Raw genomic sequence first — 115,343 nt, 5'->3', positions numbered from 1 at the left:
TATTATCAGTTATACCTTGAGACAGAAGCCCCCATTTCACCCCCATCTCTTTGGTGAAATCAGTCGTTGCACGCACAATACGAGCTTCCACCATGACCTGCTTCACCTGCACATCAAGCAGATCCACCATATTACGGATTTTGTCAATAAAGAGCTGGGTATCATTCACAATAATGGTATTGGTTCGTGCATCAACAGACACAGAACCACGGGAACTTAATAAACTTTCCCCACCCTCATTATTATTCGTGCTACTCGAGCCGCCTGAACTAGATGCGCCTTTATTCTGCGTAATCAGTTTCTCAATATCTGCCGCTTTGGCATAACTGAGCTGCATATATTCAGTTTGGATAGGGGCAAGTGCAACACTCTGCTTAATCGCCTTAGCTTCTTCTTCTTCAGCCTTTATCAGCTCTGTAACTGGTGCGATCCAGATCACATTGCCATTGCGGCGTTTATCCAGATTTTTGGTTTTCAGCACAATATCCAGCGCCTGATCCCAAGGCACTTCTTTTAAACGCAAGGTAATATTACCTTGTACACTATCTGCGGCCACCATATTGATATCAGTGAAATCGGCTAAGAGCTGTAAAACACGACGGACTTCGATATCCTGAAAATCCAAAGAGATTTTCTTGCCAGTATACGCCACAGTTTTAGGACGTAATGGACTCTTGGCTTCCGGACGTTTCAAACTGATGGTTAGCTTATTATCAGTCTGGTAAGCCATATATTCATAACTTTCCGCAGACTGAATCGTAATGACTCCTGAACCATTTTGATTCACGGCATCGACACTGGATACCGGAGTCGCGAAATCAGTCACATTAAGACGGCGGGTCAAATGAGCCGGAATCTTGGAACCTAAAGTGCGCACAATAACTTTGGTACCCTGCTGCTGTACATCAACAGGAGTATTATTTCCTAACAGATCAATAACGACCTGGCCTTCACCTTGAGCACCGCGCTGGAAACCAATGTTGCTAATCCCCTGAGCTGACTGTTGCTGTACAGGTTGAGCTATAGTTACAGGAGTTGCTGAGTTAATTTTAAGAATAAAGGTATTACCTTCTACACGAGTCGTAAAGGCTCCAGCCTCGGTCAGATTTACCGTCAGACGTGCCCGCTGAGCATCCGAAGTGACATCTACCGAACTGGCTTCACGTGTTGCCACCGAAATACTGCTTTGTTTTAAATTCTGTTGTGCCTTGTCAAAGTCCAGAATCAAACGTGACGGTGATTCTAATTGGTAGGCTTGTGGTTGTGGTGGCAAACCATTGAACATCACCCGAATCTCAGTTCCTTGCCCAGGAAGCTGCATAGGTACTATATTGGTCATTGAAACCTGCGCACTGGCCGCTTGCATCACCGCAATCGCAACAGCACCCATTGAAAACTGACGAAACACACGATTCATTGTATTAGCATCCCCAAAAACAAATTCTTTAATACTCTTATTCATTGTTATTCCTTTAAAACTTATGGCGCCGGCCCGATAAGAACCAGACTTCGCGGACGTTCCACATATCCCTCACGACCATCGGGAATAATCTCAATCAAATCGATCTGTGTTGGTGTAATTCCAACCACACGACCATGATTAAGTCCCATATAGCTACCACGTTGGATCCGCTCAACCTCACCATCAGGCGTCTGGATTAAAGCCAGAATCTGTCCTGCCTGATTGCGCATACTGCCTTTCATGGTTAACGTTTCCAGCGGATAACTTTCTAGCGGTTGTAGTTGACGTGATAGGTTTGGATAAACCCGTTTCCCCGCCATAATTTTCAGTTCAGCAGCCAAAGAGCTTGGTAAAAAAGGACTTTTGATTTGGTGCGCTGCATAATTAAAAGTTTCCACTGGCATAAAATCAGGAGCCGGTTCAATTGGCAAAGGTGGCTGATTACGGATGTTGGCCATTTCCTGATTGACGGCATCAATACGTGAATCACACCCCACTAACAAAAACCCAAGCGTTAAAGCCGAAGTAATTTTAATATTCTTCATTACTGCGCCCCCTGAGTAGTGCTATTAACTGCAGATTGTTCTGCCGCACCTTCCGCATTACCGACATAACGATAAGTTTTGGCTTTCACCACATAATCAATGACCGGAATTTCAGATTTTTTCTCTTTGTTTTCAGTACCGGTAATGGTGAAATCATGCAGCGTAACAATACGTGACAAGCCGGCAATACTGCTCACAAAGGAACCAAAAGCGTGATAATCCCCAGTCGCTTCAATCGCAATTGGCTGTTCAATAAAGAACTCTTGTTTAATTTCAGGCTCTAGACGGATATTTTTAAACTTCAGGCCTGAATTCACACCGCTCAGGTTAATATCTTCAACCAGACCCGGAATTTCAGTTTCTTTCGGCAACTGTTCTAACTGCTGGTTAAAACGGGCTTCCATTTCCTGAAGCTGGATTTGATATTGTTGTAAATTGCGTAATTTGGATTCTTTTTCGCGAAATTCATTCAGCAGGTTTTGTTCTTGAGCACTGGCTTGTGAAATTGACTCAATCGTGCTTCTGATCATGACAAAGTAAATCACCGCAAATGCCAGTGCCGCAATAAAAATCCAGCAGGTAATTTTGACCGACAAAGGCCAGCTACCATAGTTATTTGGATCTAATGTATTGAATTGCTGAAAAAACTTTTCAACAGTCATTTTATTTTTGGGTACAGCGACGACATCTTGGCCGAACTCATCGAATTCTTCATTACTCATGATGATGCCCCCGTAGTTGTAGCGACTGCTTGTTGTTCTTCGTTAAGTACTGGCTGAGCGATCTGATCCAGATCTACCGTCACAGTAAAACTGCCATAAGACTCTTCCACACGTGGAATAATCGAGCTTGGTGCCTTTTCTTTTGCTTCTTCAGCCACCAGGAAAGCGTTCATAAAGGCATTTCGATACCAAGATGAAGCTTCCAGATTACGGAGCAGTTCTGCGACCGTATTTGGACTCTCAGCTCGACCTTCAATAGTAAACTTGTCACCGATACGCTGGAATTTGGTGATATACATATTGCTTGGGGTCACCCGTACAATTTCATCAATCAAATGTACCGCAATCGGACGCTGAGTTTGTAGACCCTGAATCAGTTCCATCCGTTCAACAATCGCATTACGCTGCTCTTGCAAACCTTCAAGCGCCTTTAACTGCACATCCAGATTCTGGTTGGTACTTTGAATCAGCTGATTGGCCTGCTCCTGATCCTGAAGTTTGTGATCATAATAAAACCAGGTTGAACCTGCTGCCGCTAATCCCAAGAAAAGCGCCCCCACGCAGATTGCCACAAATTCATTATTTCTTTTAATTCTTAGCTCATCACGCCAAGGAAGTAAGTTAATTCTTGCCATTAATCAAAACTCCTTAATGCCAAACCGCATGCAACCATGAGTGATGACGCGTCATTTTCAATTTTTTTAATATCAATTTGAGGAGAAAAACCCATTTGCAAAAATGGATTCGCGATCGTGACACGGTAACCGAGTTTTTGTTGTAATAATTTTGCCAGACCTGGAATATTGGCATTCCCGCCGGCCAGTAAAATATGGTCAATCTCATTAAACTGAGAAGATGAAAAGAAGAATTGTAATGAACGGGCTGCCTGTTGTACCACGGCATCCAAGAAGGGTTCTAGGACTTCAATATCATAATCATCAGGCAAGGCACGGGTTTTTTTAGCACGTCCAGCTTCTTCAAAGGATAATCCATAACGATTCTGAATTTCCTGAGTTAATTGCTTACCGCCAAACACCTGCTCACGAGTATAAATAATCTTGTTGTTCTGCATCACCGACAAGGTCGTCATACTATGACCAATATCTAAGATACCAACCGTATTGACCCCCATCGGCAAAGTATCCGAAAATACTTTGAAGGCATTTTCCAGCGCAAAACTTTCTACATCTGCAATCTTAGGCGTTAGACCAGAAATTTCCAAAACTTCAGAACGTGCTTCGACATTTTCAATTCGGGTAGCGACCAGCAGCACATTGACCCGGTTCGGATTGGCAAGACGGTCTGGCAGAACTTCAAAATCCAGACTCGCTTCATCGAGTGGAAAAGGAATGTATTGTTCCGCATCTTCACGAATCTGGACTTCACGTTCATCATCCGACATGTCTGCATCCATCTCAATGATTTTGGTGATGACCATTGAAGTTGGAATCGCAAAAGCGGCCTGATTCGACTGGGTATTACCCAAATTAATTGCACGCCCAAGGGCATCAGCGACTGCTTCTGGGTTTAAGATGTTTTTTTCAACAACACTGTTTTCCGATAATGGGATCAAAGCATAGCTCTCTACCCAGTAACGGCCACTTTTTACAGAAAGTTCTAAAACCTTAACAGAAGTCGAACTAATATCGACTCCTATTAACCCCTTATTTGGTTTACGATATAACCTGCGCACAATACACTTCCTATTATTTTTTTGTCCCCAATTTAATCTAACTTACCAATTGGTCCAGTCTATAATTTTATATAGATACAATAACTCATCTAACAATATGGATATCGACAGGATATACTGACCGGTAATTAGTTCGCCATTAGCTCTTATTAAAACTTACTTGTTATGAAAAAGCTATCTTGTTCAGGCCTTGTTCATCCATTTTTTTTGATCATTATCATTATACTGATCTCAATTCCGATGGGTTTCTATGGCATGTATCTCTATATTGCCCCATCTTTGCCTGAAATGTCTACGCTTAAAAAGGCCCCTTTATTAAAGCCTTTACAAGTTTTTAGTTCAGATAATGAATTAATTGCCGAATATGGAGGCAAGCTTTCTGTTCCCGTGAAATATGAACAAATTCCAACCGAATTTATTCATGCTTTCCTCGCCGCTGAAGATTCCAGCTTTTTTGAGCATAGCGGAATCAGCTTTAAAAGCTTGGGCCGCGCACTCAGTGAAACGGTGACTGGCTCGGATGTACAGACCGGCGGTTCGACCATTACCATGCAAGTGGCAAAAAACTATTACCTTAGCCCTGAACGGACGCTAAAGCGTAAACTGACAGAAATTTTTCTGGCTCGTAAAATTGAGCAAAACTTAAGTAAAGAAGAAATTCTGACCCTGTATGTCAATAAAATTTTCTTGGGGAAAAATGCTTACGGCATCGCCGCAGCAGCTAAAATTTACTATAACAAGAGCTTAGAAGAACTTTCAATTGCACAAATGGCCATGATCTCTGGCCTGCCTAAAGCACCTTCTCGATACAATCCGGTTGCCAATCCCAAACGTGCCTTGGAACGTCGTAACTGGATTTTGGGTCGTATGCTGCAATTGGGCTATTTAAATCAGAGCCAGTATCAACAAGCCATTGCTGAACCAATTAATCTGGATATGCCTGACCGGAGTACCCGAAACAAATTCCCGTATGTCGGTGAGATGGTACGCTCTGAACTGGTACAAAACTTTGGTGAGCAGGCGGTAGATTCTGGTTATAAAGTCTATACCACCATCCATAGTGAACGTCAGGCTTATGCGGAGCAAGCGGTACAAGAAGGCTTAGAGGCTTATGACCGTCGACATGGCTGGCGTGGTGCTGAAGCACATGATCAACCCCTCGACAAGTTCCGTGCCTATGCCAACACCTATCCTGCGCAAGTAACTCAGGTGGGTAATTCTAGTTTTGAAGCACTCATGCAGGATGGAAGCAGCGTGACCGTGCCCTGGTCAGGTATGTCCTGGGCGCGTCGCTTTCGTAACGTCAACAGTGTAGGTGGCGCACCGAGCAAAGCGTCCGAGATTGTCAAAGTCAAAGACATTGTTCGTTTAAGACCCAATGAGAATAAAACCTCGTGGTCATTGGTGCAGATTCCCAATGTGCAAGGACAATTGATTGCCATCAACCCAAATAATGGTGCGATTGAAGCCATTGTCGGGGGATATAATTTTTATCAGTCGAAATTTAACCGTGCAACCCAAGGCTGGCGTCAACCCGGCTCTACAATTAAGCCTTTTGTTTATGCCCTGGCTTTAGAACGTGGCATGACGCCACATACCATGGTCAATGATGCACCCATTACCATTGGCAAATGGACGCCACGTAACTCGGATGGCCGTTATCTGGGCATGATCCCGCTACGTCGTGCACTTTATCTGTCACGTAATACAGTCTCAGTACGCTTATTACAAGCCGTTGGGATTGAACGTACACGTCAGTTATTTATGGATTTTGGTTTACAAGACAGTCAGATTCCACGTAACTATACCATTGCCTTAGGCACCCCGCAGGTCCTACCGATTCAGATGGCGACTGGTTATGCCACCTTTGCCAATGGCGGTTACCGAATCCAACCTCACTTTATTACCCGCATTGAAGATGCCTACGGCAATACCATCTTTGAAGCCAAGCCTGAATATGCCTGCATTTCATGTATTAATGAAAAAGAAGAAACAGTTCAAGCCACTGACCCTATTACCGCAGATGATGAAGCAATTGCAATCAACAATACAACTTTAGAGCAAAAACAGGCTGCACCTAAAGTCTCTGCCGAAGACAGTAATTATCGTCAGGCACAGCGTATTTTAAAATCCAGCTCTGCCTATGACATGGCTAACATTTTGCGTGATGTGATTCAGCATGGTACTGGCCGTGCTGCATTAAGAATTGGTCGTAGTGATATCGGCGGGAAGACCGGTACCACTAACGATGCCAAAGACGCCTGGTTTGCTGGCTTCAATGGCAAGTTAGTCACCGTGACCTGGGTAGGCTTCGACCAGCCAACCACGTTAGGTCGCCGTGAATATGGTGGTGTGGCAGCTCTACCGATCTGGACCGATTTTATGGGCAAGGCATTAAAAGGCCAGCCGGAAGCATGGGTCCGTTTAGACCGCAATGCCAAGGCACCGGTAAATCGTAATAAGGTGGTTCAGGCTGATGAGCAGCAGAATGATCCGTCTTCTCCACCTATGGCGACAGCACTTTACCGTCCTGCACCTGTGGTCGTCCCGAAACGCACAGAAACTGACTTTGAGGATTTATCAGATCAACCGATTCGTTTACCAGATGATGAAGGTTCTGCACCTCAAGAACAGCCTCTTCAGCCGAACCGGGTAGATTCTCTGGAAAATCTGATCGAAGAAGTCCAGTAATCTGAAGATATAAAAAAGCCCTCATTTGAGTAATGCCAGTCAGTTAAGCAAAAAAAGTTAAAATGCTGTAAAAAGAGCGTATGTAAATACGCTCTTTTTTTATGAATTTATCTCAGAATCTAGATTTAACATTAAAACGAACCCTACCTTCACTTTCACAATTCAGTGAATTGATTGATTTAAACTGGATTGAAGATTGCTTAGACCAAACAGGTAAAGCATCAATTCGAAAAAGAAAACTGCCTGCTGAACATGTTGTTTGGCTGGTAATCGGACTTGCTCTATTTCGAAATCAACCGATTTGGTATGTGGTTCAACAATTGCAACTTGTTTTCGGTACGGCAGAATACTATGTACCGAGTGCATCCGTACAAGCAAGACAACGCTTAGGCTTAGAACCCATGAGTGCTTTATTTTCGACATTAAGTCAGGCATGGTTTAAAGACTCACAACAACAATATAGCAACTTTCACGGTCTATGCGTTTGTGCTGTAGATGGTGTGGTTTGGTCTATGCCTCATACAGAAGAAAACTTTAAGCACTTTGGTTCATCCAAAGGCAAAACAGCAGCTGCACCTTACCCACAAGTTAGAGCGACTTGCCTGGTGAATACCAATACCCATGAAATGATTGATGCCCAAATGGGCAGTATGGATCAAGGTGAATTAACCTTAGCCAGTCAATTAAAAGCACCAGTTCGCAGTATTACCCTATTTGATCGTGCTTACTTCTCTGCTGATTTTTTAGTGAGCTGGCAATCTCAGGCAGAAGAGAGTCATTGGTTGATGCGAGCAAAGGACAACCTGCGTTATGAAGTGATTCATCATAATGCGGCCCATGACTTTCAGATCAAAATGCCTGTTTCAGCAAGAGCAAAAAAGATAAATCCGTCATTGGGTGACTATTGGGAAGCACGTTTAATTGAAGTTGAATATGCAGGAAAAATAAGACGTTACATTACATCATTAACAGATTCTAAAGTTTATCCATTCAAAGACCTTGCAATGCTTTGTATCCAGCGTTGGGAAATAGAAATGTGTTATCGGGAAATTAAAAGTGATTTACAGGATGCAAGGATTTTAAGAAGCAAACAACCTGATTTGGTCTATCAAGAATTGTGGGGGGTATTTATTGCATATAATATCTTAAGAAGACAGATGAGGTTTATCGCTGAACATGCAAAGGTGAGTCCTTTAAGGATCAGTTTCCATATTGCATCTATGAGTATTATCAATATCTTAAGGCACACACCTTTAGAATCAGCAGGAAACCTACCCAAACATTTAGCGCAATTATTTGAACAATCTAAAATATTTGTATTACCTGAAAAAAGGCAAAGGCAATGTCCGCGAGTAGTGAAAATTAAAGCACAAAAATATCCAAGAAAATGCCAGTCAATTTCTTAACTGACTGGCATTACCTCAGTTGAGGGCTTTTTTTATATGCATTTTTTATTTTTTCTGAAACAGGTAAATCTGATATTGAGCCAGCAATTCAAACTGATCCTGCTGTTCAAGTGCTAAACGACGTTCAGGTTTGGCCTTATAAGCATATGGCGTCATCGCAATCAGGTTTTTTAAATCAGCCTGTGGCAAAACCATTGGCGCATCAATCACCTGCTCACTAACCAGATTAAATTCATCTTGTAACTGCTCAACAAACTTCTGCGGCTCATGTGGTTTCACTTCTTCAAATAAAGCCTCACGCATGGCATATAAATGTTGTGGGGCCGGTGTCACCACCATCAAATAAGATTTTGGTTTTAGGACTCGCAGGATTTCCTGTTTGGGAATCGGACTAAATAAACTGGTACAGAGATCAATTGATTCATCCAGTACCGGTAAAGTCGCCCCAGTTCCCACCACCCAAGTCACCTCTTTATCCAGTTTGGCTGCGACCTGAATCGCATTCTTGGCAATATCAACCCCGACGCATTGCAGCACTTCGGCCTGCATGGCATTGGTGTAATAGCCTTCCCCACAACCAATATCCAAAAGGTTCTCAATCCGCAACTCGCGAATCTTTTCCACGACAGCCTGTTGCAAAGGCGCATAATAACCTGCGCTGAGAAATGCGCGACGTGCCTGCACAGACTCAGGCGTATCTCCCGGGTTTTTGCTGTGCTTGTGCTGAACCACATGCAGGTTCACATAGCCCTGTTTGGCGACATCGTAACTATGATGATTCTCACAGCGCCATGTTCTTTCATTTAAGCTCAACTGCTGGCGACAGACTGGGCACATGAGTAAATTCATCATTTTCTCCAAAATAAAAAAGCCGGCATGCGCCGACTTTTTCCAATGCATTTCTTAGCGCAATTTTAAGGTCATTAGACCCAAAACTACCAGCATAATCGTAATAATCCAGAAACGGATCACCACCTGGGTTTCACGCCAGCCTTTCTTTTCATAATGATGATGTAGCGGTGCCATCAGGAATACACGTTTATTGCGCATTCTTAATGAACCAATCTGCAAGAACACTGAAACCGCTTCCACCACAAAGACACCGGCCATAATCGCAAATACGATTTCCTGACGAACCATGACGGCAATCGTACCGAGCATTGCACCGAGAGATAAAGCACCGACATCCCCCATAAATACTTGGGCTGGATGGGCGTTATACCAAAGGAAAGCCAGACCCGCTCCGATCATGGCAGCACAGACCACCACCAGTTCAGACGAATATTTTACATAAGGAATATGCAGATAATTGGCAAAGCGCACGTCACCGGCCAAATAGGCAAATACGCCCAAACCTGTAGCAACCAGCACGATTGGCATGATTGCCAGACCATCCAGACCATCAGTCAAGTTCACGGCATTGGAGGCACCGTTAATCACGAAATAGGTAAAGATAATAAAACCAATGCCCAATGGGATCATCGATAATGGAATGCTTAGGTCTTTAAAGAATGGAATCAGCAGATCCAGCATATTCGCGGTATGCACCGGATTGGTCTGTTGCTGTGCAATGACATACAAAGCAATACCAGCACCCAAAGAACCAACTGAAGTCCAGAAGAATTTTTTCTTCGCAGGCAAACCCGCATTGTCTTTATAACGGATTTTAATCCAGTCATCGGCCCAGCCAACGGCACCGAAAATCACCATCACACCCAGCACAATCCAGACATAAGGATTGGAAAGATCTGCCCAGAGTAGAGTTGAGATACCAATCGAAAGCAGGATCAGCACCCCGCCCATGGTCGGCGTGCCCATTTTCTTAGCATGGTTTTCAGGGGCATACGAGCTGACTGCCTGACCATATTTCAGCGCCTGAAGCTTGCGAATCATTACAGGACCGAGCACCAGACCGATGGTCAATGCCGTCAAGACACTGAGCAAAGCACGTAAAGTTAAATAACGAACCACCTGAAACGTGCTGTCAAAGCCCGCCAAATGTTCAAAGAGCCATAACAGCATTTAGAGTTTCTCCATCAATGCAGCCATCAATGTTTCCATATGGGTAAAACGCGACCCTTTAAACAGGAATGACATCGGCTGAGGTTGATGTGTTTCAATCAAACGAATTAAAAACGGTAATGCCTGCTCCTGATTCAGGAAAGCCTGCATTTTTTTACCATATTGTGTACTACGGGCACCTTCTTGTGCGGCCGGCGCAAATTCACCTACAGCCACCACAAAATTAATGCCTTTCACCGAGACCAGATCCCGACCGAGCTTGTAATGCTCGATTGCGGCAGATGAACCGAGTTCACCAATATCGCCGGTGACCATGATCCGGATGCCTTGCTGTTGTGCCAACACTTCTGCTGCTGCACGCATCGAACCCGGATTGGCATTGTAGGTGTCATCAATAAATAAATAGTCTTTGTGCGGAATAAAGTTCAGACGACCTTTCGCACCCACTGCCTGTTCCAGGCCAGCCACGATATCATCCAGACCAATACCGATCGCCAGGGCAAATGCAGCGGCAGCTGTGGCATTCTCGACATTATGCTCGCCGGCAAATGGTAAACGAACTGTTTTCGAGCCCTGTGGTGTATTCAGTGTAAAGCTTGAAGATTGAGCTTCAAGCACCATATCGCTGGCATAGACTTCACCGCCAGCACCAAAACTTAAGCTTTTTTCAGTTCTTACTGCGGCACGAATGACTTCAGCAAAATCATCTGCAGCAGGAATAATTGAGGTTTTAGAGATATGCGCATAAATCTCGGATTTCGCGCGGCAAATCCCGTCACGACCGCCAAATTCACCTAAATGCGCAGTCCCGATATTAATGATCCCCGCCACATGCGGCTGCACCATTTTTGAAGTGTAATCAATTTCACCCTGATGACTTGCACCGAGTTCCATCACCGCATATTGATGTTCAGGACGCAGCTCCAGCAACATTACCGGCACGCCGAGGTCATTATTCAAATTACCACGCGTAACCAAGGTCGGTGCCAGACGCGACAGCATGCTTCCCAGCATTTCTTTAGTCGTGGTCTTGCCACTACTGCCGGTTAAGGCAATCACTTTGAGTTGAGGATTCTGCTGACGGCGATAAGCACCTAACTGTCCAAGTGCCAAACGGGTATCTTCCACTACCAACTGGCAAATATCAGCATCCACCGGACGGCTGACAATGGCAATTTCACAACCTTGAGCGGCCACCTGAGCAATAAAGTCGTGCGCGTCAAAACGCTCACCTTTCAGCGCAAGAAAAGCATCACCTGATTCTGCATCACGTGAATCAGTCAAAATCCGCTTGATCTGGCCTGCAGGCTTTTTATCATTCAACCAGTAGCCTTGAGTAGCCTGTTGTAATTGTTCTATGCTCCACGGCTCCAGCGCCGCAGTACTTGTTGTTGAGGTATGCATATCTGAATCCTAATGCGCTGAATAGGCTGAATCTGTACTGCAATGCTGGGCATCAATGGCAGCTTGTACTTCGATCACGTCATCAAACCAGTGACGTACACCATCAATTTCCTGATAATTTTCGTGCCCTTTTCCTGCGATCACTACAATATCACCCGCCCGCGCGTGTTTAACCGCAAACTTGATCGCTTCACGACGGTCATGAATTTCATGATAGGTTTTGCCGGAAAAATCGATGCCGTTTTTCATATCCGCAAAGATTTGTGCCGGATCTTCGGTCCGTGGATTATCAGAAGTGAGTACTGCGATATCTGAACCATCTAAAGCAGCTTGAGTCATCAGTGGACGTTTACCACGGTCACGATCACCGCCACAGCCGAAAACAGTCCAAAGATTTTGTGAAACATGACGTTTCAAGGTCACCAGAACCTGGGTCAGGGCATCCGGGGTATGGGCATAATCCACCACAAACAGACGTTCGCCATCACGCAGCACCTGCATGCGACCTGGCGCACCTTTGAGGTGTGGTACTGTCGCAATCAAACTGTTCAGGTCAAATCCGACCTGTTCCGCCATGATCAGACTGGCGACCAGATTTTCAATATTGAAATGGCCCAGTAATGGACTGTTAACCACATATTCAGCAGAGGCAGTTTTCAGCTTAAAGGTCGCACCTGAAATGCTGTACTGAATACCCTGAACCTGGTAATCCGCTTTTTGCTTGGTGGAATAAGTCAAAATTTTAGGCTGTGCCGGATTGTTTTTCGCAGCATCCAGCATGATCTGTGCATGTTCATCATCGATATTGATGACAGCCACTTTTAAAGATTCAAAACGGAATAAACCTGACTTTGCTTCTGCATAAGCTTGCAGCGTTCCGTGATAATCCAGATGGTCACGGCTCAAATTACTATAGCCTGCAATCTCGATATCACAACCATTCAAGCGGCCTTGTTCCAGACCATGGGAGCTGGCTTCAATCGAAGCAAATTCTGCACCGGCCTGCGCATAGCCATGCAAGGCATTTTGCAATTGCAAGGCATCCAGGGTGGTATGCGAAGATGCTTCCAGATTTGGCAGAATGCCGTTACCAGTGGTGCCCATTACCGCACAGGCTTTACCTTGCAGCATGATGAATTCAGCCACCAAGCGAGAAATCGTGGTTTTACCATTGGTGCCGGTAACTGCAAGAATACGCGCAGCTTGAACAGGTTGAGTAGCTTGCAAATACTGCTTTTGCCACTGCCCCATCAGATGACGTACATCTGCCACTACCAGATTTGGAGATACCTCCAGTTCAGTTTCTGAAATCACAGCCAATGCACCCTGATGCAAAGCTTTCTGGGCAAATTGAGCAGTTTTTTCCGGTTGTGACAGACTGGTCAGGGCAATAAAAATTTGTCCCGGTTTGACTTTACGACTATCCAGCTCGAAGCCCTGAAAGGATTGCTTCATCCAGTCAGCGACATCGTGAGGGGTGTAGAGATCTTGAAATGTAATAGACATTGATCACCTATTTACTGGACTTTGGGAGGTTCTAAAGGTTTGTCCAGAGGGACATTCAGCAGACGCAAGGATTCCTGCATCACGCGTGCAAAGACCGGTGCAGATACCGTACCGCCATAGTAAGTGCCTTGTGGGTTTTCTACCACCACCACCATGGCAATCCGTGGATCACTGACTGGTGCTACGCCGGCAAATAAAGCCCGGTATTCACTGGTCGAATAACCTTTACGGTCGGCACGCAACTTATGTGCAGTACCGGTTTTACCTGCTACGCGATAACCAGGAATGGTGGCGCGAGTTGCCGTACCACCTGGCAAGGTTGCGGTTTCCATCATCAGCAGGACCTGATCGGCAATATTGGCATCAATCATCTGCTCACCCTGCGGCTGTTCTTCCAGCTTGTACAGGCTCAGCGGCATTTTCACGCCTTTATTGGCCAGCATGGCATAGGCATCAGCCAGCTGAAGTACCGTCGCGTTCAGACCATAACCATAGGACATAGTCGCCACTTCTGATACATTCCATTTGCTTGGTGGAAGAATCAAACCGGCACTTTCACCCGGGAATTTCACCGCTGAACGCTGACCAAAACCCAGACGTTTATAGAAGGTTGGTAAGGTTTCATACGGCAACGATAAGGCCAGTTTTGCCACACCAACGTTAGAGGATTTCTGTAGAATGCCGCCGAGTGTCAACTGACCATAGTTATGCGTATCACGAATGGTATGATTACCAACCCGCATACTGCCCGGTGTGGTATTCACGACTGAATTCGCCGTATATTTGCCACTTTCCAAGGCCATCGCTACAGTGAGCGGCTTCATGGTCGAGCCCGGCTCGAAAGAATCGACTGCACCGCGGTTACGCATGGCATCCTTATTGAGCAGGCTGTTTTTATCATTCGGGTTATAGGATGGCCATGATGACAGCGCCAGAATTTCACCGGTTTTGACATCTACCGCAATCGCAGTCGCTGAACGGGCATTATTGGCAACTCCGGCCGCAGTCAGCTCACGGTACATGATATATTGCAGACGCGAGTCGATACTTAAGGTAATATTTTCGCCCGGTTCAACTTCTTTAATCACTTCCGGTTCTTTGACCCGGTTACCTTTTTTATCGCGAATGATCTGCTGTTCGCCATCCTTTCCGGAAAGACGGCTATTCAGCTGCATTTCCAGACCTTCAATGCCGCTGCCTTCGCTATTGGTCAGGCCAATAATCTGAGAGTTTGGCTGCGGCTGCGGATAATAACGTTTATAGTTTTTCTCGGTATATACGCCCTGAAAATTACGTTTCATGATCAGTTCGGCCTGTTGTGGCGGAACTTCTTTTTTCAGGATCAGATAACGTGAACGCGGACGTTCTTGCATTTTTTTGCGCAGTTCTGCCCGATCCATACCGACTGCATCCGCCAGCTCATCCAGATTCAGGTTTTTATCAGGTAGCTGACGTTTGAGCTTGCGGCTATTCGGTTCTTTTTCCAGCGCCAGCATGGTCTCATCATAGAGTTTTTTATTGTCAAAATAATCACGTGGATCAATCACAATTTTCATGATTGGGGTACTAATCGCCAATGGAATGCCATTACGATCATAAATTACGCCACGCATCGCCTTGATGGTATTGGTTCTTAAAATATTGGCATTGGCTTTATTTTGCAAAAAATCTTTATTAATAATCTGTACATAGAAAGCACGGCAAATCAGTGTCACAAAACACAGCAGCACCACCGCCCACATGATGTAAAAACGATTGATATAAACATTTGAGGCATTTTTGTCGGTGACCGATTGTTTTTTACGTACCGGTTGCTTCTTTCTCTTGTCTACCATGTCGGAACGCTAGCCTTATTTTTTCTCATCTGAAGTTTGTGGTAAGGAAATCACGACACTTTGTGAAACCGGAGGTGAATACATACGCAGCTGTGTCACTGCACGCGTACCGATCTGTGCCGTCGCGCCAAAAGTTTGCTGTTCAATCAGCAAACGCCCCCACTCTGCATTCAGGTCATCCCTTTCACGCAGATAGGTACTCAGCTTTCTGTTGTCCTGACGGTATTCAAATACCTGAAATACCACAAATACTGCACTGATGAAGACCATCAGTATCAGCATGAGATAGATTGTAACTTTTTTCAGCCACAATTTTTCTGTTTTTTTATCAACCACTTCCGTTTTCATGATCTGCCTATTAAGCTAAACGTTCTGCTACCCGGAGCCATGCGCTACGCGAACGAGGATTGGCTTTAACCTCCTCATCACTGGCTTTAACACGAGAAACTTTCTTTAAACGTCGCGTATCTTTCTGTTGTTGTGGCATTCCCCAGCCTGAATCTTCTTCAAGCGTTGACTCTTTTTGAATAAATTGTTTAATCAAACGGTCTTCCAGTGAGTGGAAGCTAATTACCGCCAAACGTGCTTCTGGCTTTAAGATTTCAACGGCCTGAGGCAAGAAGATTTCAATATCTTCTAATTCCTTATTAATAGCAATACGAATCGCCTGGAAAGTACGGGTCGCAGCATGCTTATTTTTTTCCCATTTCGGGTGCGCTACTTTTACGATCTCAGCCAGCTTTGCCGTAGTATCAATATATCCGGCAGCTTTAATCGCTTTGGCAATACGGCGGCTATAACGCTCTTCACCATATTTAAAAATAATATTGGCTAATGCTTCTTCTTCAATCTGGGTCAGCCATTCTGCTGCAGTTGGACCTTGCGAGTTGTCCATACGCATATCCAGCGGGCCGTCTTTCATAAAACTGAAACCACGTTCAGCCTGATCCAGCTGCGGTGAAGAAACACCAAGATCCGCCATCACCCCATCAACGTGTTCAATGCCCAGCTCAGCAAGCACCTCTTTCAGATCAGCAAAGCTGGCATGAATAATTTTAAAGCGTGAATCTTCTTGTTCGAGTTCAGCTGCTACAGCCAGTGCTTGTGGATCTTTATCAAAGGCATAGACGCGTGCATTTTCATCTAATTTGGACAGCAATAAACGCGTATGTCCACCACGGCCAAAGGTCCCATCCACATAAGTTCCCGTATTGCGACCCGCCAACAAGGCATCAATCGTTTCGTGAAGTAATACAGAAATATGTGACATAAAAACTCAATCAATAGGGGGAAAAATTTAACTGCACATTATCACCCTGTTTAGGCAAAGCTCCAAACGACTTTTTGTAGATAAATATTACTTTCCATAGAGAAAACCGTTTTAGCATTTTTCTTATACAAAAAAGCCTCCGGTTTCGGAGGCTTTTTTCAATCCAGATGACTTCGCAGATCAATTAACGTTTGCTGTTATAAATCTGGTCGAAAATTGAACCATTAACAAAATGGGTTTTCTGTGCATTGGCCCAACCACCAAAGACTTCATCAATGGTAAAGGTTTTGATTTTCGGGAACTGTGCCGAATATTTCGCTAATACTTTTTCATTACGCGGACGATAGAAATGTTTAGCTGCCATTTCCTGACCCAATGGTGAATACAGGTAATTGATATAACCTGTTGCTAACCATTTATTGCCATTTTTCTCTACCGTACGATCCACAATCGCCACTGATGGTTCAGTCAAAATCGTAATCGATGGATAAACGATATCAAACTTGTTTTTACCCAAGGTTTTTTGCGTTACTAAAGCTTCATTTTCCCAAGTCAGCAATACATCGCCAATCCCACGCTCGGCAAAGGTGGTCATTGAAGCACGGGCAGCAGAATCCATCACTTTCACGTTCTTATAAAGTTTGCCGACAAAGTCCTGTGCTTTGGCTTTATTACCGCCTGGCTGTTTCTCGGCATAACCCCATGCAGACAGATACACCCAACGCGGCAAACCACCCGTTTTTGGGTTCGGCGTAATAATTTGCACGCCTGGTTTGGTTAAGTCATTCCAGTCCTTGATGCCTTTCGGATTGCCTTTACGTACCATGAATACGATCGTCGAGGTATAAGGTGCCGAGTTGTGTGGGAATTCCTTTTGCCAGCCTGGCTGAATCTGACCAGATTTCACAATTTCTTCGATGTCATTGGCCAGCGCCAAAGTCACCACATCACCTTTCAAGCCATCGACCACAGAACGTGCCTGTTTGCCCGAACCGCCATGTGACTGCTTGAAATTCACATCCAGACCGGTGCGGTTTTTCCAGTAAGCGCCAAATGATTTGTTAAATTCATCATAGAACTCACGCGTAGCATCATAGGATACATTTAGAAACTGACGGTCTGCTGCTTGTGAAGCAGTCGCGGTCATGCCTAAACCAGTCGCCAATAAGGCAGCACTAAATAACGATTTTAATTGAATTTTCATGGCAGCACGGAGTTTATCTTCATTAGATATAACTATATGAAATAAAATCATTTATCGCAATTCACCCTACAACATCACAACACGATAAAATAAAAGGTTTTTCTGTATTAATATTTTGTTTTTAAAAGGAAAATACTATTTATTATTCTACTTATCTCTAATATATAGAATTTTATGCATTAGATATAAAGAAAATGGATAACACTTTAGCCATTTTCTTTATTGTATTTAGACTAACGCTCACTTATCTTTTTTCATTGTAAATCTGGTCATAAATCGCCCCATTCACAAAATGTGTTTTTTGCGCTTTGGCCCAACCACCAAAGACTTTATCAATGGTAAAGGTCTGGATTTTCGGAAACTGGGCTGAATATTTGGCAGCCACTTTGGCGTCCCGCGGACGGAAGAAATATTTCGCAGCAAGCTCCTGCCCTTTTGGTGAATATAAATAGTTTAAATAGCCTTTTGCCAGATGGGTAGTGCCATTTTTATTCACGTTCTTATCGACAATCGCTACCGATGGTTCGGCCAGAATTGAAATCGATGGATAGACAATATCGTACTTGTCTTTACCCAGACCTTGCGTCGCCAGCAAGGCTTCATTTTCCCAGGATAAAAGCACATCACCAATGCCGCGCTCGGCAAACGTCGTCAGTGAACCACGGGCACCGGAATCTAAAACTTTGACATTTTGATAAAGTTTTTTCACCAACTCTTTGGCTTTCGCATCATTACCGCCTGGCTGTTTCAGTGCATAACCCCAAGCAGAAAGATAGATCCAACGTGGCGCGCCACCAGTTTTCGGGTTTGGGGTAATAATGTCCACACCCGCTTTGGTCAGATCATTCCAGTCTTTGATTTGCTTTGGATTGCCTTTACGCACCAAGAATACAATCGTAGACGTATAGGGTGCCGAATTACTCGGAAACTCTTTTTGCCAACCTTTCTCGATTAAACCGGCATTGACGATTTCTTCGATATCATTGGCTAAGGCCAAGGTTACGACATCGGCCTGCAAACCATCGACCACTGAACGCGCCTGCTTGCCTGAACCACCATGTGACTGTTTAAAATTGACCTTCTGTCCGGTTTTCTGCTTCCAGAACTTGCCAAATTCTTCGTTATATTCCTGATAAAACTCACGAGTCGGGTCATAAGACACATTCAGGAAATCTTTGGCAATAGAATTCTGTATTGCTGTTCCCACCAAAATTGTCAAGATTGCGGATGCTATTATTTTTTTCATCTTATGTAGCTCATTGTTTATATGATCTGTACTATACAAATCAAAAATAAACATAACAATCATATATTTATAACAATATCTACAATCTATTTCTGATTTTGAGATATCTACTAACAATTAAATCCGGATACATATTCTGCTAGAAAAGTAATCTTCTGCTACAATATAAGACAGTTCTTCACGTTCTCTTCACAGTTGTCTGTTAAAAATAGGCCACCAAAACAGGAAATTACGATTTTTGGTAATTTTCCACAGAGTTATATTATTTCTTTTGTAAAAAATGTGACTTGGTTCTACTTCTTTATGATCAACTGTGATTAAATTGTAGACAGAGTATTAAAAAAACATTTTAACAAAATAAAACCAACCAGAAGTAAGGAGGAAGTTTGGATATGAAATTTACATTATTCACAGCCAGCATCCTAAGCCTGATTATGTTGTTCTCGATTCAACTCGGTCATGCCGTCGTTGTGAAGACAGACTTGCCGAAGCCTACAGTAAGCACTGTTGAAAGCAAGACTTCGCCGATTGAAAAAGCGATTCAGCAACAAAAAACTGAAAAAACACTTCAAACAGAAGATAATCTAAAAGTCTTGACTGCATTTAAAGTCGCACCTTCGCAAAATTTCTTTGCAGAACAGAATTACCGCTTCACCCGCTTTGTCCAAAGTATTTTTTCGAGTGCTCATTCTTAATCAGCCTCAACAGCGCTGAATATTCCCGGATTTAAAAGCCACATCATTCAATGTTGAATAAAGCATTAAGTGATGTGGCTTTTTCGCTATAATAGCTGCAATTTTATATCTAAGATTAGATCCGGCTATGACTGTTCGTACTCGTATTGCACCTTCTCCTACTGGTTTTCCGCATGTAGGTACTGCCTATATCGCCTTATTTAACTTATGTTTTGCTAAACAGCATGGTGGTGAATTCATTCTTCGTATTGAAGATACTGACCAACTGCGCTCAACGTCTGAATCTGAAAAAATGATCCTAGATTCATTGCGCTGGTTGGGTCTGAACTGGTCTGAAGGTCCTGATGTCGGTGGCCCGCATGCGCCGTATCGCCAGTCAGAACGTATGGATATCTATAAAAATTATGCCTTGGAACTGGTAGAGAAAGGCCATGCTTTCTACTGTTTTGCAACTGCAGAAGAACTAGATCAAATGCGTGCAGAACAGCAGGCACGTGGTGAGTCGCCACGTTATGATGGTCGCGGTCTGAATCTCACTCAAGAAGAAGTTGAGCGTCGTTTGGCCGCTGGTGAACCACACGTCATCCGTATGAAAGTACCAACCGAAGGCGTATGTAAATTCAATGACATGCTGCGTGGCGAAGTGGAAATTCCATGGGCGCAAGTAGACATGCAAATCCTGCTAAAAACCGATGGCCTCCCAACCTACCATTTAGCAAACGTAGTAGATGATCATTTGATGCAAATCACCCACGTAATTCGTGGTGAAGAATGGATTCCATCTGCGCCGAAACATCAGTTACTGTATCAATATTTTGGTTGGGAAATGCCGATACTATGCCACATGCCACTGCTGCGTAACCCGGATAAATCTAAGCTGTCTAAACGTAAAAACCCGACCTCAATTAACTACTATAGAAACATCGGTGTATTGCCTGAAGCTTTATTGAACTACTTGGGTCGCATGGGCTGGTCAATGCCAGATGAAAGTGAAAAATTCACTTTGGCTGAAATGATTGAACATTTTGATATCAAACGTGTATCACTCGGTGGTCCGATCTTTGATGTCGAGAAATTGAACTGGTTAAATGGTCAATGGATCAAGGCACTCAGCCCGGCTGAATTACTTGACACCTTATTGGCTTGGAAAGCAGACCGCGCCAAATTAGAAGAAATTGTAGCTGCGATTCAACCACGTATCAACCTGCTGTCTGAAGCGGTGAACTGGTCTGCGCATTACTTCAACCACTTCCCGACTCTGTCTAAAGAACAGTTTGAAAGCAAGAAACTGTCGGATGAACAGGTACGTCAAAGTCTTCAATTCGCAATTTGGCGTTTAGAAAGCCTGTTTACTTGGAATAACGACACGGTGAGCCAGACCTTAATGGACTTGGCCGCACAAATGGAAATCAAGTTGCGCGACTTCATGCCTGCATTCTTTATTGCGATCGCTGGTTCGACTGCGTCTACACCAGTAATGCAAACGATGGTGACCATTGGTCCGGATTTAACTTTTGCACGCTTACGTCATGCGCTGGAAATTGTCGGTGGTCCAAGTAAAAAAGAGCTGAAAGTCTGGGAAAAACTTAATGAAAGCTTAAAGTTGCCGAAAAATGAAGCAGTTGATCAAGCTTAATTAATTTTTGTGTTGACGTGTGAGCGCGATATCCCTAATATAGCGCTCACACAGACTGGGGTCATAGCTCAGTTGGTAGAGCGCTACAATGGCATTGTAGAGGTCAGGAGTTCGATCCTCCTTGACTCCACCAAATCAAGTCTTGCTTTAGCTGTGTTATTTGCCTCAATTGTCCCTATCGTCTAGAGGCCTAGGACATCGCCCTTTCACGGCGGTAACCGGGGTTCGAATCCCCGTAGGGACGCCATATTCAAGATCACCGTAATATATTATGGTGATCTTATAAAAAACCCAAGCATTGCGACTTGGGTTTTTTATTGCCTGTATATTTTATGTTGGGCAATATTTCGGTTTCTTCGCATCTTCCGATAAAATAATCAGTAATTTAGAATTTTGGAGTTGTAATGCAATATCGTTGCCCTAAGTGTCAAAGCCCGAAAATCATGCCAGTGGCCCAGCCAGGTCAAGCAGCTCCACGTCCAGTGGTTCCTAAAAGCTTAATGTTTCTGGTCCCTGCCCTGTTCCTGTTGTTATTGTTGGTCATTATTAGCATCGCGATGTGGATTTTTGGCGATGGTGCAGGTACCACTTTACAGACTGCGACTGTGATCGTCTTTATTCTTTCTTTGATCGCAGGTTTTATGTTCTATAAAGATCTACCTGATTTTAAAATTTCAATGCAGGCATTCATGCAAACACAAAAGAAATGGAAATGCCGTGAATGTAATCATGAGTGGGAAATCTAATTTACCCTCCACCATATAATAAACATAAAAAACCAGCCCTGAGGCTGGTTTTTTTATTTACAAAAGTCGGAGATGATTAAACACCGATTTTACGATATTTTTGACGCTTCGCGACAAGGTCATCACCATCTCGTTTACGACGGTATTCTTCGAATTCAGCATAGTTACCGGTGAAGAATTCAGGGGTTTCACCTTCAAATGACAAGATGTGCGTTGCAATACGGTCCAGGAACCAACGGTCATGCGAGATCACCATCACAGTACCCGGGAATACCAGAATGGCATCCTCAAGTGCACGCAAGGTTTCGATATCCAAGTCATTCGATGGTTCATCGAGTAGGATAACGTTTGCGCCCATTTGCAGAATTTTCGCAAGTTGTAAACGGTTACGCTCACCACCAGACAATTGACCTACGCGTTTTTGCTGATCTTGACCTTTAAAGTTAAAGCGACCGATATACGCACGTGATGCAATTTCGTATTCGCCAATCTTCAAGATATCCAGACCACCAGACACTTCTTCCCAAACGGTTTTATTGTTGTCGAGCGTGTCACGGATCTGACCGACATAAGCCACTTTAACCGATTCACCCAGTGTTACCGTACCGGTATCTGGTTGCTGTTCACCAGTCATCATACGGAATAGCGTGGTTTTACCTGCACCGTTTTCACCCACGATACCCACAATTGCAGCAGGTGGTACTGTGAAAGTTAAATCTTTGTACAGTAAACGATCACCAAACGATTTGCTGATACCTTCAACTTCTACAACCTTGTTGCCCAGACGTGGACCAGGTGGAATGTAGATTTCAGAGGTTTCGTTACGTTGCTGGAATTCGCGTGAGTTAAGCTCTTCAAAACGCTCCATACGCGCTTTGTTTTTCTTTTGCTGACCTTTGGCATTAGAACGAACCCATTCAAGTTCTTTTTTCAATGCTTTAGCAAAAGATTCTTCCTGCTTGTTCTCTTGCTCTAAACGGGCATTTTTCTGCTCAAGCCAAGAAGAGTAGTTACCTTGATACGGAATGCCCATACCACGGTCAAGCTCCAGAATCCATTCAGCAACGTTATCCAAGAAGTAACGGTCATGCGTAATCGCAACAATCGTACCCGGGAAGTCTTTCAAGAAACGTTCCAACCAAGATACAGATGAAGCATCTAAATGGTTCGTTGGTTCGTCTAGAAGTAACATATCTGGTTTAGACAGAAGTAATCGGCACAGCGCCACACGACGACGTTCACCACCTGAAAGCTTAGATACATCTGCATCCCAAGCAGGCAAGTTCAATGCTGCAGCTGCTTGATCCATCTGGTTCGCAAGGTTATGCGCATCCCAAGTCTGGATAATCGCTTCAAGCTTCTCTTGCTCTTTCGCAAGTGCATCGAAATCCGCATCTTCTGCTGCATATTCAGCAAAGACTTCATCCAGACGTGCCAAGGCATCAAGCGGTTCACGTAAACCATCTTCGACGTTACCACGAACGTCTTTAGTTTCATCTAAAGGTGGTTCTTGCTCAAGATAACCGATTTTTATACCCGGTTGCGCACGTGCTTCACCAGAGAAATCTTTATCTACGCCCGCCATAATACGAAGCAAGGTAGATTTACCTGCACCGTTTAAACCAAGCACACCAATTTTAGCGCCTGGGAAAAATGATAAGGAGATGTCTTTCAGAATTTCGCGCTTAGGCGGAACCATCTTCGACACTCGGTTCATCGTGTAAATATATTGGGCCACGTAGGACTCCTCAACTGAAAAACCAAATGGGGTTTAAACAACCACCCCAGCTCAAAAATGAGCGAAAAAATAATCGGCTATTATACGCAGAAAGCTGCGAAAACATAAGCCATTGCCATGAACTTCAATGCATTGTTACAAGTTTGTTGCTGATGTTTTTTTAAACAGCTGTTTTTAGTAAAATAAATGACTCAAATCCAAGTCGATATATGAATATTTCATATATTTATTTCAATAAAATTGCACTTTTACTCATATGTGAAAATGCTACACTCAAGCCATAAACTTAAACAAGAAGATCAAACAGAATGAGTTATAAAGCAGAAACCCTTGCGATTCATGCAGGTTATACCCCTGAAGCAACCACCAAAGCTGTGGCAGTACCGATTTACCAAACCACGTCTTATGCCTTTGACAATACTCAACATGGGGCCGATCTCTTTGATTTAAAGGTTCAGGGCAATATCTATACCCGAATTATGAACCCGACCACTGCGGTTCTGGAACAACGTGTTGCAGCACTGGAAGGTGGAATTGGTGCGCTGGCTTTGGCCTCTGGCATGGCCGCGATTACCTATGCCATTCAGACCATTGCGGAAGCGGGTGACAACATTGCTTCTGTGTCAACGCTATATGGCGGTACCTATAACCTCTTTGCCCATACCCTACCAAAACAGGGCATTGAAGTCCGTTTCTTTGATTATGAAAAGCCGGAAAGTCTGCGTGACTTGATTGATGAAAAAACCAAACTGGTCTTTGTCGAATCGATTGGTAATCCACTGGGTAATATTATTGATCTGGAAGCCATTGCTAAAATTGCACATGAATATGGCGTACCGGTGATTGTCGACAATACCGTTGCCACCCCAGTACTACAAAAATCTTTCGACTTTGGTGCGGATATTGTGGTGCATTCCCTGACCAAATATATCGGTGGTCATGGTAATTCAATTGGCGGCATCATTGTGGATAGCGGCAAATTCCCGTGGGGTAAATACCCTGAGCGTTTCCCTGCCCTGAATACCCCTGATCCAAGCTACCACGGCGTGAACTATGTCGAAGTTTTGGGTGAAGCTGCTTATATCGCGCGTGCCCGTGTGGTGCCACTCCGTAATACCGGCGCTGCGATCAGCCCGCAGAATGTGTTTCTGATTCTGCAAGGTCTGGAAACTTTAAGCTTGCGTATGGAACGTCATACCGAAAACGCACTGAAAGTCGCTGAATATCTGCAAAAACATCCTAAAGTGAAATGGGTTAATTACGCCGGCCTGAAAGATCACCCACAGCATGCCTTGGCACAGAAATATGTGAAAGGTAAACCGTCTGCCATTCTGACCTTTGGGGTAGAACATGGTCTCGAAGGCGGCACACGTTTTATTGATGCCCTGCAACTGTTTACACGTCTGGTTAATATCGGCGATGCCAAAAGTTTGGCCTGCCATCCGGCGACCACTACGCATCGTCAGCTCAATGCCGAGGAGTTAAAATCAGCAGGTGTCAGTGAGGATATGGTGCGTTTATCCATTGGGATTGAACATAGTGATGACCTGATTGCCGATCTGGAACAGGCGCTGGCGGCCGTTTAAAAAGGTGCCCGAGCCGCTTCGAAACCTCATCATTTTGGTGAGGTTTTTTTATTTATTTTCTAAAACAGCCACTTGCTTTGCTTTTTATTTTCATGTTAAAAGTTAAATAAAAGAGTGAACACAAATAGAGCAATTACTCTAATTTTTATTTTAATTTCAATACTTTAATTTATAGATTTTCCTGAAGAATTGGTTATCATATCTGGACTCACCTTCGCTCTCATCTTCTGTTAGAGCGCCATAGACCTTTAATAAAAATAATTTGAACGCTGACTTCAAATTAGGGATAACAAACGTGAAAACTAGACTACACAAACAACTGGAAAAACGTGTTGCAGGTAAAACCGTCCTGATTACCGGTGCATCCAGCGGTATTGGTTTAACGACAGCACATCAACTGGCTGATGCAGGTGCCCATGTTTTACTGGTGGCCCGTACTCAGGAAACCCTAGAACAAGTAAAATCAGAAATTGAAGCCAAAGGCGGCAAAGCCTCAATCTTTCCATGTGATTTAAACAATATGGAAGCGATTGATGAAGTTTCCAAACAGATTATTGCCTCAGTCGATCATATTGATATTCTGATCAATAATGCAGGACGTTCGATTCGCCGTGCGGTGCATGAGTCAGTAGATCGTTTTCATGATTTTGAACGGACTATGCAGCTGAACTATTTTGGCGCCGTGCGTCTGGTGATGAATATCCTGCCGCAAATGATGATTCGTCGCGCAGGTCACATTATTAACATCAGCTCAATTGGTGTACTGGCCAATGCCACCCGCTTTTCGGCCTATGTCGCTTCAAAAGCTGCACTGGATGCCTTTAGCCGCTGCCTGTCTGCAGAAGTGCATTCGCATAAAATCGCAATCACGTCGATCTATATGCCTTTGGTGCGTACTCCAATGATTGCGCCAACTAAAATTTATAAATATGTCCCAACGCTTTCTCCGGAACAGGCGGCTGACCTGATTGCCTATGCGATTGTGAAACGTCCGAAGAAAGTGGCGACCGGTTTGGGCCGCCTGGCTTCCATTACCTATTCAATTGCACCGGATATCAACAATGTCTTGATGTCAATTGGCTATAACCTGTTCCCAAGTTCAAGTGCATCTGTGGGCCAACCACAAAAATTAAACTTAGTGCAAAAAGCATATGCACGTCTGTTCCCGGGCGAACACTGGTAATTTTTCATACGGACAATTTAATTAAAATACGAGCCGCCGACCGGGCGGCTTTTCTATGTCTCAGTTTTGCAAGATCTGGACTAAAGTAGACTGATTTAAAAAACCACGACACAGTCTGTCCTTATCAACACAGATTTTTGCCGCAAATGCTGCGAGATCACGTACACTATCAGCGGATATTTCCTATCCGTATTTTTATATTTTGATTGAAATGATGGAAACCCTTATGAACAACGCGCAATGGCTCGATGAAGTAAAATTTAACGAACAAGGATTAGTCCCTGCCATTGCCCAGCATCATCAAACTGGACGTGTGTTGATGGTAGCCTGGATGAATCGTGAAGCCTTGGCTTTAACTGCTGAAAAAAATCAGGCGGTGTATTTCTCCCGTTCACGCAGCAAGTTATGGCATAAGGGCGAAGAATCAGGACATTTTCAGACCGTACATGAAATCCGTCTGGACTGTGATGCCGACGTGATTGTGCTGCAAATTGAACAACATGGCGGTATCGCCTGCCATACTGGCCGTGAATCATGTTTCTATCGCAAGCTCACGCCAAATGGCTGGGAAATTGTCGATGCACAGTTGAAAGATCCGTCTGCGATTTATGGTGAAAAATCTGCTAATCCACATACGCTTGCCATGGAGGCGTCAACAGCTCAATCTGAACAGGTCGAAGTCCTGTCTTATCTGGGTCAGATGATGGCAGAACGCAAAAAAGCAGATCCAGATTCGTCTTATGTGGCCAAGCTCTACCATAAAGGCTTGAACAAGATTCTGGAAAAAGTGGGTGAAGAAAGCTTTGAAACTGTGCTGGCTGCCAAAGATTTCAACGCTCAGGTCTCTGAAGACAATAAAAATGATCTGATCTATGAAGTTGCTGATCTGTGGTTCCATACCATTGTGATGCTGGGTTATTTCGATATCGAACCGCAACTGGTCTTGAATGAGCTGGCACGTCGTCAGGGCTTATCCGGTCTGGTTGAAAAAGCCAGCCGTCAGCATTAAATGATGAATATGCCTGTGTCTGATCTGCAAAAACCCAAGGCCACTTATGAGCAGGCCACTGCCATCGATAATGCCCGTCTGGGTAATTCCTTTAAAGTGATTGCCTATGCCGGCACAGGTAAAACCACCACACTACAAATGATCAGTGATGCCATGCCTGAACGGCGTGGCATGTATCTGGCTTTCAACAAAGCCATTGCCAGTGAAGCGCAAGCCAAATTTCATCGTGGCGTGGATTGCCGCACTTTTCACTCGCTGGCATTTCGCAGTGTTCCACGTGGAATCACCGACAAGCTGCGTCTGCCCCGTTTAAGCCCAAGCTTTATTGCCAAAGAATACCGTCTGGAACCGATGACCATGCGCCGTATGATGGGTGGGCGTTATGAAAAATATGTACTGATGCCTTCGCGACTGGCCAGTCTGGTCGCCAATGCGGTCGGCTATTTCTGTTCCACCAGTTCGCAATATCCTGCCCCGCGGCATATTCAGGCGCCAAGCTGGTTGCATCCGGATGATATCGAGACTTTGCAGAAGAAACTCTATCCGGCGGTAGAACGGCGCTGGTTAGAGTCAATTGATCCCAATCATCAGGCCGGGATCGGACATGATATTTACCTGAAACTCTGGGCGCTGTCCGAGCCGAATATTCCGGCCGATTATGTGCTGTTCGATGAAGCCCAAGATGCCGATCCGCTGATGCTGGGAATTTTACTGAAACAGCGCAGTACCCAGGTGATTTATGTCGGTGATGCGCATCAGCAGATTTATGCTTGGCGTGGTGCGGTCAATGCCATGCAGCAACTACCTTTGCCTGAATCACGCCTGACCACCTCATTCCGTTTTGGTCCTGAAATTGCCCTGAATGCCAATGCGATTCTGGGTGCACTGAATGAAACCGTGCCTTTACTTGGTAATCCGCTGCTAGATTCTAAAGTGGTCAATAAACCGCATACCAAAATGCGCGATGCGATTCTGTGCCGCACCAATGCCCGCGCCATGGAACTGTTACTTGCCGGTCTGGTGCGTGGCGACAAAGTCAGCCTGCAAGCCGATCATGTCAAACTGAATCGTTTTGTTGATGCGGCAGCCATGCTGAAACAGGGCAAACGTGTGGTCGATGTACCGGAACTGGCCTGGTTTAATTCCTGGCATGATGTGCATGAATACTGTGAGACCAATGAAGGCAGTGACATCAAGCCTCTCGTGAAGCTGGTCGATGAGCATGGCACCGATCCGCTGAAAAAAGCGCTGGCCAAAATCACTCCGATTGGCCAGGCGGACTATATTATTTCTACCGCACACAAGGCCAAAGGTCTAGAGTGGGAACGGGTGCATATTGAAGATGACTATCAGTTCAAGCTGAATGAGAAAGACCATAAAATTAGTGATGAGGAGCTACGTTTACTTTACGTGGCCTGTACACGTGCTAAAGTAAGCTTAAATATTCATCACATTTATGACCTGATTCAACAACTGAAGATCAAGATGCCGCAGTCGCTTCGTCAAGCCGTCGGTTAAGGCATGGATGTAAAATCATGGTACAGGTGACCTATGCACATCGAAGCGCTTCAACTCAAACATAGCCTGCATTTTTCCGACATTCAGCTTCAGTTTAATTATCCGCAATGCCCGGTTACCTTGATTCTGGGCAATCAGGGAACTGGCAAAACTACGCTTTTACGTTTTAGCTATCAGGCATTGACCTGGTTTGCAGCCCGTTATCGTGATAGCCGTGCTGCGGGTCTGGTGATGCAAGATCAGGACATCATGCAAAACCGGCTGCAATCCAAAATCGATATCCAGATTGGTTTTCCTGAAGAGATGGGCAGCTTGCCAGAATCCAGTCAGTCTGAGCCTGCGAACCTACAAAGCTGTTCATGGCAAATCTACAAGACTTTAAACAGTCAGGGGCTGGGTTTTAGCAAAGCAGAAACCTCACAGCTTGAAAGTGTGCTCAGCTTGTATCAGAAAGCCCGCTTGCACGATCCCCTGCTCGGCTTGCCCCTGATTGCCTATTATCCTGCTGAACGTTTTACCAATGAAGTCAATCTGCTCAACAAAAATAACCCGGCCATTCTCCAGTCCGCACATGCTTATGAAATAGCTGCGATTCCTTTCACCACTTTTGCCCGTTTTTTTGAATGGTTTCGTGAAATCAGTGATATTGAAAATGCGCAAAGTGCCAAGATTATGGATCAGATTTTGGCGCGTGCCTTGCAGCAGCCTGAGAACATTCGAGGAAATGAACTGGCCCGGCAGATCGAGAAAGCCCAGGCACATCTGCATGCACCAAATCTCACCGCTTTAAAACAGGCCCTATCGCTGATCATGCCAGAAGTCAGCCAGATATATTTAAAATACCAGCCCAAGCTGCAACTGATGGTGACCTATCAGCAACAAACCTTCACTTTCCAGCAACTGCCTAACAGTATCCGCAACTGGATTGCGCTGGTGGGCGATATTGTGCGGCGTCTTTGTCTGTTGAATCCCAACAGTTTATTCCCTTGTCAGGAAGGTACAGGTATTTTACTGATTGATGCAATTGATCATCAACTGGATCAGGAGATGGCAGCAGTGATCCTATCACGCCTGCATCAGGCTTTTCCTAACTTGCAAATCATTGCGACCGGCAACCGGCCTGAATTACTGGAACAGGCACACGCTTTTCAATGTCTGAAACTGGAAAATAAACAGCTGCACCCCATTCACCTTGAAAGTATGAAAACCCAGTTTGATCAGATCTACGCAGAGCTGGAATTGCAGCGAAATAAAGATATCTCGCCCGAAGATACTTTACTGGAAACGGTCACCGAACCCGTCACACCGCTTGCAGTATTGCAAATGATTCAGCAACAGTTAAATCCGGAACAACAGCAGGAACTGCTAGCCCTACTGACTCAGGAGTATCATCCGACGCTACCTCAGTCGCTCTAAACAGATTCAAAAAAATAAGCGCGATTGTTTGAGTAAACAAGGAAGCCTTTTTCAGCATTCTGTTTTGCTAGGATTGAACTGTTTTGAGTCAAATTTACAATCAATGCCTGCAATTTAATCTTAATTTTCGGTCACTTCTAGATGATCTGTTTAAGCATGCAGCGCCTGTTAAAACCGAGCCGGCGTATAATTTATAAGTTCTACATAAAAACGTTGATGTTGTTGTTATCCTGTAATATGATCGGTTTTATTTGCGAATTTCATTGTAAAATCGGAATTTGCTATCGTTTATAAGTTGCGCAATACAACTGTTTTATATTCTTTTGGCTTTCAAGATTGAGAAGTTTGGGTCGCTCCTTGTGGTCCTGTAGTCCTTGAAAGATAAAGATTCACCTTAGGTTGGTCAAAACCTAAATCATGACAATGGATACGAGTGTGCTGCCGATTATTATATTGTTACCGTTAGTATTAGGCACAACCCTTGTCTCGTGGCTGAAACAATTTTCGCGCGGGGTAACGGCTTTAGGGGCAATTGGTGTCAGCCTCAGCAGTTTCTTATTATTATTGAGTCAGGCGCCTGCCATATTTGACGGCGCAGTGATGACCCAGACCTGGTCCTGGCTGCCCCAGCTCGGCATCGATTTCAGTTTTCGCCTGGATTCTCTGGGACTGCTGTTTGCCTTGCTGATCAGCGGAATTGGTACCCTGATTTATATTTATGCCTATTATTACCTTAATCCAAAAAATTCACTGAGCAAACTGTATCTCCTGCTGATGCTGTTTATGGCGGCGATGCTCGGAATTTCATTGTCGAATAACCTGATTATCTTATTGGTTTTCTGGGAACTAACCAGTATTTCCTCCTTCTTACTGGTAGGTTACTGGAGCAATTACGAAGCGGCACAACGTGGCTCACGTATGGCCCTGACCATTACCGGAATGGGTGGTCTGGCGATGCTGGGCGGTTTTGTCCTGCTCGGTCAAATTACCGGCACCTATCAGCTTGATCAAATCCTGATGATGACTGAACAGATTCAGTCCCATCATTTATTTGTTCCAACCTTGTTGCTGATTTTACTCGGCGCCTTTACCAAAAGTGCGCAGTTCCCGTTTCACTTCTGGTTACCGAATGCCATGGCTGCACCGACACCGGTCTCTGCCTATTTGCACTCGGCCACCATGGTCAAAGCCGGTTTATTCCTGGTAGCACGTTTGCTCCCGATCTTTGCCGGTGCTGCACTGTTTCATAATATTGTGACCTTTGTCGGTCTGTTTACCCTGTGCATGGCCGCCTTCTTTGCCATTTTTAAGGAAGACCTGAAAGGCTTGCTCGCCTATTCAACTATCAGCCATTTAGGTCTGATCATGTGTCTGCTCGGGATTGGTTCACCATTGGCTGTTGCAGCAGCGATTTTCCATATTATTAACCATGCCACCTTTAAAGCAGCACTGTTTATGATTGCCGGAATCATCGATCATGAATCCGGGACTCGTGACTTACGTAAACTGTCTGGCCTATGGCAATTACTGCCATTTACCGCAACACTGACCATGATCACGGCAGCATCCATGGCGGGTGTACCGTTGACCAATGGTTTCCTGTCCAAAGAAATGTTCTTTACCGAACTGGTCGCCAGCTTGAGTGGTCCACTTATGGTCGGCTCCGCTATTTTCGCAACATTGGCCGGGATTTTTGCGGTGGCTTATTCCATTCGACTGGTGCATGGGGTCTTTTTCGATGGTCCGTTAGGCAAGCAGGTCCCGAATAAAGATGCACATGAACCTGCGTTTGGTATGCGCGCACCGGCCACTTTGTTAGCAATTTTATGTATTTTAGTCGGTCTATTGCCCGCTCTTCTGGTGGAAAAAATTGTCAATAGCACCACTCAAGCGACGACCCAAAATTTTGATTTTGAAGGTACTCATCTGGCGCTTTGGCATGGTTTCAACCTGCCCCTGCTGATGAGTGTGATTGCTCTGCTCGGCGGAATAATCTTTTACTTTTCTCTCGCCAAAGGTGGCGCCTTACGTGAAATCGACTTGGATCCAAAACTGGGCCGCTTACAGGGCCGGGTGCTGTTCGATCTATTTTTGAAAAATTTGCTGCTGAATTCACGCCGTTTCCGCCGTGCCACTGAAAATGGCAAATTACAAAGCTATTTATTGTGGATTGTGATTTTTACCGTTGGACTGGTGGGATTCCCATTACTCAGCAATGCGGTGGGTACGGGTACGCGCGAGCTGACCCATGCTCCTGCCTTGGCGATTATCCTGTGGTTACTGCTGTTCTCCGCCTGCTGGATGCTGCTGTGGTTCCATCATGAGCGGATTAAAGCGGTACTGATTAGCGGTGCAGTGGGTTTAGTCGTCACCATGGTCTTTATCGGCTTCTCGGCGCCCGATCTGGCATTGACCCAGATTACGGTCGATGTGGTCACCACTGTTCTACTACTGATGAGTTTATCTTTACTGCCCCAATTAACTCCGTATGAATCGAGCCCGACCCGTCGCTGGCGCGATGCTATTATTGCCTTGGGCGGCGGTCTCGGGATTGCTGCAATTGCCTGGCTGATCATGACCCGTGATCACAATTCCATTTCATGGTTCTTCCTGCAACAGTCCATTCCTCTGGGCGGCGGAACCAATGTGGTGAATGTAATTCTGGTCGATTTCCGTGGTTTCGATACCTTTGGCGAAATTACCGTACTCGGCATTGCCGCGATTGGTGTACTCAGCCTGATGGATGGCATGCGTGCGCATGGCACCACCATGACCCAGGGCCTGACCTATCGTTTTAATCCTTCCCCGCTGATGTTACGTATTACCGCTTCCTGGATTTTGCCGGTCGCGCTGGTAGTCAGCCTGTATATCTTCATGCGTGGCCATAACCTGCCGGGCGGTGGATTCATTGCCGGACTGGTGACTTCTCTGGCACTCATTATTCAATATATCGCAGTGGGACAGGACAAAACCGAACAGTTGCTGGGCGCCAAATCCGGTCGCCTGTATGAAATCTGGATCGGGATCGGCTTAACCATTGCCGGTTTGACCGGTGTCGCGGCCTGGTTCTGGTCACGTCCATTCCTGACCAGTGCACATATTTATGTCTCTCCGCCCATTATTGGAGAAATGCATCTGGCTTCGGCTGCACTGTTTGATGTCGGCGTCTATGTCACTGTCGTCGGTGCCACCATGCTGATGATTTCGGTCTTGGGCGATTCACGTCACTCCAGCATGACTGGCCCTGTACCAAGAGGATAATAGAATGATCAGTTTAGAATTTTTATTAGCCTCCGCGATTGGCCTGCTGACAGCCACAGGTATTTATCTGATCCTGCGGGCCCGTACCTTCCCGGTGGTATTGGGCTTGGCCATGATTGGTTATGCGGTCAACCTGTTTTTATTTGCCATGGGCCGGATTCAGATGAATTCGCCTGCAGTATTAACCGAAGCCGCGAATGTGACTGACCCTCTACCTCAGGCACTGGTGCTGACGGCTATCGTGATTGGCTTTGCCACCACTGCCTTTATTGTCCAACTGGCACTGCGTAGCCGCTACGAATCAGGAACAGACCACGTTGACTCAAAAGAAGATATTCCCCAGATTGATCCACGTGAGGATGAGCCTTAATGACTGATCTTCTCAATTTCTGGACTCAACATACTCCTATTTTCAGTATTCTTTTGCCGGCCTTTACCGCTTTTGCCTTGGTACTTTTAGGCAATCCGGGTGCAGGCTCTCTGATCACGGACTGGCGTCAACCCTGGCGTCGCGGTATCAGCCATCTCTCGGGAATCTTGGGCCTGATCATTGCCGTTAGCTATCTGATAAACAGCAGCGAGGGCCAAATCAGCGTATACACCCTCAGCGAATGGGCAGCACCATTTGGAATCGTGCTGGTGCTGGATCAGCTCTCGGCCATGATGCTGGTATTGACCTATGCGCTCGCCTTGCCTGTAGTCTGGTATGCCAGTAAAGAATGGGATTTACGCGGCCGTTATTTCCATGCCATGGTGCATTTCCTGCTGATGGGTCTGACTGGTGCATTCCTGACCGGCGATTTGTTTAACCTGTTCGTATTCTTTGAAATTTTGCTGATGGCGTCCTATGTACTGCTGTTGCATGGACAAGGTAAGGCACGTTTTCAGCTAGGGATTCATTACGTCACCATCAACCTGCTGGCGTCTGCACTGTTCCTGATTGGACTTGGGATGATTTATGGCAGTGTCGGCAGCCTGAATATGGCCGATGTGGCCCGATTGATGCCAACGCTTGCAGAAGATCAGCACAAACTGGCTGTTGCCGGTGGCTTGATGCTATTCGTGGTCTTTGGGATTAAAGCGGCAATGCTGCCGGTGGGTTTCTGGTTACCCAAAACCTATGCGGTAGCCACGACTCCTGTTGCAGCGCTCTTTACTATCATGACTAAAGTAGGGATTTATGCAATTTTGCGTATCAACGGCACGGTTTTTGACGATGAATATAGCCATCAGATTCTGATGAACTGCCTGCTGGTGATTGGTCTGGTCACATCTGTCTATGGTGTGATTTGTGCGATTGGTACCGAACGTCTGCGCCGTTTTGTCGGTTTTATGGTACTGTCTTCAGTCGGAACGATTCTGGTGGCCATTGGCCTGAATAATACTGCGGCTTGGGCGGGTGCGCTGTATTATCTGGTACACAGTACCCTGATTGCGGCCGCATTTTATATTCTGTCGGGCTGGATTACCTCACAGCGCGGTGAATTTAAAGATCATTTTAAAATCGCTCCACTGATGAAACAGAATAAGCTGGTTTCGATTGTCTATTTCATCATCGCCTTGATGATGGCCGGCCTACCACCGTTTAGTGGATTCTTCGGTAAAGTCTTTATTTTGCAGGCTTCTGCCCATTCAGACTATCAGATGATCATTATTCTGACCATTTTACTGGTAAGTTTCCTCAGTATTCTGGCCTTTACCCGGGTCGGTTTTATCCTGTTCTGGCGTTCGACCAGACCTGAAGATGATCTTGATTCTGAAGAGTTTCATAAATATGAAGCCCTGCCGAGTAAGGCGCCGGCACGTAATGACCGGGTGATTTATATATTGCTGGCAGGCTTAACCGCCTACGTGATGTTTGCCGGACCGATTTATCAATATAATTATCAGACTGCGGAACAGATCAAAAACAATTCGGTCTATGAAGCCGCGCTGTTAAAACCGGATGCAGAAGGTCAGTTTATTAGCGTCCAGCCATTTGATCCGAAGTATTTGCCAGAAACCAAATATGGTGGTGAGGTGATAGATCCCAATGCGCATCTGATTCCTTATGTGATTTCAGAAGCGACCTTGAAGGGTGAAAATATTTCTGAATTCAAGCAACGCCAGATTGACCAGCAGCACATTGAACAGACCGAATATGATGATAATCAACTTAAACCGGCGGAGGGACCTTAATGGCTGAATCATTATTTCAACGCTGGTTCCCGCATCCGCTGGTTTCTGTGATTGTGGGACTGAGCTGGGTTTTACTGGCACACAGCCTGGACGCTGGAACCCTGCTGATGGCCTTGCTACTCGCGATGATCATTCCACGTATGGTCGAACCCTTTATTGACTATACCCCCAATATCCAGTGGACTCCTGCCCTGCACCTGTTCTTTGTCGTAGTTTGGGATATTGTAGTAGCCAATATCAAAGTCGCAAAACTGGTGCTAGGATCGACGAAGAATCTACATCCAAAATGGTTCCGAGTGCCTTTAGACACCGAACATGAAGAAGTCAACACCTTGCTGGCGATGATTATTACCACCACACCGGGCACGGTATCTGCAGGGATTGACCAGGATCGTGGTGATATTCTGGTGCATGCCTTAAGCACAGATGATGAAGCGGCCGAAATCGAGCTAATTAAGCAGCGCTATGAACGCCCGCTCATTGAGATTTTTAATGCACGATCAGGAGAAAAAGCATGACGATTCTACCTTATGCATTATTGATTTGTCTGGGTGCGGTCACCATCTCCATGTTACTGTGTCTGATCCGTCTGATTACCGGTCCCTCTATTGTTGACCGCCTGTTGGCACTGGACACCCTGTTTCTGAATGCCACCTGCCTGGTGGTGATTTTAGGCATTTACTGGAGCAGCACCTTTCTGTTTGAAGGCGCTCTCTTGGTCGCGATGCTGGGCTTTGTCTCTACCGCAGCCTTGGCGCGTTATTTTACCACTGGCCATGTCATCGACTAGGAGTTTTTAAATGTCTTTAATTTTAGAAATACTGGTGTCGATTTTTCTATTGATTGGTGCTTTCTTTATGCTGGTCGGCGGAATTGGGATGGTGCGCTTGCCCGATCTGTTCATGCGTCTGCATGCACCGACCAAATCCAGTACTTTGGGCCTCGGCAGTTTTTTAATTGCGGCGATGATTTTCTCTGCCATGTATGGCCGTTTCGGTTTTGCTGAAGTGCTGATTACCCTGTTTGCCTTTATTACTGCGCCGGTATCCGCCAATCTGATGGCACAGGCTGCATTGCATTTGCGGTTACGCTCTTTGAGTGGCGAAGTGCCGGAAACGCTAGAACGCCCCCTGCCTTGGCAGCGTTCACGCCGTCGTACCTTTTATGAAAAGAAAATCAATCGCAATGATGATTTAGATTAATTGAGCAAGCGATTCCAGTTCTCCCAAATCTCAAAATAGAGAGATAAAAAAAGCCACCCGAAGGTGGCTTTTTTAGTCCTAAGACTTATTCATCATCTTTTTTTGCTTCAGCTTCAGGTAAGTCCTTCACTGCTTCAGCGATCAGACCAAACATATAGTTACCATATGCATTGGTCTTATCGTAATGGAAACGTAGACGAGGCGTAATACGGGTTTTGATACGACGACTCAGCTCGTGGCGCAGGAAACCAGATGCTTTGTTCAACACATCCAGAGTTTCTTTATTGGCCTCTTGGCTTTGCTCATCGCCAAGTTCACGTCCCATCACAGTGACATAAACTTCCGCATATCCCAGGTCTGGGCTCACCTTCACCGCAGAGATGGTCACCAGACCACCTAAGCGTGGATCTTTCAGCTCCTGACGGATCAGTTCGGACAACTCGCGTTGTACTGTATCCGCCATACGCTTCAGACGTTGACTACCCGCCATTAAAGACTCCGTTTAATCAATTGAACATCGTACACTTCGATCTTATCAAGTGCTTTGATGTCTTTATAGCCTTTCACCGCAAGACCACATTCCATACCGGCACGAACTTCTTCAACCACTTCTTTGTAGCGACGAAGAGATTCAAGCTCGCCCTGGAACACAACCACGTCATCACGTAATACGCGAATCGGTTTGTTACGATGCAATACGCCTTCAAGTACCATACAGCCCGCAGCCGCACCAAACTTACTTGAGTGGAATACTTCACGTACTTGTGCAACACCCAGAATCGTTTCACGATGTTCTGGTGCAAGCTTACCGCTCATTGCTGCTTTCACATCATCAATCAATTGATAGATGATTGAGTAGTAACGAATGTCGATACTGTCTGCATCTGCTTTTTGACGCGCAGCGTTGTCCGCACGTACGTTAAAGCCGAGTAGAACTGCTTCTGAAGATTCAGCCAGTGTCACGTCAGACTCAGTGATCGCACCTACACCAGAACCGATGATACGTACTTTAACTTCATCAGTCGCAAGCTCAGCAAGTGCAACGTGTAATGCTTCCAAGGTACCGCGTACGTCAGTTTTCAACACAACATTTACGATAGGCACATCTTTCTTGCCCATAGACGCCATGATGTTTTCAAGACGCATTGCAGATTGACGCTCAAGACGTTTTTGACGTTCACGATCCATACGCGCATCGGCAACTTCACGTGCTTTCTTCTCGTCACTCACCACAAGAACTTCGTCACCCGCCATTGGTGCTTCTGGAAGACCCAGAATTTCCACTGGAATCGAAGGACCTGCAGATTTGATACGCTGACCATTTTCATCCGTCATCGCACGAACGCGACCATAAGATGAACCGGCAAGAACGAGATCACCTACTTTCAATGTACCGTTTTGAACCAGAATAGACGTTACCGCACCACGGCTGTTGTCTACACGTGCTTCAATTACGACACCTTGTGCAGCGCCTTCTTCCGATGCTTTAAGCTCTAGAAGTTCAGCTTGAATCGAAATAATATCAAGAAGTTCATCAATACCTTGACCAGTATGTGCAGAAACCATTGCCACTGGAACGTCACCACCCCATTGTTCTGGCACGATTTCTTTCACAGTCAATTCATTCAATACGCGATCTGGATCAGCAGATTCTTTATCCATCTTGTTGATTGCAACAATGATTGGTGTACCTGCAGCACGTGCATGGTCAATTGCTTCTGCAGTTTGTGGCATTACACCATCATCTGCTGCAACAACCAGAACCACGATATCTGTTGCTTTCGCACCACGTGAACGCATTGCAGTAAATGCTGCGTGTCCCGGAGTATCAAGGAATGTAATCATACCTTTATCAGTAGTTACATGGTAAGCACCGATATGCTGTGTGATACCGCCCGCTTCCCCAGCAGCCACTTTGGCACGACGAATACGGTCAAGCAGCGATGTCTTACCATGGTCAACGTGACCCATAATGGTAACAACAGGCGCACGCGTAGATTGCGCACCACGTGCTTCTTCAGCTGCTTCAAGCAAGTTATCTTCAGCTTGTGTATCAGAAACCAGTACCGGGTTATGGCCCATTTCCTCAACAACAAGTGCAGCAATTTCTTGATCAATCGCCTGGTTCTGAGTAACCAATTCACCCATTTTCATGAGTGATTTAATCACTTCACGAACCTTAACTGCCATTTTCGCAGCTAAGTCAGCAACGACAATCGTTTCACCGATTTCAACATCGTAAACCTGTTTTTTCACAGGTTTTTCGAAGCCGTGCTTGTTGCCCTGGCTAGTTTTTAAACCGCGCTTAGGCTGTTTGCTGAAGCTTTGCTCTTCCTGACCACGACGACCACCTTTTTTAGGTGCACGCGCGCTCGGCGTATTCGTACCACGTTTGATTTCGCGGTCTTCTTTGGCAAAAGAGTCTTCATATGCCTGACCAACAAGGCCGGCAGCCAGAGGAGAATCATCAACAACACGAATCGTTGCAGTGGTATCTTCCGCGGTGTACTTGGACGCCATTTGACGCATTTGTTCAAGCGTACGTTGCTGCGCTTCTTCAGCCGCTTTACGACGTGCCGCTTCTTCAACAGCTTTTAATTTTGCTGCTTCTGCTTCACGTGCCTTTTTCTGTTCAGCGGTTTCAGTTGGTTTAACAACTTGCTTCACAATCGGCTTGTTGGTTGATTTGCGTTTTACCACAACTGCAGCTTTAGAAACTTCTTGCTTGTCGCTGGTTTGCTTTGCAGCAGCACGCATCGCCTCTAAAGCTTTATTCGCGTTATTTACGCCAGTTTTTGGAGCTTCAGCAGAAGCAGCTTGCGCTGTATTCTGTTCAGGCGCAGCTTTGGCCTGTTGCTCAGCCTTGGCTTTCGCCAATGCTTCTGCTTTGATCTGTTCTGGATCCGGCTTAACAAATGTATGCTTCTTGCGAACTTCTACATTAATCGTTTTCGCCTTACCTGAAGTACTGGCTACTTTAGCCGTACTAGTCGTTTTACGTTTCAACGTGATTTGCCCTGCTTGGCTTTCTGAACCCTGTGACTTTTTCACATGGCTCATCAAGCTGTCTTGTTGTTCGGTGGTAATAATATCGTCAGCTTTACGCTGTGGTAAACCTGCCTCACGAACCTGCTCTAGGAGCTTCTCAACTGGACGACCCACATTGAGGGCTAACTCTTTAATCGACTTGTCCGTCATATACTACCTCCTAGTTAAACCATGATTCGCGCGCTTTCATAATGAGTTGACCTGCTTTCTCAGCACCCAAACCTTCAATATCTTCGATATCGTCAGTCGCCTGATCTGCTAAATCATCCACTGTTACCACACCACGAGCTGCTAGCGCTTGTGCGATCTCTACTGTCATGCCTTCCATTGCAACAAGTTCTTCACTTGGCGCTTGTATGTTCTCTTGCTGTTGTAATGCATCAGCAAGTGCAATTTCTTTCGCACGGCTTTGCAGTAGTTCAACCAGTTCCGCATCCAGTTCGATTTCATCAAACGTTTCTGCAGGGACATAAGCAATTTCTTCAAGCGAGGTGAAGCCCATTTCTACCAATGCCATCGCCAAATCTTCCGCGATATCCAGACGGGTAACAAACATGTCTAAATATTGTTGCGCTTCGTTTTGTTGACGGGCGTAGTATTCCTCTTCCAGCATCATGTCCAGCTTGTAGCCAGTCAATTCAGATGCCAGACGAACGTTCTGACCTTGTGAACCAATCGCACGTGCCAACTGGTCGCTGGTTGCGAAAATGATGTCGGCAGTACGTGCATCTTCATCGATGACAATACTCGATACATCTGCTGGTTCCAATGCACTTGCGATATATTGCGCAGGATCATCCGACCAAACTACCACATCAATACGCTCGCCATTGAGCTCTTGCTGTACAGCCTGAATACGAGTACCACGCATACCAATACAAGCACCCACCGGGTCAATACGGTGGTCATTGGTTTTCACTGCAATTTTAGCACGAACACCTGGTTGGCGAGCCGCCGCTTTAATTTCAATGATTTCTTCAGAAATCTCAGGAATTTCTTTCTTCATCAATGCAATCAGCATATCCGGTTTAGCACGTGACAGTTGTAACTGCGCACCACGACCTTCACGGTTGACATTGAACAGAATCGCATTTACGCGTTGCTTCGGACGAAGGATTTCTTTCGGAATCATTTCTTCACGAGCAAGATATGCTTCAGCATTGTCACCTAGGTCAATGATAAAGCCGTCTTTGGTTTGTTTTTTCACTTCACCGTAGATCAGCTCGCCGACTTTAGATTCGTAAGCATCGGCTACAAGTGCACGTTCTGCTTCACGGATCTTCTGTACGATCACTTGCTTGGCAATTTGCGCTGCAATACGACCGAAGTCAATCGATTCAACTTCAAGCTCACGAATGTCCCCAATCGACCATTTTGCCGGATCGACATCAGAGATGGCATCCTGACAAGCTGGCATTTCATGGTCTTCGTCTGCTACCACTTCCCACTGACGGAAAGTACGATAGTCACCTGTTTTACGATCAATTTCCACACGTAAACGTGCTTCTTCCGAATGTGTTCCTTCGTAGAATTTTTTCTTTGTCGCAGCAACTAAAGCTTGCTCAAGCGCTTCAAAGATCGCTTCACGAGGTACACCTTTTTCGTTACTAACCGTTTCAACGACGGTCAGAATTTCACGTGCCATACGTCACCTATTCGTTAAATTTTTATTTATTAAATTAATCTTGGAAGACCAAATTTGCTTTATCGATATTGTGACTGTCGATCTCCAATACCTGTTGCTTTTCTACTTCAACCTGAATCATTTCATTTTCAAGATCGACAGCAACCAGTTTGGCCTGGAATTTACGACGGTTATCTACCGCACTGATCAAACGTAGTGCTACGGTATGACCGATATAGCCTGACATCTGCTCGAGCTGGAAGAATGGACGGTCCCAGCCTGGCGAAGATACTTCAAGTGAATATTCACCCGAGATCGGATCATGAACATCCAGCATTGCGCCCACTTGCTGCGTGACACGCACACAATCCTGAACGCCAATACCACGCCCCTGCTCTTCTTCACCATCTTCATTGATTGCTGGTGCAACGCTCTCATCGACTGGCTTGTCGATGTAGATACGTAATAACGAACATTTACCCTGTGGCAGGAATTCAATCCCCCAAAGGTTTACATTACAGGCTTCAACTGCTGGTGCAATCAAGTCCTGAAGTGCTTGAGTTTTATTTGATAGCTTCATTTACTCTCGTCATCTGGTGCGATTTTATGATCTATTTGACCACTACAAACCAATACAAACTATAGTAGTAGTGAAACATGGAGATTTGACCAAATAATGTCGACACTACACGATAGCCAATAAAAAAGGGCGTAAATCGCCCCAATTAATGCACAATTTAAGATTTTTTCAAATCCCACTGTGCAAAAAGGCCCACCTTGTTGTGAGCCTCTTTTTAGAAACTTGGTAGCGGGAGCTGGATTTGAACCAACGACCTTCGGGTTATGAGCCCGACGAGCTACCAGACTGCTCCATCCCGCATCAACGTGCAAAAATTATATACAAAAGATGAGAACTTTTCAATCAAAACCACATCATTCTGCATATTTGTCATCTGTCGCTGAAAAAATGGTAGCGGGAGCTGGATTTGAACCAACGACCTTCGGGTTATGAGCCCGACGAGCTACCAGACTGCTCCATCCCGCATCAGCGTACAAATAACGTTCAGTTTAAAACACTTAAACTGCTTTTAAAGTTTGCATCTTTAAAAGATTGGTAGCGGGAGCTGGATTTGAACCAACGACCTTCGGGTTATGAGCCCGACGAGCTACCAGACTGCTCCATCCCGCAACAACATGCAAATTATATTTCTCAGCTTAATACTGGTTTAAGCTGCCTCTTGAAAGTTTGCGTCTTTAAAAAGGATTGATTGGTAGCGGGAGCTGGATTTGAACCAACGACCTTCGGGTTATGAGCCCGACGAGCTACCAGACTGCTCCATCCCGCATCAATAGAAGTTTTTCAGCTGCATACACCAACTTAAATTTCTGGATTATAAGTTGGTGCGGAAGGGGGGACTTGAACCCCCACGCCCGAAAGCACTACCACCTCAAGGTAGCGTGTCTACCAATTCCACCACCACCGCAGCTGTGACGCATTCTAGTCGCATCACTGAAAAAAAGAAAGGATTAATTAAAACTATTCGGTCGTTTCTGGTGCAGTTGGTGAAGTTTCATTCGATTGCACAGGTACGGTCGGCGCAGACTGAACAGATCCCAAACTATAGGCATTCGAGGTTTGTTGCTTGGCCAAAATCGCCAAAGTCAGACTGGTCACGAAGAACAGTGCAGTAAAAATCGCAGTTAAACGGGTCATGAAATTACCCGAACCTGAAGCTCCAAATACTGTCGCTGCACCACCGCCGCCGAAAGAGGCACCAGCATCTGCACCTTTACCATGCTGAACCAAAATCAAGACAATCATCAAAACAGCTAAGATAATATGTACTACCAGCACAAAAGTTTGCATGCTGAACTCCTAATTATTGTGTATTTGCAAATGCATGAGCAATTTTATGGAACGACTCAGCATTGAGTGATGCACCACCGACCAATGCCCCATTGATATCTGGGCAGGCTGCTAACTCTACTGCATTTTCCGGCTTGACACTACCACCATATAAAATCGCCATCGTCGCGCCATAGCCAGTGATCTGGCTTAAACCTTGACGGATTTGTGCATGCATGGCCTGCGCATCTTCAGGAGAAGCAGTTTTACCGGTTCCAATTGCCCAGATCGGTTCATAGGCAATCACGACATTTTTCCATTGCTCCGCTTCAACCACAGCAGCAATATCACAGATTTGTTGCAGTACTACAGCTTCTGCCTGCCCGGATTCACGTTGTTCCAGACTTTCACCCACACAATAAATTACCGTCAAACCGGCATTTAAAGCATTCTTGATTTTAGCATTTAAAATATCAGACTTTTCTGCAAATATTTCACGGCGCTCAGAATGACCTACCAGTACATAGTGAATTTGGCTATCGGTCAACAATTCAGCACTGACTTCACCAGTGTAGGCGCCTGTTCCAGAAATACGTGAAACATCTTGTGCTACGGTATAAATCGGACGAACCGCAGATGACAGCTCTGCCTGAATCTGGCTTAAGGCAATCGCAATTGGTGCCACACCTAAATGACATTGATCTTCGGCAATCGGTGCAGTTTCCAGTAAACTCTTAATACCACGCACCAAGCTCAATGCCTCTGCCTGCACCGGATTCATTTTCCAGTTACCTATCACCCAAGGGGTAATCGTCGAAACCGACATAATTAACCTATTTCATTTACATATTTTGAATTGGGCACATTCTACACGGAATTGGAAAATTAAAAGAATAGTTTTCTTATCACTCATTCTCGGTTTAGACTATCCAAAATGGTTATTTTTTGTTATCACTTAAAAAAATGGGGACTTCTTCCAACCAGTTCATGCTTTTACTGGAGATGAAGAAGCTAGCAGCACTCTTGGCTATGGTATTTTTACGTAACAAACGTATAATTTTAGTATAGCAATTAAAAGAATTTGATGAATAGGCATTTATAGCATGACAGCATTACAGGGGTCGCCGAGATTTACCGGATTTATTCGTCGTTTGGTCGAGGAAGGCGTCATCTCGGCTGAAGATATGCGCAGTGCGTTGGCGCATGCCAAACAAGAAAAAATCGATATTGTCGCGGAGCTGATTAACCAGCAACAGCTTTCTCCGACCGTCATTGCTGAAACGATTTCAGTTGAATTTGGCGAACCGCTGTTTGATATCAGTGCCTATGATCCTGCCCAAATTTTGCGGGATGCGATTGATGAAAAGCTGATTACCAAGCATCGCATCCTGCCGATTTTTAAAAATTCCAGTATTTTATATGTTGCGACCAGCAACCCGACCAATATCGAAGCAATTGATGCAGTCCGTTTTTCGACCAAACTTAACATTGAAACCATTATTGTTGAACACAATAAACTTGAAAAACTGATCGAACAGAATTTTACCGAAGAAAGTACCTTTGAATTCGATGAAGATTTCGACCTGGATGTTGATGTCGACACCTCAGATCCGAATAAAGAAGATGAAGAAAGCAATAAAGGTGATGAAGCGCCGATTGTCAAATATATTAATAAATTGCTGATTGATGCGATCCGTATGGGGGCTTCAGACTTACACTTTGAACCTTATGAAAAAATCTATCGGGTACGTTACCGGGTCGATGGGGTGCTACGTCAGATTGCAACCCCGCCCTTACAGCTGGCAAATCGCCTGTCTTCGCGTCTTAAGGTTATGTCGCAAATGGACATTTCGGAAAAGCGTGTACCTCAAGATGGTCGTATTAAGTTAAAACTTTCTAAGAATAAAGCCATTGATTTCCGTGTTAACTCTCTCCCTACCCTGTTTGGCGAGAAGCTGGTACTGCGTATTCTGGATCCATCCAGCGCGATGCTGGGGATTGATGCTCTGGGCTATGAACCGGAACAAAAAGAACTGTTTATGCAGGCACTGGACAAACCGCAAGGGATGCTGCTGATCACCGGTCCGACCGGTTCCGGTAAAACAGTTTCTCTTTATACCGGTCTGAATATTTTAAACCGTGAAGATACCAATATTTCCACAGCGGAAGATCCGGTCGAGATCAACCTACAAGGGATTAACCAGGTCAACGTCAACAATAAAGTCGGCCTGACCTTCTCTGCTGCCTTGAAGTCCTTCTTACGTCAAGATCCGGATATCGTGATGGTCGGTGAGATTCGGGATCTGGAAACTGCAGAGATTGCGATTAAAGCGGCCCAGACCGGCCATATGGTGATGTCGACCTTACATACCAATAGTGCGCCTGAGACTTTGACCCGTTTACGCAATATGGGGGTGCCTTCTTTCAATATTGCCACTTCAGTCAACCTGGTCATTGCACAACGGTTGGCGCGTCGCCTGTGTTCACAGTGCAAAAAACCTGCCGATATTCCGAAACAAAGCTTATTGGAAATGGGCTTTACCGAAACTGATCTGCAGCAACCAGAATTCCAAATCTATGAACCAGTAGGTTGCAATGAATGTCGTGAAGGCTATAAAGGTCGTGTGGGTATTTATGAAGTCATGAAAGTAACACCCGAAATTTCCAGAATTATTATGGAAGACGGCAATGCACTTGAAATTGCCGATGCTTCCGCACGTGCAGGTTTTAACAATTTACGCCGGTCAGGTTTAATCAAGGTGATGCAGGGGGTGACTTCTTTACAGGAAGTCAATCGTGTCACCAGCGAATGATCAGGCGCTGATCTAAAATAAGGATAAAGGTATGGCAGCAGTAAAGAAAGGCCAGATGATGCCGATCTTCAGCTATGAAGGAATTGATCGTAAAGGGGCAAAGATCAAGGGGGAATTGCCAGCAAAAAATATGGCTTTGGCCAAGGTCACCCTTCGAAAACAAGGTATCAGCATCAAGACCATTCGGGAAAAGAAAAAAAATATTCTCGAAGGCTTGATGAAGAAAAAAGTCTCGACACTGGATATTACGATTTTCACCCGACAGTTAGCGACCATGATGAAAGCCGGGGTACCCTTGGTACAAGGCTTTGAAATTGTTGCAGAGGGTCTGGAGAATCCAGCCATGCGTGAAGTCGTTCTGGGGATTAAAGGTGAGGTGGAAGGTGGTAATACCTTTGCCGGTGCACTGCGTAAATACCCGCAATACTTCGATAAACTATTTTGTTCACTGGTGGAATCGGGTGAACAATCCGGTGCGCTAGAAACCATGCTGGATCGGGTCGCGATCTACAAGGAAAAAAGTGAACTGCTCAAGCAAAAAATTAAAAAAGCCATGAAGTACCCGGCTGCGGTGGTCGTGGTCGCGCTGATTGTCACGATTATTCTAATGGTAAAAGTGGTCCCGGTTTTCCAGGATTTATTCTCTTCATTTGGTGCTGACTTACCGGCTTTTACCAAAATGGTAGTCAATATGTCGGAATGGATGCAAAAATATTGGTTCCTGCTGATTATTGCCATTGGGGCCATCATTACGGCTTTTCTGGAAGCAAAAAAACGCAGTAAAAAATTCCGTGATTTTCTGGATAAAGCAGCACTTAAAGCACCGATTTTCGGTGATCTGGTGTATAAAGCCATTATTGCCCGTTATAGCCGTACCTTGGCCACCACTTTTGCAGCCGGTGTACCCTTGATTGATGCACTGGAATCCACTGCCGGCGCAACCAATAACGTGGTGTATGAAGATGCCGTGATGAAAATCCGCGAAGATGTTGCCACTGGTCAACAACTACAGTTTGCTATGCGCGTGACTAACAAGTTTCCATCTATGGCCGTGCAAATGGTTGCCATTGGTGAGGAATCCGGTGCGCTGGATGCCATGCTGGATAAAGTAGCCACGCATTATGAAAATGAAGTCGACAATGCCGTAGACGGTCTCACCTCCATGATGGAGCCCTTGATCATGGCTGTTCTCGGTGTACTCGTCGGTGGTCTGGTGATTGCCATGTACCTTCCAATCTTCCAAATGGGTTCTGTGGTTTAATGCAAGATCTTATTCAATATTTCATTCAAAACCCAACAGCGCTGTATAGCGCAGTTGGGCTTTTTAGCCTCTGCATTGGTAGTTTCTTAAATGTGGTGATTTATCGCACTCCCAAGATGATGGAGCAGGAATGGCGTACCGATTGCCAGATGTTCCTGCATCCGGAACAGCCAATTATTGATGAGACCAAATTAAGTTTAAGCAAACCCGATTCGACTTGCCCCAAATGTCATCAACCAATCCGCTGGTACCAGAATATTCCCGTCATCAGCTGGCTGGTCTTGCGCGGCAAGTGCGGCAACTGCCAGAATCCCATCAGTATCCGCTATCCACTGATTGAGCTTCTGACCGCGGCCTGTGCGCTGATGGTGGTGGCTGTTTTTGGTCCGACTGTCCAGATGTTATTTGGCCTGATTCTGACTTATGTCTTAATTGCACTGACTTTTATTGATTTTGACACCCAGTTATTGCCGGACCGTTATACCCTGCCCCTGGCCGCGCTGGGTCTGGGCGTCAATAGTTATGCCCTCTATACCTCACCGAGCGCTGCCATCTGGGGCTATATCATTGGCTTTCTGTGTTTGTGGGTGGTCTATTATGTCTTTAAAATCGTCACTGGCAAGGAAGGTATGGGCTATGGCGATTTTAAATTGCTTGCCGCCTTGGGTGCCTGGATGGGGCCTTTGCTATTACCATTAATTGTGCTCCTTTCTTCTTTAGTGGGCGCGATTATCGGGATTATCCTGCTGAAAGTCCGTAAGGAAAATCAGCCTTTTGCCTTTGGTCCCTATATCGCGATTGCCGGCTGGATTGCTTTTCTGTGGGGCGAGCAGATTATGAAAGTGTATTTAGGTCAATAAAGTGAAATTTATACTCGGATTAACCGGCGGGATTGGTAGTGGCAAGTCTGCGGCCAGCCAATGGTTTGAAGCACAAAGCATTGTCGTTGTGGATGCCGATGTGGTGGCGCGTGAAGTGGTCGCGATTGGCCAGCCTGCACTTGCCCAGATTCAGCAGGTTTTTGGGGATTGGGTACTGCTTGAAGATGGTTCACTGAATCGTCGTGCCTTGCGCGAATATATTTTCCAGTCTCCTGAAGCACGTAAAACCCTGGAAAATATTACTCATCCAGCAATTCGCACTTCGATTATTCAGCAGCTAGATGCTGCGCAAAGTTCCTATGCCATTCTGGTTTCACCGCTCCTGTTTGAGACCAATCAACATGAGCTCACCCAGCATCGCTTACTGATTGATGCCACGATCGAATTGCAAATTGAACGTGCCTCACAACGTGATGGTCAAAATATTGAGCAAATCCGAAACATTATTGCCGCACAAATGTCACGTGAACAGAAACAGGCCATGGCTGATGATATTGTGCTGAATGATGGTCATCTGGATCATCTTTATGCCCATCTCCGCCCATTGCATGAAAAATATTTAAACATGGCAGCTGCCTGAGGTATAAAAAAAGCAGTCCGATTAAGACTGCTTTTTCTGTGCTGCAAGTTGTGCTTCTAAACTATCTTTACGACCAATCCAGCGCCAAGGCTGTAAGGCCCCAATTGCCATCCCCACCAAGCCACAGATCATCGCCAGGCTCAGCGCTTCATTTAATAAAGGCACCGCCAGAATCGCAGCAATAAATGGTGCAAGATTGGTAATACTACCGGCTTTAAATGCACCGAGACGCTTGATTGCTTCGACATAGCTTAAAGTGGCAATAATTACCACAAAAACCCCATGAAAGATGGTTTGAAATAATAAATGCTGGGGTTCTGGCACACTCAAATTTTTGGGTAAAAACAGCAGATAAACAGGTACGTAAACCACTGCTGACCAGATCGCGACACCGCTCATTGCCTGCCATGCAGTTAACTGATATTTCCGCAATAACACGGTAAAAATTGCCCAGAGTATTGCACTGATAAAAAATAGCCCATCCCCTGCCCCGAATGCCACTCCGGTTTCCTGATACATCAGCAGACTCATGATACAGAGCACCGCAATCATAATAATCAGGCTGGCCCAGGTATGCTTATCAAAAGCCTGCCCCATCAGGAAAAAAGCCATGATGGCAGTACAAATCGGAATACAGCCATTCAAGAAAATCGCGGCATGGGCGGTAGGCGCATAATGAAAGGCGCTATAGGCAAACAGACAGTAAATTACTCCGCCAATCATGGCCAGAATAAAGGGTTCTTTTTTCAGTAAAAAAGCCGCCTCCTTGCGATAGAGCAAGATCGGCATCAGAATCAGAAAAGCCAGAGAAAACCGCAGAGCCACGATATCCCAGGCACTGATATTCCAAAGCGCATTCAGACGGGCGGTTAAAGTAAAACCGCCCCAGATACACATGGTCGTCAGTAGAAAGACATAGCCTTGTGTACGATCTGACAATGCCATCATCAATTACAGGTTACGCTGACGGCAAGCTTCATACAGTGCCATACCGGTCGCCACACTGACATTCAGGCTTTGCAGATTACCCGCCATCGGGATATACACCGTCTGATCGCATTGGCTTTGTGTAATTGGACGTAGACCGGTATCTTCCGCACCCATCACCACACAGACACCAGTACCGGTGAAATCAAACTCCTGAATCGGCAGCGCTTTTTCATCCAGCATGGTACCGACGACTCGCACATTAAAGTCTTCTTTGATTTGCCCCAAGGTACGCGCCAGATTAGTCACCTGAATAAATTTGACTTTGTCAGCACCACCGGCAGCCACTTTACGTGCAGTCGGAGTCAAGCTTGCAGAACGATCACGTGGTGCAATCACTGCCTCAACACCCATCGCAGCGGCGGTACGCACACATGCTCCGAGGTTGTGTGGATCGGTAATATGATCGAGGGCCAATAACAACGCTTGAGGATTTGCGCTCAAGAGTGATTCAAGATCTTTTTCATTCAGGGTTGGATGAGCACGAACTGCGGCTACGACCCCCTGATGAAACGGTTGCCCGGCCAGTTTCTCCAGTTTGTCACGGCTTGCTTGCTGCACACTGATCCCAAACGGCTCAGCCAGTTCCAGTACACGCTTTAAACGCTGATCATCGCGTCCTTTGAGAGTGAATAATGTCAAGACACGTTCAGGCTCAAGCTCTAACAATGACTCCACTGAATGTACGCCATAAAAATATTCAGGTTTTGCCATGAACGACCTCTAGATTAGTTATATACAAAAGAAAAATCCCGTAAAGCTGACTTCACAGGATTTCTATAGCTGATTAGTTTAACCGATTCGCACTGAAATTTCTTGCCCGGTTTACACTGATCTTGAATCTGGACTTAACCTTCAAAATGGCAGACATAGTCCAGCACATCATCGGTTTCGATTTTAAAACGGCTATTGCCCGGCACATAGAAAGACTGACCGGCACGGAACAGCTCACTTTCTTCGCTATCACCAATCTGAACACGGCATTCACCTGAAACAATTTCCATGCGCTCAGGAACATGTGTTTCAAAGGTCAAGGCATTTTCTGATGGCAGAATGACACCCAAAGTTTTTTTGGTCCCGTCTTCAAATTGTACAATGTGGCTAATACACAACCCGCCGAAATATACATTAGATTTTTTAAGTACCGATACATGATCAAACTGAGCTGACATGCGATTTCTCCAGATAAAGCATTTTGTAATATTTTGATTGCTGTAGTTTAAATGTGCACCCTCAACTAATCAATCGAAGTTTGTCGGCGTCGATCAAATATTCTGTATCACCTGAACCCCTTCTATTTACAGCATGTTTTGGCCTGTATTTTGCTGATAGATAAACTTAAGTTTCGATCTGCACGCGCTCTTTTAAAAACAGGCTCAATTGAGTCTTTAATTTAAAGATTGGGGATGTCAAAAATATGAAAATCAGCAGTGAATTAACGCACTTCTGAGTCAGCTTCTTGCGAAAATACAGTGAAATAAGCATATATGAATCTTTAAAATTTAAGATAGAATGAAATTGATTCGTCCTGATTTATAATAATCCCAGCCATGTTGCGACCCCAATCCGACATCAGGCTATTTCAATCAAACTTTTCGCAGCCCGGATGCGTTTATGCTGACACATTTAACTCTGATCAATTTTGCTTTAGCTGGGCATCTTGCTATTGATATTGATAAAGGTTTTAACGTTTTAACCGGTGAAACCGGTGCAGGTAAATCCCTGTTACTGGATGCCTTGTCTGCCTGTTTGGGTGAGCGAACCGATACCAATTATGTGCGTTATGGTACGGAAAAGGCGGATGTCACCGCCAGCTTCAGCTACCAAGAGCACAGTCCTGAAGCAGCCTGGTTGAAAGAGCATGAACTGGATGATGAATCAGGTGAAATTCATTTACGACGGGTAATTTTTGCTACCGGCCGCAGCAAGGCCTGGATCAATGGACGCCCGAGCAGCCTGTCAGAGTTGAAAGAAATTGGGCGTCTGCTGGTTCAACTTTATAGCCAGCATAGCCAGCAGCAACTTCTGGAACCACCTTATCCAAAACACTGGCTGGATCGCTATAGCAATTTTTATACACCAGCTCAGGAAGTGCGGGACGCTTATAGCACCTGGCAGAAAAATATTCGTCAGCATCAGGCAGCGCTAGATGCACAAGCGACCCGTAAGCAACGCATGGAAACCTTGGAACTGCAGCTAGAAGAACTGGAAGACATTGTTCAGACGGATTATCAGGAGATTGAACAGGAATTTGACCGGCTTTCCCATCATGAAGCGATCATGCAGGACTGTGTCTATAGCCTGAATAGTCTGGATGAAGGCGAACAGAATATTTCCCAAGAACTGGCTTCCATTCTACGTCGCATGGAATCACATGCCGGTCGTAGCGAACAGCTTTCCGGAATTTACACCTCCCTGCTGAATGCCCAAAGCGAACTTGAAGATGCAGCAGCGAATTTACGCCAGTTTATGGATCGGCAGAGTTTTGATCCGGAACGCATGGAAGTACTAAATTCGACTTTAGAAATCTTCCATCGTCTGGCACGTAAATATCGTACCCAGCCAGAATTACTCAAAGAAGAATATGAAGCCTGGCAAACCGAATTAGAACAGCTGCATCAACTGGAAGATCCGGAAACACTGGCTGAACAGGTCGCGTTTTCTTATCAGGAGTTTCTGGATAAAGCCCAACATCTGGATCAGATTCGCCGTGAAGCCGCAGCACCGTTGGCCAAGCAGCTCACTGAGCAGGTCAAACAACTGGCATTGCCTGAAGCACATTTTGAGTTCAAGTTTGAGCCTTTGGAGCATCCCTCTAGTGAAGGTCTCAGCTTTATTCAATTGCTGTTTACTGCCAATAAAGGCATTCCGGCACAGCCTTTAGCCCGGGTTGCATCAGGCGGTGAACTCTCGCGTATTGCGCTAGTGATGCAAGTCATGAATGCGGAAAAAACCGAAGCTGAAGTGCTGGTCTTTGATGAAATTGATGTCGGGATTAGTGGTGGTACCGCAGAGATTGTCGGGCGTTTACTGGCCGATCTGGCCCAGCATGTACAGATTCTGTGTATTACCCATCAGGCACAAGTGGCAGCACAATCTGATCAGCATCTACTGGTAAAAAAACAGCAGACTGATCCTGCCAGCAGCACAATCATTGACCTTGAGGAAAATGAAATTATTCAGGAGCTTGCAAGAATGACAGGCGGTGTAGAGATTAGTGAAACCACCTTGCAACATGCCCGCCAGTTACGTCAGCTGAAATTTCAGCAGGCTTGAGCTACCTGTAAAGCGACACATAAAAAATCCCTGCATTTAGGTCAGAGATTTTTTATGTGTTAAAAATCATTCGAACTAATATTAACTTACCATTTTACAGGTTGATCGCTTGAACCTGGCGTCATTTCATAGCCCGGTGATGAATCATAAGATTGACCAGTCTGAGACTGTACAGGCTGTAATTTTAAGCCCTGTAAAATTTCCGGGTTTAAGCCCTGAGCAATTTTATCCGCCGTACTGTCATTTAAACTATTGGTCAGAATATTCTGTGTCATTAAATTAGACAGAGTTCGATTGAAAGTGCCCGCTGCTACCACTTTACTGGTATTGGCTTCAATGACACGCCAGCTTAAACGCACTTGTTCAGCGCCGGCATTCAAACCATACATTTGCTGATGGCTGGCACTAGACAGATCATTAATTCGTCCCACCAGTAAATAGTCTGCTCCAACTTTCTGACCGATACGCGCCAGCTCATGCGGTGCACCATCCCAATACAGGAATGCATTTTCAGACTGCATTTCATCCAGATAATGACGATCTACCACACTCAACTGTCCGCTTTGAGCCAGATAATTTCCTAAAGTATCGGATAATTCCTGACTAAACTCATAGGCAGATGTGTCATTGGCCAGTCGGTTATTTTTCTCGGCCATCTGGAATGGCAATACTGCAATCCTGCGCAAATGCTGGTCTTGTACAGTCGATTCAAACTTCACCACATGTGCGCGAACTTTGGCACGGTAATTATTTTTTGCACCCGTCACACTCAGCACCTGAAACTTGGTCACTGAACCTGAACCTTGATTTGCCACACTAAAAACTGGTGAAACTTTACCGTTATAACTCCAGCCCTGATTATTCACCGATACAGAAACAGTCTCTTCATAATTCATTTGGGAAGAAACTGAAGCACCATTTACCGATTGCACAGCAATTAATAAGGCTTCAGAAATCGCCTGGTGTTGAGTTGGACCACTTCCACTGGCTTCTTTAACCACTTCTTTAATGGCTGCAAAGGCCGGAGCGCTCAACAATCCAGACAACAGGCCTGCAAGTAATATTTTTTTCATATTATATTCTTCTACAGTCACTGTGCCAAAAGCACAGTGACCTTCATTGAAATTACAGACCAAAAGTCGAGCGTTTGCCTGCCTTACGGATTTCTTTCTCGCCAGTCCACTCTACGATACCAGTTTGCAGGTTTTGCAATTTAAAAGTGAACTTGTAATACACATCACTCTTGCCACCGGCATTCTTCACAATACTCGACAAGTTGCCATTTAGCATAAATTCGGCACCAATATGACCACCGGCACGTACTGCTGTTGACTGGTTCACCATACCGCTTTGCTTTTGATAAGCTAGCTGCTGTGCCACCGCATTCACCGATTTCATATCAACAAAACGAAATTTTCCAGAATTGATTAGTTTGTTCTGAATACTGTCAGTAATCGATTCGGTATCGATATGTTCCTGGGTTTTGTTATGAATCCGATCAAGGACAATGACCGGACGGCGGTTTTGGGTCATTTGCACCACTGGCGGGAACATCAACATGTCATCCACCATTTTGGCTGCAATCATTTGCAAGTCAGTTGAACCAAAGTCTGTGGTTAAGGTTTCGACTGCTTGGGCATCACCATAACTTACTGAACCAGTAGAGGCACAGCCACTAAGCAGTGTCGTAGTTGCCAATGCGGCGAAAATCAATTTTGCGTTCATTTCAAGTCTCTCTTATTTTTTCAAATACACAACAACATCAACAGCAGATGGATTTGGCGCCAAGGACTGCACACCTTTGGTTTCACGTCCGGTTAACTGGATCGGCTTCCAGATGGCACCTTCAGGATTAACTTCCACACCTTGTGCATCCACCCAAACAATCTTGTAGCTAAAATCTTTATTGTTAAAACGGCGGTTTTTGATCGCGATTGAAGCACGCTTTAAATCACCAACCAAGCTCATATTCACACGTTCCACAAAGACTTCCGTAGTTAATACCGGATTATTGGTAATGGTGCGGATACTCATTTCATTATTGGCATTGGTTTGGGTAGATAAGGCATTCGGTGCGGTACAACCCACCATGAACAGCGCCCCTAAACCAAGTACAGCAAAGCTAAATTGACGTTTCATATTGTTCCCTTATTTATGATTAATGTGGAATGGTGCTTACACTAGCCGTAATTTTGTCATTAACATGATGGGCATAGACAAACACTGTTTGATTGGCTTTCACATCTAGGGTGACCGGAGAGCTAGATACACTCCCGCTAGAAAGTTGTAAATTATGTTTGCCCGGCGTTAAATTTAAGCGCGCAATCTGGGCATTACTCGGCAAGGTACTCCAGCCACGCAAGTCAGCACGCTCAGTCGCCATATTTAAGACGTTACCGGCAAGTTGACCAAACACACCAAACTGGTTACCAAGTTCTTTTTGTGCGGCATATTTTGCAGTGGCGCGCAGCACCTGACTGCTCACATTCGCCATAATTTTTTCTTTGAGGTCCTTGACGGCCAAAGCACCAATATCACTAATCACATAACTGTCTTGTAAAGCTTTATTATTGACTTTCACTTTCAGGCTAGTTGGTATCACATAGGTACTTGGTTCATAGGTCGCAAAAGCAATATTGATTAAACCGCCCGGTGTAGGGACATCAATTTTATTTTCCACCTTTTGCGGTACAATTCCCTGTTCGATAAATACAATCACCGGAACACTACCCTTCTTATGCTGTGTGACCAGTTGATCCAGACGTTTCACGTCTTCGGAAATTTGCTTATCTGGTTGTAACTCATAAGCTTTCTTATAATCAACCAAGGCATCATTGTATTCACCCAAGGTTTCCCATAAATTGGCTGCCATATAAAAAGCGTAGGCATTCTGATAGCTGTTCTTAATCTTGCCGGCTATGGGGTCCAGACCGACAAAAGCTTCATCCAGCACACTTAGATTCTTCTCTGCTTCCGTGTTTTTAGCTACTTTGTCTTTTTTCTTTTCTAGTTCTTTTTGGTGCAACAATTCGATTTCACGCTGGAGGCCCTGAGCCACGCGCATTTCTACCGCAGCAGCTTCCAGATCCTTTAAGAAAATATAGTTTTTAGCTTGGGAAATATGCGCCAGCACCTGCTCATGTGCTGGTACCAGATAAGGCACTACAGAGTCATTGCTGACCATGGCAAGAGCCTTAAACCCCATTCGGGACACACTAATTTTGGCCCGATTTTTTTGTTTTTCTAACAGCGTAAAGGCTTGCTTATAATAATCTCGGCTTTCTTCATATTGATGGTTAACTTGTAATAAGCGGGCTTGTTCAAGTAAATATAAAACTCCATCCTTTGAATCAGCTTTGTCCTTAAACTGAGTAATGAGGTTTTCAGATAAAGCGCTATTCAAATGACTACGGAAAAAACTACCTTCTTCATTATAACTACTAAATACTGCTGCCTGTGAAGTGACCGACACAGAAAATAGCGCAGAAATTAAAGTCCCTTTTAAAATATGATGCATAACAACCCCATTAAAAAAATAAATTAAAGATGAAAATTTCTGCATTCTACGAACAAAGCAATATGGTTTCAATATGTATATTTTGTATAATAATTGAAATATTCTGTACAATATATCGCAAATTTATTACATAAATAAACAAATATTATAGTTTGTTATCTAATATTGACCATTTTTTAATCACTAGAAACTATGTATCGAAATATAGTTAGAGCTTAATTAATGAGCTGAGATTGTAATAACTTGCCTTTAGTTTTCAGATAAATTCTATTTAAAAGCAAGAAACTATATATAGTCTACTTTTAACCATGAATGATCTATTGTTATTATTTAATTCATTCCACCACAATATATTTAATATTTTTTATTAAAATTTAAGTAAGTTTTTACTCGGTTTATCTGGCTGTTTTAGCATAAATAAAAAACGCTTAAAACTACCTCCCATCATTTAAATAAAATCACTGAAGGTCTTTTTAAAAGGAATTTTAAAACCGGCCTTAACCTGTTCATGCCTGATTTACCCCATATCCAAGTTGTCAGCCTAAGCATTTTATGGGATAACTAGCAGGAAGAAAGCCGCTGTTTGAGTGATTACAATTAGGCCCGTAGGCCATGCTTCACTTTTTCAGACTGCATAGCATACTGACTTTGGGAGAACTGCTCAGGTGACCAAACAGTTTCTGACACATCGTTGTCTGATTGCACCGCCGCATGCGAATGATGATTTTTTTGCCCAGACGGTCATTTATCTCGCTCGTCATGATGAAGATGGTGCCCAAGGCATCATTATCAATCGACCTGCCGGCATTCAAATTAAAGAATTGCTGAATGATCTTGATATTGAAGCAGACAATGTCAATCCGCATGAAGTATTACAAGGCGGCCCTTTACGCCCTGAGGCCGGTTTTGTCTTGCATACTGGTCAGCCGACCTGGCATTCCTCCATCGCCGTAGGTGAAAATGTCTGCATTACTACCTCCAAAGATATTCTGGATGCCATTGCACATAATGAAGGTGTCGGTCGCTATCAGATTGCCCTCGGTTATGCCAGTTGGGGCAAACACCAGCTGGAACAAGAAATTGCCCGTGGTGACTGGCTGATTTGTGATTCCGATATGGATCTGATTTTTAACCTCCCTTATAACGACCGTTGGGACGCTGCCTATAAAAAAATGGGTGTAGACCGCAACTGGTTATCTTCCGAGATTGGACATGCCTGATGTAAACGCGCCACAAACCATTATGGCGTTTGATTTTGGTACACAAAAAATGGGAATGTCGGTTGGACAATCCCTGATTGCTAGTGCCAATCCCCTACCCTTATTTCCCATGAAAGATGGTATTCCCAACTGGGATGAACTGCTCAAAATCGTGAAAAGCCATCAACCGAATTTATTTCTGGTCGGCTTACCATTGAATATGGATGATAGTGAATCGGAGCTGTCGACACGGGCGCGAAAATTTGCCCGCCGTTTACGTCATCAGACCAATATTGAAACCTGGATGGTGGATGAACGTTTGACCACCCGTGAAGCACGCGATGAACTGGAGCATTATCAGGCTCAAGGTCGCGGCAAGAAACTCTCTGCCGACAGTATTGCGGCTACCTTGTTGATTGAAAGCTGGTATCGCCATCCTGCTGGAATCACGCCTTAATCTGTTTTGAAAATTTTTTAAATCAGCATCCGTCAGGGTGCTTTTTTATGCTCCAAAATGCTTCTTAAGGATAAAAATAACGAAAAGTCAGGTTAATTCTTGGTGTTAAAACTTTGCTGGTTTTGCTGATACTGTGCTTCCAGTGTTGCTGTGTCGCACCTCGCATCACAATCAGTTGTCCACTGTGTAACAGTACATCGACTTTATCGCTCCGAATTTTATGCTTAAAGCTCATTTTGCGGGTGGCTCCCAGACTCAGAGAAGCAATGACATTTTCCCGAGAAGTACCTGTATATAACGCCGGCTCATCATCACTATGCCAGCCCAAGCCTTGGGAACCATCTTCATACAAATTGGCCAGACAGGAATTAAAGGGATGACCGACCAGAATTTCAATATGCTGCTTTAAACGGAATAATCCGGGTGTCCATACCTGAGCTTGTTTGAGCGTACCAGAATAACGATACTGATAATGTTCATCGCCATACCAGACCACCTGGCGACCTGTGACATGGTGCTTGCCAAATAAATGCACTTCATCATGTTGCCAGGCCAGCTGACTGAGAAAATGCTGTAGATACTGCTGGCTTTGTTCCTGATCCAAAATCAGGCCATAATCTTCTACTACCCCATCAAAAGGTAATACATTGGCTTGCGGCTGGGGTGCAAATAAATCGAGCGTCATATCAATCAGATCCAGTATCCACATGAAAATACTGACATTCGACCTAAAGGATTACAACTGCTCTTCACAAATGACTACAACATTTATGCTTGTGGCTGGCATGATTCCTGCCTAGACTGAATTCAACTTTCACAATAAAAATAATCCTTTTATGAACTTATGGCAGCTGTTTCAGAAACTTCGTCCCTTTGTTCAGCCTTACCGGTTGCTGGTGATTGCCACGCTGATTCTGACCCTGATTGGCTCATTCACAGCACAGGTCAATGCCATTACCTTGCAATATGCGGTCGACAGCATCAATTCGCTACTCGAAGCCGGTCAAGGATTGGAGCAAGGCTGGCATATTCTGATCACGATTTCGGCAATTTTGCTCGGCAAAGAAATTATTAATGCCTTTGTCCAGTTCGGGCAGAAGTTCTATGGAGAGAAACTGCGAATTTTTGTCTCTCAGGATCTGGCCCAAGGGATTATTGAAAAGTTTTTAAAATATCGTTTGGAATTTTTTAATCAGGAAAATAATCAGGCCGGTAAATTACAGACCCGGATTGACCGTGGTATTGGTTCACTGACCCGTCTGGTTCAGATCTTTTTCATTGATATTTTACCGTTATTTACCAGTGCCATTGTAGCTTTGGGGCTGATGTACTATGCCAATGTCTATGTCGGTCTGGTTGCAACTGCCATTGTCCCAATCTATTTCTGGTTAACCTATAAGCAGGCGCAAAAACTTGGGGGCTGGCGCCGCAGCCTTCGCGATGGCCGGGAGAAAAAGAGTCAGGGCATTCTCAGCATCATCAACTCGATTACCGTGATCAAATCCTTTAACCGCGAATCGATTGAATCGGAAAAGCAGTTAGGGTTACAGCGCGAACTGACCGACAATCAGATGAAAACCCGCCAGACCAGTTTCCTGTTTGATGGCCTGAAAACTTTTCTGGAACAGATCGGGATTGTACTCATCATTATTCTAACCTCCTACTTTGTGCTGGACGGTCAGATGAGTATTGGCATGATCATGTTTCATGTGCTGCTATTTAATAATGTCTCGGCTCCGATCCGATCCCTGCACCGGATTTATGATGAAGTGAATGATGCCATGATCTATTCAGAAAGCTTTTTCAAGATTCTGGAGGCCGATGATGAAATTGAACAAAGTGGTCAGCAGAAACCGATTGTCCAAGGCAAATTTCAACTCAGTGGCGTGAATTTTTATTATCCAAATGGCCACCATGCTTTGAAAGATATTGATATGGAAATTCGCCCGAATAAAATTACCGCCTTGGTGGGCTTATCGGGTGCCGGAAAATCGACCCTGATCAGTCTGCTGGATAAATTTTATGAACCACAGCAAGGCCAGATCAAACTGGATGGCATTGATCTGAAAGATTATGACACCCAATATCTACGCGATCATATTGGTCTGGTCTTACAAAAAAATCATATTTTTCAGGGCACCATCTTTGACAATATCCGTTACGGCAAAACTACTGCCTCAATGGAAGATGTAATTGAGGCAGCAGAAAAAGCCTCGATTCATGAGCAGATTTTACAGTTACCGGATGGCTATGACAGCGATGCCTTGATGCTGTCTGGCGGCCAGCAGCAACGCATTGCCTTGGCACGGATGTTCCTGAAAAATCCACCGATTATTTTTCTGGATGAACCGACGGCGAGTCTGGATGCAATTGCCACGGAACAGATCAAACAAAGTCTGGACCAGATCAAGCAAGGTCGTACTGTGATCATCATTTCGCATAGCCTGTCGCAGATTATTGATGCAGATTATACCTATGTAATGAAAGAAGGAACGATTGCCGAACATGGTGAACACGACCAGCTTTATCATCAGCAAGGCGTGTATAAGGAAATCTTTGATGCGATGGCCAAAAGCCTGAATATTGAAAAAATTGCCAAAACTTTTGAAGATGATGCCGAGGAAGAAACTCATAGTTAGCTTTTCTATCCCAATAAAAAACCTCCGAGCTGGAGGTTTTTTTATTTAAGTCTGGAACGTTTAACGCTGAACTTTCTGTTCAATTTCTTCAACGCTGGTATGACGCACATCAAAACCTTTGACCATATAGATCACCTGTTCCGAAATATTCCGGGCATGATCGCCAATTCTTTCTAGCGAACGCAGCACCCATAATACATTGATGACACGACTGATATGCCGCGGATCTTCAATCATATAAGTCATAAGCGTACGTGTGGCTGATTGATACTCACGGTCAATATCCGCATCTGCCAACATGACCTTCAAAGCTTGATCTACATCCAGACGCGCAAAAGCATCCAGTGCATCATGAATCATCACCCGCACCTGGTTGCCAATATGCCGGGTTTCCATATAACCGCGCGGTGAGCCGCCCTCTTCACATAAGCTTTGTGCAATTCGGCCTATTTTCGAGGCTTCATCGCCAATCCGTTCCAGATCGGTATTGGCCTTGGACATGGCAAGCACCATACGTAAATCAATCGCGGCAGGATGACGGCGCGCCAGAATCAGGGTCAGCGCTTCATCAATATCTCGTTCCATCTGATTGACGACATTATCTTGAAACTGCACATCTACTGCCATTGAGACATCTGTGTCCAATAGGGCATGAATGGCATTAGCTACCTGCTGTTCTACCAGTCCGCCCATCGTCATGAATTTGGTATTTACGTCCTGCAGTTCTTCATTAAATTGCGAAGAAATGTGATGACTTAATACAGGATTATTTGGACACAAGGAAAGCTACTCCTGAACGATAGAGGACAATGATCAATAATAAATCATATTAAAGCATATCTATGATGAAAGTTTGATGACAATAGTAGCCTCATAGAGGCTGAGGCGAATCATATTCAATCAGCCAGGCATTCAGCTCTGCCAGTTCCTTTTCGGTTAACTGCCCGACCGAGGCCTGCAATTGCAGCACATGCAACAGATAATCATATTTGGCATTCAAATAATCGGTCTTGGCAGAAAAGGCATTACGCTGTGCCAGCAACACATCGACCATGGTTTTTAAGCCTTCCTGATATTGGGCTCTGGACGCTTGTGAGACAATTTCCGAAGAGTCCATCGCGGCTTTACGTGCATTCAGTTTGGCCTGATCGGTTTCTACCTGCATAAAGGACTGTTTCACATCGGTATTGGCTTTGCGGATGGCCGCATCCAGTTGCGCTTCACTTTTTTGCACATTGACACCGGCCTGACGAATACTTTTTTGTGTGCGTCCACCGCTAAATACATTCCAGTTCACCTCCACCCCAATCTGGTCGAAATCTCCATTGCTGGACATGATCGTAGCCGGACTTTGCTTTAAATAGCCATAGGTTCCGACCGCTTCGACCTGCGGATAGAGCGCAGCCTGTTCGACCCGTTTGGCATCTTCAGAATAGCGCTTTTGCAAACGCGCTTGCAGAATATTCAGATTTTGGCTTTGTGCTAATTCGGTCCAGGACTGCATATCACTTGGAACCGGTTTCTGGAACTGGAAATCGTTGCGTAATACCGCCAGATTTTCCTGATAAGGGCCGATTAACTGTGCCAGCTGTTCTTGGGCCAGTACCAGCTGAACTTGAGTCGAAATCCGGTTGGCTTGGGCACTTTGATACTGGGCATTAGCTTCACTGACCTCACTACGCGCCACCAAACCTTCTTTCAGCTTAGCATTCATCATGCATAACTGTTCAGACAGCGCCTGCTCTTCCTGTAAATAAGCCGTAGTCAAAGACTGCTGCCGCAAGACATTAAAATAGGCTTCGGCCACCTGTAAAATATGCTGCTGTTTTTGCAGACGCAGATTGACTTCACTGAGTTCGACCGAGGTCTTGACCTGCTTATAACCTTGCCAGGCATCCCAGCGAAATAAAGGTTGGCGTGCGGTTAAGGCCACCTGACGGCTGGTTGTACTGGAACTTTGCAACTCACCAAATTCAGCAGGCAAACCTTCAGACTCTGAGTTGTTGACGGACTGGTTTTTACGGGTCACACTTCCAGATAAAGTCACGGTCGGCAGCAAATTTCCGCCTGCAATCCCCAGATTGAGCTGATCAGATTGGTACTGCAACACATTCGCCTGCCAATTTGGATCATTTTGCTGGGCGCGTGCATACGCTTCTTGTAAATCCAGGGCAAAAATCGCCGGACTAATTAATAGCAATAAACCGGCCATGACACTGAGTTTTAATTTCATTTTATAGTGTTAACCCCTAACAGCCATTCAGATCAAAAAATTCTGGCGCTTTAAGCTAAGCCATACTAAAGAGATCTCTTGAATTTTTACGTATGATTTTTATTAACTTTTTAATATAACTATCGCGTTTTATTCACGATTAATTCAATTTTCAAGATCTCTGTCTGCAATGTAACAAAGCAATTCACAATACTAAACATAGTATTTTAATTTGATCTATACAATATACCTCCCAGTAAGGCCGTTATTTTCTGAATTCACCTATACAGAGTCCTGAAGCACAGTGTTAATGCCATTCCCGTCGATATTCAAAGCCTGTTTCATTGCCGGCAGTTTGCTGTTTCTGGGAGGCTGTCAGCAGCCCTCAGAATCACAGCTCCAGATTGAACAGCCTGAAGCGAGTCAAGCCCAAAGTCCAGTCAATGACTTCAGCCTCATGTGCCAGAATATTGAAAAAAACATGTCCCAGATTAATGACCAGCGTACGACTTTTGCGCTGGAACAGATTAATCAGGATCTTAAAGTGTGCCTGCCCTTAATGGAACTGGCAGAGCAGAAAAATCTGATGTTGCGCTCTACTGAAATGTATCAGCGCTTTTTAAAGGTGGATCGCACCGAATTTCAGCAACGCGCCTTTGAGCAGTATGCACTGGAAATGGCCCAGCATCCGACCATTCAGCACGCGCATTTTCAACAGCTCACCTCACGTGACCAGTATCTGTTAAAACACAAGGGGCAGGCTTATGTAGAACTGCTGGATCTGGGAGATGGCACTTTACATTATCGCCGCAGTCCGGAATATCTGGCGCGTATTTTTGCCCCTTATTTACCGGCCGCTGAAAAAGCCTTTATTGAAAATCTGGCGGAACAGAATATGGAACCGGTGCTGGTGGAAAAACGCCTGCAGATTGAAGCCGCTGATATTGCAGCCCGCAGTCTGCTTTGGGAAGACTATCTCAAGACTTATCCGAATAGCAGTTATAAACGCGATGCTGAATATCTGCTGAAGCAATATACCTATTTCCTGTTTAGAGGTACCGAGCAATCCCCGGTGTCGGAAGATTATCGCGATCGTTATGCTGTGGATACCAGTCATCTGGAAACTATTATTGGACTATCAAACGGCCAGAAATCAACGCTGTCCACACAGGCACGCCTGTTTCTGGAATTTCTGGACATGACTCCGGAACAGCGCCAACAAGTCTTGCCTGCCGATTATAGAAACCGCTCGGAAGCAGATCAGATTCTGTACTATGCCCAGATCAGCCCGCCCTCACAAAAATATGATAAAGACTGCTTTACCGATGCCATCTGTATCTAGTTGGGATCAGTTTCACCTTCAATCAATATCGCCATGTCTAAATCAATCCTCGCTTAAAGTTGAGCGATTTAGACCTGTTTATTCTGCCTAAACTGAGCTAAGCTTTAGCCTCGCTTGACGGAGCGCGAGTAATGCCTCGCTGAGATCATGTGATTCCTTTTATCATTATCAGGAATTGAGCATGAGTACCGTTGAACCTGATCAGGTTAATACCTGCGTAGGAATCAAGCCAGCTAAAAACCCAGCCCTTGCTTTATCTGTTCAGGATAAATCTGCCTACGTTTTTGGTCGTGCTTGATTCGTTGATGTCATTCATAAGGATCATAGCCATGAACCAGTTAACGAATCTTTCTTCTGAAACCACTCTCTCCGCTCATGAACAGGAAGCACGCGATTTAACGCGAATTCTGCCTGCCTCACGTAAAGTCTATCTGCAAGGCTCCCGTCCTGATATTCAGGTACCGATGCGGGAGATTTCCTTAAGTGAAACCCCGACCAGTCTGGGCGGTGAACATAATCCGCCATTAATGGTCTATGACACGTCTGGTGTTTATACTGACCCCGATGTGACGATTGACCTGAACAAAGGTCTGCCGAATATTCGTGAAAGCTGGATTGAGCAGCGCAACGATAGTGAAATTCTGGATCAGCTCAGTTCTGAATTTGGCCGCCAGCGTTTACGCGATATCCGTACCGCTGCGATCCGTTTCGCGCATATTCAAAAACCACGCAAAGCCAAATGCGGCCGCAACATCACCCAGATGCATTATGCCAAGCAAGGCATCATCACCCCGGAAATGGAATACATCGCCATTCGTGAAAACCTGCGCCAGCGTGAAGGTGTTGATATGCGCCAGCATCCGGGCCAGAATTTTGGTGCAAAAAACCTGACTGAAATTACGCCAGAATTTGTGCGTCAGGAAGTCGCCGCCGGCCGCGCGATTATTCCGGCCAATATCAATCATCCGGAACTGGAACCGATGATCATCGGGCGTAATTTTCTGGTCAAAATCAATGCCAATATTGGTAATTCTGCACTCGGTTCAAGTATCGAAGAAGAAGTCTCGAAAATGACCTGGGCGACGCGCTGGGGTGCAGACACGATCATGGATCTGTCGACCGGACAGAATATCCATGAAACCCGGGAATGGATTATCCGGAATTCTCCAGTGCCGATCGGAACCGTACCAATCTATCAGGCACTGGAAAAAGTCAATGGTGTGGCCGAAGACCTGACCTGGGAGATCTTTAAAGACACCCTGATTGAACAGGCTGAACAAGGTGTGGACTATTTCACCATTCATGCTGGCGTGCTTTTAAGATATGTACCGCTGACTGCCAACCGTTTGACCGGTATCGTATCGCGTGGCGGTTCGATCATGGCGCAGTGGTGTCTGGCACATCATCAGGAAAACTTCTTGTATACCCATTTCGATGAAATCTGCGAGATCATGAAAGCCTACGATGTGTCTTTCAGTCTTGGCGATGGTCTGCGTCCCGGCTGTGTACAGGATGCCAATGACGAAGCGCAATTTGCCGAACTTCGAACTTTGGGTGAGCTGACCCACCGTGCCTGGGAGCATGATGTTCAGGTGATGATTGAAGGCCCGGGCCATGTCCCGATGCATATGATCAAGGAAAATATGGACCTGCAACTGGAAGTCTGTAAGGAAGCGCCATTTTATACCTTGGGGCCTTTAACCACGGATATTGCACCGGGTTATGACCACATTACTTCAGCCGTCGGCGCTGCGATGATTGGCTGGTACGGTACCGCAATGCTGTGTTATGTGACGCCGAAAGAGCATCTCGGTTTACCCAATAAAAAGGATGTCAAAGACGGCATTATTACCTACAAGATTGCCGCACATGCAGCCGATCTGGCCAAAGGTCATCCGGGTGCGCAAGCCCGGGATAATGCCCTGTCCAAGGCGCGTTTTGAGTTCCGCTGGGAAGACCAGTTTAACTTGAGTCTGGATCCGGACACGGCGCGCAGCATGCATGATGAAACCATGCCGAAAGCCGCGCATAAATCCGCGCACTTTTGTTCCATGTGCGGACCAAAGTTCTGTTCAATGAAGATTAGCCAGAATGTTCGTGATTATGCCAGTCAACAGGCCAATCCTGATCAGCCGGCAAGCTCTCAGGCCGAAATTGAAGCCGGCATGAATCAGATGAAAGCCAGCTTCCACAACTCTGGTCAAAATTTATACCACAAACTATAAAACTGTAAAAAAAACAGTTGTCTTCAAAAAAAACTCAGATAGGATGAAAATAAATCAATTCATTCTATCTGAGCATATGAATATTATTAAACAGGCCTCTTATAATAAAAAAGACTTTAGCGTAGAGGCACGTGAGTTCTTGTACCAGGGATTTATTCAGGTAGAAAAAGTCAGCCTGAAACACCGTTTATTTAATCAGGAAAGCTCAACCCCTATTTTGCAACGTGAGCTGATTCATCGGCCAGAAGCAGCGGGTGTGCTGATGTACAATCATCAACAACAGAAATTCGGCCTGATCGAACAGTTCCGGATTGGCGGACTGGATGATATCGACTCTCCTTGGCAACTCGAAGTAATTGCTGGCGTTCTGGATGGCGATGAAGCGCCTGAAACATGCATCCGTCGCGAAGCACTCGAAGAATCAGGCTGTACCCTGGATGAGCTGCAGCACATTTTCAGCTTCTATCCGTCCGCCGGGGCATGTTCCGAATTATTTCATTTATATGTGGCGCAGACCGAATTGCCTGAACAGGGCGGTATTTTTGGCATGCCGGATGAAGGTGAAAATATCCAGCTGCATATTCTGGATTATGCTGATATTCCGTCCTTGCTCACGAATGGTCGCTTAAGAAATGCACCTGTCATTATGGCCTTGCAATGGTTGCAACAACATATTCATACTGCAGGAATATGTCTAAGGGGAAAGACATGAGTTTTCAGCAGTCAAGTACAAGTACAAGTACACAGCCGGATTGGACCATGATCCAGATTTCTGATACCCATTTGATGAACCGGGAAGAGCTGGAATTTGCCCGGATGAATCCCGAGCAGAGTTTTCATGAGGTGATGCAGCAGATCCAACAGCGCTTTCCCCAAATGGATGCACTGATTCATACTGGTGATCTGGCGCAGGTGCCGGTCGAACAGACTTATCAGCGATATTTGGAATATATTCAGTCTTTAAACGTGCCGCATTATCAGATTCCAGGTAACCATGATGACATTCGGGTGTTCCCTTTTCACCAGAACGTGAATCAGGTACATGCCATTCATTTTGGCACCTGGACCATAATCCTGTTAAATAGTGCGGTTCAAGGCAAGGTGGATGGCTGGGTGGAACAAGCTCAACTGGATCAATTGGATCAATTATTGCTTGAATTTAAACATCAGCATGTCATTGTCGCTTGTCATCACCATCCTTTTGCGATGAAATCGCACTGGATTGATCAGCACCGGCTGAAAAATGCTGAAGATTTGAAAGATGTGCTGGCTCGGCATCAGAATATCAAACTGGTTCTGTTTGGTCATGTGCATCAGGATTCCTGCAACGAATGGCATGGTATCTACTTTTTATCCACGCCATCGACCAGTGTGCAGTTTAAACCTAAAAGCGAAGATTTCGCACTAGATCAGGCGGCACCGGGTTATCGTGTATTACATTTGCAACAAAATGGTGAGTTTGATACCTATATTGAACGGGTGGCATTAAGCCAGCAAAATATTAATACCGAAATTTCAGGTTATTAACTTTTCAATTTGTTTTTTTTGCATTACTTTATTGCAACCCAAGGAAATGTGATATGCATAGTCCAGACATCAAAGACTATCAATAAGCATAAAAAGTCTATATGATGACGGCCCCCATAGGAGGATAATCTTTCTACAGGGTGGATAAAAATTGCATATCACCATATTTTTTGCGTAGCAATCATACGCATAGATGAGGAATGCCCTAAATGGCGAATGACAACCAAAATCAAGTCTTAGACAATCAAACTGATGTTGTAGAAGAGAAAGCTGCAAAGCGCGTACGCAAATCTAAGCCTAAAACGACTGACGGTGGTTCTACTGCTAGCTTATTTGGTATTGAACCTTATCAACCTAAAAAAAATGAAGAATACATGTCTGAAGGTCAGCTTCAGCATTTCCGCCAAATCTTGCTGGCTTGGAAAGCTGAGTTGATGTCAGAAGTGGATCGTACCCTGAATACGATGCAAGACGAAAATACTGCTCTTCCAGATGTGAATGACCGTGCCACTCAGGAAGAAGAGTTTGCGATTGAGTTACGTACCCGTGACCGTGAACGTAAACTGATTCGTAAAATCGAACAGTCGATCGAAGCAATCCAGAATGATGACTATGGTTTCTGTGAAACTTGTGGTATCGAAATTGGCTTGCGTCGTTTAGAAGCACGCCCAACGGCTACTTTATGTATTGACTGCAAAACACTTGCAGAAATCAAAGAGAAGCAAAATAACGGTTAAGCATGTCGTTAAGTAATCCCTCCCTGCCCCTCCCTTTAATAAAGGGAGGGAAAGCTGAAGTGAATTACGTGGGTCGGTTCGCGCCATCGCCAACCGGCCCTTTGCATTTTGGCTCCCTCATTACCGCAGTTGCCAGTTACTGCGATGCCAAAGCCAATCAAGGCACATGGCTGGTCCGGATTGAAGACACCGATATTCCCCGCATTTATCCCGGCAGCGAAGAGCATATCCTGCGTGCCATGGATGCCTTTCAGCTTGAACCTGATGCCGAAATCATTTTCCAGAAAGACCGTTTAGATATTTACGAAGACGTCATCCAGCAATTACGTCAGCAAGACCTAGTCTATGCCTGTCAATGTACCCGTAAAATGCTCGGTTCCAACCATATCTATCAGGATACCTGCCGCAACTTGGGTCTGGCTTTTGAGCATCAGGCCATCCGTTTAAAAGTTGAAGATGTTGAAATCTGTTTTGAAGACCGGCTGCAAGGTCAGCACTGTTCAGAACTGAAAAAAGATCTGGGCGATTTTGTTTTAAAACGTCGTGACGGCATTATGAATTACCAGCTGGCTGTAGTAGTCGATGACTATCTGCAAGGTATGACTCATGCGGTACGTGGAGCTGATCTTTTAGATAATACCGAACGGCAAATCTATCTGGGACAGTTACTCGGTTATCCGCGTCTGAGCTATATGCATCTACCGCTGGCAATGAATGATCAGGGGCAAAAACTGTCAAAACAGAATCTGGCCCAAGCACTGGATTTAACTCAGGCACCCCAATTATTAAAACAGGCACTTCAGGCTTTGCATCAGGCTGAAGTTGATTTGGACACTCCCGATCGGATGCTGCAACAGGCGGTAGTACAATGGGACATTGAGCGGATTCCACATACAACTGAGCTACAAGGTCACTATTTATAAAAACAGCTTTTCACTTAAGCTAGACTTCTAGAATGAAAAATTGATAGGAAGAAGAGTATGTTTTTTATTTTTGGCGTCGGCCCTAAAACCAAAACCATTGAGAAAAGCCAGTTTCTGTGTCCGGTCTGCCGTACTCGTTCGGGCTATGAGCTAAAACAGCAGCGTAATTATTTTTCTTTATTTTTTATACCCTTGATTCCACTTTCCAAGCCTAAATCTGCTTTTGTGACCTGTTCCAATTGTGGAACCGCAATGCCGAGCACGGTACTGGACCATGCTCAGCCAGAGCCAGGACGAAACTCCAATCTAGAAGCTTGATTCTTCGCGGCTTGGATTGACCTGACGCGTGGTCGAATCAATTTTTAGAATCAGACTGATCATGACCGCACAGATAATCAGGGATGAACCGCCATAACTAATAAATGGCAAGGTCAAACCCTTGGTCGGCAACATGCCCATATTCATACCGGCATTCACCAGAATCTGTAACAGGAAAATGATACTGATGCCATAGGCCAGATAGCCGGCACGCAAATATTGATGCTGCAAGGCGCGGTGTCCAATGCGGATACAGCAAACCAGCATGGTGAAGGACAAGATCAGGATGGTTGAAATGCCTAAAAAGCCAAATTCTTCACCCAAAATTGCCAGCATGAAATCGGTATGCGCCTCAGGCAAATAAGACATTTTCTGGATACTATGCCCCAAGCCTACCCCTGCCCATTCCCCACGGCCAAAGGCCATAAGGGCATTAGAGAGCTGATAACCGGTGCCTAAGGGATCTTCCCAAGGATTCGAAAAAGACAGCAGACGTTGCAGACGATACGGTTCCAACAGAATCGCGGCAGCAAATGCGCCGACCAAGGTCATAAAAGCCACACCGAACTGAATCCACGGCGCACCCGCCAGAAAGAACACGCCAAGCATGGTTAAGGTAATTACCACGGTTGCACCCAAGTCAGGCTCGAGAATAATCAAACCGACGGTAGCACCCATGATGGCACTTAAACGGACCAGACCCTTGATATTATTCCGTACTTCTTCCGCACGGCGCACCACGTAGTCTGCAGTAAAAATTGCCATCATCACTTTGGCGACTTCCGAAGCCTGTAAGGTAAAGCCTGCGATCCGAATCCAGCGTTTGGAACCATTGACTTCCGTCCCGACAAATAGCACGGCCACCAAAAGTACGATGGTAATAATCCACAAAAAGAAAGTGTTATTAAACCAGACTTTTAAGGGGATTTTATAAGCCAGAAAAGCTGCTACGGCAGCGACAAAAATCGAAATCCCATGTCGGCTAATATAGTGAAACGGATTTTCATGCATACGTTCTGCATAGGGCATCGAGGCCGATGCCACCATGATCGAACCAATGCAGAGCAAAGCCAACACACAGAAAATCAATACATTCCGTGGATTCACTTCAGCAGGTATTCTAGGTATCCACTGCGTATAAAATTGATTTAATTTATTGATCGTAGTCTGAGCAAACCCAGCCATATCACGAATCCTTGTTATTCTTAATTGAGTTCATTCACATACGCAACAAACTTGCGACCACGCTCAGGATAACCCGAGAACATATCAAAACTTGCGCATGCAGGAGACAATAGCACGACATCATGTGCCTGAGTGTGCTTTTGGCAGATTTCTACTGCCTGCTGCAAGCTGTCCGCATGAATCAGTTCAGTCGTACCCGCAATCGCTGCTTCAATGACGGGACGATCTTCACCGATTAATACCGCTACTTTGGCATATTTGCTTAATGATTCACGCAAGGCTTTAAAGTCCTGCCCTTTGCCCTGACCACCGAGAATAATCGCGACTTTACCGCCTTGGGCTTCAATGGCCATGCCGAGACCGTCCAGTGCTGCCAAGGTTGCGCCGATATTGGTACCTTTGGAGTCGTTATAATAACGTACGCCTTGCACTTCTTTAACGAATTCACAGCGATGTTCCAGACCTTTAAAGGTCTTTAAGGTATTCAACATGCTTTCCAGTGGCAAGCCAATCGCTTCACCCAGCGCCAGACAGGCTAAGGCATTGGCAACATTATGCGTGCCCTGCATATACATCTCGGTACTTTTCAGCAGACGCTCACGACCACGCGCCAGCCAGATGCTGCCATCCGTATCCTTGAGAATACCGTACTGGTTCATATCCGGTGCATTTAGACCAAAGCTTTGTATCGGTGTTACGTCTGGCACCAGAGGACGGGTCAAAGAGTCATCACGGTTATAGACGACTTTTTTTACACCCTGGAAAATCCGGTGTTTCGCCGTGTGATAACCCATCATATCGCCATGACGATCCAGATGATCTTCACTCATGTTCAACACCACCGCGACTTCAGCCGCCAGATTTGAGGTGGTTTCCAGCTGAAAACTGGACAGCTCGAGTATATACAGCTCAGGATCGTCTTTAGTCAGGTCTAGCGCAGGACGACCTAAGTTACCACCGATAGCGACTTTTTTACCTGCATCCGCTGCCATCAAGCCAATCAAGGTCGTCACGGTACTTTTGGCATTAGAACCGGTAATTGCTACGATTGGCTTGTCTGTAGCACGGCGTAAAATCTGGATTTCACTGACTACTGGAATGCCCTTGTTGATGGCTGCCTGAATTTCAGGAAGTTTAGGGTCAAGCCCGGGGCTAATCACGATTTCTTCCGCAGACAACAACAGCTCGGCATCAAACTGACCGAAACTGGTCTGAACCTCAGCAGGTATCTGGTCATGCCCTGGCGGGTTAGCTCTTGAATCTGTTACTGCAACGCGGTAGTCCTGACTATGCAAGAAATTGACTGCTGCAACACCTGATATTCCGAGTCCTGCAACGACTTTTAACCCACCACGTTGTATTAACATTTTCGCCCCATATTTTGGTCTATTTTGAAACTGACGAAATGGTAGCACTTTGCTGTTTTGAATGCCTTTTCTGATTGGCTTTTCTGCACATTTTTTTTGTGTCCATGCGTAAAAAAACCGTCATGATCATGACGGTTTTTGAAATTTAGCCAGAAAAGGAAATTATTTCCATTTCACCGCTTGTTGGGCTGGCTTTTCTTCTGAACTTTTTTCTGAAACCGGACAGGCACAGTTGCCACCACAGCCTGCAGCCATACCCGGTTGCAGCCATTTGGCCAGACGCTTCCAGCCCTTGGCTGCACAGGCATCAGACAGCTTCTGGAAGACTGAGTTAGAGGTGTTCGGAAACACCTTTTTGAATACGACCAGCATGCTCCAAAGCACCAGTGCTGCCACAATGAAAATTTCAATCATCTCAATCTCCCATACATATACAATGCAGCACACTCAATTGGCCAAGGCCAAACTGAGATTTAGCCCAAATAATATGAAGCAATTTGATAAGTCAGGAATGACATGAAATATGCCAGACCAAACAGGTAAATGGTCATGATACTGACAGTTTTCCAGGAACCCGTTTCACGTTTCACCGTTGCCAGGGTCGCCAGACAGTGTGGTGCATAAATAAACCACACCAGCAAAGACAAACCTGTCGCCACTGACCAGCCCAGATCACCTCCACCGCTGATCAGCGCAGCCAGACCTTCAGACATCGCATCTTCATCAACTGCCGACATCGCATAGACTGTGCCCAGTGCTGCAACGACCACTTCACGCGCTGCCATCGCCGGAATCAGGGCAATACAGATCTGCCAGTTAAAACCGAGGGGTGCAAAGATCGGTTGCATCAGATGACCGAGCATCCCTGCCAATGAATAATCAATGGCCGGCAGGGTTGCACCTTCTGGTGGCTGCGGGAACGTACACAGGAACCACAGCACAATCGATAAGGCGAAGATGATGCCACCGACACGTTTCAAGAAGATTTTGCCGCGATCCAATAACCCGATCCAAACGTTCTTCAAGTCCGGAAAACGGTAGCTTGGCAGTTCCATCAGCAGCATGTGCTGTGATTTATCTTTGTGGAAGAATTTCAACACAAAAGACACAACCAAAGCACTTACGATACCTGCCATATACAGACCGAAGAGCACCAGACCTTGCAGATTCAGGAAACCCCAGACGGTTTGTGCCGGTACAAATGCCGCAATCAGCAAGGCATAAACTGGCAAGCGTGCCGAACAGGTCATTAAAGGTGCAACGAAAATCGTGGTTAAACGATCTCGTGGATCACTAATGGTCCGCGATGCCATGATGCCCGGAATGGCACAGGCAAAGCTGGACAATAACGGAATAAAGGCACGTCCTGATAAACCGGCTTTAAACATCAGCTTATCTAATAGGAAAGCAGCACGCGGTAAATAACCTGATTCTTCCAGTACCAGAATAAAGAAGAACAGAATCAGAATCTGTGGCAGGAACACCACCACGCCACCGGCACCGGCAATAATCCCGTCCACCACCAGGCTATTCAGTAATGGGTGCGAAATATATTCGCCGAGGAACTCACCCAGCCAGCCAAAGAAGGATTCAATCCCATCCATAAACGGCGCAGCCCAGGCAAATACCGCCTGGAAAATCACGAACATCATCACGGCCAGACTAATTAAGCCCAATACCGGATGCAGAAAAATCTTGTCAAGAAAATCTGTACGTTTATCTTCCTGATCGACGAAATTAACCACGTCATTCAGAATGTTTTCCACGCGCTGGTGACTGTCACCTTTCAAGCCGCTGAGTTCGGTCTGTGGTACAGAATACTTGCCTTGATCCAGCGCATTTTTCAGGTTTTCAATCCCTGAATTGCGCACAGCCACCGTTTCTACCACAGGTACGCCCAGTCGCTCAGACAGCTTCTGGGTATTGATCTGCATGCCACGACGGCGTGCTTCATCCATCATGTTCAGCACAACCAGCACCGGACGACCCAGTGCAATCATTTCCAGCACCAGACCCAGATGCAGTTTCAGATTGGTGGCATCTACCACACATAAAAATGCATCCTGCTCCTGCTCTTCCGCAATTTTACCTTGTACGACGTTGCGGGTGATTTCTTCATCCGGACTGGTTGCATCCAGACTATAGGTTCCCGGCAAATCCAGTACCCGTACCGCTTTGCCTGAGGCAAGCTGAAACGTACCGACTTTACGTTCAACCGTCACACCCGCATAGTTACCGACTTTTTGGCGCGTTCCGGTTAAATGGTTGAATAATGAAGTTTTACCGCAGTTAGGGTTACCGACAAGGGCAATACGTAATGTATCACTCATGCCGACACCGCCTGTTCGATTTCAATTTTGGCTGCTTCTGATTTACGCAAAGCAAAACGTGTGAATCCAACTTGAATCAAAATGGGATCTCCACCAAAAATACCTTTAGTAATGACCTGTACCTTTGTACCTGGTACAAAGCCTAAAGTTTCCAAACGACTCGCGACGACATCGTGTAGAGCACTTTCACCATCAGTTGTTCGACTCACTTTTCGAATGATGGCAATTTGTTTTGCTTTTAAATCAGACAAACGCACCGTGAAATTCCTAAACTATTTTGTACAGTATACAAACAAATGAGAATAATTAACAAATAAGATTAATTACATTTCGATTTAGCCTTATACCACATCGACACTGTCATAAAATTAAACTACAGTGGAGAATACCAATCCCGATTATCGCTTTTTCAGATCAGATCCTTTCACCCTATGCTGAATAAAAAACCCCGTATTCCTGCCCCTGTCCAGATTCCTGATGCGTTCAGTTATTTGCAGGGTTTTCGTGATTATCTGATTGCACAAACGGTCAGCCCGCATACTCGAAATGCCTATTTGTCCGATCTGGTGCAATGTGCAGAATGCCTGAGCAAGCCTCTGCCGGAATGGAGTCATGATGATATTTCTGATGTACTGATTGCGCTGACCAAACAGCAAAAAAGTCCACGTTCGATTGCCCGCTGCCTATCTGCCTTGCGCTCATTTTATAAATTTCTGCGCGAGCAAAAACTGCGTAGTGACAATCCTGTGGCTGCACATAAAACCCCGAAACTGGGCCGGGCCTTACCCAAAGATCTCTCCGAAGCTGATGTCGAAGCCCTGATTCATGCTCCGGATATCAACACTGCATTAGGGCTGCGCGATCGCGCCATGTTTGAAGTGCTGTATGCCTGCGGACTCCGGGTGACCGAACTGATTAACTTGCGGCTGGAACTGATCAACTTAAAACAGGGCTATTTACGTATTGTGGGTAAAGGTAATAAAGAACGCCTGGTTCCGATGGGAAAAATGGCCTGTGAATGGGTGGGAAAATATCTGAATGAAGCCCGTCCGCAACTGTATAGGACTTCGACCGATTATCTGTTTCTGACCCAGCATGGCGGTATCATGAGCCGGCAGAATTTCTGGTATGCCATTAAGCGTTATGCGCTGCAGGCCGGAATCCAGTCCGAACTGTCACCGCATACCTTGCGCCATGCCTTTGCGACGCATTTACTCAATCATGGCGCAGACTTACGCGTGGTACAGATGCTGCTCGGGCATAGTGATCTGTCTACCACCCAGATTTATACCCATGTAGCACAAGTACGGATGCAACAGCTACACGCGACCCATCATCCACGAGCTTAAAACATATCCGGATGGAATAAACTGAGAAGTTTGACGTGTGGGTATTTTTTTTTGTTATGCTAATGCTCTGTTTTTAATCCAAGAAGAAAAGGGTTTTTTATGACATTTGCCCGCTCAAAAATTTTTATGGCTTGCACACTTGCTGCTGGTTTGGGTCTGACTGCGTGTTCCAATTCCACTAACAACGATAAAAAGCAAGAGTTGACTGCAAGCGCACCGGCGACGGGCGAAGCCTCTACCCTAACCGAACGTAATGCAGAACAGCGTCTGGCGTCTACGTTGGAAAAGCATTTCAAAACTGCTGGCATCAGTGCCAAAATTACCGACATTAAAGCCACTGAAGTTCCAAACCTGTACTGGGTGAGTCTGGAAGGCATGTCTGCGGTCTATGTCACCAGTGACGGTAAATACCTGATTCAGGGCGATGTGATCCGTCTCGGCGACAAACAGCTACACAATGTCAGCGAAAACCTGCAGGCAGGCATCAACAATAAACTCTTTGCTGAACTCAAGCCAGCCGACTTGCTGGTCTATCCAGCCAAAGGCAAAGCCAAGCATGTGGTCTATGTGTTTACCGATGTCAGCTGTCCGTATTGCCATAAATTCCATGAGCAAATGGATGAGATGAATGCCAAAGGCATTGAAGTGCGTTATATCGCCTGGCCGCGTGGTGAACAGCATATGCCGGCCATGGAAGCGATCTGGTGCAGTGCTGACCGCCGTAGTGCCTTTGACCAGGCGATTTCAGGCGCACAGATTAGTGCAGAGAAGTGTGAAAATCCTGTTCAAGATCAATATCAAATGGGTCTGAATATGGGCGTGAATGGTACCCCTGCCATTTATAATTCAGCAGGTACTTATCTGGGCGGTTACCTGTCTACATCGGAATTATTGAATCGGCTTAAATAACTCATTTTAATAAGTTATTTAACTTTATTTTATAGATAAAGATATTCTGAAATGACCCTAGAGTCAGGCGGGTTTTTTAGCTATGATCTAGGCTCTTGTAAAAAACTGTTTAATTTGGAGTGTGACGTGAAACCAGTTCGTCTGGCAATCCTCGGTCTTGGTACTGTAGGTGGTGGTGCCTTGAAACTATTAAAAGAAAATGCTGCTGAGATCAAACGTCGCACCGGTCGTGAAATTGAAATTACCCATGTAGGCACCCGTCGTCCACGTCCTGATCTGGATCTGCCAGAATCGGTCAAACAAAGTGCTGATTTGATGGACATCGTGCGTCAACCTGATGTAGACGTGGTGGTTGAAGTCATGGGCGGAATTCATCCTGCCTATGAAGTCATCATGGAAGCCATGAAACATGGCAAACATATTGTAACCGCCAACAAAGCACTCTTGGCTGAACACGGTAATGAACTGTTTAAAGCGGCTGAAGACAATGCCGTGCAAATTGCCTATGAAGCCGCAGTGGCTGGTGGCATTCCAATTATTAAAGTGATCCGTGAAGGTTTGGCAGCCAACAAGATTGAATGGCTGGCCGGTATTATTAACGGCACAGGTAACTTCATTCTTAGTGAAATGCGTGAAAAAGGCCGCGCTTTTGAAGATGTGCTGAAAGAAGCGCAAGAACTGGGTTATGCCGAAGCCGATCCGACCTTTGACGTGGAAGGCATTGACGCAGCACACAAGCTGACGATTCTGGCCTCATGTGCTTTTGGTATTCCACTTCAGTTTGACAAAGTCTTTACTGAAGGCATTGGCAAAGTCACGGCACAAGATGTGAAATATGCCGAAGACCTCGGTTTCCGGATTAAACATCTGGGCATTGCACGCCGTACTGATGCCGGGATTGAACTCCGTGTACACCCGACCCTGATTCCAGATGACCAGCTAATTGCCAATGTCAATGGTGTGAAAAATGCGGTTCTGGTACAAGCCAATGCGGTTGGCCCAACACTGTACTATGGTGCTGGCGCGGGTGCTGGACCAACAGCTTCTGCGGTGGTTGCCGATGTCGTCGATATTGTCCGCGACATCATTTACACAGAAGACGGTGCAGGCACCATTCCACAACTGGCTTTCGAAGCGCTCAGTGATTTACCGATCTTGAGTCGTGAACAAATGACTACCGGCTATTACATCCGTATTAATGCCGAAGATCAGATGGGCGTGCTTGCCGATGTGACCACGATTCTCAGTCGTGCCGGCATCAGTATTGATGCGATCATGCAGCAACCGCGTTTATCCAAAGACCTTATTCCTATCGTGATTCTGACCGATCCTATCGTCGAATCAAAAATGGATGCAGCGCTTTCACAAATTCAAGCATTACCCGTCATTCATGGCGAAATTGTACGAATTCGTTTAGAATCGCTTGATAATTAATCGGGTTGAGGGGAGGATTCCCCTTGCCAAGCTCTACACACAATTGGAACATCATCATGTCGAATGCCAATCGTTATACTGGTTTAGTTGACCGCTATCGCGACCGTTTACCAGTGTCTGCAACTACTCGTGCGATCTCTTTGGGTGAAGGTAATACTCCACTGATCAAGCTTGAGAATATTCCACGCATTATTGGTAAAGATGTTGAAATTTATGTGAAGTACGAGGGCTTAAACCCGACTGGTTCATTTAAAGACCGCGGTATGACTATGGCGGTGACCAAAGCCGTTGAAGAAGGCTCTAAAGCCATCATCTGCGCATCTACTGGTAACACCTCTGCAGCAGCGGCGGCATATGCTGCACGTGCTGGCATCAAAGCATTCGTGCTCATCCCTGAAGGCAAAATTGCCATGGGTAAAATGGCTCAAGCGATGATGTATGGTGCGATCACCATGCAAATTCGCGGTAACTTCGATGACGGTATGCGTCTGGTTAAAGAAGTTGCCGATCAGGCACCGGTAACGATTGTAAACTCAATCAACCCGTACCGTCTGCAAGGTCAAAAAACCATTGCTTATGAAATCGTTGAAGCTTTAGGTCGTGCACCGGATTATCACTGCCTGCCAGTCGGTAACGCGGGTAACATCACTGCGCACTGGATGGGTTATACCGAAGCGGTTGCCAACCAGTCGAAAGAAGAATTTGAGCAAGTCGTTTACGATGCTGAAACTGATGCTTTCACTGGTCCTAAACCGGCAGGCTTGCCAATCATGGCAGGTTATCAAGCGTCTGGTGCTGCACCTTTCCTTCGTGGCGGTCCAGTAGAAAATCCGGAAACTGTTGCAACTGCGATTCGTATCGGCAATCCGCAAAGCTTCAATCATGCTAAAGCGGTTGTTCGTGATTCAAACGGCTGGTTTGATGAACTGACTGATGCGGAGATTCTTGAAGCTCAACGTCTGCTTTCTATGTATGAAGGTGTATTCGTAGAGCCTGCGTCTGCTGCGTCTGTCGGCGGCGCGATCCGTGACATTAAAGCGGGTAAAATTGCTGAAGGTTCAGTGATCGTATGTACCGTAACGGGTAACGGTCTGAAAGATCCAGACACTGCTATCAAGCAATGTGCTGATGCCGTGATGTTGTCGATTGATGCAACTATGAGTCAAGTTAAAGACTCTATTCTGTCGAATATGTAATTTCGGCCAGAATTAAAAAAACCCTGCACTTGCAGGGTTTTTTATGAACCAATCAATTAGATTCGTTTAGGTTGCTGGCTGACCCAACTCATTAAACGGGTCGCATCATTGGTACGCGCCTGTGAGCTGTTTGCGCCTAAAACTACCACCGCCACCGGACGGTTATTCAGAGTCGTGTGCATCACCACACAGCGCCCTGCTTCATTAATAAAACCGGTTTTAGAAATATTGATATTCCAGCCGCCATTACGTACCAAGGCATTGGTATTATTAGATTTCAATACACGATAACCCAAGTTAAAGTCATAGCTTGGCGTGGTCGAGAACTGACGAATCAGGCCGTATTGAGAGGCCGTATTTACCAAGATTCCCAAGTCACGAGCTGATGCCACGTTACCCGGATGCAAACCTGTTGATTCCATAAAGCGAGTGGAGTTCATTCCCAGCTCTTTAGCTTTTGCATTCATTTTGGCAATAAACGCTGATCGACCACCGGGATAGGTCCGTGCCAAAGCGGCTGCAGCCGGGTTCTCGGACTTCATCAGAGCAAATAATAAAGCTTCAGCACGGTTCATGCTGTCTCCTGCTCTTAGCGTCGAGCTTGAGCTTTTACAACCTGAACAGGAAAAATCAGCCTGTTGCAGGGTGATTTTTTCCGACATATTCAGACGTGCATCAGAAATCACCACCGCTGTCATCAGCTTAGTAATCGATGCAATCGGATAGGCAGTATTGGTATTTTTGCTAAACAGCACTTCACCGGTTTGTGCATCCATGACCAGTGCAGCCCGTGCATTGACAGAAGGTTGATTACTAAAATGATTCGTATCAATAATCTGTGGCGCAGTATAAGCAGGTTTGGCTGCTGTTGGCGCTGCTGTGCCGGCCTGACGCAAAGTGGTAGTCACTGTGGCTGAACCGGGTGGCGACGGCTCATTGGCAGAGGCATTAAAATCATCGCTCATTAACTGGTTAACTTCTTCAGAAGACCAACTAATGCTGGAACCGCCCTCTGCCGTGCCAGAATTCATAATGATTTCAGCAAAACTTGTCGTGCTCATGCTGATTAACACGGACAGGCCGAGTAGATGCCTTAAAGACTTGTTTATTTTCTTCACTATTCCTTCACTCAACTAACAGAGGTAAGATTGATTTGCGTATTACCTCTAATATGCCTTACATTTAAACACAATGCCGAACATTTTTTGTTCTTGACACTGTGTGATAAGTTTCAGATTTAATCTTGCGAATAGGATTGCTAATTTTGTACTTTCATTGCAAGCTTATTTTGCTTTATGTAACAAAAAAATGATTTTTTTAACAGAGGGAGAGCGTAGGTGATCACAGTTTTAGTTGTGGACGACCATGAATTAGTTCGTACTGGAATTTGCAGAATGCTAGAAGACCATGCGGAGGTTCAGGTAATTGGACAAGCTGAATCTGGTGAAGAAGCGATCTCTCTAGTTCGTCAACATCATCCTAATGTGGTTTTATTAGATGTGAATATGCCAGGCATTGGCGGTGTAGAAACCACGCGCCGTCTACTTCAGAGTGCACCGGAAACCAAAGTTTTGGCGGTTAGCGGTTTAGCAGAAGAGCCTTATCCGTCCCTGTTATTGAAAGCCGGTGCCAAAGGTTATATCACCAAAGGGGCCCCGATTTCGGAAATGGTCCGTGCGATTAACAAAGTCATGCAAGGCGGCAAATATTTCAGTGCAGACATTGCGGAACAGTTAGCAAGCTCTTACCTTTCTGATACACAACAATCGCCTTTTGATGCATTGTCAGAGCGTGAAATGCAAGTCGCGATGATGGTCGTGAATTGTATCAGCGCCCAGGAAATTGCCGACAAGCTCTTTGTGAGTGTTAAAACCGTGAATACTTATCGTTACCGTATTTTTGAAAAACTGAATATCGATAGCGATGTTAAACTGACTCATCTGGCCATGCGCTATGGACTCATTAAACCTTAGCTTTTAACGATTTCCGGTGCATATGGCACAACAAAAAAACTATGCTGAACTGAATCAATACCATCTCGGTATCTGGTACAGCGCTTATCGTCTGCTGATCAGTACCGGTTTGTTGCTGATTTTTATGCTGACCTACCCCGAACTCACCACCGATTATCAATACCCGCAGCTGTATTATTATGCACTGGGAATCGGGGTTGCGATCAATACCGTACAGCTGTTTGTGCTGAAATGGATCAGACGCTTGATCCAGCCGCAGCTGATTATGATTTTCTTTAGCGATGTCTGCGTTTTAAGTTTGCTGACTTTGGCGAGCGACGGTCCTAATCTGCAAATTGGGCTGCTGTTTGTGATTACTATCTTTTCTGCATCTTTATTATTAGATGCAAAAAAGGCCTTGGTCGTCACCCTCATTGCAGTCATTAGTGTTATTTATCAGCATTTTATCGGCAGTATTTTTGCGTTTTCTTCACTCAGCAATATCAGTAATAGCGCCCTGCTGGCCTTTTTGTTTTTTGTGGTTTATGGCACTGGACAAATTGCCGTGCGCCGTTTTCAGATTCTGGAAAATTTGAATTTTTCTCAATCGCTGGAACTGCATCGCTTACAGAATATTAACCGCTATATTCTGGAACAGATTGAAACCGGTTATCTGGTTCTGGATGAAAACTATCATGTGGTACTCAGTAATCCTGCCGCCTGTAATCTTCTTGGAATTGAGTCCAAATACGGCCATGAGAAATTTACTTTATCTCAATCACAGCCAGATTTATTTGAACTGATCCATTTTGAAACGCTAGAAAATGGTGAGCGCTTTCAGTTTGAATCCCAGCAAAGTCGCTATAATATTCATGTGCAGGTGCAAAAACTGATTGTGCCACATCAGACTCTAATGCTACTGGTGTTACAGGATGCCAAAAAACTGAATCAGCAGGTGCAGCAACTTAAACTTGCTGCACTGGGTCAACTCTCAGCCAGTATTGCCCATGAAATTCGTAACCCCTTGGCGGCCATTGTGCAGGCCAATGATTTGTATCTGGACTCAGAAACTGAACAGCAACAGCTACTCCAGCAGATGATTGGCCGACAGGCGACCCGGATTGACCGGATTATTCAGGACACGCTGAATATGGTCAAAAATAAAGAAACCCACCCGATACCGATTCATCTCAATGAATTTATCCCGTTATTTATCCAGGAAGATCTGGCCGATATTCGCGATCAGATTCAATTTAATATTGATATCCCGCTAGTGATTCAGTTTGATGAAGCACAATTCCGGCAAATCCTGATTAATCTGATTCGTAATGCCATTCGTCACAATTCAGCAGATGCAGCCTATATTCAGCTGAATGTGCATCCTTATGAACATCGGGTCTGGATTGATGTACGGGATTTTGGCTCTGGCGTAGCCGTACATGATCAAGCTCTATTGTTCAAACCCTTTTTTAGCACATCGATTAGTGGTACCGGATTAGGATTGTATTTATCACATAGTTTTTGCGAAGCAAATCAGGCACAATTAAACTATATACAACAAGAACAGGGCGCATGCTTTCGCATCAGCTGTCAACGTATTACGCTTTAAAGGGGTCAAGGAAGATGAATGGGGAACAACAACCACTGGTGCTTTTGGTGGATGATGAGGAAGATTTGTGTACCCTCATGCAAATGTCATTGCTGCGCATGGGAATTCGTACGCACATTGCCCACCGTTTGGAAGATGCTAAAAAATGCCTTGCCAATCATCAATATGATGCCTGTCTGACTGACCTAAACCTGCCCGATGGCAATGGTTTGGAGTTACTGGACTGGATTGGCAGCCTCTATCCGGCACTTCCGGTCGCAGTTCTGACCGCCTATGGCAACATGGAAATCGCCATTGCTGCGCTCAAAGCCGGGGCCTTTGATTTTGTCAGCAAACCGATCAATCAGAAACATCTGGAACAACTCTTACAAAAAGCCCTGAATAAACCGGTGGATTATTCGCATAATAATCCAAATGAAGCGCTTGAACATAAAATGCTGATTGGACAATCCCTGCCGATCCAGCAACTACGTATTACCTTACAAAAAATTGCCCGCTCACAAGCCCCGGTTTTTATCACTGGTGAATCAGGCACAGGTAAGGAAGTCGTGGCCAATCTGGTCCATCGCCTGAGTAACCGCAATGAAGGTCCTTTTATTGCGATTAACTGTGGTGCCATTCCGACTGAGTTGATGGAAAGCGAACTGTTTGGGCATAAGAAAGGCAGCTTTACCGGCGCTGCTCAGGACAAACAGGGACTGATTCAATCTGCCCATGGTGGCAGTCTGTTTCTGGATGAAATTGCAGAATTACCGCTTTCTATGCAGGTCAAATTGTTACGTGCCGTACAGGAAAAACGTATTCGTCCACTCGGTTCAGATACCGAAATTGATGTGGATTTCCGCGTGATCAGTGCCACCCATCAGTATCTGGAAGCCTTGGTGCAACAAGGCAAATTCCGTCAGGATTTATATTTTCGCATTCATGTAATGGATCTGACTTTACCGCCATTGCGTGAACGCGGCCAAGATATTCTGTTATTGGCCGAACACTTTATTCAGAAGATTTGCCAGGAATGGGGAATTCCTAATAAAAAACTGACCGAACGCAGCAAAGAGTTCTTATTGGGACAATATTATCCAGGTAATGTACGTGAATTGCGTAATATTATGGAACGCGCGATTACTTTAAGTGATGAAGAGCGGATTGATCTTCAGCATTTGCAGAGTGCACCGCTGCGTCAGGCGCTAAACAGCCCTCAGGAGATGAATACGCTCACCAGCGAGATCATTGCGACCGAAACCCTGATTGCACCTAAAAAGCTGCCTGAAGAGGGTTTAGAGCTGTTTTTGGAAAAGGTCGAGAAAGAAATTTTACTCAATGCGCTGAATCTGACCCACTGGAACCGGACACTGGCCGCCAAAAAACTCGGCATGTCGTTCCGTTCCCTGCGCTATCGCTTGAAAAAGTTCGGACTGGATACCGAAGAAGATGAATAATTATTTTTGCAGGAGCAGTAAATCTGTAACATGTTCCAGATAGCTCTCCTCACGCATTTCCTGCTTAAACGGATAGTTGAAATGCGGCTGTATGCCCCGCCCTTCAATCATCTGGCCACTTGGGCTAAAGTATTGCGATACCGTCATCTGTAAAGCCGAACCATTGCTTAAAGGAAAAAGTTTCTGTACTACGCCTTTGCCATAGCTCTTTTCTCCGACCACCCAGGCACGGTTATGTTCTTTCAGGGCTGCTGTAAACACTTCTGCTGCAGAAGCCGAGCGGTTATTAATCAATACCCCAACTTTCAGATTCTGAAACTCAAAACTCGGCAAGGCCTGAAATTGCTGATTACCTTCAGCGCGGCTTTTGGTCGACACAATTACGCCCTGATTCAAAAATAAATCGGCAGATTCAACTGCAGCCGAGAGTAAGCCACCGGGATTATTGCGTAAATCAAATAGCACGGCTTTTAAGCGCTTGTCGGCATAGCTTTCGATTAGACGTTTGATTTCATTGGCAGTATCTTGCTGAAAAACTTTGACCTGTAAAACCAGCACCTGGTTATTGTGCAAGCTCGATTTAATTTCGGTATCCAGCTTGGTATTGCGGACCAGACGAACGGTCGGACTTTGCGGGGAAAGCTGGATCATGAGCGTAGAGCCAACTGCTCCACTCAATAACTGCCGGACTTGTTCCTGATTCAGGCTACTTAAGACCTGATCGTCAATTTTATAAACCGTGACGCCATTTCGCAGTCCCTGCTTGGCTGAATCTGCATCGGCACTCAGTCCTTGAACCACCCATTGCTTCAACCGCGGGTCAAATTGCAGATCAAAATCAATGCTGGCCAGATCACCTTCGGTATATTCACGCAGCTGCTTATAATCTTCAGGCGACAAATAACGGGAATAGCGGTCTAAGCCACTGACCAGACCCTGAATGGCCTGCTGGAATAAGGCATCGTCATTTTTATCTTGAATATAATTGTCTTTTACGATGCCATAAATTTGTACGAATTCTTGAATGGATGCCACAGGAATTTCGGAATAGACCTGCCCATCCATTTCCATATCATCGAATGCCGGCTCATTTGAACCCGCACCCCAAGCTGAATGACTCAAACACATCAGTAAGCATGGTATTACAACAGACTTCCAGCGTGTTCTTGCCATTCTTTGACCTTTTTAGAATTTTATCGAAAATTATGCATCAAGCTGAATCAGGTTACGACCTTGCATTTCAGCAGGTACCGGAACTTGCATCAGACTTAATAAAGTCGGTGCTACATCTGCCAATACACCGCCTTCTGCAATCGTGGCCTGAGTTGGGCCGACATAAATAAACGGAACCAATTCAGTGGTATGCTGAGTATGTACCTGACCACTGTGATAGTCCTGCATCTGCTCTACGTTACCATGATCGGCAGTCACAATCATATGACCTTTTTGCGCCATCACGGCTTCGTAAACCCGGCCCAAACAGGTATCAACCGCTTCTACTGCTTTCACCGCAGCATCGAATACGCCAGTATGACCAACCATATCCCCATTGGCAAAGTTCACGACCAGCAGGTCAAATTCACCTGAATTGATCGCAGCCACCAGCTCATCAGTCACTTCATAAGCACTCATTTCCGGTTTGAGGTCATAAGTGGCTACGTTTGGCGATGGAATCAGGATACGTTTTTCACCCGGATATTCATCTTCACGGCCGCCGCTGAAGAAGAAGGTCACATGCGCATACTTTTCTGTTTCCGCGATACGCAGCTGGGTTTTACCCAGGTTAGAGAGGTATTCGCCAATCGAGTTGACCAATGCTTCAGGCATATACGCCACAGGTGCATCAATCGTGGCTTGATAACGCGTCAACATGACAAATCTCGCCAGATTTGGCACGACTTTGCGCTCGAAACCAGTAAAGTCTTTTTCTACAAATACGCGAGTCAATTCACGGGCACGATCGGCACGGAAGTTCATGAATACAACGCTGTCGCCATCCTGGATTTTTGCCAGCTCGCCAATACGGGTGGCTTTAACAAATTCGTCAGACTCATCTGCGGCATAGGCTTGTTCGAGACCTTCAACTGCGCTGGTAGCCGTACGAACTGCTTCACCTTCAGTCAACAAGCGATAGGCCTGTTCAACACGATCCCAACGGTTGTCACGATCCATGGCAAAATAACGGCCAATCATGGTCGCAATACGACCTTGACCTGGATATTGCGCGAATAAGGCATCAAGTTTTTCTAAAGAAGGCTGTGCGCTTTTAGGCGGCGTATCACGACCATCCAGAAAAGCATGTAAATAGACTTGCACACCACGTTTTAGGGCCAGTTCAGCCATTGCCACGATATGGTCTTCATGTGAATGCACACCGCCTTCAGACAAAAGGCCAAGCAAATGTACTGCCCCACCTGAAGCTTTGGCTTTCTCCACCGCATCGACCAGCACTTCATGTTCAAAGAAGTCACCAGTACGAATGTCTTTGGTAATTCGGGTAAAGTCCTGATACAGCACACGACCTGCGCCGAGGTTCATATGTCCGACTTCAGAGTTACCCATCTGGCCATCTGGCAGGCCGACATCTTCACCTGAACCCGAGATCAAACCATGCGGATGCTTGTCCTGTATCGCAGTTAAATTTGGTCGTTTAGCTGCTAAAAACGCATTGTCTTCGACCGCTTCGCGATGACCCACACCATCCATAATCACCAAAACGTGAGGGATTTTGCCAGCAGTTGCATCCGTCATAATGAAATACTCTGTTCGTCTACGAATTAATCGCTCTATTTTAGCGAAGTTTATAAAAAGAGGCCATGACCCGTATATGGTTTAAGCCTCTCATGATGATTGATTTGTTCTATTTTCCTGTGCCTTAGCGCGCCCGATGCAGCAAGTATCCGCCGATGCCGAACATGATCAGAATCGGAATAAACACGAACCAGGCCGGAGATGGTGCATAAATCAGACTGGCATAGCCGAGGAAATCCTGCAGATAGAAGAAACCTAGTCCGGCAAATAAGGCAATCACCAGACGGAAACCCATGGATTGCTGACGCAACGGCCCGAAGATAAATGAACAGGCAATCACTACTAGTGCAATCAGGGCAAAAGGCGAACCAAGTTTTTGCCAGAAGGCCAGCTGATAGGTTTTCGGTACCTGGCTGTATTCATGCATATAGCTCATAAAGCTCACTAGTTGGCTAGGCGATAAATCTTCAGGATCAATCGTCACCATATGTACATATTTGGGCTGTAATGCTAGCGCTAAAGGTTGCTGTTGCTGCTTAACCAGTGTGGCATTACCATTTTGGAGAATATCGAACTGCTCTGTGTTGTCCAGCGTCCAGGAACCATCTTTAACAAATTGCCCCTGATCTGCCTGCAAGGTACCGCGCAAACGATAGTTCTGGTCAAAGTCCAGCATCTGCACATTTTTCAGCTGGCCTTGCGAGTTAGCATAATCGACATAAATAAAGCGCTGCCCTTCCCGAGTCCAGTAACCACGAACTTCACCGAGCTGAGCGGCTTTACTGGCACTTTTTACGCTTTTGGCCTGTTCATTGGTATAAGGAATGACCCACTCGCTCAGGGCAAATGACAACACCACCAACAACAGTGCTGAACGGATCACCCACCCGACAATACGCCATAAGCTCACGCCGACCGAACGCATCACAATCAGCTCACTATTCGAGGCTAATGTACCAAGACCTAAAACTGCACCAATCAGTGCAGAAATCGGCAGGATTTCATATAAATAATTTGGTGCGCCCCAAAGCACATATTTCAAGGCATCCCAGGCACCATAACCATCTTTGAGCGAACCAAGCTCACCCAGATAAGTAAATAATACCTGTAAACCCGCCAATACCGCGGTTGCACCCAGCATCGCCAGCGCAGTGGTTTGGGTCACATGTTTTGCAACTATACGACGTGCCAACATTGTTAAGACCTCACTCGCTGAATCTGTTTCTTGATTTTCGGGCCTAATTTCTGTTTACGCGAGAACAAGGCACCCGCAATTGCATAGGCAATCAGAATCAATGGATAGGCCCAAATGCCCATTTCTTCTTTACTGATCCGCGTCTTCACTGCCATCAGGGCCACAATCAGACTGGCAAAAATCATGAGGGCAGGAAATAACTTGAGATATCGACCCTGTCGTGGACTCACTTCAGACAAGGCCACAGCCAGAATCAGGGCAATCAGAATCGCAAAAGGAACAAACACCCGCCAGCCCAACTCACTGGCCACCACAGGATCCTGACGGTTCTGCCACAATTGCGAGGTCGGTAAGGCCTCAACTTCAGTACTGGCAAATTGTGCTTCTTCATCGCTTTCTAAACGCAGACGATAGCTTTCAAATTCAGCTTGGGTATATTGCGGTGTGCCCGGATAGATCTCATAACGGCGTCCATTAACCAGATCGACCACATTGGCAGCATCATTCGGTACTTCAATTCGGGTGGCTTCCTGCGCCAGAATCATCACATCCGGTTTGCCTTCTTTTTCCGCACGCTGATAAAAGAAAATATCTTTTAAATTTTTACGGTCTTCTGACAGGTCACCGGCATAAATGGTATAGGGCCCAGAGGAGATAAATTCTTTCGGTCGCACCAGGTCAAAGCCGGTACGTACCGCCTGACTGGTGGTCAGGGCTTCAAACTGGCGAATGCCCCACGGCGCAGCCCACAGCATCAATCCGGCCTGAGCAATCAAAAACACCAGGGTCATCGGCACCAGTAGACGCGCCAATTGATGCCGACTGACGCCACTGCCATTCATCACGGCCATTTCATGGTCGACATATAAACGGCCAAACACCAGCATCAGTCCAATAAAGAAACCGAGCGGAAGAATCAGGGTCAAGAATTCAGGCAAACGGTAGCCAATAATGCTAAATAAAATGCCTGCATCCAGACGGCCTTGCGCCGCGACACCAAAATACTTGATCAGTCGACCGCCCATCATGATCAAGGTCAATAAGGCAATCACCACCAAGGATGTCGAGACAACTTGCTTGACCAGATAACGCCGAATAATCAAATTAATTCTTCCAAAATAAGGTCCATAAAACGAGTGCTAGTTTACCCGAATAGCAAAAATATAAAACCTAGGCCGCCCTGCCCATTGAAAATCTATTCGGATAAATGTTTCAATGACTGAATGATTTACCCATCTAGACAGGCGTGAAAACAGAATATGAAACTTACAATTAATACGTCATTCCCAGAGAATGGATCAAGTCAATCTTTGTTGATTTTAGTTGACTCAGAACAACTTCAGAATACAACCGCAACCTATCAAATCAATAATTTAGACACATTAATTGAAGCCTCTCAATTCAAGGCAGCGTTGGCGGAAAGCCTGAGCCTGATTGGTCAGGTGAGCCAGTCCAGCCATGCAGCACTAATTGGTTTAGGCAAGGTCGCTGAACTGCAACCGGCAAAACTTGCAAAAATCGCGCAAACTATTATTCAAGTCACTCAAAAAAAATTCAAACAGATTTCTGTAGATCTGACACAACTTCCACAAGAATTCCATTATCTGTTTGCGCTCTTCCTGACTCAGGCCAGCTATGGTTATGATGAATATAAATCCAAGAAGAATGAATTTGTGCTCGAGCAGATCGACCTGATTGCCACTCATAGCGTCTTAACCACCGAACAGTTGCAACTGGTACAAGCAGTGCAAAGCGGACAAAATCTGGCACGTGACCTGGGCAACCGTCCGGGCAATATCTGTTTCCCTGAATATCTTGCAGAACAGGCGGTGGCTTTGGCGGCTGAATATCCAGACCTACTTAAAGTCACAGTGCTGGATGAACAGCAAATGGCAGATTTAGGCATGGGCGCCTTCCTTGCGGTAAGTAAAGGTTCAGAGCGTCCTGGTCGGATTATCAGCATGGAATATCAGTCAGAGCGTAGCGAAGCACCGGTAGTCTTGGTGGGTAAAGGCATTACGTTTGATACCGGCGGTATTTCCCTTAAACCAGGTGCAGGCATGGACGAGATGAAATACGACATGTGCGGTGCAGCTTCTGTACTCGGTACAATGCGTGCATTGTGCGAAGCCCGCTTACCTCTACATGTGGTGGGAACCATCGCTGCAGCAGAAAACATGCCTTCAGGTAAAGCCACCCGTCCTGGTGATATCGTAACGACCATGAGCGGTCAGACGGTTGAAATCCTGAATACCGATGCCGAAGGTCGTTTGGTCCTATGTGATACCTTGACCTATGTAAAACGTTTTAATCCTGCTTTGGTGATTGATATTGCGACCTTAACCGGTGCCTGTGTGGTCGCTTTGGGTTCAGTACTAACGGGTCTGTTCACGCCAGATGATAAACTGGCAGCAGAACTAGAAGCTGCCGGCCAGCATTCCTTTGACCGGGTATGGCGTATGCCGGTACTGGAAGACTATCAGGAACAACTGGATTCACCATTTGCCGACATTGGCAATATCGGTGGTCCAAAAGCTGGTTCTGTGACTGCAGCCTGCTTCCTGCAACGTTTTACCCGTGAATATCGCTGGGCACATCTGGATGTTGCAGGTACGGCATGGAACTCAGGTACCAATAAAGGTGCAACCGGCCGTCCAGTTCCATTATTGATGCAATTCCTGACGAGTCGCGTTCAAAGCAATGGCTAAAGTCAGCTTTTATTTATTTGAAAAAAGCCCTGAACGACAAGTGGACAGCACTTGTCGTTTATGCCGTAAGATTCTGCGCCAGCCGGCGCGAATCTGGTTATTGTGTGCCGATACAGATTTGCAACAGCAGCTGGATGAACGCCTGTGGAGTTTTGATCCCGCGAGTTTTATTCCGCATGGTATTGACCAGCCTCAGGCGACGGTCTGTATTTCGGCAACACTGCCGGAACAGTCCGACTGGATTATTTTCAATTTTAATCCGGAAGCACTTGAACCTTACACAAAATTTAGTCACATTATTGAGATCATTGAAAACCATGAAACGGCTAAACAGCTGGGTCGTAAAAAATTCAAGCAATATCGTCGTTTAGGTATTGAACCGGACACCCATAAGCTTTAACCGATATCATCCACAAGGAGAGGCACGTGGCATTAAATGTAGGTCCCGATTTTAAACAGCGCTGGTTAAATGTGCCGGAAGCTGTACGTCAGACCTTTATCGATGACCTCTCTCGGATCTGCGATATTTTGAAACCAGAAACGTCTTTGGAAGAATGGCAGAGTCGCGACCAGCGCTTACAGCAAGAATCTGAACGCAAGATTGAAGCTGCCTATGCACAGCGCAAGGCCGAATTAATTGAAGAAGCCCGTATTCGCAAACAGCTCGCGCTTGAAAAAGCCTTGGCCGAGAAACGTGCTGAAGAACAGGCCTATCAAGAACAGCTACGTCATGAGGAACAGCGTGAATTTAGCGAACAGAGTCAGGTGCTTGCTGAAATAAATACACATCTAGAGGCTGAAGTGCAGCACTATGTCGCACGTTATGCAAAAAATCCTGAGACGACTTTTGATTTTGCCAGAGGTCGCATCCAAATTGAGGATCAGAGCATTTTATCCGAATTAGAAAGTGTGCGTTTACGTCTGGAACTTGAGGCAGAAACCGTGATTGAACAGACCGTGAATGCACTTCGTGAAAAAATGCGTGCGGCAGCCAAAGAAGAAATCGAGTATATGCTGAAAAATTCTGAATTTTCTGATCAGCCACGCAATATTTAAATGATCCTTTCACATTAAAAAAGCCCGAAAATTCGGGCTTTTTTATCTTCTATGTCGCATCTTACAAAAAATCTGCCAGCATAAAGGCAGCATTTCCGAGCAGATAGCCAATGCTTAATAAAGTGCCAATCCAGAGGATGCCACCCGCAATATTATAAAAGCTGAATGTGGCAAAGCTCATATGCGCTGAACCGGCAGCAAAAGGGCCAAATGAGCGGACAAAGGGAATAAAACGTGCGATTAAAATAGTTTTACCGCCATGTTTCATAAAATAGTGGTTGGTTTTCACCATATATTCCGGCTTAAAATAGCGTGAATGTTGATTGAAATATTTTAAGCCAAGAACTTTTCCGGTGTAATAATTCACGCTATAGCCCAGCACCGAGGCAGTGAATAACAACAGCCCCATCGAATGCAAGGCCACCAGGTCGCTGCTGGCGCACAAAGCTCCCACAGCCAGCAATAGACTGTCACCCGGCAGGAAAAAGAAAAATACAGAACCGGTTTCTGCAAAAATCACCAGAAACAGGATTGCATAAATCCATACCCCATATTGATCGAGCAATAGCGGCAATGACTGTTCCAAGTTCAGTAAAAAATCGAGCATTCGACCCGTCCACCCAGGCAATATTTGCAAGTTGAACTGCTGATTATCCCGAAAAATAAAAAAACAGTCTAATTTTTCAATCAGACTGTTCAGTAAATCAACATTTCTCTTATTTTAAGAAACCATTTTCAGCCAGGAAATCCATGCTGATTTTTGATTGCTCAGTAGTTTCAGCGGCTTTATCACCCAGTAATAAACGTTCAATATAACGTGCCAATACATCCACTTCCAGATTGACCTTGCTACCGACTTTCCAGGTACCTATATTGGTCCGTTCAGCGGTATGCGGAATCAGGTTCAGACTGATCACACTGCCACGCAAATGATTAATCGTCAGGCTAATACCATCAACTGTAACCGAGCCTTTTTCTGCCAGATATTTGGCAATTTCGGCCGGTGCAGTGACTTCATAATAAATCGAACGTGCATCTTCACGAACCAGCGTGATCTCGCCGACTGCATCGACATGACCTGACACAATATGACCGCCAAAACGCGTCGTCGGCAACATGGCTTTTTCAACATTGACAGGTTGACCGACTTTCCAGGTGCCGAGCGTGGTCCGGTTCAAGCTTTCACGGGAAACATCAGCCGCATACCAATTCTCGCCCCAGTCGATCACGGTCAGGCAGATGCCGTTGGTCGCAATAGAATCACCCAGATGTACATCGGACATGTCCAGATCAGTCTGGATGCGTAAACGTACATCACCACCAACGCTTTGCAGACTTTCGACTTTGCCGAGGCTTTCGATAATACCTGTAAACATTTTTATTTCCTTTTCAATTCTTTTACCAGAGGGCCAACTGGGTACTAACGCCGGTCGTATCCACACCACCCAATTCTGCATAATGATGCAGCTGGCTGAGTAATTGACGGATCGGTGGACCTGACTTGGCGTGGGTATCGGTAATCACAATAAATTCCAGCACGCGGGCACGTTCAGACTGGCGCTGTTTGCTAACACGATAACGCGGCACATCCTGGGTTAGCAAGGTCACCCGGCCACGTTTCAGATTGGCCTGTAACAAATCGGTAGCGCTGATATTACCGTCAGTTGAATAACTGGTCAGAATGAAACGTGCATTGATGGTGGCCAACAGGCTCTCGTAAGCTTCTTTGGCATATTTAGAGGAATTGTACTGGCTCGGACGCTCTTTGCGCCATGCCCGGTCAATCCCGCTCTTAAAGCCCTTGGTATCCGGAGTCGGTAAATCGGCCTGATCCCATAAGGTGAGCGCATTCAGCACATGATAATTACTGCTATAAGCATGCTGATTATACGGTGGATCCAGATAAGCTACATCTACTTCAAAGCCGCTCATCTGGTTGGCCAGATGCTGGGCATCGACACACCACATTTCTGCGGCCATTCCCTTTTTCTGATCCGACTCGCAAAAACGGCTTGGAGTCAGCCACAGCAATGATTCAATCCGTTCCAGCGCAGTTTGGGTTTTCCCGCCCCAGCCATGATGAAAGCTTTTGAAAACGCCTGAAGTATTGCTGACAAAACTGGCGGAATACAGCAAGGGTGCCAGCAAGGCAGACATTTCCACATCATCAATTGCACCTTGTGCCTGCCAGGCTGCAATCTGCTGACGGATGGCATCAATACGCATGCCGTTACGACGTTTAAAGAACAAACGATCACGGGCTGGATCATAAATTTCATCATTACGCGGACACAGGTTATGCGTCACCCAGCCTTTAACTTCCGGCAGACGGTTCAGATAATCAATCGCTTTCTGATAGCCACCGAGTTCTTTAAATGCCGGTGCTTCAGTACAGGCCAGTACCGCATGATTCAGCGCATGGCTATACGGCTCCCAGTCATTGGCAATAACACGATAGCCATTCTGACGGGCCAAACGCGAGACCACGCCTGAACCTGCAAAAAAGTCAGCAAAAATCGGCGCACGACCATCAGCACGGTTCAGAGTTCCCGTACTTTCCAACGCTTCCAGAATTAAATGCAGTAAACGGCGTTTATTGCCCAGATAAGGAACCAGCTGATGGAAAAGATATTCATCGGTGGTACGTGCCGCATGGCGACGTTTATGATAAACCGTAGACTCTGAACTCATAGTGTCTCTTGAAAAGGAATTAGCCTGAAGCGCACGTCATCACCTAAGCGAGTTACATCGCACAGCTTAAATCGGAGTTGTTCGGCCATATGGCTAAATTCTGCATTAAACATGGTACGCGCAGACTGACCCAATAGGGTCGGTGCAACGTAACTGATCAGTTCATCAACCAATTTTTGTTGTAAAAATGCCGTAGATAAGGTCGCCCCTGCTTCCACCAGGACATCATAAATCTGATGCTGCTGAACCAGTTGCTTTAATAATTCTGCTAAAGGCTGTACCGGCAAGTGTAGCACACCCAGGTCTGCAAGCTCTTGACGAAATGGCCCCATGACCATCACTGTTTCAGGTTGCACTAAAATTTTTGCGTTGAGTGGTAAACGCCCCTGACGGTCCAGAATAATCCGTTTCGGTTGCACCACAGTCTTGATATCTTCAAGGCCATCCAGTTGACGCACATTCAGTTCACAGTCATCCGCAAGAACCGTATCAATCCCGGTAATCACTGCGCCTGAAATCGCACGCCAGTGCTGTACATCCTGACGTGCTTCCACACCGGTAATCCATTTTGATTCACCCGATGCCATTGCGGTACGGCCATCCAGGCTTGAGGCAATTTTTAAACGCACATAAGGCATGCCAGTCGCCATGGCTTTCAGGAAACCTTGATTCAGCTCATGCGCTTCATCTTCACAGATGCCAACGTCTACCTCAATGCCCGCATCTTTCAGGATCTGTACGCCCTTTCCGGCCACTAGCGGATTGGGATCAGGACAGGCCACGACAACTTTAGCCACACCTGCTTCCACCAGACCTTTGGCACAAGGCGGTGTCCGGCCATAATGCGCACAAGGTTCTAGAGTCACATAAGCGGTTGCACCACGTGCCTGTTCACCGGCCTGACGCAGCGCAAAGACTTCAGCATGTGGCTGGCCGGCTTGGGGATGAAAGCCTTCACCAATCACGATGCCATCTTTAACAATGACACAGCCGACATTCGGATTCGGTTTGGTGGAATATTGCCCCTGACGTGCCAATTCAATGGCCCGGCGCATCCAGATTTGATCTTGATTCAGTTCAGCCATGCTTATTCTTGTAATTCTCGTTGTTGCATCTGTTCAATCTGATGACGAAAAGCTTCGACATCCTGAAAATCCTGATAGACCGAAGCAAAACGCACATAGGCAACATGATCCAGAGCAAATAAAGACTGCATCACGATTTCACCGATGGTACGTGATTTCACATCACGCTCACCCAGACGGCGAATCTGTAGCTGAATATCGCTCAGCACTGTTTCAATCTGCTCCTGGGTCACCGGGCGTTTTTGCAAGGCATGCATCAGGGAACGGCGTAATTTGGCTTCATCGAAAGGTTCATTTTTGCCATCCGACTTGATGACGCGCGGCATCACCACTTCATAGCTTTCAAAGGTAGTGAAGCGTTCATTACAACTGACACATTCACGGCGACGACGAATCTGACAGCCTTCAGCTGCCAGGCGTGAATCAATCACTTTACTGTCTGCAGTATTGCAAAATGGGCAATGCATAGCGGTTTAATTGAACAAATCCAGATGGATTCCGAGTGTAGCAAAAATTACAAACTTTGTAGAGTTTTACGCAACATATAGAAAAAAAACAGCCCATTCGGGCTGTTTTACACTATATATTGATTATGGTGGATTTATTATTATTCGACACGTTCGCCATGTTGGCTTAAATCCAGACCCATACGCTCATCATCAGATGCTACACGGATTCCAATGATCAAGTCGATGACTTTCAGGATAATGAAGGTCATGATCGCAGAGTAAGCAATTGTCGCCAGTACACCTTCCACTTGCACCCAAAGCTGATGCATGACATTTGCAGGAGCATTGTCCCCCATGATGAATTCGCTGGCAAAGAACGCGGTTAAAATCGCGCCGACAATACCACCTACACCATGCAAACCAAAAGCATCTAAAGAGTCATCGGCTTTCAATGCACGTTTCAGTGCAGTAATCCCCCAGAAACACACCACACCACCGATCAGACCCATCGCCAATGCACCGCCTACAGTCACAAAACCTGCAGCTGGAGTAATGACCACCAGACCAGCAACTGCACCCGATACGCCGCCCAGTACAGAAGCTTTACCACGTGCCAGTTTTTCAGTGATTAACCAGGAGATGGCTGCTGCCGCTGCTGCGACTTGAGTCACGATCAAGGCATAGCCTGCAGAACCGTTGGCACCTAATGCAGAACCACCGTTGAAACCGAACCAGCCTACCCAGAGCAAAGATGCACCAACTACTGTAAGCGTCAGGTTATGCGGTGCCATAGATTCACGACCCAAACCCATACGTTTGCCCAGCATATATGCCGCTACCAGACCGGCAACACCCGAGTTGATATGTACAACCGTACCACCGGCAAAATCAAGCGCGCCGTCGTTACCTAACCAGCCACCACCCCATACCCAGTGGGTAATTGGTGCATAAACAATCACCACCCAAAGTGCGATAAAAGCAACGAAAGCACCAAATTTCATACGCTCTGCAATCGAACCGCTGATGATGGCAACCGTAATGATGGCAAAAGTCATTTGGAAAATCACAAACAGGATTTCAGGAATCGTGCCTGAAAGCGCCTCTGTGGTAATACCGGCCAGCATGAATTTATCCAGGCCACCTATAAAGGCATTGCCTTCACCGAAAGCTAGGGTATAACCAATAATCACCCAAGCAATACTGACCACCGCCGCAGCAATAAAGCTATGTGCCATCGTCGCCAGAACGTTTTTCTTGCGGACCATACCGCCATAAAATAGCGCCAAGCCAGGAATGGTCATGAGTAAAACTAGAGCGGTAGAGGTTAAAACCCAGGCGGTATCGCCGGTATCTAGCGTTGGTTCTTCTTCTGCAGGCGCTGCAGCTTCAACTGGCGCTACTTCAGCAATTGCTGCTATCGTGTCTGTTGTTGTATTTGTTGTATCGCCTGCTTCTTCAACAAGCACAATTTCTTCTGTCGGTGCTGTTGCTGTTGCAGCTTCTTCAGCCCATGCAACAGAACCACCAAAAAGAGCGCCGGCCATGCCGAACGCGAGTAGCATTTTTTTCATTCGTATCCCCCAACCAAGTTTTTGTGAGTTATTAGGTACTCAGCAAACTTCGTGCCAAGTTAGACAGCGTCTGCACCTGTTTCACCTGTACGAATACGGATGACTTGTTCTAAGTTGGTCACGAAAATTTTTCCGTCACCGATTTTTCCAGTGCTCGCCACACGAGTAATAGATTCAATCACCGCGTCTACCATTTCATCGCTAATCGCGATTTCAATTTTGACTTTCGGCAAGAAATCTACAACGTATTCAGCACCACGATAGAGTTCAGTGTGGCCTTTTTGACGACCAAAGCCTTTCACTTCAGTTACAGTGATGCCTTGAACACCAATTTCAGACAATGCTTCGCGAACATCGTCTAATTTAAAAGGTTTTACAATTGCAGTTACGAGCTTCATGTTTGTTTTCCTTCGGCTTATTTCACCAGTAAGGTTTTACGTTCAAATTTCATGCCAAGATTCCTAAGGTCGGGGGAAATTAGAAAGCCCGGCATGTGGTTTATTTATACCTTATTTTATACGGATAAAGGCTTTGAATCTTCAAAAAATAGACATTTTTTATGTGGATTTTTACAATATCTTTAATCGAATAAGTCTATATTTTGTCTGAAATACTATAGTCTGCATTTTAGCAATGCTAAACTGTCGGTTCCTTTCTACGGCGATGGATCAGACAATGATTGAAACTTTATTACAAGCAATTTTGCAGCAAGTCGAACAACCCAAGAAAGATTTGGAACATAATATCCGTGCCCTGTTAAATGAAGCTGTGGCGAAAATGGATTTGGTGTCTAAAGAAGAAATAGAACGTCAGCGTACTGCCCTAAATAATGCCAATCATCGCCTGAATGATTTGCTCAAACAGGTGGAAGCATTAGAAGAGAAAATTTCGAACAAAAAATAAGCACAACTACAGTGCACAAAAGACACCAGAACTATAAAAATAACGCACCAAATTGGAACAATAATAATGTCTTTTGCCAAAATTTATACGCGAGGCTTGCTAGGCCTGCATGCGCCTTTAATTGAAGTCGAAGTTCATGTGAGTTCGGGCATGCCTTCGCTCACTATAGTGGGGCTTCCCGAAGCGGCGGTACGTGAAAGTAAAGACCGGGTACGCTCTGCCATTTTGAATAGCGGCTTTCAATTTCCGACCAAACGTCTGACCATTAATCTGGCCCCTGCAGATTTACCAAAAGATGGCTCACGTCTGGATTTACCGATTGCTTTAGGCATTTTAGTGGCTTCAGGCCAGCTGCCTGAAAATTGCACCGAGCATCTGGAGTTTATTGGCGAGTTGGCCCTCGATGGTCAATTACGTCCTGTCAGCGGCACCTTAAGTATCGCCATTGCCTGTCAAGGTGACCAGCATCAACTGATTTTACCTGGCCCAAATGCACAGGAAGCCTGTCAGCTCCCAGACTTTAAAGTCTTTGCAGCCAATCATTTAAAAGAAGTGTGTGAACATCTTTCCCAAGCGCAGCGTTTGCCGCAAATAGAAGCCAGCCCACTCGCTACAGATCATTTCTATAAGTTTGATCTTGCGGATGTAAAAGGACAATTACGACCACGGCGTGCTTTAGAAATTGCCGCGGCAGGTGGTCATTCCCTGCTGTTTCGAGGTCCACCCGGAACAGGAAAAACTTTACTGGCTTCTCGATTGGCCAGCATTTTACCGCCCTTAAAGACGGAGGAAAATCTGGAAGTCGCCAGTATTTATTCGGTGGCGAATGCCAATCACCCTTTTGGGCAACGGCCGTTTCGGGCACCGCATCATACTGCTTCTGCTGTAGCACTGGTTGGTGGCGGCTCACACCCTAAACCAGGAGAGATTACCCTGGCACATTTAGGGGTTTTATTTCTGGACGAGCTACCAGAATTCGACCGTAAAGTATTGGAAGTTCTACGTCAGCCTTTAGAAGCGAAGGAAATTGTCATTTCCCGAGCATCACGCCAAATTACTTTTCCGGCCAATTTCCAATTAGTGGCTGCCATGAATCCCTGCCCGTGTGGTTATGCCTTTAATCAGGATATCCGCTGCCAATGTTCACCGGAAAGTATTAAACGCTATCAGAACCGGATTTCAGGCCCGTTGCTGGATCGGATTGATTTACAGATTGATGTGCCGCCATTACAGGCACATGAGTTACAGGATAATAGACCTACAGAAAACTCGGAAACGATTAGACAACGCGTCATTGCAGCCTATGAAATTCAGATGCAACGGCAAAATACCTTGAATATGAGTCTGAGTCCAAAACAGCTAGAGCAATATGCCACATTAGATCATTCAGCTCAGCATATGCTTGAACTGGCTCAGCAAAAACTGAATTTATCAGCACGTGGCTATCATCGGGTCTTGCGTGTTGCACGCACCATTGCGGATTTGAATCAAAGTCCAGATATTCAAAGTCAGCATCTTTCGGAAGCCCTGTCTTATCGCGGGCAGCAGCAGATTTAGATCATTAAAAAAGGCGACCTAAGGTCGCCTTTTTATCTAAAGAGAATTAGAAGCTATAACCGAGTCCGAATACAACTTTATTCTTTTGTTTTTCATCAAAACGGTCATAACCACCCAAGATATAATTCATGCTTGCAGTTACACCTGTGTCACCAAGTGGCTTACTTAAACCGATGTCAAAATGACGGAAACCAAAGCTTTCCGTAGTTCCTTCAATAAAGTCACCTGATTTTTCATAAGCATATAAGCCTAAAGCTGTATCCAAGCTAAAATCTTGTGGTAAAGCATAGCTATAAGTGGCTTTTAAATAGGTATCACCCGCATTGCCCCAAGTGGTATCTTCAAGAAGAGTTTGTGCTGTAACACCCAAATCTTTATAGCTCATACCCAATAACAGCTCAAATCCATCAGAATTGACATCAGATTCATAATAATAATAGTAGGTCGTACCGATCGTTAAACCTAAGTCATCATTGACTGCATGGCTATAGCCAGCATAGAAGTTATTTTCGAAAGCATCACGTCCTTCTTCAGACAAAGTGTAATCTAGCGTAGATCCCCACCAACCTGCATAGAAGCCAGACGCATGGTTATAATCAAGTCCACCTTGTAAGGTAGCGCCGCTATTTTCAGGAATGTTAGTAATACCACGCAGGTTATAGCTTGAGAGTACGCTGATATTTCCAGATACCGTATGTTCAGCAACAGGTTCTTCAGCAAAAGTAAAAGAAGATACAGCGCCCAATAAAGCAAGAGATAATACTTTTAATGTTAATTTCATTGTGTGGCTCCCCCAGATCGTCTGAGACGTTTTTATGATCATTGATTAAACTCAAGCTCCAAATTTGCAAGAGCTATGCCAATCTGGATAAAAGGAACCAAAATAATAAATCTAAAAATACAAATAAAATTTAAATCATTGTTTTTAATTTAAAATTTAAATTATAAAAAACTGAATTATCTAGGCTTTCTTTTAAATAAATGTATTTAAGGCTATTTCATCACTTTTTTAATACTTATACATAATCATTTACAATTTGCCCCATTTTGATTCCATTTTTGTAATGATTAAAATTTGTGCTAAAAAATAGTGCGTAATTTTTGATCATATTTTTCTCCCGTTTCAAAATAAATAAGCTGATCACATTCATTTCACCACTTTAGAAATATCATTTATAATTTCCAATAAAATTATTTTTTTACTCACTTTTTACCGATAGGTTAGAAATTAATCACCTCAAATCCTTGCTATTGTTTAATTTGAGTTAAAAAAATCTAAACTTTAGTGGAATATATCCAATAAAAAATGACATTTTTTCAGCAATTCTTATACAATTCCTAAAAAATTCCGATCAATTTGTATAAGGCTCTCTTCCCAATGCAAAATTCAAAAAAATTAACATTAGCAGTTTTGATTCAAGCTGCTTTGGTTTCTACCGCTTTCGCTAGCGAGCAAAGTGAATCGAAAGGTTTTGTAGAAGATGCTGAAGGTTCTGTACTTTTCCGTACCGGCTATTTGCACCGTGACAAGAAAAATAACGTACCAGATACGAGCTCATTTGCACAAACTGCGATTGTTAAACTAGACTCTGGCTTTACTCAAGGTACTGTAGGCTTTGGTGCTGGTATTATTGGTGATGCTTCATTTAAATTGGGTGAAAATGGTCATACTGGCAATGATATGATCCCAGTCCACCCTCAAAATAATGCTGATGGTACTAAAGATGCTTATGACCACTGGACTCGTGGCGGTGCATATGTGAAGGCTCGTGTATCAAATACGACTGCGACTTATGGTACTCAGGTTTTAGATTTACCTGTACTTGCAAGCAATACTGCGCGTTTAGTGCCTGAATACTATACTGGCGTATTGGTTCAAAGTAACGAAATTGAAAACTTAAACCTGATTGCTGGTAAATTCACAGAAAATCAGCTTTCCAACCAAATCAATTCCGATGGTGCAAAACTGGATCGTGCAGTGGTTTGGGGCGCGAAATATAAATTCAATGATGCAGTTAATGCTTCTTATTATGGTACAGACATTAAAGACCGTTTAGACCGCCACTATGTTAATGCTAACTATAGCTATGCATTGGCGGATAAAAGCACATTAACTCATGATTTCAGTGGTTACCATACAAAATGGGATAAAGAAGCAAATCCATATCTTTATTCTCAAATCGGCTCACCAGACGATTCATTCGATAATACTATTTTAGCTTTATCTACAACTTATAATCATGGTCCACATAATGTCATGCTTGCTTACCAGCAAAACTTTGGCAACACTGGCTATGATTATGGTTTGGGTACGGGCGTAGGTGATGGCAAACAATCGATTTACATGCCGAATTCATACCTGTCTGACTTTATTGGTAATGACGAAAAATCAGCGCAACTTCAATATACATTTGACTTTGGTGCTGTAAATGTTCCTGGATTATCTTGGACATCTGCTTTTGTTTATGGTTGGGATATTAAAGCTACTAACAATGCAGGTACTATGATCAGTGATAATGAGCATGAGCGCGAATTCTTTAACCAAGTGAAATATACTGTTCAGTCTGGTTTTGCGAAAGATGCAAGCTTACGTCTTCGTCATTCTTACTACCGTGCAAGTGATGATTATCAATCTAACTACATTGGTGACACTAATGAATGGCGTATCTGGCTAGACATTCCTGTGAAATTATTCTAATTCATACGAATTTCAAGCCATAAAAAAACCTGCACATTGTGCAGGTTTTTTTTATTCCAGGCTTTAAAAAGTTAAAACCTGGACAACAAAAAGCAATTATTTGTTTGCTTCTGCATAAGCTGCAATTGAATCCAGTACTTCTTGTTTCGCAACATCAGCACCTTCCCAACCACTGAGTTTCACCCATTTGCCTGGCTCAAGATCTTTGTAGTGCTGGAAGAAATGTTCGATCTGGCTGATCAACAAAGGCGGAAGATCAGTATATTCCTGAACATCTTTGTAGATTGGGGTCAGTTTGTCATGTGGAACTGCAACCAGTTTCGCATCAACACCACCGTCATCTTCCATGTTCAATTTACCGACAGGACGGCAACGAATGACTGAACCTGGCTCTACTGGATGAGGCGTTACAACCAGTACGTCTAATGGGTCACCATCAAGCGATAGTGTGTTTGGTACATAACCGTAGTTTGCTGGGTAGAACATTGCTGTACCCATGAAACGGTCTACAAATAACGCATCAGAATCTTTATCGATTTCGTATTTGATTGGTGCTGCATTTGCAGGAATTTCGATGATCACATAGATATCGTTTGGCGCATCTTTACCCGCTGGGATATTGCTGTAGCTCATAGCATCACTCTTTAACAAGTTATATCTTTTAAAAAACCGCGACAATTATAACGGTTTTTAAAGATTTTTTTGGATTTTAAAATATCGAACTGTAAATATGTCCGCAGACCTGATGACTTAAACCAACTTGATGATCAGTAGTAATAAAGCCACCGGACATAACATCGAGAGCAACCATACAATGGAGCGTAAAGTCGCCCAGTTGGCCAAATAGCAGATTCCGTACAACACACGAAAAACCAGATAAGCTACACCAAACGTCATCACTACATTTTGCGGCACCACCATATATTCTGCCATTAAAATGGCAGCAATAAAGAGTGGCAAACTTTCAAAGCTATTCTGTTGGGCAGCATTGGCACGACTGGCCAGTCCTGAAGACTTTTCTAAAAATGCCCGTGGGTTCTGATTGTCTTTGCTGCTGAAGCCTGCTGATTTTTTTGCAATCAATGTAAATACATAAGGCAAAAGACAAGCGGCCAAAATGAGATAAATAACCCCACTAATGCTGTGCATCTGTTTTTTCTCATGAAAATTTTATCTGTATCATAGCATGGCATTTCGTGAATAAATTTTGTTAAATAGAGTGCTTTTTATTACTTGTTAAGGATTCACTATGGTCGCACCTGATCAAAATGAAATGTTCGATGTCCTCGAGAAACAACGCCAACATCAACGTCAAGTGGATCGCGTATTAAAAATTGTCCTGCCGATCGTGGCATTTTTGATGGCTGTCATTTGTGCCAATATGAATATCTGGTCGCCGATCTTCACCTTTGCCATTTTATGGATTGCCTTTTATTTCGTAGGTATCAAGCGTACGCCACTCTGGCACTGGCTGGTCGCGATTCTGGTGTATTGTTTGGTCGACAACATTCTAAGTTATGGCAGCTTTAATCAAACCGGATTTACCCGTCAGTTTGGCACCATGTTTATCTTCTTGGGAGTGGTCGGCATAGGTCGTCCGTATTTTGACCGCTGGTTAATGAAAAAATAAAAAGCCCAAATCAAAAAAAGCGCCTGACGGCGCTTTTTTTCTTGCAGGTATTAGGCTGTTTTACGTAAATCTTTACGCAGGATTTTACCTACGTTTGATTTTGGCAATTCATCCATAAACTCGACATAACGTGGACGCTTATAACCGGTCAGGTTTTCTTTAGCGAATGCTAAAACTTCTTCTGTGGTTAAAGACGGATCTTTTTTCACGACAAACAGTTTTGGCACTTCACCCGATTTTTCATCTGGCACACCAATCGCAGCCACTTCCAGTACTTTTGGATGAGTTGCTACAACTTCTTCAATTTCAGATGGATAGACGTTAAAACCAGACACTAAAATCATGTCTTTCTTACGGTCTACAATTTTCACATAACCACGTGAATCCATGACACCGATATCACCGGTACGGAAGAAGCCATTCACCATGACTTTTTCAGTTTCATCCGGACGGTTCCAATAGCCTTTCATGACCTGAGGACCACGGATTGAAATTTCACCTTGCTCACCCAGTGGAACTTCATTGCCTTCATCATCCAGAATAGCCACTTCAGTCAATGGTAATGGAATACCAATAGTGCCACTGAATTCTTCAGACGCAGGTGGGTTTGCTGTTGCCACCGGAGAAGTTTCAGACAAACCATAGCCTTCAACGATATTGGTTCCGGTAACTTTCTTCCATGCTGCTGCAGTAGAAGGAAGTACGGCCATACCGCCGCCCATCGCCATTTTCAGTTTACTATGATCAAGTTGCTTAAACTCTTCATTGTTTACCAGCGCATTGAACAGTGTATTCACTGCCGGGAAGAAAGTCGGTTGATATTTACGTAGTTCTTTCATCACCGCAGGTAAATCACGCGGGTTTGGAATCAGAACGTTCGCCTGACCTTTGTACATACCGTAAAGTGCGCATACCATGAATGCAAAGATATGATAAAGCGGCAAGGCACAGAAAATACGGTCATCTGGCTGACCATCTTGCGCACCAAATTTACTCTGGAAGATGCCGTCACACTGCAACATGTTCGCAACCAGGTTACGATGTGTCAGTTCAGCACCTTTAGATACACCCGTCGTACCACCTGTGTATTGAAGAACTGCTGTATCACTAAGGGTCAATTCAGGGCGTTTATAGTTACTTGGATTAACTTTAGATAACGCCGCATTAAATCTCACATGGCCTGGAATATCCCAAGCTGGAATTTGCTTGCGCACAGAACGCAAGACAAAATTTACCAAAGTTCCTTTCAAGGCACCCAGCATGTCACCGACAGAAGCGACCACGACATGCTTCACTGGTGTTTTACCAATAATCGCTTGATAAACAGAAGCAAAGTTTTCAATAATCACCAGTACTTCAGCACCTGAGTCATTCAATTGATGCTCAAGTTCACGCGATGTGTAGAGTGGATTCACGTTGACCAGTACCAAACCTGCGCGGAACACCCCAAGTGCCACAACCGGATACTGAAGAACGTTTGGCATCATCACTGCCACACGTGAACCTTTTGCTAACCCCAAGCTTTGTAGATAAGTTGCAAACTTACGGCTCGCCTCTTCCAATTCATTGAAAGTCATGGCCTTATCCATAAAGATAAAGGCATCACGCGAGCCGAATTTTTGGAAATTACGCTCAAAAATATCTACTAGAGAAGTATTTTCTGCTGGTAATTCTACTGTTTCTGGAATCCCTGTTTTTTGGTATTCAGCAAACCAAATTTTTTCCATAATGGCCATCTCTCCAATCATAATCCTTAGTATTTCAACTGTTTTTTTCAATATCACACGCCATTTTTAGACTTGTATATGTGCGATATTGCATCCATCTTGTTGAATCGTTGTTCATATATAACGTATTTCGCAGGATGGATGCTAGTCTTATCTTTGAATCAACAGTTTATTTGCTTTTTGATATCCACGTGGTAAAAGCTGTCCTTTTGCACCGCGCTTGCCGATATATTTGCGCAAATCATCCCCTTTTAATTTTAACTGCTGTTGTCCTGCAAGCACTTGAATTATTTCATTAAGCTTCAATAGTGTCATGGACAAAATTTGATCACCATCTTCAAGTTGTATCAATTTATTTCCTTTACCTTTGTTCAATACAGGTAATTCTGCTAAATCGACAATCAACAGACGTCCTGCTGAACTGAGCAGTGCAACATGTGTAGCATCTTCGAGCGGCTGCAGGTTCATGACCTCTGCCCCTTCAGATAAATTCAGGAAAGCTTTTCCGGCTTTGGCACTGGTATCCAGCTGCTTGGCCTGGGTTTTAAAGCCATAGCCTTTGTTGCTTGCTGCTAGAATTTCAGTTTCATCCTCTGCCACCAGAACCTGTTTAAAACCCACTCCGCTGCCTGGAGACAGTTTTGAACTGAGCGGTTCGCCCAGACCACGCGCAGACGGCAACGTATTGATGGCCAAGGCATAGCTACGCCCAGTGTCATCTAATACATAAACGCGTTGGTTGGATTTGCCCTGTGCATGACTCAAGTAGTGATCACCGGCACGGAAATTCAGATTTTCTGCATCGACTTCATGACCTTTGGCACAGCGAATCCAGCCAGCTTCTGATAACACCACTGTTACAGGATCGGCCGGCAACATTTCATTTTCATTAATTGCCGCCGCTTCAGCGCGCTGCACGATTGGCGAACGGCGATCATCACCAAATTTCTTGGCATCGTCTTTCAGTTCAGCAATGATCAGGTTTTTTAAAGATTCTGGATTGGCCAGTTGTTCACGAATTACTGCCGCTTTTGCTTCCAGTTCTTCCTGCTCACGGCGCATTTCCATTTCTTCAAGCTTGGCTAAATGACGCAATTTTAGTTCTAGAATCGCTTCGGCCTGAATCTCGTCAATATTAAAACGCTGCATCAAAACTGGTTTTGGCTGATCTTCTTCACGAATAATCTGAATCACTTCGTCAATATTGAGATAAGCAATGATCAGACCGCCGAGAATATGTAGGCGTTTTTCGATCTTGTTCAGATGATATTGCAGACGGCGTGTTACCGTGGTTTTACGGATTTCAATCCATTCCAGCAAAATACGACGAATTGATTTCACCTGTGGACGGCCATCGGCACCAATCATGTTCATATTGACACGATAACTGGATTCCAGATCGGTGGTGGCAAACAAGTGACTCATCACCGATTCGGCATCAATACGATTCGAACGCAGAACAATGACTAAACGGGTGGGATTGACATGATCTGACTCATCCCGTACATCACTGACCAGTGGCAGTTTTTTGGCCTGCATCTGATCGGCAATCTGGGTGATGATTTTGGAGCCTGAGACCTGATATGGCAGTTCGGTGATGATAATTTCGTTTTTATCGACGCTATAGACCGCACGCATGCGATAACTGCCACGACCTGTGGTTTGAATTTTTAATAGTTCAGCAGGTGGGGTGATAATTTCGGCTTTGGTCGGCAAATCTGGCGCAGGAATATATTCTGCGATTTTTTCATCGGTCAGGTTCGGATTACGAATCAGCGCAATCGTACCTTTAACTACTTCACGCAGGTTATGTGGTGGAATGTCAGTGGCCATACCGACTGCAATGCCAGTGGTACCATTCAGCAAAATATTCGGTACACGTGCCGGCAAGTTCACCGGTTCTTTCATCGAACCATCAAAGTTGTCCTGCCATTCACAGGTGCCCTGACCCAGCTCAGACAGTAATAGTTCACTGTACTGGGAAAGCTTGGCTTCGGTATAACGCATCGCTGCGAAAGACTTCGGATCATCCGGTGAACCCCAGTTGCCCTGTCCCTCAATAAACGGATAGCGGTAACTAAATGGCTGCGCCATTAATACCATGGCTTCATAGCAAGCCGAGTCACCATGCGGATGGTATTTACCGAGTACGTCACCGACAGTACGTGCCGATTTCTTTGGTTTGCTGGTCCATTTCAGACCCAGCTCACTCATGGCATAAACAATCCGGCGCTGTACCGGTTTCAGGCCATCGCTAATATGAGGGAGTGCCCGATCCATAATCACGTACATGGCGTAATTCAGATAAGCTTGTTCGGTAAATTCTGCTACGGAGCGGTTTTCTGTCGCATGATGCGCAAGGCTTGTCATAACAACCTATAGTCCTAAATAATTCGTTTTTGTATCAATGTTTCTTATGCTAAGTCGTGGCTGTAGATGACACAAGGGCATCAAATCGTTCAGCGCGACAATTTGTGTCTTATGGCCTAAAAATATCCACTTTATAGGCCCTAAGCAACTAAAAATTCATTCCTTTATAAGCCCATCGATTCCAGGGTCTTGCCTTTGGTTTCTTCACCCAAGACCAGAATCACAATCGCGACAGCGACCAAAACTGCCGTAAACATGGTAAAGACATAGCTGAAACCGTTTGGCATGCCCATCAGATGGGTTACTGCAAAAGGTGCCGCGATACCGCCAATCCGGCCTACTGCACCAGCCCAGCCTGAACCAAAGGCACGGATATTGGTCGGATATTGTTCCGGGGTATAAGTGTAGAGCACGCCCCAGGCACCCAGATTAAAGAAGGACATCAGACAGCCCCAAATCACGATTTCAGTAACACTACCCGACTGGCCAAAGAAATAGGCCGAGATCGCGCACATACCGATAAAGCCGGCCAGAGTCGGCTTACGACCCAGCTTTTCGACCAGCCATGCCGCCACCAGATAACCGGGCAACTGCGCCAGAATCATAACCAGCACATATTCAAAAGACTGGACAATGCTATAGCCTTCTTTGACCAGTAAACTTGGCAACCAGGTAAAGATGCCATAATAGGAAAAGATAATACCGAACCAGATCAGCCAGAGCATAAGCGTACGGCGCGCAAAGATACCCGACCATAACTGGGAAAATGAAATATTCTGCTTCTCTGCGACCGGTTTCACTTCAAAAATTTCATAGACTTGAACGCCACATTGACGCTCAATCTTTTTCACCAGTGCCGAAGCTTCCTCTATACGGCCACGGTTAATCAGGAAAGGAATAGATTCCGGCACCATTTTCCAGATCACGATGGCATACAGCGCAGGCAGGCCACCAATCATGAAAGCGGTTTGCCAGCCAAAATCTGGAATGATAAAGCGCGATACTAGCGCCGCGACCAGCCAGCCCAGCCCCCAAAAACTTTCCAGCAAGACAATAAAACGGCCACGTACATGCGCAGGAATATATTCACTGACCAGCGTTACGGCCACGGGTAGCTGACCACCCAAGCCTAGACCAACGATAAAACGGAATACCAGCAGCCAGGTCAGATTCGGTGCAAAAGCACAGGCCGCCGTGGCCAGGCTATAAATGACCAGAGTCGCAGCAAAGACTGTTTTACGGCCAAAACGGTCTGCCAGACCACCTGAACAAATCGCCCCGATCGCCATGCCGACAAAACCGATCGACACTACCCAGCTTTTTTGATCGGCAGTCATCTGCCAGTCTTCAGCCATTTTGGCCAGGATAAAGGAAATCAATCCGGTATCCATCGCATCAAACATCCAGCCCAGTCCAATCACCACCAGCAAGGTGTAGTGAAACCTACCAATCGGTAAGCGTTGTATGCGAGAAACTAAATCCATAACAAAAATCTCTGATCAGGTGGAACGGGAGATGCTGCTTTCTCAACAGGTGGGCTGCTTTATATTTTTTATACTACGAATTGAGTTGAATACGGCTATTTTTATTGCCGCACTTCATACATTTAAAAATTAAGATTCGTCTTTGGAAGATGCCGAGTGCTCATCATCATCTTTATAAATGAATTTTGGCATTTCCAGACCAAAATAGATGGCGATCAGACGTAAGCTAAAACCAAAGATCAGGGTAGACAGAATGGTCAGATCCTGCGAAAAGCCGTAGTGACTACAGAGCCAGTAAAAGATCACTGAAACAAAGGCAATACTGGCATACAGTTCACGGCGGAACACCAGCGGTACGTCATTACATAAAATATCACGCAAAATCCCGCCAGACACACCGGTCAAGACACCCGCAACGGCGCTGACCACAAAACCATGTCCCATTTCCAGGGCAATCTGACAGCCAATAATGGTAAAGCCAATGAGCCCCAAGGCATCCAGTACCAGGAAGACATTACGTAACTGTCGCATCCATTTGGCAATCAGGATGGTGACGAAGGCGGCGCAACAGGTCAGCACCAGATATTCGGGATGTTTGACCCAAGTCAAGGGATAATGTCCGAGCAGAACATCACGGACCGAACCACCGCCCAGTGCCGTGACACAGGCAATAATCATCACGCCAAACCAGTCCATGCTGCGCCGGCCAGCGGACAGTGCCCCGGTCATGGCTTCAGCGGTAATTGCAATAATATAGATGACGGTCAGTAACATCGCCCTGCTTCCACCTGAGGCTATGAGATGGCGGCTATTCTAAGCTAAATCTGTGTGAAAGTTATAAGAATCCGCCACAACATTGCTTAAATTTTTTCCCCGAACCACAAATGCAGGCCTGTTTCATGGTGATGTTATGGTCTGTAGTCGGATCCAGAAAATACCAGCGACCTTCAAACTTCACAAAATGCGAAGCTTCATGATGCACCTGTGCCTGCTTGCCATCATGATAATGTGCCTTAAACTCGACCAAGGCATGATTTTTATCTAGTTTTTCATTGGCTTGAACAATTTCAAGCTTTAACCATTGATTGGCTTTACTCCATTCACTAATTGCCTGCAGGTCCAGCGCTTGTTGCTGACCCAGCGCAGTCGTGGTTTTGATGTAATCGATTTCATGCTTGGCGAAGGCACTGTAACGGGAACGCATGAGTTGCTGTGCAGTCTCTGCGACCTTTTGCCCTACATGCAGTGGCTGACAACAACTGTGATATTCGCCTTGTCCACATGGACATGCTTCTGACATTTCAGTTCCATAAAAATAGCCCGACAATGCGGGCTATTTTAGCAAACTTTACAGGCCAAACATTGGCTAGAATCTAGTCCTGTGCAGGAAGCTGCGGAATGATATGCACTTTATCGATCTTATGACCGTCCATCGTCACGACCTCAAAGATATGCCCATCTGCTTCAAACTTTTCACCGCTATGTGGTAAACGTGCCATATGGAACAATACATAACCAGATAAAGTCGAATATTCTTCGGTTTCATTGACCAGATCACGATCCAGCAGCAAGGAAACATGACGAATATCGGTGGAACCATCCAGAATCAGGCTGCCATCTTCCAGGCTTTCCGCGGCGGCTTGCAACTCATCTTCATCCGGGAATTCACCGGCAATTGCTTCAAGAATATCAATTGGGGTGGCAATCCCTTCAATTGAACCATATTCATTCAGGACAATTGCCATCTGCAATGGAGCCTGACGCAACTGTTCCATCACCATCAAGACCTGGGCATTTTCATGCACAATCACCGGTTCACGTAAGTGCTTTTCAAAATCCAGCACCCCGGTTTCAATGTATTCGTTGAGGACTTTATGGGTCAGTACCACACCGGCAATATTATCCAGTTCACCCCGGGCGATAATCAGACGCGAGTGGCTCATCTGCAATAACTGTTCTTTGATACTGTCAGCGTCATTGTCCAGATCAATCCATTCCAGTTCAGGACGTGGCGTCATTACCGACTTGACCGGACGTTCAGACAGACCCAGTACCCCCTGCACCATGACACTATGATAGATGCCATTGTCATCATTAAAGACTTCATCGGCAAAGGCACGCGTGGCCAGAACATCTTCCGGTTCAGACGAGTCATTGTCCTGAGCAGGTTTACCACCCAGCATCCGCATTACGGCAGAAGCAGTACGGTAGCGCATGTCGGTGGTGGTCACCATTTTTTCCTGATTGCGTTTCATGGTCTGGTTAATAAATTCTACAATGACTGAGAAACCAATCGCAGCATATAAATAACCTTTCGGAATATGGAAACCAAAGCCCTCTACGACCAGCGAAAAACCAATCATCATCAGGAAGCCCAGACACAGAATCACCACGGTCGGATGCCTGTTGACGAAATCCATCAGGGCTTTGGATGCCCAGAGCATAATCCCGATAGCAATAATCACGGCAATCATCATCACTGACAGGTCTTTGACCATACCAACCGCAGTAATCACGCTGTCTAATGAGAAAACGGCATCCAGCACCACGATCTGCACAATCACCATCCAGAATACAGCATGGACCGGATTTTCTTCTTTGATGACCGGTTTGGCTTCCAGACGCTCATGCAGTTCCATGGTGCCTTTAAACAGTAGGAACACCCCACCAAACAATAGAATCAGATCTCGACCCGAGAAAGCATGATCAAAGATGTGGAACAGTGGATCAGTCAGAGTGACCACCCAGGCAATCGAGGCCAGCAAGATCAAACGCATCAGTAGGGCCAGCATTAAACCGACAATCCGCGCGGTATTACGTTGTTCTGGTGGCAGCTTCTCCGCCAAAATGGCAATGAAAACCAGATTGTCGATCCCGAGTACAATCTCAAGAACAATTAACGTGAGTAAACCGACCCAGGCTGAAGGGTCTGACATCCATTCAAAGATCATACGCTTGGCTCCTGAAGCTCAGGACTACAGCATGGAATCACCTGACGCTGTGACACAGCAAAACAGAATTTTTTATATTGAATAAGATCAATTATTTGGCGTAGATTTATAAAGTTAAACGGCCAACTACCACTACCCATCGTCGTTCTATTGTTGTGAAACCAATTTTCAGTATATCAAGATCAATTTGAAATTCACCTGTTTTCATAGCTGTTTATCGATGAATTTTGCTGAGCCCTATTGCAGTGAAAATGTCCCTGCTCACAGAATTGTCATATTTGTTAATTAAGCTATAGTCACAAGAAAGAAAAATGATAAGGTGAAGAAAATAAATGCAAAGCGTAATTCAAATGACAGATTATTTTAAAGAAAACTCCCCAAAAACAACACGCCCTCTAGTGGCTCTCTATTGTGGTTCACGTGCAGGCAACAAACCGGTTTATTTAGAAAAAGCTATTCATCTCTCGCAAGGACTGGCAGAACATGGTTTCGGACTGGTCTATGGTGGTGCCAGTATTGGCCTGATGGGACAGGTCGCGGATGCCATGATCCAGCATGGCGGTGAAGCTGTAGGGGTGATTCCTGAATTTATGCTGGATTATGAAATTGCCCATAACCAGCTCACCGAATTACATGTGGTGACCAGCATGCATCAACGCAAGGCTATGATGGCCGAGCGGGCCTGTGCCTTTGTGGCATTACCGGGTGGACTGGGCACGTTTGAGGAAATTCTGGAAATTGCCACTTGGGGTCAGCTAAACCAGCACCAGAAACCGATGATGCTCTATAACGTGAATGGCTTCTATGATGCCTTGATTGCGCAGCTGGACCGCGCCGTTGAAGATGGTTTTTTACCGCCACAGCATCGTGCCAAACTGATCATTTGTGAACACGAAGAAGAAATTTATACGACTTTAACCAATTTAGGCCATCCGCAAAGATTTGTAGTCTAAGCTTCTCAAGCAATAAAAAAGCGAGCACCTGGCTCGCTTTTTTATTGGATTTTTAATATCAGGACTTATTGACCATAATTCGTCACAAACTCATAAAACATCGGCAAAGTCGTTGCCAGAATGACCGACATGGCCAGACCGAACATCAGTTTCATGGCATCTGCACTGACATTGCGTGACGTACGATGTTTGTTGACTTCATCCAGAA

At 45.2% G+C, this 115,343-nt stretch carries 104 protein-coding genes, 7 tRNA genes and 1 riboswitch (2 of these 112 only partly in view); of the genes, 48 read left to right on the top strand and 63 right to left on the bottom strand.

All coding sequences use genetic code 11. The annotated features are described in order from the left end of the window. The 5 genes in view from pilQ to H0S56_RS01530 are tightly spaced (at most 17 nt apart) and all read right to left on the bottom strand, a layout consistent with a single transcriptional unit that may run on beyond the window. Nucleotides 1-1,462, bottom strand: the 5' portion of a protein-coding gene (gene pilQ, locus H0S56_RS01550; RefSeq protein ID WP_195725505.1) for a type IV pilus secretin PilQ family protein. The gene continues 692 nt to the left of window position 1, outside the view; the window shows 1,462 of its 2,154 coding nt (coding positions 1-1,462); its start codon is at nucleotides 1,460-1,462; the stop codon falls past the left edge of the window. A gap of 17 nt (nucleotides 1,463-1,479) precedes the next feature. Next, on the bottom strand, nucleotides 1,480-2,007 hold the full coding sequence (locus H0S56_RS01545) for a pilus assembly protein PilP (RefSeq protein ID WP_005108515.1): 528 nt from the start codon (nucleotides 2,005-2,007) through the stop codon (nucleotides 1,480-1,482). Continuing rightward, nucleotides 2,007-2,729, bottom strand: coding sequence for a type IV pilus inner membrane component PilO (locus H0S56_RS01540; RefSeq protein ID WP_195725504.1), 723 nt, complete (start codon nucleotides 2,727-2,729; stop codon nucleotides 2,007-2,009). Before H0S56_RS01540 ends, H0S56_RS01545 begins: the two co-directional genes overlap by 1 nt. Beyond that, the gene (locus tag H0S56_RS01535; RefSeq protein ID WP_195725503.1) at nucleotides 2,726-3,364 is read right to left on the bottom strand and encodes a PilN domain-containing protein; all 639 of its coding nucleotides are present in this window, start codon (nucleotides 3,362-3,364) and stop codon (nucleotides 2,726-2,728) included. The genes H0S56_RS01540 and H0S56_RS01535 overlap by 4 nt, the downstream gene beginning before the upstream one ends. Then, nucleotides 3,364-4,422, bottom strand: a complete 1,059-nt coding sequence (locus H0S56_RS01530; RefSeq protein WP_195725502.1) for a pilus assembly protein PilM — start codon at nucleotides 4,420-4,422, stop codon at nucleotides 3,364-3,366. Before H0S56_RS01530 ends, H0S56_RS01535 begins: the two co-directional genes overlap by 1 nt. A gap of 165 nt (nucleotides 4,423-4,587) precedes the next feature. Here H0S56_RS01530 and ponA point away from each other — a divergent pair, with 165 nt between their 5' ends. Together ponA and H0S56_RS01520 are read left to right on the top strand one after the other, a co-directional pair. Then, nucleotides 4,588-7,113 (top strand): penicillin-binding protein PBP1a, encoded by a 2,526-nt coding sequence (gene ponA / locus H0S56_RS01525; protein WP_195725501.1) that lies wholly within the window; start codon nucleotides 4,588-4,590, stop codon nucleotides 7,111-7,113. Nucleotides 7,114-7,214: 101 nt separating this feature from the next. Then, complete coding sequence (locus H0S56_RS01520; protein WP_195725500.1) at nucleotides 7,215-8,519, top strand: IS4 family transposase; 1,305 nt, start codon at nucleotides 7,215-7,217, stop codon at nucleotides 8,517-8,519. A gap of 45 nt (nucleotides 8,520-8,564) precedes the next feature. Here H0S56_RS01520 and H0S56_RS01515 read toward each other — a convergent pair whose 3' ends face one another. The 9 genes from H0S56_RS01515 to H0S56_RS01475 form a co-directional block, all read right to left on the bottom strand. Continuing rightward, the gene (locus H0S56_RS01515; RefSeq protein WP_195726027.1) at nucleotides 8,565-9,368 is read right to left on the bottom strand and encodes a putative RNA methyltransferase; all 804 of its coding nucleotides are present in this window, start codon (nucleotides 9,366-9,368) and stop codon (nucleotides 8,565-8,567) included. Nucleotides 9,369-9,422: 54 nt separating this feature from the next. Next, complete coding sequence (gene mraY / locus H0S56_RS01510) at nucleotides 9,423-10,541, bottom strand: phospho-N-acetylmuramoyl-pentapeptide-transferase (RefSeq protein WP_004644946.1); 1,119 nt, start codon at nucleotides 10,539-10,541, stop codon at nucleotides 9,423-9,425. Then, nucleotides 10,542-11,945, bottom strand: a complete 1,404-nt coding sequence (locus tag H0S56_RS01505; RefSeq protein WP_195725499.1) for a UDP-N-acetylmuramoyl-tripeptide--D-alanyl-D-alanine ligase — start codon at nucleotides 11,943-11,945, stop codon at nucleotides 10,542-10,544. It lies immediately after the preceding gene. A gap of 9 nt (nucleotides 11,946-11,954) precedes the next feature. Then, nucleotides 11,955-13,451, bottom strand: a complete 1,497-nt coding sequence (locus tag H0S56_RS01500; protein WP_195725498.1) for a UDP-N-acetylmuramoyl-L-alanyl-D-glutamate--2,6-diaminopimelate ligase — start codon at nucleotides 13,449-13,451, stop codon at nucleotides 11,955-11,957. 11 nt (nucleotides 13,452-13,462) lie between these two features. Then, the gene (gene ftsI, locus H0S56_RS01495) at nucleotides 13,463-15,286 is read right to left on the bottom strand and encodes a penicillin-binding protein PBP3 (protein ID WP_004732461.1); all 1,824 of its coding nucleotides are present in this window, start codon (nucleotides 15,284-15,286) and stop codon (nucleotides 13,463-13,465) included. Nucleotides 15,287-15,301: 15 nt separating this feature from the next. Then, nucleotides 15,302-15,568 carry a cell division protein FtsL gene (ftsL, locus tag H0S56_RS01490; protein WP_370940785.1) on the bottom strand — a complete coding sequence of 89 codons (267 nt, stop codon included), beginning with the start codon at nucleotides 15,566-15,568 and terminating at the stop codon, nucleotides 15,302-15,304. Nucleotides 15,569-15,644: 76 nt separating this feature from the next. Beyond that, the gene (gene rsmH / locus H0S56_RS01485) at nucleotides 15,645-16,556 is read right to left on the bottom strand and encodes a 16S rRNA (cytosine(1402)-N(4))-methyltransferase RsmH (RefSeq protein ID WP_195725497.1); all 912 of its coding nucleotides are present in this window, start codon (nucleotides 16,554-16,556) and stop codon (nucleotides 15,645-15,647) included. Nucleotides 16,557-16,740: 184 nt separating this feature from the next. Then, nucleotides 16,741-17,760 carry a sulfate ABC transporter substrate-binding protein gene (locus H0S56_RS01480; protein WP_195725496.1) on the bottom strand — a complete coding sequence of 340 codons (1,020 nt, stop codon included), beginning with the start codon at nucleotides 17,758-17,760 and terminating at the stop codon, nucleotides 16,741-16,743. A 244-nt stretch (nucleotides 17,761-18,004) separates the two neighbouring features. Further along, nucleotides 18,005-19,006: a sulfate ABC transporter substrate-binding protein gene (locus H0S56_RS01475; protein WP_195725495.1), complete on the bottom strand. Its 1,002-nt coding sequence runs from the start codon at nucleotides 19,004-19,006 to the stop codon at nucleotides 18,005-18,007. Nucleotides 19,007-19,398: 392 nt separating this feature from the next. Between H0S56_RS01475 and H0S56_RS01470 the strand changes: the two genes are divergently transcribed. The 5 genes from H0S56_RS01470 to H0S56_RS01450 all read left to right on the top strand — a co-directional run bounded on the left by H0S56_RS01470 (nucleotide 19,399) and on the right by H0S56_RS01450 (nucleotide 22,083). After that, nucleotides 19,399-19,701 carry a hypothetical protein gene (locus H0S56_RS01470; protein WP_004281126.1) on the top strand — a complete coding sequence of 101 codons (303 nt, stop codon included), beginning with the start codon at nucleotides 19,399-19,401 and terminating at the stop codon, nucleotides 19,699-19,701. 127 nt (nucleotides 19,702-19,828) lie between these two features. Next, complete coding sequence (gltX, locus tag H0S56_RS01465; RefSeq protein ID WP_195725494.1) at nucleotides 19,829-21,337, top strand: glutamate--tRNA ligase; 1,509 nt, start codon at nucleotides 19,829-19,831, stop codon at nucleotides 21,335-21,337. Nucleotides 21,338-21,394: 57 nt separating this feature from the next. Then, nucleotides 21,395-21,470 (top strand) — tRNA-Ala (locus H0S56_RS01460). Nucleotides 21,471-21,508: 38 nt separating this feature from the next. After that, nucleotides 21,509-21,584, top strand: a tRNA-Glu gene (locus H0S56_RS01455). Nucleotides 21,585-21,741: 157 nt separating this feature from the next. Next, nucleotides 21,742-22,083, top strand: coding sequence for a membrane protein (locus H0S56_RS01450; RefSeq protein ID WP_004281123.1), 342 nt, complete (start codon nucleotides 21,742-21,744; stop codon nucleotides 22,081-22,083). Nucleotides 22,084-22,159: 76 nt separating this feature from the next. Here the strand turns inward: H0S56_RS01450 and ettA are convergent, their stop codons facing one another. Next, nucleotides 22,160-23,821, bottom strand: a complete 1,662-nt coding sequence (gene ettA / locus H0S56_RS01445) for an energy-dependent translational throttle protein EttA (protein WP_195725493.1) — start codon at nucleotides 23,819-23,821, stop codon at nucleotides 22,160-22,162. A 308-nt stretch (nucleotides 23,822-24,129) separates the two neighbouring features. Between ettA and H0S56_RS01440 the strand changes: the two genes are divergently transcribed. From H0S56_RS01440 to H0S56_RS01390, 11 genes are all read left to right on the top strand, one after another. After that, nucleotides 24,130-25,407, top strand: coding sequence for an O-acetylhomoserine aminocarboxypropyltransferase/cysteine synthase family protein (locus H0S56_RS01440; protein WP_004732469.1), 1,278 nt, complete (start codon nucleotides 24,130-24,132; stop codon nucleotides 25,405-25,407). 295 nt (nucleotides 25,408-25,702) lie between these two features. Further along, on the top strand, nucleotides 25,703-26,590 hold the full coding sequence (locus tag H0S56_RS01435; RefSeq protein ID WP_174894126.1) for an SDR family NAD(P)-dependent oxidoreductase: 888 nt from the start codon (nucleotides 25,703-25,705) through the stop codon (nucleotides 26,588-26,590). 226 nt (nucleotides 26,591-26,816) lie between these two features. After that, nucleotides 26,817-27,599, top strand: a complete 783-nt coding sequence (gene hisIE, locus H0S56_RS01430; RefSeq protein ID WP_195725492.1) for a bifunctional phosphoribosyl-AMP cyclohydrolase/phosphoribosyl-ATP diphosphatase HisIE — start codon at nucleotides 26,817-26,819, stop codon at nucleotides 27,597-27,599. A gap of 15 nt (nucleotides 27,600-27,614) precedes the next feature. Then, nucleotides 27,615-29,117, top strand: a complete 1,503-nt coding sequence (locus H0S56_RS01425) for a UvrD-helicase domain-containing protein (RefSeq protein ID WP_195726026.1) — start codon at nucleotides 27,615-27,617, stop codon at nucleotides 29,115-29,117. Nucleotides 29,118-29,150: 33 nt separating this feature from the next. After that, nucleotides 29,151-30,533, top strand: coding sequence for an ATP-binding protein (locus H0S56_RS01420; RefSeq protein ID WP_195725491.1), 1,383 nt, complete (start codon nucleotides 29,151-29,153; stop codon nucleotides 30,531-30,533). Between the two features lie 423 nt (nucleotides 30,534-30,956). Further along, the gene (locus H0S56_RS01415; protein WP_195726025.1) at nucleotides 30,957-33,794 is read left to right on the top strand and encodes a monovalent cation/H+ antiporter subunit A; all 2,838 of its coding nucleotides are present in this window, start codon (nucleotides 30,957-30,959) and stop codon (nucleotides 33,792-33,794) included. A 4-nt stretch (nucleotides 33,795-33,798) separates the two neighbouring features. Beyond that, nucleotides 33,799-34,164, top strand: a complete 366-nt coding sequence (locus tag H0S56_RS01410) for a Na+/H+ antiporter subunit C (RefSeq protein WP_114541783.1) — start codon at nucleotides 33,799-33,801, stop codon at nucleotides 34,162-34,164. After that, entirely contained in the window at nucleotides 34,164-35,972 is a 1,809-nt protein-coding gene (locus H0S56_RS01405; RefSeq protein WP_195725490.1) for a monovalent cation/H+ antiporter subunit D, read from the top strand. The genes H0S56_RS01410 and H0S56_RS01405 overlap by 1 nt, the downstream gene beginning before the upstream one ends. Then, nucleotides 35,972-36,490: a Na+/H+ antiporter subunit E gene (locus H0S56_RS01400; protein ID WP_195725489.1), complete on the top strand. Its 519-nt coding sequence runs from the start codon at nucleotides 35,972-35,974 to the stop codon at nucleotides 36,488-36,490. Before H0S56_RS01405 ends, H0S56_RS01400 begins: the two co-directional genes overlap by 1 nt. Next, entirely contained in the window at nucleotides 36,487-36,762 is a 276-nt protein-coding gene (locus H0S56_RS01395) for a monovalent cation/H+ antiporter subunit F (RefSeq protein ID WP_005108490.1), read from the top strand. The genes H0S56_RS01400 and H0S56_RS01395 overlap by 4 nt, the downstream gene beginning before the upstream one ends. A gap of 10 nt (nucleotides 36,763-36,772) precedes the next feature. Next, nucleotides 36,773-37,174, top strand: coding sequence for a Na+/H+ antiporter subunit G (locus H0S56_RS01390; protein ID WP_005108489.1), 402 nt, complete (start codon nucleotides 36,773-36,775; stop codon nucleotides 37,172-37,174). A gap of 85 nt (nucleotides 37,175-37,259) precedes the next feature. Here the strand turns inward: H0S56_RS01390 and H0S56_RS01385 are convergent, their stop codons facing one another. From H0S56_RS01385 to tpiA, 11 genes are all read right to left on the bottom strand, one after another. Then, entirely contained in the window at nucleotides 37,260-37,664 is a 405-nt protein-coding gene (locus H0S56_RS01385; protein WP_004281108.1) for a ribosome-binding factor A, read from the bottom strand. Further along, nucleotides 37,664-40,372 carry a translation initiation factor IF-2 gene (gene infB, locus H0S56_RS01380; RefSeq protein ID WP_114541781.1) on the bottom strand — a complete coding sequence of 903 codons (2,709 nt, stop codon included), beginning with the start codon at nucleotides 40,370-40,372 and terminating at the stop codon, nucleotides 37,664-37,666. Before infB ends, H0S56_RS01385 begins: the two co-directional genes overlap by 1 nt. A 10-nt stretch (nucleotides 40,373-40,382) precedes the next feature. Further along, a complete protein-coding gene (nusA, locus tag H0S56_RS01375; protein ID WP_004281105.1) occupies nucleotides 40,383-41,867 on the bottom strand; it encodes a transcription termination factor NusA in 1,485 nt (494 codons plus the stop codon). A gap of 34 nt (nucleotides 41,868-41,901) precedes the next feature. Further along, nucleotides 41,902-42,426 (bottom strand): ribosome maturation factor RimP, encoded by a 525-nt coding sequence (gene rimP / locus H0S56_RS01370; protein ID WP_004281103.1) that lies wholly within the window; start codon nucleotides 42,424-42,426, stop codon nucleotides 41,902-41,904. A 223-nt stretch (nucleotides 42,427-42,649) separates the two neighbouring features. After that, nucleotides 42,650-42,726, bottom strand: a tRNA-Met gene (locus H0S56_RS01365). An 88-nt stretch (nucleotides 42,727-42,814) separates the two neighbouring features. Further along, nucleotides 42,815-42,891: transfer RNA gene (locus tag H0S56_RS01360), tRNA-Met, on the bottom strand. A 67-nt stretch (nucleotides 42,892-42,958) separates the two neighbouring features. Then, nucleotides 42,959-43,035, bottom strand: a tRNA-Met gene (locus H0S56_RS01355). 80 nt (nucleotides 43,036-43,115) lie between these two features. Then, nucleotides 43,116-43,192: transfer RNA gene (locus H0S56_RS01350), tRNA-Met, on the bottom strand. 53 nt (nucleotides 43,193-43,245) lie between these two features. Further along, nucleotides 43,246-43,330 (bottom strand) — tRNA-Leu (locus H0S56_RS01345). 53 nt (nucleotides 43,331-43,383) lie between these two features. Further along, complete coding sequence (gene secG, locus H0S56_RS01340) at nucleotides 43,384-43,713, bottom strand: preprotein translocase subunit SecG (protein ID WP_005248398.1); 330 nt, start codon at nucleotides 43,711-43,713, stop codon at nucleotides 43,384-43,386. Between the two features lie 13 nt (nucleotides 43,714-43,726). Further along, entirely contained in the window at nucleotides 43,727-44,518 is a 792-nt protein-coding gene (tpiA, locus tag H0S56_RS01335; RefSeq protein ID WP_195725488.1) for a triose-phosphate isomerase, read from the bottom strand. Nucleotides 44,519-44,795: 277 nt separating this feature from the next. On the opposite strand from tpiA, the gene pilB reads away from it, so the two are divergent. From pilB to coaE, 4 genes are read left to right on the top strand one after another with little or no spacing between them, the layout of a single operon-like run. Further along, nucleotides 44,796-46,505: a type IV-A pilus assembly ATPase PilB gene (gene pilB, locus H0S56_RS01330; protein WP_195725487.1), complete on the top strand. Its 1,710-nt coding sequence runs from the start codon at nucleotides 44,796-44,798 to the stop codon at nucleotides 46,503-46,505. 31 nt (nucleotides 46,506-46,536) lie between these two features. Then, complete coding sequence (locus tag H0S56_RS01325) at nucleotides 46,537-47,766, top strand: type II secretion system F family protein (RefSeq protein WP_195725486.1); 1,230 nt, start codon at nucleotides 46,537-46,539, stop codon at nucleotides 47,764-47,766. Next, nucleotides 47,766-48,626, top strand: a complete 861-nt coding sequence (locus H0S56_RS14390) for a prepilin peptidase (protein ID WP_195725485.1) — start codon at nucleotides 47,766-47,768, stop codon at nucleotides 48,624-48,626. Before H0S56_RS01325 ends, H0S56_RS14390 begins: the two co-directional genes overlap by 1 nt. A gap of 1 nt (nucleotide 48,627) precedes the next feature. Then, a complete protein-coding gene (gene coaE, locus H0S56_RS01315) occupies nucleotides 48,628-49,227 on the top strand; it encodes a dephospho-CoA kinase (protein ID WP_195725484.1) in 600 nt (199 codons plus the stop codon). A 21-nt stretch (nucleotides 49,228-49,248) separates the two neighbouring features. Here the strand turns inward: coaE and H0S56_RS01310 are convergent, their stop codons facing one another. The 3 genes from H0S56_RS01310 to ppnP form a co-directional block, all read right to left on the bottom strand. Next, nucleotides 49,249-50,172 carry a DMT family transporter gene (locus H0S56_RS01310; protein WP_005094400.1) on the bottom strand — a complete coding sequence of 308 codons (924 nt, stop codon included), beginning with the start codon at nucleotides 50,170-50,172 and terminating at the stop codon, nucleotides 49,249-49,251. A 6-nt stretch (nucleotides 50,173-50,178) separates the two neighbouring features. Then, on the bottom strand, nucleotides 50,179-50,928 hold the full coding sequence (rlmB, locus tag H0S56_RS01305) for a 23S rRNA (guanosine(2251)-2'-O)-methyltransferase RlmB (protein ID WP_005094401.1): 750 nt from the start codon (nucleotides 50,926-50,928) through the stop codon (nucleotides 50,179-50,181). A gap of 134 nt (nucleotides 50,929-51,062) precedes the next feature. Continuing rightward, a complete protein-coding gene (gene ppnP / locus H0S56_RS01300) occupies nucleotides 51,063-51,386 on the bottom strand; it encodes a pyrimidine/purine nucleoside phosphorylase (protein ID WP_004281089.1) in 324 nt (107 codons plus the stop codon). 442 nt (nucleotides 51,387-51,828) lie between these two features. Here ppnP and recN point away from each other — a divergent pair, with 442 nt between their 5' ends. Further along, nucleotides 51,829-53,490 carry a DNA repair protein RecN gene (gene recN / locus H0S56_RS01295; RefSeq protein ID WP_195725483.1) on the top strand — a complete coding sequence of 554 codons (1,662 nt, stop codon included), beginning with the start codon at nucleotides 51,829-51,831 and terminating at the stop codon, nucleotides 53,488-53,490. An 86-nt stretch (nucleotides 53,491-53,576) separates the two neighbouring features. Here recN and H0S56_RS01290 read toward each other — a convergent pair whose 3' ends face one another. The 4 genes from H0S56_RS01290 to H0S56_RS01275 are packed head-to-tail and all read right to left on the bottom strand — an operon-like array spanning nucleotide 53,577 to nucleotide 57,007. Beyond that, nucleotides 53,577-54,563, bottom strand: a complete 987-nt coding sequence (locus tag H0S56_RS01290; RefSeq protein ID WP_005108477.1) for a CsgG/HfaB family protein — start codon at nucleotides 54,561-54,563, stop codon at nucleotides 53,577-53,579. A gap of 52 nt (nucleotides 54,564-54,615) precedes the next feature. Beyond that, the gene (lpoB, locus tag H0S56_RS01285; protein ID WP_005108476.1) at nucleotides 54,616-55,215 is read right to left on the bottom strand and encodes a penicillin-binding protein activator LpoB; all 600 of its coding nucleotides are present in this window, start codon (nucleotides 55,213-55,215) and stop codon (nucleotides 54,616-54,618) included. 12 nt (nucleotides 55,216-55,227) lie between these two features. Beyond that, nucleotides 55,228-55,629 (bottom strand): YcfL family protein, encoded by a 402-nt coding sequence (locus H0S56_RS01280; protein WP_005248406.1) that lies wholly within the window; start codon nucleotides 55,627-55,629, stop codon nucleotides 55,228-55,230. A gap of 19 nt (nucleotides 55,630-55,648) precedes the next feature. Then, nucleotides 55,649-57,007: a COG3014 family protein gene (locus tag H0S56_RS01275; protein ID WP_034438391.1), complete on the bottom strand. Its 1,359-nt coding sequence runs from the start codon at nucleotides 57,005-57,007 to the stop codon at nucleotides 55,649-55,651. Nucleotides 57,008-57,672: 665 nt separating this feature from the next. On the opposite strand from H0S56_RS01275, the gene H0S56_RS01270 reads away from it, so the two are divergent. Beyond that, nucleotides 57,673-58,227 (top strand): YqgE/AlgH family protein, encoded by a 555-nt coding sequence (locus H0S56_RS01270; protein WP_004281085.1) that lies wholly within the window; start codon nucleotides 57,673-57,675, stop codon nucleotides 58,225-58,227. After that, a complete protein-coding gene (ruvX, locus tag H0S56_RS01265; RefSeq protein ID WP_195725482.1) occupies nucleotides 58,220-58,663 on the top strand; it encodes a Holliday junction resolvase RuvX in 444 nt (147 codons plus the stop codon). The genes H0S56_RS01270 and ruvX overlap by 8 nt, the downstream gene beginning before the upstream one ends. A 64-nt stretch (nucleotides 58,664-58,727) precedes the next feature. On the opposite strand, the gene H0S56_RS01260 is transcribed toward ruvX, so the two are convergent. Then, nucleotides 58,728-59,348 carry an alpha-ketoglutarate-dependent dioxygenase AlkB family protein gene (locus H0S56_RS01260; RefSeq protein WP_195725481.1) on the bottom strand — a complete coding sequence of 207 codons (621 nt, stop codon included), beginning with the start codon at nucleotides 59,346-59,348 and terminating at the stop codon, nucleotides 58,728-58,730. A 151-nt stretch (nucleotides 59,349-59,499) separates the two neighbouring features. On the opposite strand from H0S56_RS01260, the gene H0S56_RS01255 reads away from it, so the two are divergent. Further along, nucleotides 59,500-61,302 (top strand): ABC transporter ATP-binding protein, encoded by a 1,803-nt coding sequence (locus H0S56_RS01255; protein ID WP_195725480.1) that lies wholly within the window; start codon nucleotides 59,500-59,502, stop codon nucleotides 61,300-61,302. 60 nt (nucleotides 61,303-61,362) lie between these two features. Here H0S56_RS01255 and phoU read toward each other — a convergent pair whose 3' ends face one another. Together phoU and abuO are read right to left on the bottom strand one after the other, a co-directional pair. Further along, the gene (gene phoU / locus H0S56_RS01250) at nucleotides 61,363-62,082 is read right to left on the bottom strand and encodes a phosphate signaling complex protein PhoU (RefSeq protein ID WP_005108465.1); all 720 of its coding nucleotides are present in this window, start codon (nucleotides 62,080-62,082) and stop codon (nucleotides 61,363-61,365) included. A 91-nt stretch (nucleotides 62,083-62,173) separates the two neighbouring features. Next, nucleotides 62,174-63,535, bottom strand: coding sequence for a multidrug efflux outer membrane protein AbuO (gene abuO, locus H0S56_RS01245; protein WP_195725479.1), 1,362 nt, complete (start codon nucleotides 63,533-63,535; stop codon nucleotides 62,174-62,176). 289 nt (nucleotides 63,536-63,824) lie between these two features. Between abuO and H0S56_RS01240 the strand changes: the two genes are divergently transcribed. The 7 genes from H0S56_RS01240 (at nucleotide 63,825) to H0S56_RS01210 (ending at nucleotide 70,586) form a co-directional block, all read left to right on the top strand. Then, nucleotides 63,825-64,856, top strand: coding sequence for a hypothetical protein (locus tag H0S56_RS01240; protein ID WP_195726024.1), 1,032 nt, complete (start codon nucleotides 63,825-63,827; stop codon nucleotides 64,854-64,856). A gap of 108 nt (nucleotides 64,857-64,964) precedes the next feature. Then, nucleotides 64,965-65,097: riboswitch (TPP riboswitch) on the top strand. A gap of 88 nt (nucleotides 65,098-65,185) precedes the next feature. After that, nucleotides 65,186-67,081: a phosphomethylpyrimidine synthase ThiC gene (gene thiC / locus H0S56_RS01235; RefSeq protein ID WP_195725478.1), complete on the top strand. Its 1,896-nt coding sequence runs from the start codon at nucleotides 65,186-65,188 to the stop codon at nucleotides 67,079-67,081. 76 nt (nucleotides 67,082-67,157) lie between these two features. Next, nucleotides 67,158-67,793, top strand: coding sequence for an NUDIX domain-containing protein (locus H0S56_RS01230; RefSeq protein ID WP_004281075.1), 636 nt, complete (start codon nucleotides 67,158-67,160; stop codon nucleotides 67,791-67,793). Beyond that, nucleotides 67,790-68,608 (top strand): 3',5'-cyclic-AMP phosphodiesterase, encoded by an 819-nt coding sequence (gene cpdA / locus H0S56_RS01225; RefSeq protein WP_071851151.1) that lies wholly within the window; start codon nucleotides 67,790-67,792, stop codon nucleotides 68,606-68,608. The genes H0S56_RS01230 and cpdA overlap by 4 nt, the downstream gene beginning before the upstream one ends. 209 nt (nucleotides 68,609-68,817) lie before the next feature. Continuing rightward, nucleotides 68,818-69,345, top strand: a complete 528-nt coding sequence (gene dksA, locus H0S56_RS01220) for an RNA polymerase-binding protein DksA (protein ID WP_004281072.1) — start codon at nucleotides 68,818-68,820, stop codon at nucleotides 69,343-69,345. A 2-nt stretch (nucleotides 69,346-69,347) separates the two neighbouring features. Then, nucleotides 69,348-70,268: a tRNA glutamyl-Q(34) synthetase GluQRS gene (gene gluQRS, locus H0S56_RS01215; protein WP_227554913.1), complete on the top strand. Its 921-nt coding sequence runs from the start codon at nucleotides 69,348-69,350 to the stop codon at nucleotides 70,266-70,268. 57 nt (nucleotides 70,269-70,325) lie between these two features. After that, nucleotides 70,326-70,586: a zinc ribbon domain-containing protein gene (locus H0S56_RS01210; protein ID WP_004281070.1), complete on the top strand. Its 261-nt coding sequence runs from the start codon at nucleotides 70,326-70,328 to the stop codon at nucleotides 70,584-70,586. Here the strand turns inward: H0S56_RS01210 and ftsW are convergent. The 5 genes from ftsW to H0S56_RS01185 all read right to left on the bottom strand — a co-directional run bounded on the left by ftsW (nucleotide 70,575) and on the right by H0S56_RS01185 (nucleotide 75,725). Then, a complete protein-coding gene (gene ftsW / locus H0S56_RS01205) occupies nucleotides 70,575-71,771 on the bottom strand; it encodes a putative lipid II flippase FtsW (protein ID WP_004281069.1) in 1,197 nt (398 codons plus the stop codon). The two genes, H0S56_RS01210 and ftsW, sit on opposite strands and share 12 nt — an antisense overlap. Before the next feature lie 20 nt (nucleotides 71,772-71,791). Continuing rightward, a complete protein-coding gene (murD, locus tag H0S56_RS01200; protein WP_195725476.1) occupies nucleotides 71,792-73,138 on the bottom strand; it encodes a UDP-N-acetylmuramoyl-L-alanine--D-glutamate ligase in 1,347 nt (448 codons plus the stop codon). A gap of 162 nt (nucleotides 73,139-73,300) precedes the next feature. Continuing rightward, nucleotides 73,301-73,552, bottom strand: coding sequence for a DUF6587 family protein (locus H0S56_RS01195; RefSeq protein ID WP_005249694.1), 252 nt, complete (start codon nucleotides 73,550-73,552; stop codon nucleotides 73,301-73,303). 59 nt (nucleotides 73,553-73,611) lie between these two features. Beyond that, nucleotides 73,612-75,468: a ferrous iron transporter B gene (gene feoB, locus H0S56_RS01190; RefSeq protein ID WP_195725475.1), complete on the bottom strand. Its 1,857-nt coding sequence runs from the start codon at nucleotides 75,466-75,468 to the stop codon at nucleotides 73,612-73,614. Next, entirely contained in the window at nucleotides 75,465-75,725 is a 261-nt protein-coding gene (locus tag H0S56_RS01185; protein ID WP_004281065.1) for a FeoA family protein, read from the bottom strand. The genes feoB and H0S56_RS01185 overlap by 4 nt, the downstream gene beginning before the upstream one ends. A 174-nt stretch (nucleotides 75,726-75,899) precedes the next feature. Here H0S56_RS01185 and xerD point away from each other — a divergent pair, with 174 nt between their 5' ends. The 4 genes from xerD to thrC all read left to right on the top strand — a co-directional run bounded on the left by xerD (nucleotide 75,900) and on the right by thrC (nucleotide 80,356). Continuing rightward, a complete protein-coding gene (xerD, locus tag H0S56_RS01180; RefSeq protein ID WP_195725474.1) occupies nucleotides 75,900-76,817 on the top strand; it encodes a site-specific tyrosine recombinase XerD in 918 nt (305 codons plus the stop codon). A gap of 99 nt (nucleotides 76,818-76,916) precedes the next feature. Continuing rightward, entirely contained in the window at nucleotides 76,917-77,726 is an 810-nt protein-coding gene (locus H0S56_RS01175; RefSeq protein ID WP_005101478.1) for a DsbC family protein, read from the top strand. A gap of 126 nt (nucleotides 77,727-77,852) precedes the next feature. Then, complete coding sequence (locus H0S56_RS01170; protein WP_034605826.1) at nucleotides 77,853-79,160, top strand: homoserine dehydrogenase; 1,308 nt, start codon at nucleotides 77,853-77,855, stop codon at nucleotides 79,158-79,160. Nucleotides 79,161-79,216: 56 nt separating this feature from the next. Then, complete coding sequence (thrC, locus tag H0S56_RS01165) at nucleotides 79,217-80,356, top strand: threonine synthase (RefSeq protein ID WP_004281061.1); 1,140 nt, start codon at nucleotides 79,217-79,219, stop codon at nucleotides 80,354-80,356. Nucleotides 80,357-80,412: 56 nt separating this feature from the next. Here thrC and H0S56_RS01160 read toward each other — a convergent pair whose 3' ends face one another. Continuing rightward, a complete protein-coding gene (locus H0S56_RS01160; RefSeq protein ID WP_195725473.1) occupies nucleotides 80,413-81,474 on the bottom strand; it encodes a serine hydrolase in 1,062 nt (353 codons plus the stop codon). A gap of 219 nt (nucleotides 81,475-81,693) precedes the next feature. Between H0S56_RS01160 and gacA the strand changes: the two genes are divergently transcribed. The 3 genes from gacA to H0S56_RS01145 are packed head-to-tail and all read left to right on the top strand — an operon-like array spanning nucleotide 81,694 to nucleotide 85,356. Then, nucleotides 81,694-82,329 (top strand): response regulator transcription factor GacA, encoded by a 636-nt coding sequence (gacA, locus tag H0S56_RS01155; RefSeq protein ID WP_005108454.1) that lies wholly within the window; start codon nucleotides 81,694-81,696, stop codon nucleotides 82,327-82,329. Nucleotides 82,330-82,351: 22 nt separating this feature from the next. Then, nucleotides 82,352-83,917, top strand: a complete 1,566-nt coding sequence (locus tag H0S56_RS01150; protein ID WP_004732491.1) for a sensor histidine kinase — start codon at nucleotides 82,352-82,354, stop codon at nucleotides 83,915-83,917. A 14-nt stretch (nucleotides 83,918-83,931) separates the two neighbouring features. Continuing rightward, the gene (locus tag H0S56_RS01145) at nucleotides 83,932-85,356 is read left to right on the top strand and encodes a sigma-54-dependent transcriptional regulator (RefSeq protein WP_195725472.1); all 1,425 of its coding nucleotides are present in this window, start codon (nucleotides 83,932-83,934) and stop codon (nucleotides 85,354-85,356) included. Here the strand turns inward: H0S56_RS01145 and H0S56_RS01140 are convergent, their stop codons facing one another. The 4 genes from H0S56_RS01140 to lptF all read right to left on the bottom strand — a co-directional run bounded on the left by H0S56_RS01140 (nucleotide 85,357) and on the right by lptF (nucleotide 90,405). Continuing rightward, entirely contained in the window at nucleotides 85,357-86,529 is a 1,173-nt protein-coding gene (locus H0S56_RS01140; RefSeq protein WP_195725471.1) for a S41 family peptidase, read from the bottom strand. Between the two features lie 30 nt (nucleotides 86,530-86,559). Continuing rightward, nucleotides 86,560-88,107 carry a 2,3-bisphosphoglycerate-independent phosphoglycerate mutase gene (gene gpmI / locus H0S56_RS01135; protein WP_195725470.1) on the bottom strand — a complete coding sequence of 516 codons (1,548 nt, stop codon included), beginning with the start codon at nucleotides 88,105-88,107 and terminating at the stop codon, nucleotides 86,560-86,562. A gap of 124 nt (nucleotides 88,108-88,231) precedes the next feature. Then, complete coding sequence (lptG, locus tag H0S56_RS01130; RefSeq protein WP_195725469.1) at nucleotides 88,232-89,302, bottom strand: LPS export ABC transporter permease LptG; 1,071 nt, start codon at nucleotides 89,300-89,302, stop codon at nucleotides 88,232-88,234. Between the two features lie 2 nt (nucleotides 89,303-89,304). Next, a complete protein-coding gene (lptF, locus tag H0S56_RS01125) occupies nucleotides 89,305-90,405 on the bottom strand; it encodes an LPS export ABC transporter permease LptF (protein ID WP_004281053.1) in 1,101 nt (366 codons plus the stop codon). A gap of 156 nt (nucleotides 90,406-90,561) precedes the next feature. On the opposite strand from lptF, the gene H0S56_RS01120 reads away from it, so the two are divergent. The 3 genes from H0S56_RS01120 to blhA are packed head-to-tail and all read left to right on the top strand — an operon-like array spanning nucleotide 90,562 to nucleotide 93,066. Further along, on the top strand, nucleotides 90,562-92,010 hold the full coding sequence (locus H0S56_RS01120; RefSeq protein WP_004281052.1) for a leucyl aminopeptidase: 1,449 nt from the start codon (nucleotides 90,562-90,564) through the stop codon (nucleotides 92,008-92,010). Beyond that, complete coding sequence (locus H0S56_RS01115) at nucleotides 92,003-92,410, top strand: DNA polymerase III subunit chi (RefSeq protein WP_195725468.1); 408 nt, start codon at nucleotides 92,003-92,005, stop codon at nucleotides 92,408-92,410. The genes H0S56_RS01120 and H0S56_RS01115 overlap by 8 nt, the downstream gene beginning before the upstream one ends. Nucleotides 92,411-92,436: 26 nt before the next feature. Then, entirely contained in the window at nucleotides 92,437-93,066 is a 630-nt protein-coding gene (gene blhA / locus H0S56_RS01110) for a cell division protein BlhA (RefSeq protein WP_195725467.1), read from the top strand. A 61-nt stretch (nucleotides 93,067-93,127) separates the two neighbouring features. On the opposite strand, the gene H0S56_RS01105 is transcribed toward blhA, so the two are convergent. From H0S56_RS01105 to glnK, 7 genes are all read right to left on the bottom strand, one after another. Continuing rightward, nucleotides 93,128-93,673 (bottom strand): VTT domain-containing protein, encoded by a 546-nt coding sequence (locus tag H0S56_RS01105; protein WP_195725466.1) that lies wholly within the window; start codon nucleotides 93,671-93,673, stop codon nucleotides 93,128-93,130. Nucleotides 93,674-93,782: 109 nt separating this feature from the next. Then, nucleotides 93,783-94,442 (bottom strand): riboflavin synthase, encoded by a 660-nt coding sequence (locus H0S56_RS01100; protein ID WP_195725465.1) that lies wholly within the window; start codon nucleotides 94,440-94,442, stop codon nucleotides 93,783-93,785. A 22-nt stretch (nucleotides 94,443-94,464) separates the two neighbouring features. Next, nucleotides 94,465-95,757: a DNA adenine methylase gene (locus H0S56_RS01095; RefSeq protein WP_004644908.1), complete on the bottom strand. Its 1,293-nt coding sequence runs from the start codon at nucleotides 95,755-95,757 to the stop codon at nucleotides 94,465-94,467. Beyond that, complete coding sequence (gene ribD / locus H0S56_RS01090) at nucleotides 95,754-96,842, bottom strand: bifunctional diaminohydroxyphosphoribosylaminopyrimidine deaminase/5-amino-6-(5-phosphoribosylamino)uracil reductase RibD (RefSeq protein ID WP_195725464.1); 1,089 nt, start codon at nucleotides 96,840-96,842, stop codon at nucleotides 95,754-95,756. Before ribD ends, H0S56_RS01095 begins: the two co-directional genes overlap by 4 nt. 2 nt (nucleotides 96,843-96,844) lie before the next feature. Then, nucleotides 96,845-97,309, bottom strand: coding sequence for a transcriptional regulator NrdR (gene nrdR, locus H0S56_RS01085; protein ID WP_004281044.1), 465 nt, complete (start codon nucleotides 97,307-97,309; stop codon nucleotides 96,845-96,847). Between the two features lie 140 nt (nucleotides 97,310-97,449). After that, nucleotides 97,450-98,862 (bottom strand): ammonium transporter, encoded by a 1,413-nt coding sequence (locus H0S56_RS01080; RefSeq protein WP_195725463.1) that lies wholly within the window; start codon nucleotides 98,860-98,862, stop codon nucleotides 97,450-97,452. A 59-nt stretch (nucleotides 98,863-98,921) separates the two neighbouring features. Further along, nucleotides 98,922-99,260, bottom strand: a complete 339-nt coding sequence (glnK, locus tag H0S56_RS01075; protein ID WP_004281042.1) for a P-II family nitrogen regulator — start codon at nucleotides 99,258-99,260, stop codon at nucleotides 98,922-98,924. 277 nt (nucleotides 99,261-99,537) lie between these two features. On the opposite strand from glnK, the gene H0S56_RS01070 reads away from it, so the two are divergent. Together H0S56_RS01070 and H0S56_RS01065 are read left to right on the top strand one after the other, a co-directional pair. Continuing rightward, nucleotides 99,538-99,765 (top strand): accessory factor UbiK family protein, encoded by a 228-nt coding sequence (locus H0S56_RS01070; RefSeq protein ID WP_004281041.1) that lies wholly within the window; start codon nucleotides 99,538-99,540, stop codon nucleotides 99,763-99,765. 66 nt (nucleotides 99,766-99,831) lie between these two features. Continuing rightward, entirely contained in the window at nucleotides 99,832-101,322 is a 1,491-nt protein-coding gene (locus tag H0S56_RS01065) for a YifB family Mg chelatase-like AAA ATPase (protein ID WP_195725462.1), read from the top strand. Between the two features lie 46 nt (nucleotides 101,323-101,368). Here H0S56_RS01065 and H0S56_RS01060 read toward each other — a convergent pair whose 3' ends face one another. Then, a complete protein-coding gene (locus tag H0S56_RS01060; RefSeq protein WP_180037303.1) occupies nucleotides 101,369-102,103 on the bottom strand; it encodes a TorF family putative porin in 735 nt (244 codons plus the stop codon). A gap of 597 nt (nucleotides 102,104-102,700) precedes the next feature. On the opposite strand from H0S56_RS01060, the gene H0S56_RS01055 reads away from it, so the two are divergent. Further along, nucleotides 102,701-104,020 carry an OprD family outer membrane porin gene (locus H0S56_RS01055; RefSeq protein WP_195725461.1) on the top strand — a complete coding sequence of 440 codons (1,320 nt, stop codon included), beginning with the start codon at nucleotides 102,701-102,703 and terminating at the stop codon, nucleotides 104,018-104,020. A 96-nt stretch (nucleotides 104,021-104,116) separates the two neighbouring features. Here H0S56_RS01055 and ppa read toward each other — a convergent pair whose 3' ends face one another. Further along, nucleotides 104,117-104,653 (bottom strand): inorganic diphosphatase, encoded by a 537-nt coding sequence (gene ppa / locus H0S56_RS01050; protein WP_004281037.1) that lies wholly within the window; start codon nucleotides 104,651-104,653, stop codon nucleotides 104,117-104,119. Between the two features lie 117 nt (nucleotides 104,654-104,770). After that, entirely contained in the window at nucleotides 104,771-105,169 is a 399-nt protein-coding gene (locus H0S56_RS01045; protein ID WP_195725460.1) for an MAPEG family protein, read from the bottom strand. 100 nt (nucleotides 105,170-105,269) lie between these two features. Here H0S56_RS01045 and H0S56_RS01040 point away from each other — a divergent pair, with 100 nt between their 5' ends. Further along, nucleotides 105,270-105,650, top strand: a complete 381-nt coding sequence (locus tag H0S56_RS01040; RefSeq protein WP_191112173.1) for a hypothetical protein — start codon at nucleotides 105,270-105,272, stop codon at nucleotides 105,648-105,650. A gap of 50 nt (nucleotides 105,651-105,700) precedes the next feature. Here the strand turns inward: H0S56_RS01040 and H0S56_RS01035 are convergent, their stop codons facing one another. From H0S56_RS01035 to H0S56_RS01010, 6 genes are all read right to left on the bottom strand, one after another. Further along, complete coding sequence (locus H0S56_RS01035) at nucleotides 105,701-107,377, bottom strand: long-chain-fatty-acid--CoA ligase (protein WP_004644897.1); 1,677 nt, start codon at nucleotides 107,375-107,377, stop codon at nucleotides 105,701-105,703. Nucleotides 107,378-107,527: 150 nt separating this feature from the next. Beyond that, a complete protein-coding gene (gene parC / locus H0S56_RS01030) occupies nucleotides 107,528-109,747 on the bottom strand; it encodes a DNA topoisomerase IV subunit A (RefSeq protein ID WP_195725459.1) in 2,220 nt (739 codons plus the stop codon). Nucleotides 109,748-109,911: 164 nt separating this feature from the next. Further along, nucleotides 109,912-111,231: a niacin transporter NiaP gene (gene niaP, locus H0S56_RS01025; RefSeq protein ID WP_195725458.1), complete on the bottom strand. Its 1,320-nt coding sequence runs from the start codon at nucleotides 111,229-111,231 to the stop codon at nucleotides 109,912-109,914. A 129-nt stretch (nucleotides 111,232-111,360) separates the two neighbouring features. Next, complete coding sequence (locus tag H0S56_RS01020; RefSeq protein ID WP_195725457.1) at nucleotides 111,361-112,005, bottom strand: trimeric intracellular cation channel family protein; 645 nt, start codon at nucleotides 112,003-112,005, stop codon at nucleotides 111,361-111,363. 61 nt (nucleotides 112,006-112,066) lie between these two features. Beyond that, entirely contained in the window at nucleotides 112,067-112,531 is a 465-nt protein-coding gene (locus H0S56_RS01015; RefSeq protein ID WP_195725456.1) for a YchJ family protein, read from the bottom strand. A gap of 73 nt (nucleotides 112,532-112,604) precedes the next feature. After that, on the bottom strand, nucleotides 112,605-114,182 hold the full coding sequence (locus H0S56_RS01010; RefSeq protein ID WP_004281028.1) for a TerC family protein: 1,578 nt from the start codon (nucleotides 114,180-114,182) through the stop codon (nucleotides 112,605-112,607). A 332-nt stretch (nucleotides 114,183-114,514) separates the two neighbouring features. Here H0S56_RS01010 and H0S56_RS01005 point away from each other — a divergent pair, with 332 nt between their 5' ends. Further along, nucleotides 114,515-115,135 (top strand): LOG family protein, encoded by a 621-nt coding sequence (locus tag H0S56_RS01005; protein WP_004281026.1) that lies wholly within the window; start codon nucleotides 114,515-114,517, stop codon nucleotides 115,133-115,135. 65 nt (nucleotides 115,136-115,200) lie between these two features. Here H0S56_RS01005 and H0S56_RS01000 read toward each other — a convergent pair whose 3' ends face one another. Continuing rightward, nucleotides 115,201-115,343, bottom strand: partial view of a hypothetical protein gene (locus H0S56_RS01000; RefSeq protein WP_195725455.1) — the 3' portion only. 832 nt of this gene lie beyond the right edge of the window; 143 of the gene's 975 nt are visible here — the last part of the coding sequence; its start codon lies off the right edge, out of view — the gene reads right to left on this strand; its stop codon occupies nucleotides 115,201-115,203.

The sequence above is a fragment of the Acinetobacter lwoffii genome, assembly GCF_015602705.1.
Lineage (GTDB): Bacteria > Pseudomonadota > Gammaproteobacteria > Pseudomonadales > Moraxellaceae > Acinetobacter > Acinetobacter lwoffii_E.
Note: the sequence above shows the minus strand (reverse complement) of the source record. Positions and strands in the feature narration are given on the sequence as shown.

What these genes read in the sequence shown, in the direction of transcription:
- H0S56_RS01545 (WP_005108515.1), bottom strand. Translation starts at nt 2,007, where the DNA reads ATGAAGAATATTAAAATTACTTCGGCTTTAACGCTTGGGTTTTTGTTA.
- H0S56_RS01540 (WP_195725504.1), bottom strand. Translation starts at nt 2,729, where the DNA reads ATGAGTAATGAAGAATTCGATGAGTTCGGCCAAGATGTCGTCGCTGTA.
- H0S56_RS01535 (WP_195725503.1), bottom strand. Translation starts at nt 3,364, where the DNA reads ATGGCAAGAATTAACTTACTTCCTTGGCGTGATGAGCTAAGAATTAAA.
- ponA (WP_195725501.1), top strand. Translation starts at nt 4,588, where the DNA reads ATGAAAAAGCTATCTTGTTCAGGCCTTGTTCATCCATTTTTTTTGATC.
- H0S56_RS01520 (WP_195725500.1), top strand. Translation starts at nt 7,215, where the DNA reads ATGAATTTATCTCAGAATCTAGATTTAACATTAAAACGAACCCTACCT.
- H0S56_RS01515 (WP_195726027.1), bottom strand. Translation starts at nt 9,368, where the DNA reads ATGAATTTACTCATGTGCCCAGTCTGTCGCCAGCAGTTGAGCTTAAAT.
- mraY (WP_004644946.1), bottom strand. Translation starts at nt 10,541, where the DNA reads ATGCTGTTATGGCTCTTTGAACATTTGGCGGGCTTTGACAGCACGTTT.
- H0S56_RS01505 (WP_195725499.1), bottom strand. Translation starts at nt 11,945, where the DNA reads ATGCATACCTCAACAACAAGTACTGCGGCGCTGGAGCCGTGGAGCATA.
- H0S56_RS01500 (WP_195725498.1), bottom strand. Translation starts at nt 13,451, where the DNA reads ATGTCTATTACATTTCAAGATCTCTACACCCCTCACGATGTCGCTGAC.
- ftsI (WP_004732461.1), bottom strand. Translation starts at nt 15,286, where the DNA reads ATGGTAGACAAGAGAAAGAAGCAACCGGTACGTAAAAAACAATCGGTC.
- ftsL (WP_370940785.1), bottom strand. Translation starts at nt 15,568, where the DNA reads ATGCTGATACTGATGGTCTTCATCAGTGCAGTATTTGTGGTATTTCAG.
- rsmH (WP_195725497.1), bottom strand. Translation starts at nt 16,556, where the DNA reads ATGTCACATATTTCTGTATTACTTCACGAAACGATTGATGCCTTGTTG.
- H0S56_RS01480 (WP_195725496.1), bottom strand. Translation starts at nt 17,760, where the DNA reads ATGAAAATTCAATTAAAATCGTTATTTAGTGCTGCCTTATTGGCGACT.
- H0S56_RS01475 (WP_195725495.1), bottom strand. Translation starts at nt 19,006, where the DNA reads ATGAAAAAAATAATAGCATCCGCAATCTTGACAATTTTGGTGGGAACA.
- H0S56_RS01470 (WP_004281126.1), top strand. Translation starts at nt 19,399, where the DNA reads ATGAAATTTACATTATTCACAGCCAGCATCCTAAGCCTGATTATGTTG.
- gltX (WP_195725494.1), top strand. Translation starts at nt 19,829, where the DNA reads ATGACTGTTCGTACTCGTATTGCACCTTCTCCTACTGGTTTTCCGCAT.
- H0S56_RS01450 (WP_004281123.1), top strand. Translation starts at nt 21,742, where the DNA reads ATGCAATATCGTTGCCCTAAGTGTCAAAGCCCGAAAATCATGCCAGTG.
- H0S56_RS01440 (WP_004732469.1), top strand. Translation starts at nt 24,130, where the DNA reads ATGAGTTATAAAGCAGAAACCCTTGCGATTCATGCAGGTTATACCCCT.
- hisIE (WP_195725492.1), top strand. Translation starts at nt 26,817, where the DNA reads ATGAACAACGCGCAATGGCTCGATGAAGTAAAATTTAACGAACAAGGA.
- H0S56_RS01420 (WP_195725491.1), top strand. Translation starts at nt 29,151, where the DNA reads ATGCACATCGAAGCGCTTCAACTCAAACATAGCCTGCATTTTTCCGAC.
- H0S56_RS01415 (WP_195726025.1), top strand. Translation starts at nt 30,957, where the DNA reads ATGGATACGAGTGTGCTGCCGATTATTATATTGTTACCGTTAGTATTA.
- H0S56_RS01410 (WP_114541783.1), top strand. Translation starts at nt 33,799, where the DNA reads ATGATCAGTTTAGAATTTTTATTAGCCTCCGCGATTGGCCTGCTGACA.
- H0S56_RS01405 (WP_195725490.1), top strand. Translation starts at nt 34,164, where the DNA reads ATGACTGATCTTCTCAATTTCTGGACTCAACATACTCCTATTTTCAGT.
- H0S56_RS01400 (WP_195725489.1), top strand. Translation starts at nt 35,972, where the DNA reads ATGGCTGAATCATTATTTCAACGCTGGTTCCCGCATCCGCTGGTTTCT.
- H0S56_RS01395 (WP_005108490.1), top strand. Translation starts at nt 36,487, where the DNA reads ATGACGATTCTACCTTATGCATTATTGATTTGTCTGGGTGCGGTCACC.
- H0S56_RS01390 (WP_005108489.1), top strand. Translation starts at nt 36,773, where the DNA reads ATGTCTTTAATTTTAGAAATACTGGTGTCGATTTTTCTATTGATTGGT.
- H0S56_RS01385 (WP_004281108.1), bottom strand. Translation starts at nt 37,664, where the DNA reads ATGGCGGGTAGTCAACGTCTGAAGCGTATGGCGGATACAGTACAACGC.
- infB (WP_114541781.1), bottom strand. Translation starts at nt 40,372, where the DNA reads ATGACGGACAAGTCGATTAAAGAGTTAGCCCTCAATGTGGGTCGTCCA.
- nusA (WP_004281105.1), bottom strand. Translation starts at nt 41,867, where the DNA reads ATGGCACGTGAAATTCTGACCGTCGTTGAAACGGTTAGTAACGAAAAA.
- rimP (WP_004281103.1), bottom strand. Translation starts at nt 42,426, where the DNA reads ATGAAGCTATCAAATAAAACTCAAGCACTTCAGGACTTGATTGCACCA.
- secG (WP_005248398.1), bottom strand. Translation starts at nt 43,713, where the DNA reads ATGCAAACTTTTGTGCTGGTAGTACATATTATCTTAGCTGTTTTGATG.
- tpiA (WP_195725488.1), bottom strand. Translation starts at nt 44,518, where the DNA reads ATGTCGGTTTCGACGATTACCCCTTGGGTGATAGGTAACTGGAAAATG.
- pilB (WP_195725487.1), top strand. Translation starts at nt 44,796, where the DNA reads ATGACAGCATTACAGGGGTCGCCGAGATTTACCGGATTTATTCGTCGT.
- H0S56_RS01325 (WP_195725486.1), top strand. Translation starts at nt 46,537, where the DNA reads ATGGCAGCAGTAAAGAAAGGCCAGATGATGCCGATCTTCAGCTATGAA.
- H0S56_RS14390 (WP_195725485.1), top strand. Translation starts at nt 47,766, where the DNA reads ATGCAAGATCTTATTCAATATTTCATTCAAAACCCAACAGCGCTGTAT.
- H0S56_RS01310 (WP_005094400.1), bottom strand. Translation starts at nt 50,172, where the DNA reads ATGGCATTGTCAGATCGTACACAAGGCTATGTCTTTCTACTGACGACC.
- rlmB (WP_005094401.1), bottom strand. Translation starts at nt 50,928, where the DNA reads ATGGCAAAACCTGAATATTTTTATGGCGTACATTCAGTGGAGTCATTG.
- ppnP (WP_004281089.1), bottom strand. Translation starts at nt 51,386, where the DNA reads ATGTCAGCTCAGTTTGATCATGTATCGGTACTTAAAAAATCTAATGTA.
- recN (WP_195725483.1), top strand. Translation starts at nt 51,829, where the DNA reads ATGCTGACACATTTAACTCTGATCAATTTTGCTTTAGCTGGGCATCTT.
- H0S56_RS01290 (WP_005108477.1), bottom strand. Translation starts at nt 54,563, where the DNA reads ATGAAAAAAATATTACTTGCAGGCCTGTTGTCTGGATTGTTGAGCGCT.
- lpoB (WP_005108476.1), bottom strand. Translation starts at nt 55,215, where the DNA reads ATGAACGCAAAATTGATTTTCGCCGCATTGGCAACTACGACACTGCTT.
- H0S56_RS01280 (WP_005248406.1), bottom strand. Translation starts at nt 55,629, where the DNA reads ATGAAACGTCAATTTAGCTTTGCTGTACTTGGTTTAGGGGCGCTGTTC.
- H0S56_RS01275 (WP_034438391.1), bottom strand. Translation starts at nt 57,007, where the DNA reads ATGCATCATATTTTAAAAGGGACTTTAATTTCTGCGCTATTTTCTGTG.
- ruvX (WP_195725482.1), top strand. Translation starts at nt 58,220, where the DNA reads ATGCCTGATGTAAACGCGCCACAAACCATTATGGCGTTTGATTTTGGT.
- H0S56_RS01260 (WP_195725481.1), bottom strand. Translation starts at nt 59,348, where the DNA reads ATGACGCTCGATTTATTTGCACCCCAGCCGCAAGCCAATGTATTACCT.
- H0S56_RS01255 (WP_195725480.1), top strand. Translation starts at nt 59,500, where the DNA reads ATGAACTTATGGCAGCTGTTTCAGAAACTTCGTCCCTTTGTTCAGCCT.
- abuO (WP_195725479.1), bottom strand. Translation starts at nt 63,535, where the DNA reads ATGAAATTAAAACTCAGTGTCATGGCCGGTTTATTGCTATTAATTAGT.
- H0S56_RS01240 (WP_195726024.1), top strand. Translation starts at nt 63,825, where the DNA reads ATGCCATTCCCGTCGATATTCAAAGCCTGTTTCATTGCCGGCAGTTTG.
- thiC (WP_195725478.1), top strand. Translation starts at nt 65,186, where the DNA reads ATGAACCAGTTAACGAATCTTTCTTCTGAAACCACTCTCTCCGCTCAT.
- H0S56_RS01230 (WP_004281075.1), top strand. Translation starts at nt 67,158, where the DNA reads ATGAATATTATTAAACAGGCCTCTTATAATAAAAAAGACTTTAGCGTA.
- cpdA (WP_071851151.1), top strand. Translation starts at nt 67,790, where the DNA reads ATGAGTTTTCAGCAGTCAAGTACAAGTACAAGTACACAGCCGGATTGG.
- dksA (WP_004281072.1), top strand. Translation starts at nt 68,818, where the DNA reads ATGGCGAATGACAACCAAAATCAAGTCTTAGACAATCAAACTGATGTT.
- gluQRS (WP_227554913.1), top strand. Translation starts at nt 69,348, where the DNA reads ATGTCGTTAAGTAATCCCTCCCTGCCCCTCCCTTTAATAAAGGGAGGG.
- H0S56_RS01210 (WP_004281070.1), top strand. Translation starts at nt 70,326, where the DNA reads ATGTTTTTTATTTTTGGCGTCGGCCCTAAAACCAAAACCATTGAGAAA.
- ftsW (WP_004281069.1), bottom strand. Translation starts at nt 71,771, where the DNA reads ATGGCTGGGTTTGCTCAGACTACGATCAATAAATTAAATCAATTTTAT.
- murD (WP_195725476.1), bottom strand. Translation starts at nt 73,138, where the DNA reads ATGTTAATACAACGTGGTGGGTTAAAAGTCGTTGCAGGACTCGGAATA.
- H0S56_RS01195 (WP_005249694.1), bottom strand. Translation starts at nt 73,552, where the DNA reads ATGATTGAAATTTTCATTGTGGCAGCACTGGTGCTTTGGAGCATGCTG.
- feoB (WP_195725475.1), bottom strand. Translation starts at nt 75,468, where the DNA reads ATGAGTGATACATTACGTATTGCCCTTGTCGGTAACCCTAACTGCGGT.
- xerD (WP_195725474.1), top strand. Translation starts at nt 75,900, where the DNA reads ATGCTGAATAAAAAACCCCGTATTCCTGCCCCTGTCCAGATTCCTGAT.
- H0S56_RS01175 (WP_005101478.1), top strand. Translation starts at nt 76,917, where the DNA reads ATGACATTTGCCCGCTCAAAAATTTTTATGGCTTGCACACTTGCTGCT.
- thrC (WP_004281061.1), top strand. Translation starts at nt 79,217, where the DNA reads ATGTCGAATGCCAATCGTTATACTGGTTTAGTTGACCGCTATCGCGAC.
- H0S56_RS01150 (WP_004732491.1), top strand. Translation starts at nt 82,352, where the DNA reads ATGGCACAACAAAAAAACTATGCTGAACTGAATCAATACCATCTCGGT.
- H0S56_RS01145 (WP_195725472.1), top strand. Translation starts at nt 83,932, where the DNA reads ATGAATGGGGAACAACAACCACTGGTGCTTTTGGTGGATGATGAGGAA.
- H0S56_RS01140 (WP_195725471.1), bottom strand. Translation starts at nt 86,529, where the DNA reads ATGGCAAGAACACGCTGGAAGTCTGTTGTAATACCATGCTTACTGATG.
- gpmI (WP_195725470.1), bottom strand. Translation starts at nt 88,107, where the DNA reads ATGACGGATGCAACTGCTGGCAAAATCCCTCACGTTTTGGTGATTATG.
- lptG (WP_195725469.1), bottom strand. Translation starts at nt 89,302, where the DNA reads ATGTTGGCACGTCGTATAGTTGCAAAACATGTGACCCAAACCACTGCG.
- H0S56_RS01120 (WP_004281052.1), top strand. Translation starts at nt 90,562, where the DNA reads ATGAAACTTACAATTAATACGTCATTCCCAGAGAATGGATCAAGTCAA.
- H0S56_RS01115 (WP_195725468.1), top strand. Translation starts at nt 92,003, where the DNA reads ATGGCTAAAGTCAGCTTTTATTTATTTGAAAAAAGCCCTGAACGACAA.
- H0S56_RS01105 (WP_195725466.1), bottom strand. Translation starts at nt 93,673, where the DNA reads ATGCTCGATTTTTTACTGAACTTGGAACAGTCATTGCCGCTATTGCTC.
- H0S56_RS01100 (WP_195725465.1), bottom strand. Translation starts at nt 94,442, where the DNA reads ATGTTTACAGGTATTATCGAAAGCCTCGGCAAAGTCGAAAGTCTGCAA.
- H0S56_RS01095 (WP_004644908.1), bottom strand. Translation starts at nt 95,757, where the DNA reads ATGAGTTCAGAGTCTACGGTTTATCATAAACGTCGCCATGCGGCACGT.
- ribD (WP_195725464.1), bottom strand. Translation starts at nt 96,842, where the DNA reads ATGGCTGAACTGAATCAAGATCAAATCTGGATGCGCCGGGCCATTGAA.
- nrdR (WP_004281044.1), bottom strand. Translation starts at nt 97,309, where the DNA reads ATGCATTGCCCATTTTGCAATACTGCAGACAGTAAAGTGATTGATTCA.
- H0S56_RS01080 (WP_195725463.1), bottom strand. Translation starts at nt 98,862, where the DNA reads ATGAAAAAAATGCTACTCGCGTTCGGCATGGCCGGCGCTCTTTTTGGT.
- glnK (WP_004281042.1), bottom strand. Translation starts at nt 99,260, where the DNA reads ATGAAGCTCGTAACTGCAATTGTAAAACCTTTTAAATTAGACGATGTT.
- H0S56_RS01070 (WP_004281041.1), top strand. Translation starts at nt 99,538, where the DNA reads ATGATTGAAACTTTATTACAAGCAATTTTGCAGCAAGTCGAACAACCC.
- H0S56_RS01065 (WP_195725462.1), top strand. Translation starts at nt 99,832, where the DNA reads ATGTCTTTTGCCAAAATTTATACGCGAGGCTTGCTAGGCCTGCATGCG.
- H0S56_RS01060 (WP_180037303.1), bottom strand. Translation starts at nt 102,103, where the DNA reads ATGAAATTAACATTAAAAGTATTATCTCTTGCTTTATTGGGCGCTGTA.
- H0S56_RS01055 (WP_195725461.1), top strand. Translation starts at nt 102,701, where the DNA reads ATGCAAAATTCAAAAAAATTAACATTAGCAGTTTTGATTCAAGCTGCT.
- ppa (WP_004281037.1), bottom strand. Translation starts at nt 104,653, where the DNA reads ATGAGCTACAGCAATATCCCAGCGGGTAAAGATGCGCCAAACGATATC.
- H0S56_RS01045 (WP_195725460.1), bottom strand. Translation starts at nt 105,169, where the DNA reads ATGCACAGCATTAGTGGGGTTATTTATCTCATTTTGGCCGCTTGTCTT.
- H0S56_RS01040 (WP_191112173.1), top strand. Translation starts at nt 105,270, where the DNA reads ATGGTCGCACCTGATCAAAATGAAATGTTCGATGTCCTCGAGAAACAA.
- H0S56_RS01035 (WP_004644897.1), bottom strand. Translation starts at nt 107,377, where the DNA reads ATGGAAAAAATTTGGTTTGCTGAATACCAAAAAACAGGGATTCCAGAA.
- parC (WP_195725459.1), bottom strand. Translation starts at nt 109,747, where the DNA reads ATGACAAGCCTTGCGCATCATGCGACAGAAAACCGCTCCGTAGCAGAA.
- niaP (WP_195725458.1), bottom strand. Translation starts at nt 111,231, where the DNA reads ATGGATTTAGTTTCTCGCATACAACGCTTACCGATTGGTAGGTTTCAC.
- H0S56_RS01020 (WP_195725457.1), bottom strand. Translation starts at nt 112,005, where the DNA reads ATGTTACTGACCGTCATCTATATTATTGCAATTACCGCTGAAGCCATG.
- H0S56_RS01015 (WP_195725456.1), bottom strand. Translation starts at nt 112,531, where the DNA reads ATGTCAGAAGCATGTCCATGTGGACAAGGCGAATATCACAGTTGTTGT.
- H0S56_RS01010 (WP_004281028.1), bottom strand. Translation starts at nt 114,182, where the DNA reads ATGATCTTTGAATGGATGTCAGACCCTTCAGCCTGGGTCGGTTTACTC.
- H0S56_RS01005 (WP_004281026.1), top strand. Translation starts at nt 114,515, where the DNA reads ATGCAAAGCGTAATTCAAATGACAGATTATTTTAAAGAAAACTCCCCA.